Below are 109704 nucleotides of genomic sequence, written 5' to 3'. Positions count from 1 at the left end.
TTCTCGCACCGCCACACATGGTCGACATTGAACGAACCGACGACGATGACCGAACTCATAGGCATGTACTACTTCTCGACTGGAACTGAAAAAAGGAAAAACGGTATAGCGAACGCAGCGACCGGCTCAGGCGAAATGCGACAGCACCCCGGCGATGGTCGCGGTCATGAAGGTGGCGATCGAGCCGCCCAGTACCGCGCGCAGGCCGAAGCGGGCCAGGTCGTGGCGGCGCTCCGGGGCCAGGCCGCCGATACCGCCGATCTGGATCGCGATCGAGCTGAAGTTGGCGAAGCCGCACAGCGCGTAGGTGGCGACCAGCCGGCCTTCCGCGCTCAGGCTCACGCCCGGCACCTGGCCCTGGACGATGCGCGACAGCTCGGTATACGCGACGAACTCGTTGATGACCACCTTCTGGCCGATCAGCGAGCCGACCGTGGTCGCATCCGGCCACGGCGTGCCGATCACCCAGGCCACCGGCGCCAGCACGTAGCCGAAGATGGTGGACAGGTTGGTCGGGCGGCCGAGCACGGCGGCCAGCCCGGTGACGTCGCCGAGCCAGGTCAGCGGCGCGTTGACCAGCGCGATCAGGGCGATGAAGGCCAGCAGCATCGCGCCGATGTTCAGCGCCAGGCGCAGGCCGTCGCCGGCGCCGGCGGCGGCGGCGTCGATCACGTTGCTGGTGGTCTTCTCCACTTCCATCTTGACCGTGCCGCGGGTCAGCGGCGTGCCGGTCTCCGGGATCAGCAGCTTGGCCACCACCAGCGTCGCCGGCGCGGCCATGATGCTGGCCGCCAGCAGATGCTTGGCGTAGAACGCCTGCTGCGCCGGATCGCCGCCGCCGAGCATGCCCACGTAGGCTGCCAGCACGCCGCCGGCGATGTGCGCCATGCCGCCGATCATCATCGTCAGCAGCTCGGACTCGGTCATGCGCGGGATGTACGGGCGCACCGTCAGCGGCGCCTCGGTCTGGCCGATGAACACGCTGGCGCAGACGCTGGTGGTCTCGGCGCCGGACACGCGCATCACCTTGGTGATCGCCCAGGCCATCACCCGCACCACCGCCTGCATCACCCCCAGGTGGTACAGCACGCCCATCAGCGCGGAGAAGAAGATGATGGTCGGCAGCACCTGGAAGGCGAAGATGAAGCCGTAGGTCTTGGTGTCGAGCAGGTTGCCGAAGATGAAGCTGGAGCCTTCGTTGACGAAGCTCAGCACCTTCACGAACACCTGGCCGAGCCAGTCGAACACCTCGCGCCCGCCCGGTACCAGCAGCACCAGCGAGGCGAAGCCGATCTGCAGGACCAGGCCGGTCGCGACCAGCTTCCAGTCCACCGCCCGGCGGTTGTTGGAGAACAGCCAGGTGATCCCGATCAACACCGCCAACCCGAACAGGCCGAAGCCGATCCTTCCCAATCCTTCGACCATCTGCGTCCCCGGGTCCCCGACCAAAGACGGGAAGCCTAGTGCAGGGGGTGACGGCCGGCAAGGCGAGGCGTGTTCAGTCGGGGATTGGGGATTCGGGATTGGGGATTCGCAAGAGCGGGGGCCCTGCCGCTGGCGGGGCGATGCCGGGCGGCACCGCTACACTGTGTGGCCGTCCCCGGCCATGCCGCGGGTTCGCTCAGCAGGAGGAGTTGCCATGCATTACCGTCGCCTCGGGACCACCGGGTTGCAGCTGTCGGCGCTGTCGTTCGGTGCCTGGATCAACTTCGGCGGGCAGACCGGCCGCGACGAAGCGCGCAACCTGATCGCCGCCGCCTGGGACCACGGCATCAACTTCTTCGACAACGCCGAGGTCTACGCGCACGGCCGCGCCGAGCAGGTGATGGGCGACGTGATCGCCGACCTGCGCCTGCCGCGCGACGGCTTCTGCGTGTCCAGCAAAGTCTACTTCGGCGCCGTGGAGTCGCCGCGCCCGACCCAGCGCGGGCTCTCGCGCAAGCACGTCACCGACGCCTGCCATGCGGCGCTCAAGCGCCTGCGGGTGGATTACCTGGACCTGTACTACTGCCACCGCCCCGATCCGGACACGCCGGTGGAGGAAACCGTGCGCGCGATGGACGCGCTGATCCGCCAGGGCAAGGTGCTGTACTGGGGCACCTCCGAGTGGCCGGCCGAGCGCATCCGCGAGGCGGCGCAGGTGGCGCGCGCGCTGGGCCTGCACGGCCCGTCGATGGAGCAGCCGCAGTACAACCTGCTGCACCGCGAGCGCGTGGAGCAGGAGTACGCACCGCTGTACGCCGAACTGGGCCTGGGCACCACCATCTGGTCGCCGCTGGCCTCGGGCCTGCTCACCGGCAAGTACAACGACGGCATCGATCCGGCCTCGCGGCTGGGCCAGGAGCGCAATGCCTGGCTGCAGCAGGAGGTGATCGGGCCGCCCGCGCAGCGCCGGGTCGAGCGCGCGCGCGCCTTCACCGCGCTGGCCGCGGCCGAGGGGGTGGCGCCGGCGGCGCTGGCGATCGCCTGGTGCCTGCGCAACCCGCACGTGTCCACGGTGATCCTCGGCGCCAGCCGGGTCGCGCAGTTGCTGGAGAACCTGGCCGCGCTGGAACTGGCCGAGCGCGACGATGCGGCATGGTGGGGCCGGGTCGAGTCCGCGCTGGAGTGAGGGCGGCAGGGGCGCCGCCGCCGCGCCAAGCGGCGGCGGTGCGGTGGCCGAGTCGGGAGAGGTGCCTTCGATTTTTTGCATCTTTTGATCTTGCGATCTTGATCGCAACCGCGAATCGAAATGGGCGAGAATGGGTCTTGATTAAGTATTGAGAATCATTATCATCTTCATGCACCCTGTGGATGGAGTTCGACCATGACCGCTCAACCCGTGCTGTTGCGTCACCCCGAAACCCTGAGCCTGCGCGAGCGTACGGCGCCGCGCGCGGTGCCTGCCGAAGAAACCATCAGCAGCCAGGCGCTGCTCAAGGGCCGCCGCGAAGTGCTGATCCAGCACGGCGACCGCGTGTATCGCCTGCGCCACACCAGCAACGACAAGCTGATCCTGACCAAGTAACGCCGTCCGGCCGCCGCGCGCGGCCGGCGTACCGCTCGACACTGCCGCCACCTGGCCGACGCCCTTGCGCGCCGGCCGCGGCCGCCTCGCAGTCGCGATCCTTCTCTCCCCCCTCGGCCAGGCGCGCGGCCTGCGCGCCGTGCCGGTCGAGGGTCTTGCGCGACCACCGATGCTCTCCATGTTCCGTACCGCTCCGCTGACCGGCGCGCTGTGGCTGGCCCTGACTGCCAGCGCGCATGCCGCTCCCGCATCCCCTGCCGACGCCGACACCGGTGCGGCGGCCATCCGCGATTTCGATCGCCTGCAGGTCACCGCCACCCGCACCCAGCGCGCCATCGTCGACGTGCCCGGCAGCGTCGATGTGATCGACCGCGAACAGATGGACCGCACACTGGTCCACGACCTGAAGGATCTGCTGCGCTACACGCCCGGCGTCTCCGCCACCGGCAACAGCGGCCGCTTCAGCGGCATCGGCGGCATCCGTATCCGCGGCCTGGACGGCAACCGTGTGCTGATCCAGACCGACGGCATTCCGGTCTCGGACGGCTTCAGCTTCGGCAGCTACCTCAACGCCAACCGCAACTTCGTCGACATGGACACGCTCAAGCGCGTGGAGATCGTGCGCGGCCCGGCCAGCGCGCTGTACGGCTCCGATGCGCTCGGCGGCGTGGTCGCCTACGTCACCAAGGATCCGTCCGACTACCTGGCGCCGGGCAAGGACAGCTACGTCGGCCTGAAGTTCGGCTACGAGAGCGAGTGGAAGGGCCTGTTCGCCGGCGCGCTGGTCGCCTTCGGCGGCGCGCGCTGGAGCGGCATGGCCGCGCTCAGCCATCGCCAGGGCCAGGAAAGCGAGACCCAGGGCGACAACCGCAGCATCGGCGCGGCGCGCACCGCGCCCAATCCGCTCAACAGCGATGGCCGCAGCCTGCTCAGCAAGCTGGTCTACGCGCCCAGCGCGAACCAGCGCTTCAAGCTGACCGTGGAAGGCAACGAGGACTACTCCCGCATCGACGCGCTGAGCAACGTCACTGCCAGCATCCTGTCCCAGCGTGGCCGCGACCACCAGACCCGCGCCCGCGTCTCGCTGGCCCACGAGGCGGACCAGCTCGACACGCTGCTTGCCGACGACCTGCAGTGGCAGCTGTATCGCCAGGACAGCCAGAGCCTGCAGCGCACCGACGAACGCCGCAGCAACGGCACGCTGCGGCATATGGAACACGACTTCGACCAGCGCCTGTACGGGCTGCAGGCCAATCTGCACAAGCGGGTGGACCAGGGTAGCGTGGTGCACGACATCAGCTACGGCATCGACCTGTCGCACACCGACACCCACGAGAAGCGCGACGGCCACACGCTGAACCTGCGCACCGGGGCGATCAGCAAGACCGTGGGCATGGAGACCTTCCCGGTCCGCGATTTCCCGATCACCGAGACGATCAAGGCCGGCGCCTACCTGCAGGACGAGATCGCGCTGGCCGACGGCCGCTTCCGCCTGATCCCGGCGCTGCGTGCCGATTACTACCGGTTGTCGCCGCAGGTCGACGCGATCTTCGCCACCGACAATCCCGGCGTGGCGGCGAAGAAGATCAGCGACCGCAACGTCTCGCCCAAGCTCGGCGCGATCTGGCGCCTGGACGACGCCTGGTCGCTGTACGCCAACTACGCGCACGGCTTCCGCGCGCCGCCCTACAACGACGTCAATATCGGCTTCACCAACCTGCTGATCGGCTACACCGCGATCGCCAATCCCGACCTGAAGCCGGAGACCAGCCGCGGTGCGGAACTCGGCCTGCGCTATGCCGGCCCGGCCGTCTACGCCGGCCTGAGCGCCTACCGCAACGCCTACCGCGACTTCATCGAGTCCTACCGCTTCGTCGGCTTCAACGCCGACGGCCTGATGCTGTACCAGTCGCGCAACGTGGATCGGGTCGTCATCCGTGGCGTGGAGGCCAAGGCCGGCATCGACGTCGGCGCGCTCGATGCGCGCTGGGCCGGTTGGTCGCTGCAGGCCAGCGCCGCCTATGCGCGCGGCGACAACCGCACCGACGGCACGCCGCTCAATTCGGTGGATCCGCTGCGCGGCGTGCTCGGGCTGGGCTACGACCGCAGCACCTGGGGCGCGCAACTGGTCGCCACCGCGGTGGCGAAGAAGCGCCGCCCGGAACTGCCGACCTACTACACGCCGGCCGGCTACGCGACGCTGGACCTGCTCGCGCACTGGCGCTTCACCGAAGGCGCGCGGCTCGACGTGGGCGTGTTCAACCTGGCCGACCGCCGCTACATCGACTGGAACATGCTGCCCGGCGCGACCCTGGCCAGCAGCGCCGTGCTCGACCGCTATACCGGCGCCGGGCGCAATGTCTCGGTCAGCCTGGCGCTGGACTGGTAGCGGCACATGCGCACCGCCGCGCCAGCGCGTACCGGCCCGGAGCGGATCGCCGCCACCGCGCCGCTGCCGCGCCCGGCGCAGCTGGCCGCGCTGGGCACCGTGCTGTGCCTGTACCGCGCCCGCACCGGCGCCGAACTGATCGGCTGGCGCCATGCCCGCAGCGTGGCCGCGCACCTGGACGTGGACAGCGACGGGGTGCTGGAGAGCCTGCGCTTCTACGATTGCCAACAGCAGTGCTGCTGGCGCCTGTACCTGCTGCCGGACAGCGATTTCGTCGCCTGGGACACGCTGTTGTCGGCCTTGCCCGCGGCGCAGGATGCCGCCGACGGCGGCGTCGCCGAGCGGCTGTGGCGGCGCGTCGCCGGCCGCCTGCGCGGCGATGGCTGGCAGGCACGGGCGCTGCGCCTGCACGCGGCCGATGGCGTGCTGGCGGCCAGCGTGGCCGGCGTGTCGCCGCTCGGCGCCAGCATCGCCCGGCGCATCGCGCGCCTGGAGGCGGCCGAAGGCGATGTGCTGGTCGACGATTGCTGCTGCGCCCGCGCCGGGCGCCCTGCGCCGCGCCCCGATCCCGACCGGCCGTGGCCGCTGCTGCGGCTGTGAGTGGCCGATCGTGGTTCCCCGTTTCCCATCAACAACAACTACACCCTTTTCGATGATGAAAGCCCCTCCGCTGTTGTTTGCCCTGCTGCTTGCCGGCAATCTTCCCGCCCACGCCGAGAACGCCGATCCGGCGCGCGACCGCGCCAGCATCCTGGCGATGCAGGGCGAGTACACGGTGACGTTCGCCTTCGACGAGACCGTGCTGCTGCAACCCGGCTACGCGCGTGCCGCACCGCTGCGCAGCGGCGGCGACGAAGTGGTGATCGTGGTCGAGGACAGCCCGCGCAAGGTGGTGCTGCAGCATCTGCTGGTGGAGCCCAAGAGCGGCCACGTGACCAAGCACTGGCGCCAGGACTGGGTCTACGAGGCGCCGCAGCGCTTCGAGTTCAGTGCCGACCAGACCTGGCAGGTGCGCCCGCTCGATGCGGCGGCCACCCGCGGCGCCTGGACCCAGTGCGTGTACGAGGTCAGCGACGCGCCGCGCTATTGCGGCACCGGGCGCTGGGACTACGCCGACGGCCATCCGACCTGGACCAGCGACCTGACCTGGCGGCCGTTGCCGCGCCGCGAGTACACCAAGCGCAGCGACTACAACGCGCTGGCGGCGATCAACCGGCACACGCTGACCCCGGCCGGCTGGACCCACGAACAGTTCAACACCAAGGTGCTGCGCAAGCCCGACGGCAGCCAGCAGGCCATCGCCCGCGAGTTCGGCTTCAACGACTACGTCAAGACCCAACAGGTCGATTTTGCGCCGGCCTATGCCTACTGGAAGGCCACCCAGGGCTATTGGGCGAAGGTGCGCGCGCGCTGGGACCGGTTCCTCGGCACGCCGCCGGGCGTGCACCTGAAGACCAAGGTCGATGGCATGGCGATGATCGTGCCGCTGTTCGAACAGGCCGAGGCGGTGCAGGCCGGCAAGCCGGTCGGCGATGCGCAACTCGATGCGGTGTTCGCGCAGTGGGTGGAGCCGGCCGCGGCCGCGCGCTGAGCGCAGCGCCGCCGTCGCGACACCGCCAGGGTGGGAAGGCGGCCGGGATGGCGCCTTCCCTTTTGGGCGTTCGTCGATGCGCGGGGGGAGTGGCCGGCGCCGGCCGGTGGCGGAGGCGGCCCGCGCCGCTCAGCGCTGCATGCCCCAGCGACGCACGGTGAGCCGTTCCAGGACGCGGAAGCCGGCGCCTTCCACCAGCAGGCCGAGCAGGATCACCATCGCCAGCCCGGCGAAGACGCGGTCGGTGTAGAGCTCGTTGCGATTCTGGAAGATGTACCAGCCCAGGCCGCCCTGGCCGGAGGTGGCGCCGAACACCAGTTCGGCGGCGATCAGCGTGCGCCAGGCGAAGGCCCAGGCGATCTTCAGGCCGGACAGGATCGCCGGCAGCGCGGCCGGGACCAGGATCGCGACCACGTAGCGCAGGCCGTGCAGGCCGTAGTTGCGCGCGGCCATGCGCAGTGTCTCCGGCACGCCCTGGAAACCGGCGTAGGTGTTCAGCGCCAGCGGCCACAGCACCGCGTGTACCAGCACGAACACCAGGCTGCCGTTGCCCAGGCCGAACCACAACAGGGCCAGCGGCAGCAGGGCGATCGCCGGCAGCGGATTGAACATCGCCGTCAGCGTGCTCAGCAGGTCGCGGCCGATCCGGGTCGAGACCGCCAGCGCGGTCAGGCCGAAGGCCAGGGCCACGCCGAGCGCATAGCCTTGCGCGAGCATGCGCAGCGAGGCGCCGACCCGGCCCAGCAATTCGCCCGTCCACAGCCCGTCGGCGAAGGCGCGCGCGGTCTGCAGGAAGCTCGGCAGCAGCAGGTCGTCGTCGAGCCAGCGCGCCGCCGCTTCCCACAGCGCCGCCAGCACGACCAGCACCAGCGCCTGGCGCAGCCAGTCCGGGAACTGCCGGCGTCGCGCCACGGTCGCCGGCGCGGCGGCGGCGTAGGGCAACACCGGGTTCTCGTACTCGGCGCGGATCGGCGGCCGCAGCGGCGCGGCGGCGCTCATGGCGTGGCCTCGCGTGCGCCCGCGCGCCGGCGCAGCGGCGCCACGTTGCTGGCGGCCGTCGCTGTCTCGGCCTCGCTCTCGACCACGTCTTCGCTGGCGCCGGGCGGGTCGAACAGCAGCCGGTGGATGCGCTGGGCGGCGTGCTGGAACGCCGGGCTGCCGACGCTGGCGGGACCGAAGCCATGGCTGTTGAGTTCGGCGCGCACCTGGCCCGGATGCGCCGACAGCAGCACGATGCGGCTGCCGACCAGCAAGGCCTCCTCGATCGAGTGGGTCACGAACAGCAAGGTGAAGCGGGCCTCGTCCCACAACTCCAGCACTTCCTGCTGCATGCGCTGGCGGGTCAGCGCGTCGAGCGCGGCGAACGGCTCGTCCATCAGCAGCACGCGTGGCTGCATCGCCAGCGCCCGCGCGATCGCCACGCGCTGCTTCATGCCGCCGGACAAGGTGTGCGGGTAGGCATCGGCGAACGCAGACAACCCGACCTTGTGCAGGAAATGATCGGCGCGCTCGCCCGCCTCGCGCCGCCCCAGCTTGCGCGCCGCGCGCAGGCCGAAGGCGACGTTCTGGCGGACCGTCTTCCACGGCGCCAACTGGTCGAATTCCTGGAACACCACCACCCGGTCCGGTCCCGGGGCGCGCAGCACCTGCCCGTCCAGGCGGATCTGCCCCTCGCTGGGCGCGACGAAACCGGCGATGGCCTTGAGCAGGGTCGACTTGCCGCAACCCGACGGGCCGAGCAGCACCAGGCGGTCGGCGGCGTACACGTCGAAGCTGACCTGATGCGTGGCGCGGACCACGCGCGCTCCGCTGGCGTAGTCCAGGCTGACCCGCTCGAGCTGCAGCAACGGTGCCGGCGTCAAGGCGAAGGGATTCATCTCAGCTGCCTCCGGCCACTTGCGCGCTGTCGAAGAAATAATCCTTGACCGAAGTCGGCGCCTGCTTGATCGCGCCGATCCGGGACAGGAACTGGCCGAGCTTGAGCGTGTTCTGCGGCGCGGTCTTGAACTGCACCTTGGGGTCCTTGAGGATGCGCAGCACCAGCGCGCGGTCGATCTTGCCGCCATTGCGGCGCACGAACAGGTCCGCCGCCTGTTCCGGCTGGCGCTGCACGAAGACCGCCGCCTCGGCCAGCGCGGCGACGAAGGCCTGGTAGGTCTTGGGATTGTCGCGGCGGAACTTCTCGGTGGCGTACAGCACCGTGGCCGAGGTCGGGCCGCCTTCGATCGCGTAGGAGTCGAGCACGATGTGCGCCTTCGGATTGCGCGCCAGTTCCTGCTCCTGGAACGGCGGGCTGGCGAAGTGCGCGGTGATCTCGGTGCCGCCGCGGATGATCGCCGCGGCCGCGTCGGGATGCGGCAAGGCGACCTGCTGCGCGTCCAGCCGGTTGTAGGCGCGTTCGCCCCAGCGCTGCGCCGAGGCGTGCTGCAGCAGCCGCGACTGCACCGAGACGCCGACCGCCGGCACCGCGATGCGGTCGCGCGGGCCGAAGTCGTCCAGGGTCTTGATCCGCGGATCGTTGCTGATCAGGTAGTAGGGAAAGTTGCCCAGCGAGGCCACGCCGCGCACGTTCTGGCGGCCGCGCGTGCGGTCCCACAGGGTGAACAGCGGGCCGACGCCGGCGCCGGCCACGTCGATCGACCCGGACAGCAGCGCATCGTTGGCGGCCGCGCCGCCGGACAACTGCACGGTCTCCACCGCGATGTCGATGCCGGCGGCCTTGCCGTGCTTCTCGATCAGCTTCTGCTCCTGCGCCACGTCCAGCAGCAGGTAGACGATGCCGTATTGCTTGGCGATGCGCAGCCGGCCTTCGGCCTGCGCCGGCTGGGTGTGCAGCAGTGCGACGGCGAGCAGCGCGGCGGCGAACCAGCGTAGCCGCCGCGCTGCAGCGGCGGACGGTGCGGCAGGCGGGAAAGCGGGCGAATCGAAAGCGGTCATGCGTCGTTCCAGGGCGGGAGAGGGCTACGCTGGCGGACGGCGGCGGAAGCGCCGCGCGGAGGGGCCTGGCTCAGAACGGCACGTCGCCCTCGATGGTGGTGCGGTGCAGGCGCCGGCGCAGGTGGTCCGGGGTGCCGCCGGCCAGGTGGGTGACCGAGCGGTTGTCCCAGAACACCATGTCGTGCGCTTGCCAGCGATGCCGGTAGACCAGCGCATCGGCGCTGCTGTGCGCGAACAGCGCCTGCAGCAGGGCGTCGCTTTCGTCCTGCGGCAGGCCGACGATGCGGGTGGTGAAGTGCTCGCTGACGAACAGCGCGCGGCGCCCGGTCTCGGGATGGGTGCGCACGATCGGATGGCGCACCGGCGGCACCTCGTCGATCTGCGCCTGGGTCAGCGGCGGCCGCCACGGATTGCGCTTGCGCAGGTCCTCGTACTTGGCCAGGTAGCTGTGCTCGGCCAGGCGCCCGTCGACCGCGCGCTGCAGCTCGGGCGGCAGCGTGTCCCAGGCCAGGTGCTGGTTGGCGAACAAGGTGTCGCCGCCCTCGGCGGGCAACTCCTGCGCCAGCAGCATCGAACCCAGGCTCGGGGTCGGCTTGTACGACAGGTCCGAATGCCAGTAGTGGCCGGCATCGCCCAGCCCGATCGGCTGGCCGTGCTCCTTGATGTTGGACACCACCAGCACTTCCGGGTGATCGCGCAGCTGGAACTGGCGCAGCACATGGATCTGCAGCGGGCCGAAGCGGCGGCTGAAGGCCACCTGCTGCGCCGGGGTGATGCGCTGGTCGCGGAACACCAGCACGTGGTAGTGCAGGTGCGCGCGATGCAGCAGCGCGAACGTGGCCGCGTCCAGAGGACGCGTCAAGTCCAGGCCCAGCACCTGCGCGCCCAGCGGCGCGGCGAACGGTTCGATGCGGACCGCCGGCGCCGCGGCGGCGGCCGGCCGTGTTGCGATGGATGCGCGCGCCATGCTGCGGTCTCGTCTGCGAAGGATGCGACGCCACGGCTCCGGCATGCGGCGTCCATGCCCACTCTAGGCCGCGTCCGGCGCGCGCCGAAGCAACGATTCGGATGGTGCTTATACGCAACCGGCATATGCTTGGTGCCGGGATTCGGGATTCGGGATTCGGGATTCGGGATTCGGGATTCGGGATTGGGGATTGGGGATTGGGGATTGGGGATTGGGGATTGGGGATGCGTCGTGGTGCGCCGATCGCCGTTGGTGGTGCGTGCCGCCGATGGTGGCAAGCCCGCGGGGGCGACGTCCGCGTCTTGCAGCGGCCCGGCGTGCCGGGCCGCAAGGCGCTTGGTTCTCGCGCAAGCCCAGCGCTGGCGGCGTGCGCAGATGCGGCGGGTGCCGACTCGGTGAAAGATCAGGGAGCCGGAACCTGCATTTGCCCGGACGCCGCGGACGTTTGTGGCGTCGCGGTCGGCGACGTGTCGTCCGTGGCAGAGGACATTACCTGTTGGATCCACGGCAAATAGTGGGACACGCGGACCGCATGCGTGAGCTGGCCATACAGGCCTTGCACGAACGGGCGCTGTGCTGTCCAGGTGCTCCAGAACGGATGGGCCGGCGGATATTGACCCCAGGAGGTCAGGCCGACGAGCTGGCGCGCATCGCCTGCGCCGATCAACAAGGGGCCGCCGCTGTCGCCGCTGCCGGCGATGCCTTCCAGCGGCAGGGCAGACGGCGGCGGATCGAAGCGATACCAGAGGTAGCGCGGATCAGCGCCGACGATCATGTTGAACGCGTGGCGCAGCACGCCGCGATGGGCACCGTGGGGATCCTGGCCGACGCTGCCGTTGCCGGTGGCGCCCTTGCCGATCAGTTCGGCGGTCATCCCCACCTCGTCGTCGCCGCGGTACAGCGCGGCCGGCGCCACGTCCGTTACCGGCGTGGCCAGCTCGATCAGCGCAATATCGTCGGAGGCGGCCAGAAACGCGTAGAACTTGGTGAAGTCGCGCGAGGCCAGCGCCTCCTGCACCAGCGCGTCGGGCAGCTTGCGATAGCCGGGATGGACGACGACCCGCTTGATCCTGTGCGCCATGCCGCCGATGGACACGTCCTGGTCCATGCCCGGCATCTGCATCGGCGCTGCGTGCGCGGCGGTGACCACCCATCGTGGGGCTATCAGCACACCGTGCCCCTCGCCGGGCAGGTCGGCCAGTGCCGGGAATGCCGCCGCCGGGATCCGATAGCGCGCTTCCTCCACGTCCGCCCTGACCAACACGGCGCCGGCCTTGGTGGCGATGGCAAGCAGGCAACAGGCGACAATCCATTTCATGCGTTTCTCCTTTCGATGTACCACGATCCTACTCGTGGTGCTGAACGCATTGCGCCTGCTGTCGCCACAGACCGCTGCCGAGCGCCCGATGCGACCGTATCACGTCCGCGCAACGTGCAGCGCTTTTCCAAATCCCCAATCCCCATTCCCCAATCCCGGCTGCCCTCAGTTCTCGCGCAAGGCCAGTGCCGGCGGTGTACGCAGGATGCGGCGGGTGCCGGACCAGCCGGCGAGCAGGCTCAGCGCCACGCCGCCGAGGCCGCCGAGCAGCAGCGCCGGCCACGGCGGCGACAGCGCGAGGTCGAAGGCCTGCCTGGCCACCACCGCGCCGATGATCGCCGCCGCGCCGACCGCCAGGAGCGCCGCGAGCAGGCCGAGCGCGCCGAACTCCACCAGCACCGCGCCGCGCAGTTGCCCGCGCCGCGCGCCCAGCGTGCGCAGCACCGCGCTGTCGTAGCGGCGCTCGCCGGCGGTGGCCTGCAACGCCGCCAGCAACACCAGCGCGCCGGCCAGCAGGCTGAAGCCCATCACCAGTTGCACCGCCTGGGCGACGCGGTCGATGACCTCGCGCACGCGCTGCAGGATCGCGTCGATGTCCAGCAGCGACACGTTCGGATAGGCGCGGCTGAGACCGCTCAGCTGCGCGGCCGAGGCGCGCGGCAGGTGGAAGGCGGAGATCAGGTTGTACGGCGCATCCTGCACCGCGCCGGCGTTGAGCAGCAGGAAGAAGTTGACCCGGAACGAATCCCAGTCGGCCTTGCGCAGGCTGGTCACGGTGAAGCTGCGCTGCTGGTCGCCGAGCAGCAGGGTGATGCGGTCGCCGAGCTTGAGCCCGTAGCGCTGCGCCCAGCCTTCCTCCACCGAAGCTTCGGCGGCGGTGCTGTCGGCGGCCCAGAAGCGTCCGGACAGCAGCCGGTTGGCGGCGGGGAACGTGTGCCGCCAGGAGAAGTTGATCGGCCGGTCGCTGCCGTCGCCGTCGTCGTCCGGGCCCTGCTCGCGGCGCTGCGGCGGCTTGCCGTTGATCGCCACCAGCTTGCCGGTACTGAACGGTTCCACCGCCGCGTCGGCCACGCCCAGCGTGCGCAGGGTGCTTAGCACCTGCTCGGCCTGGTCGGGCTGGATGTTCATCAGGAAGTAGTTCGGCGTGTCCGCCGGCAGCCGGTCGCGCCACTGCCCGAGCAGGCCGGGGCCGATCACCGCCAGCAACAGCAGCGCGCACAGCGACAGCGACAGACCCACCAACTGCACCACGCTCAGCGCACGGCGCCGGGTCAGCGCCGCCAGGCCCAGTTTCCACGGTCCGCGCAGGCGTCCCTGTAGCCGCCGCAACACCGCCAGCAGCACGCCGCCGACCGCCGCGGCCAGCGCCGCCAGCAGGGTCAGGCCGCCCAGCACCCAGGCCGCCAGCACGCCGTCGCCGGTGGCGTAGACCGCCAACACCACGGTGGCGACCAGCGCCGCGGCGTAGACCAGCAGCGAGGTCGGCGGCAGCGCGGCGAAGCTGCGGTTGAGCACGCGCATCGGCGGCACGTCGCGCAGGCGCAGCAGTGGCGGCAGGCCGAAGCCGAGCAGCAGCAACAGGCCGATGCCGGCGCCGGCCAGCGCCGGGGTCGCCTGCGGCAGCGGCAGGCGGTTGGGAATCAGGCTGCCCAGCGCCTCGACCAGGCCGACCTGGGCCAGCATGCCCAGGCCGACGCCGAGCGCGCAGGCCGGGATCGCCAGCAGCAGCAACTGCAGGGCCAGCGCGCCGAGGATGTCGCGCTGGCGCGCGCCCAGGCAACGCAAGACCGCGACCTGGTCGATGCGACGCAGGGCGAAGCGGTTGGCGGCCAGCGCGGTGGCGACGCCGGCCAGCAGCACCGCCAGCAGCGCGGCCAGGGCCAGGAAGCGCCCGGCGCGGTCGAAGGCGCCGCGCACGCCGCGCTGGGTGTCCTCGATGCCGACCAGGCGGAACGCCTTGGCGCGCGGTGCCAGCCACTCGCGCAGGGCGGCGATCTCGCCGGGCGCGCCGGCGAACATCAGCCGGTAGGAGGCACGGCTGCCGGGGCCGAGCAGGCCGGCGGCGTCGACGTCGGCGCGGTTGACCAGCAGCGGCGGCGACAACTGCATCAGCTCGCCGGAGGCATCCGGCTCGGCGCGCAGCACCCGGGTCACGCGCAGCGTGCCGGCGCCGAATTCCAGCGCATCGCCGAGCTTCAGGCCCAAGGCTTCGAGCAGGCGCGGATCGGCATAGGCCTCGCCGCGCGGCGGCGGTCCGGCGCGTTCGCTGCCGGCGCCGACGGTGTCGCGGGCGACCAGCAGCTCGCCGCGCAGCGGGTAGCCGGCGCCCACCGCCTTGATGTTGGCCATCTGGCTGGCGTCGCCGTGGAACAGCACGCTGGGGAAACTGACCAGGCGCGTGCTGCGCAGGCCGCGGCGCTGCGCTTCCTCGGCGAAGGTGGCGGGGATGTCCTGGCGTCCGGTCACGCCGAGGTCGCCGCCGATCACCTCGGCGGCGCTGCCGGTCAGCGCCAGGGTCACCCGGTCGACAAGGGTGCCGACCGCGGTCATCACCGCCACGCCCAGCACCAGCGCGGCGAACACGGTCAGCAGGTCGCCGGCGAACAGTTCGCGGCGCAGCGCGCGCGCGGCGTGGCGCAGCACGTTCATGCGGCATCCGCCGCGTCGGCCGCGCGCAGGCGGCCGCCGTCGAGCCGGTAGCGGTGTTCGCAGCGCTGCGCCAGGCGCATGTCGTGGGTGACCAGCACCAGGGTGGTATCGCTGCCGGCGTTGAGCGCGAACAGCAGGTCGCTGATCTGTTGCCCGGTGGCCTGGTCGAGGCTGCCGGTGGGTTCGTCGGCGAACAGGATCCGCGGCCGCGCCACGAACGCGCGCGCCAGCGCCACGCGCTGCTGCTCGCCGCCGGACAGTTGCCGCGGGTAGTGCCGCGCACGCGCGCTCAGCCCGACCGCCTCCAGCACCTCGCGTACCCGCGCCGGATCCTCGCGCCCGGCCAGTTCCAGCGGCAATGCGACGTTTTCCGCCGCGGTCAGCGACGGCAGCAGGTGGAAGCTCTGGAACACGAAGCCGACCTCGCGCGCGCGCAGCGCGGCGCGGGCTTCCTCGTCCAGCGTATTGAGCGACTGCCCGGCCAGCACGATCTCGCCGCGCGTGGGCAGGTCCAGGCCGGCCAGCAAACCGAGCAGGGTGGTCTTGCCGGACCCGGACGCGCCGACGATGGCGACGCTGTCGCCTTCACCGATGGTCAATCCGACCTTGTCGAGAATGTGGACCGTACCCTCCGGTCCGTTGACGGATTTGCCGACATCGCGCACGTCGATGGCGATGCCGGCGCGAAGCGTGGGGGCCTGACTGTCGATAAGGGAATCTCCGGATGCGTGGCGACGAGACGAGAAGCAAGCGGGCCTGGACGCGCCGCGCCTGGCTGCTGCTGGCATGGTGGGTGCTGCTGCCCGCCATCGCCTGTGCCAAAGGTGCGACGGGGCCGGTGCTGGTACTCGGCGACAGCCTCAGCGCGGCGCACAACATCCCGCTGCAGTCCGGCTGGGTGGCCTTGCTGGACAAGCGCCTGCAGCAACAGATGCGGGCGCCGCCGGCGGTGGTCAATGCCAGCATCAGCGGCGAGACCTCTTCCGGCGCGCTGACCCGCCTGCCGGCGCTGCTGCAGAAGCATCGGCCGTCGGTGGTGGTCATCGAACTGGGCGGCAACGACGCGTTGCGCGGGCTGAGCCCGGCCGAGCTGCGCGGCAACCTGGAGAAGATGATCGTGCTCAGCCGTGACGCCGGCGCGAAGGTGCTGTTGCTGGGCATCGACGTGCCGCCAAACTACGGACCGGGCTACCGGCAGCGCCTGCGCGCGGTCTATGCGGACCTGGCGAAGCAGTACCGGACCGGCCTGCTGCCGTTCCTGCTGGAGGGCGTGGCGCTGAACCCGGCACTGATGCAGAGCGACGGCCTGCATCCCACCGCCGCGGCCCAGCCCAAGGTGCTGCACAACGTCTGGCCGCAGCTCAAGCCGTTGATCGCGCAGTAGTTTTTTTCAGGGTCAGGCACATGAAGCGGTCTTCACGCCGCCACCACCGCCCATCCGGCATGTTTCACAAAGCTGAAGACTGAGGAAGCGTTATGCGTCAGACCAAGGAAACATCCGGGCTCGTGCTGGTCGTGGAAGACAACCGCAATATTTCCGAGATGATCGGCGAGTATCTGGAAGGCCGTGGGTTCGAAGTGGATTACGCCTGCGATGGCCTGGACGGCTACCGCCTGGCGGCGGAAAACAGCTACGACGTGGTGGTGCTGGACCTGATGCTGCCGCGCCTGGACGGCATCGAAGTGTGCCGGCGCCTGCGCAACGACGCGCGCAAGTCCACCCCGGTGCTGATGTTGACCGCGCGCGACACGCTGGACGACAAGCTCACCGGCCTGGGCTTCGGCGCCGACGACTACCTGACCAAGCCATTCGCGATCCAGGAACTGGAAGCGCGTCTGCGCGCGCTGATCCGTCGCGAGCGCCGCCAGGTCGGCTCGGAAGTGCTGAAGGTGGCCGACCTGGTGCTGGACCCGGTGAGCATGCGCGCCACCCGTGCCGGCACCGAACTGCAGCTGTCGCCGATCGGCCTGCGCCTGCTGACCATCCTGATGCGCGAATCGCCGCGCGTGGTCACCCGCCAGGAGATCGAGCGCGAGATCTGGGGCAACGGCCTGCCCGACTCGGACACCCTGCGCAGCCATCTCTACAACCTGCGCAAGATCATCGACAAGCCGTTCGACCGTCCGCTGCTGCACACCGTGCAGAGTGCCGGCTACCGCATCGCCGACATCGCCCAGCCGATGAGCTGAGCCGCGCCCGATCGTGGACACCGGAGCGGCTCCGCTGATCGGGGCCGCTTGCACGAAAGACTCACGATCGGCCTTCCTATAATCGCGGCAACGATCACGGATGCCGTATGCCGCACGGGTTGCCGCGTAAACTCCGCCTTGCCCTGATCGCCCGCATCGTGTTTGCGGGCTGCGTGGTCACGCTTGCCAGTTATCTGGTGGTGGCGATCGTGCAGCATTCGCTGGTCGGCTCGATCCTGCAGCAGGAGGCGCGCTACTACTGGCGCCTGCGTGCGCAGCTGCCGCAGCAGCCGCCACCCAACAGCCATAGCCTGCGCGGCTATCTGGTGCCGGCCGGGCAATCCGATGCGACGTTGCCCGCCGACCTGCGCGGGCTGGCGCCGGGCCTGCACGAGGACCGTCCCGGCGGCGAGATGGTGCTGGTCGACCAGACCCAGGCCGGACGCCTGTACCTGGTGTTCCTGCGCGCGCCGGCGCAACGACTGGCGTTCTGGTTCGGCGTGGTGCCGACCCTGCTGACCCTGATCGCGGTGCTGGTGGTGGCCTGGCTGACCTGGCGGGTGTCGCGGCGCCTGCTGTCGCCGATGAACTGGCTGGCGCGGCGGGTCTCGCGCTGGGATCCGCGGCACCCGGCGGCCGCCGAACTGGCCCCGGAGAACCTGCCGGCCGACGTGCAGGGCGAGGCGCGGCAGCTGGCCGCCGCCCTGCATGCGCTGGCCCTGCGCGTCACCGACCACGTCGCCCGCGAGCGCAACTTCACTCGCGATGCCAGCCACGAACTGCGCACCCCGCTGACGGTGATCCGCGTCGCCACCGACATCGCGATGACCGAGCAGGACCTGCCGCCGCGCCTGCACCGCAGCCTGCAGCGGATCCAGCGCGCCGGTCGCGACATGGAGGCGGTGATCGACGCCTTCCTGATCCTGGCGCGGGAAGCGGACGTGGTGCCGCAGAGCGAGACCTTCGAGGTCGCCGACGTGGTCGAGTACGAGGCCGAGAACGCGCGCGAGCTGCTGGTCGGCAAGCCGGTGACCTTGAGCGTGCGCGTGCTGGCCGCGGCGACGCTGCATGCGCCGCCGCGGGTGCTGCACGTGGTGGTCAGCAACCTGCTGCGCAATGCCTGCAGCTACACCGATACCGGGCGCATCGAGGTCGAGGTCGAGGCCGACTGCATCCGCATCCGCGACACCGGCATCGGCATGTCCCAGGAGGCGCTGCGGCACGCCTTCGAGCCGTTCTTCCGTGCCGAGCCGGAGCGCCCGCAGGGCACCGGGCTGGGCCTGTCGATCGTGCGCCGGTTGTGCGAGCGCTTCGGCTGGCAGGTGGCGCTGGAAAGCGCCGAGGGCGGCGGCATCGTCGCCACGGTGCGGTTCGTTCCGGCAACGTAAGCGCCCGCCCAGCGCCGGCGCCGGGCGGGCGCTGCGTCTCCTGCGAAGGCAGGCGGCCCGGCGGCTGTCGACGCCGGCCAGGCGCCCGCGCATGGCCGGATTTTTCCGCGGCGCCTCGGCGCCGCTGTGCGGGGTCACGCCTTGGCGTGTGCGCCTTCCGCCTTCGGCGCGCTGATGCGCACCTTGTCGCCATCGGCCAGGCCGTCCGGCGGACTCTCGATCAGGCGGTCGCCGGCGGCCACGCCGGACCCCAGTTCCACGGTCTTGCCGTAGTCGCGCGCGATGGTCACCGGCTTGAAGACGACCGTGTCGTGCGCGTCGACCACCGCCACGCGCAGGCCCTTGTCGTCGAACACCAGCGCGCTGGCCGGTACCCGCAGCAGCGCGGCGTCGGCCGGAAGATCGAAACGGACGCTGGCGTAGCCGCCCGGCAGCAGCTTGCCGTCCTGGTTGTCCACGGCGACCTGGACCAGCGTGGTGCCGGAGGCGGCGTTGACCGCCCCCGATGCGCTGTCGACGACGCCGCTGAAGGTCTGCCCAGGGTATTCCGGCACCGTCAGCGTCACCCGGCTGCCTGTGTGCACCGATGGCGCATCGCTCTGCGGCACGTTCACGTACATGCGCAGCTTGCGCGTGTCCGAGACCACGAACAGTTCCTGGCCGCCGCCGGCGTTGATCAGCGCGCCGACATCGGTCTCGCGCGCGGTGACGGTGCCGTCGAACGGCGCCACCAGTCTGGCGAAGCCCTTCAGCGCTTCAAGGCGTTCGAGATTGGCCTGTGCGGATTGGGCGAGGGCGCGCTTGGCGTCGTAGTCGCCGGTCTTCTCGTCCACGGCCTGCTTGGACACGACCTCGGTCTGGCCCATGGCCTGCCAGCGCCTGGCGGTGGTCTGCGCCAGCGCGGCGTTGACGCGCGCGTTGGCGAGGTCGGCCTTGGCCTGGAGCAACTGCTGATCCAGGTCGGGCGTCTGGATCTCGGCGAGCACATCGCCGGCTTTCACCTTGGCGCCGATGTCGGTCTTCCACCATTTCAGGTAGCCGCTGGTGCGGGCGAAGATCGGTGCGCGGGCATACGCCTCCAGGCGGCCGGGGAGGTTGAGGACCCCGCTGCCCTGGTTGGTGTCCGGGGCCACCACGGCCACCGTCGGCACCGCCTGGTCGTCGGTCCACGCGCGCAACCGGCGCGCGTCGCCGGCGCGGGTGGCGACCCCGGCGACGACGATGGCCAGGACCACGATCGAGGCGATGAGCGCGGCCAGGCGGAGCCGGCGCGGCGGGATGGGGGAGGACTGGTCAGGCGACATGCGGGGACGCTCCGGGGGCGTGCGCCGTCGGGGAGGACGGCTGGGAAGCACGGCGGTGGATGAGGCTGAAGACGATCGGCACGAAGAACAGCGTGCTCACGGTGGCGAAGATCAGGCCGCCGATGACGGCGCGGCCCAGCGGCGCGTTCTGTTCGCCGCCTTCGCCCATGCCCAGGGCCATCGGCGCCATGCCGATGATCATCGCCAGCGCGGTCATCAGCACCGGGCGGAAGCGGACGAAGCCGCCTTCCAGCGCCGCCTTGGCCGCGTCGCCATGCGCGGCGAGGCGCTCGCGGCAGAAGCTCACCACCAGGATCGAGTTGGCGGTGGCCACGCCCATGCACATGATGGCCCCGGTCAGCGCGGGAACCGACAGGCTGGTGTGCGTGGCGAACAGCATCCAGACGATGCCGGCGATCGCCGCGGGCAATGCGCTCACGATCACGAACGGATCGCTCCACGACTGGAAGTTCACCACGATCAGCAGGTAGATCAGCACGATCGCGCCGAGCAGGCCGAAGATCAGCCCGGAGAACGCCTTGTTCATCGTCTGCACCTGGCCGAGCAGGACCGTGCTGGAGCCCTTGGGCAGGAACTTCTGGTTGGCGTCGAGGATCTTCTGGATGTCGGCGGCGACCGCGCCGAGGTCGCGGTCCTGCGGGGAGGCGAAGATCTCCACCATCGAATTGATGTTGTATTGGCTGACCACCGCATCGCTCGCGGTCCGCGACAGCGTCGCCAGCCCGCCCAGGCGCTGTGCGCCGCCCTGGCCCGCACTCGGGGTGATCGGCACGTTCTGCAGGTCGGGCAGGGTGTCGAGGCTGTACTGCGGCGTCTGCATCACGATGGGATAGGAGACGCCGTTCTGCGGATTCAGCCAGAACGTCGGGGCGATCTGGCTGGAACCGGCCAGGTTCACGCCCAGGCTGCTGGTCACGTCGCGCTCGGTGACGCCCACCTGTTGCGCAAGGCTGCGGTCCACGTTCACCGCGAAGCCGGGGCTGGCCTGCGACTGCTGGATGCGCGCGTCGGCCACGCCGGGGACGCGGCGGATCTCGCGCAGCAGGCGGTTGGCGTAGCCGAAGTTGGCGGCGAGGTTGGGGCCGCGGATCTGCAGGTCCACCGGCGCCGGCGCGCCGAAGTTCAGGATCTGGCTGATGATGTCGGCCGGCGGGAACGAGAACACCACGGAGGGGAATTGCCGCGGCAGGGTCTGGCGCAGCATGCGCACGTAGTCGGCGGTGGGCGCATGGCCTTCGCTCAGCGCGATCTGGATGTCGCCGTCCTGCGAGCCGATGGTGCCGGTGTTGTTGTAGGTGTTGTTGATGCCGGAGGACGACAGGCCGATGTTGTCGACCACGCTGGCCAGATCGTGCGGCGGAATGAGCCTGCGCACGGCGCCGGTCACGTCGGCGAACAGATGCGCGGTCTCCTCCACGCGGGTGCCGACCGGGGCGCGCACGTGCATCAGGATCTGGCCCGAATCCACCGACGGGAAGAAGTTGCGGCCGAGCATCGGCAGCAGCAGGAACGACAGCGCCACGCACAGCAGGAAGCCGGGCACGAACGCCGTGCGGTGCAGCAGCGCGGTTTCCAGCAGGGCGTAGTAGCCGGCGCGCAGCCGCTCGAAGCGCTTCTCGAAACCGCGCTGGAAGCGCACCAGCGGATTGCGCGACGGCGGCTGGCCATGGCCGTCGCCGTGCATGTCGGTATGCGGGGCGTGCGGACGCAGCAGGTACTTGGCCATGGTCGGCACCAGCGTGCGCGACAGCAGGAACGACGCGATCATCGCGAACATCACCGCCTCGGCCATCGGCACGAACAGGAAGCGCGCCACGCCTTCGAGGAAGAACATCGGCACGAACACGATGCAGATGCACAGCAGCGAGACGAAGGCGGGCGTCACGATCTGCGACGCGCCGTCCATGATCGCCGTCTCCACCGACTTGCCCTGCTCCAGGTGCCAGTTGATGTTCTCGATGGTCACCGTGGCATCGTCCACCAGGATGCCCACCGCGAGCGCCAGGCCGCCCAGGGTCATGATGTTCATCGTTTCGCCAACCGCCGACAGCGCGGCGATCGAGCCGAGGATCGCCAGCGGGATCGAGATGGCGATGATCAGCGTCGAGCGCCAGCTGCCCAGGAACAGCAGGATCATCAGGCTGGTGAGCGCCGCGGCGATCACCCCTTCGCGCGCCACGCCCTCGATCGCGCCGCTCACGAACAGCGACTGGTCGCCGATGGGAACGATCCGCAGGTCCGGCGGCAGGGCGTCCTTCATCGCCGCCACCCGCTCCTTGATGCCGGCGATGATCGCCAGCGTCGAGGCCGAGCCGTTCTTCATCACCGTCATCAGCACCGAGCGATTGCCGTTGACGTGCACGATGTTGGTCTGCGGCGGCGCGCCGTCGCGGACATGCGCCACGTCGCGGATGAACACCGTGGCGCCGTCGACCGTCTTCACCGGCAGGTCGCCGAGTTCCGCGATGTCCGATGGCGCGTTGTTGAGCTGCAGCGTGTATTCGTACTTGCCGATCTTCTGCGTTCCCACCGGCGTGATGAGGTTCTGCGCCGCCAGCGCGTTGGCCACGTCCTGCGCCGACAGGCCGCGCGCCTGCAGCGCCGACGGGTCGATGTCGATCTGGACCTGGCGGGTCTTGCCGCCGAACGGGTACGGAATCGCCGCGCCGGCCACCGAGGTCAGCTGCGGGCGGATGATGTTGAGCCCGAGGTCGGCCAGGTTCTGCTCGGTGAGCCCTTTGCCGGACAGCGCCAACTGGATGATCGGCACCGTGGAGGCGTTGTAGTTGAGGATCAGCGGCGGCGTGGTGCCCTGCGGCAGCTGCCGCAGCATGGTCTGCGCGACGGCGGTGACCTGCGCGTTGGCGGTACGGATGTCGACGGTGGGCTGGAAGAAGATCTTGACGATGCCGAAGCCCTGGATCGAATTGGCCTCGATGTGCTCGACGTCGTTCACGGTGGTGGTGAGCACGCGTTCGAACGGCGAGGTGACGCGGCCGGCCATCTGGTCGGGCGGCAGGCCGTTGTACTGCCACACCACGGCGATCACCGGGATCTTGATGTCCGGAAAGATGTCGGTGGGCGTGCGCAACGCGGCGAGCGGGCCTACGATCAGGATCAGCAGGGCCAGGACGACGAAGGTATACGGGCGCGTCAGTGCGATCCGGACGAGGCCAATCATGGAGAAGCGGTTTCCTGCGCGAATGTTGCGTCGCGGCAGATTTTGCCTCTGGACCGTTCCTGGGCGTCATTAAGATTTATTTAGATATCCCGGCCGTGGCCGCAAACGCTCCCTCGTTCAACGGCTTGGGCGCAGCCGCGGATGCGTGCGGGCGGGCCGCGCCGCGCCGGCACGGACGCTCGGTGTCAGGCCGGGCCGGGCGCGCCGCGGGCGAGCGGTGCCGAGGTGGCGGGCGGGCAGAGGATCGAGAACACCGCCCCGCGCGCGTCGCCGCCCACCTGCAGCACGAAGCCATGCAGGCGGACGATGGCGCTGACGATCGCCAGCCCCAGCCCGCAGCCGGGCTGGGAGCGGGTCTGGTCGGCGCGATAGAAGCGGCGAAAGATCGCCTGGCGCTCGTCGGGGGCGATGCCGGGTCCGGTATCGGCGACATCGATGCGGGCGTTGCCGTCCTGGTCGGTCGCTGCCAGCAGGCGGATCGTCCCGCCGTCGGGGGTGAACTTGATCGCATTGCCGACCAGGTTGGCCAGCGCCTCGAACAGCAGGTGCGGATCGCCGTGCACGGCGGGCAGAGGCTGCAGCGCGAGTTCGAAGGCCTGCCCGCGGTCCTCGGCCAACGGCGCGTAGAACGCGTGGACGTCTCGCAGCAGCGCGTCCAGGTTGATCGCCGAGAAGCAGGCGCTGCGTTGCCGATCTTCCAGTTCCGACACGCGCAGCAGCGCGCGGAACCGGGTCAATACGGTGTCGATTTCGCTCACGCATGCGTCCAGTTGCGCGCCTTCCGGGCGCTCCTCGAACTGCTGCTGCAGCCGGTGCAGGCGCGTGCGCATGCGCGTCAGTGGGGTGCGCAGGTCGTGGGCGATGTTGTCGGTGACGCCCTTCACCTCGCCGAGCAGGCGCTCGACCTCGTCCAGGGTCCTGTTCACCGTGGCCGCCAGCAGGTCCACCTCGTCGCCGCGCCGCGACACCGGCAGGCGCACGCTGAGGTCGCCGCGGTGGATGGGCTGCATGGCCTGCTGGATGGCACGGATGCGCCGCGCCGGGCCGCGCGCCAGGAGGATGCCGCCGAGCAGCCCCGGCAGCAGGGTCAGGGACAGTCCCCACAACAGGCCCCGGTAGATGATCGCGGTCAGCCCGTCGATCACGGTGCTGGCCTTCACCACCACCAGGCGGCGTCCGTCCGGCAGTTCCCTGGCGATGCCGCGGGCCTGGGTCAGGCTGCCGTTCCCGGCGCCGACCAGCCTGGCGTTGACCAGGCCGACGCTGCCGTCGCTGGCCACGTCCTTGGGGACCTCGGCGATATTGCCGGCGATGCGGCGCCCCTGCGGATCGAACAGGCCGACCCACATGAAGCCCTGGATGTCGATGGCGTTGGCTTCGCCCACCGTGTGGGCCAGGCGCCTGGGATCGGTGTTCTCCAGGTAATGGATGCGCGCGGTGAGCATCTGGTCGATCACGTGCGACAGGTAGCGCGTGGACTCCCATTGCACGATGCCGAGCAGCACGATGCACCAGATCGCGAACAGCGACCCGTAGATCAGGATCAGCCGCGTCGTGGCCGAGCGCCAGGCGTCACTCAGCGGGGGCAAGGACATATCCCGAGCCGCGCATCGTGCGGATGAGCGGTGGCTGGCCGTTGCCGTCGATCTTGCGGCGCAGGCGCCCGATATGGACATCGATCACGTTGGTGCCGGGGTCGAAATGGAAGCCCCAGACGTGTTCGAAGATCATCTGCCGGGTCACCACCTGGCCGGCGTTGCGCATCAGGAATTCGAGCAGGCGGAATTCGGTGGGCAGCAGGGCCAGCGGCTGGCCGGCGCGCAATGCGTTGTGGCGGACCAGGTCGAGTTCGAGGTCGGCCACGCGCAGGCGGGTTTCGGGCGTGGTGGCCGCGTTGCGATGGCGGCGCACCAGCACCTCGGCGCGCGCCACCAGTTCGTCGGGCGAGAACGGCTTGGTCAGGTAGTCGTCGCCGCCCGCGCGCAGGCCGCGCACGCGCTCGTCCACCTCCGAGAGCGCGCTGATCATCAGCACCGGCGTCTGTACCGCGCGCTTGCGCAGTTCGGAGACGACGTCGATGCCGTCCATGCCGGGCAGCAGGCGGTCGAGGGTGATGATGTCGTAGCCATCGGTCAGCGCGCGCTGCAGGCCGTCGCGCCCGTCGGCGATCCAGTCGGTGCTGAAGCCATGCGCGCCGAGTTCCGCGACGATGTCGCGGGCGGTCACTTCGTCGTCTTCGATGACCAGGGCTCTGGGCATCCTCGCTTACTCCGTGCCGCGCATAGCGGCACGCGCTTGCCGACCGCCGCCGACCTTGCCGGCCGGCAGCCGCCGTTGCGCCGCGCGCGCGAGGCCGTTCATCGCCGGTCAGGGCGCCAGGTAAGGCCGCAGCGTGTCGCGCCACAGCGCGTAGCCGGCCGCGTTCATGTGCAACTTGTCCGGGCCGAACAGTTCGGCGTGTGGCTGTCCGTCAGCGCCGAGCATCGGCGTGTAGACGTCGACGAACTGGACCTGCTTGAGGCCGGCGGCGGCCTTGCGGATCAGCGCGTTGGCCTCGGCCATCTTCGGCATCAGCGCCGCCCGCGACGGGCTGGGCTTGATCGACAGGTAGACGATGCGGGTCTTGGGCAGGTCGCGGCGCACGCGGGTCACGAAGGCCACGAAGTCGTCGCGCACCTGCTGCGGGCTGCGGCCGCTGTTGAGATCGTTGTCGCCGGCGTAGAACACGATCAGGCGCGGCTTGTACGGCACCACGATGCGGTCGGCGTACCAGGTGCTGTCGCGGATCTCGGAACCGCCGAAGCCGCGGTTGAGCGTCTGCACGCCGGGAAAATCCGTGGCCAGCGAGGTCCAGAAGCGGATCGAGGAGCTGCCGACGAACAGCACGCCGCCGGGTTTGACCGGATGCGCGGCATCGTCTTTGGCGAAGCGCGCCATGTCCTCTTCCCAGGCGGCATTGGAGACCTGGTCAGGCACGCTGGGGGGCGGCGGCGGGACAATGGCCCGTGCCGGCGACAGGCCGAGCAGGGACAGGCTGAACAGACTCAGGGCGAGCAGCGGGGCGCGCAGCGGCGAACGGGACATGACGCCTCCTCCAAGCAAGGGGATCGGCGATGGTGCCGCAGGCGCCGCATGCAGGCAAATCCGAGGCGATACCGGCGATGCCGCGGGGCTTGTGGCAAAATTGCGGTCTAGCCCGCTGCGCCCTTGCCCATGACCGATTCCTTCCGGCCGTCGTCGTCGCGTCCCCATTGCACGGGGCGGGGCTGAGCCGTGGCCGACCAGTTCGGGCACCTGCCGCGCGGCCCGCGCCGCATGCTGATGGCGGCACGCTGGTCGTGGCAGGGGTTGCGCGCGGCCTGGCTGCACGAGTCCTCGTTCCGCCTGGAAGTGTGCCTGTTCCTGGTCCTGGCGCCGCTGGCGCTGTGGCTGGGGCAGGGGCCGGTGCAGCAGGTGCTGATGATCGGCTCGCTGCTGCTGGTGCTGGCGGTGGAACTGCTCAATTCGGCGATCGAAGCGGTGATCGAGCGCTACGGCCCCGAGCATCACGAACTGGCCGGCCGCGCCAAGGACATGGGCTCGGCCGCGGTCTTTGTGATGCTGGCCAACGTGGTGCTGTGCTGGGGCCTGATCCTGCTGCCGCGCGTGCTGTGATCGCCGCCCGTTTCTTCTTCTGTTAAAGGATCCAACCCCATGGCTCTCGAGTTTCTCGCCGACCCCAACACCTGGCTGACGCTGTTGACGCTGAGTGCGTTGGAGATCGTGCTGGGCATCGACAACCTGGTGTTCATCTCCATCGCGGTGGGCAAGCTGCCGGAAGCGCAGCGCCCGGCCGCGCGCAGGTTCGGCATCGCGGTGGCGTGCCTGACCCGCATCGCGCTGCTGGTGTCGCTGGCGTTCCTGGCGCGCATGCAGGGCGAGCTGTTCAGCGTCGCCGGCATGGGCATCTCGATCCGCGACCTGGTGCTGATCATCGGCGGCCTGTTCCTGCTGGTGAAGGGCACCATGGAGATCCGCGAGCTGATCACCGGCGGCGACGATGCCGATCCCACCACCAGCAAGGCCTCGGGCGTGTTCTGGATGGTGATCGCGCAGATCGCGGTGATCGACATCGTGTTCTCGCTGGATTCTGTGATCACCGCGGTGGGCATGGCCCAGCACATCCCGGTGATGATCGCCGCGGTGCTGCTGGCGGTGGCGGTGATGCTGCTGGCGGCCAATCCGCTGGGCCGCTTCATCGACGCCAACCCGACGGTGAAGATGCTGGCGCTGGCCTTCATCCTGATGATCGGCGTGGTGCTGATCCTGGACGGCCTGGACGTGCACGTGCCCAAGCCCTACATCTACGCGGCGATGGGCTTCTCGGTGCTGGTGGAGTGGCTGAACCTGCTGATGCGCCGGCGCGCCGCCGCGCACCAGGTGCCCGGCGCCGGGAAGTGGTGAGCCGCCGCTGAGGCTGGCTGCGTTTTCACCGGTGGCGTGGCAAGCTGCGCCCAGTCACCCGCCGGAGTCATCGCATGCGCCTGTTGTCCCGCTCCCTGTTCCTGGCCGCGCTGGCCGTATTGCTGTCCGGCTGCGGCTACAACGCCATCCAGCAGAAGGACCAGGCGGTCAAGGCCGGCTGGTCGGAAGTGCTGAACCAGTACAAGCGCCGCGCCGACCTGGTGCCGAACCTGGTCAACACGGTCAAGGGCTATGCCGACCAGGAGCGGCAGGTACTGACCGACGTGACCAACGCCCGCGCCCGCGTCGGCCAGGTGCAGGTCAACGCCGACGACGCCGCCTCGCTGCAGCAGTTCCAGCAGGCCCAGGGCCGGCTCTCCAGCGCGCTGTCGCGGCTGCTGGTGGTCAGCGAGAACTACCCGAACCTGAAATCCGACCAGGCCTTCCGCGACCTGCAGGCGCAGCTGGAAGGCACCGAAAACCGCATTACCGTGGCGCGCGGCCGCTACATCCAGGCGGTGCAGGACTACAACACCTACATCCTGTCGTTCCCGCAGGTGATCACCGCCAAGCTGTTCGGCTACAAGGAAAAGCCCAACTTCTCGGTGGAGAACGAGGCGCAGATCTCCGAGGCGCCGGCGGTGAACTTCGGCGGCCAGCCGGCGCCCGCGCCGCGGCAGACGCAACCACCGGCGCCGGCGCAGTAAGCGCCGCCGCAGGCCGGCCCGACCGTGCATTCGACTTCCGTGGCGGCTGAGGGCGCTGCCGCAGCGACGGCGTCGCGCGGCAGCGCCCGCCCTGCGCGTGGCCGGCGGCGCGCCTGCGTGTGGCTGCTGCTGTTGGCGCTGCTGCCCTGGCTGGCCTGGGCACAGGCCGAGGCGCCGATCCCGCCGCTGGATGCGCCGGTGGTCGATACCACCGGCACGCTGACCCCGAACCAGCGCCTGGAACTGGATCGGCAGGCGGTGCAGCTGCAGCAGCGCAAGGGCAGCCAGTTGCAGGTGCTGGTGGTGCCCAGCACCGCCCCGGAGAGCATCGAGCAGTACACCCAGCGCGTGTTCGACCAGTGGAAGCTCGGCCGCAAGGGCGTGGACGACGGCGTGCTGCTGGTGGTGGCCAAGGACGACCGGCGCGTGCGCATCCAGCCTGGCTATGGTTTGGAAGGCGCGATTCCCGACGCCACCGCCAACCGCATCATCCAGGAGTACCTGGTGCCGCGCTTCCGCGCCGGCGACTACAGCGGCGGCATCGCCGAGGCGACCGCGATGCTGGTCAAGCTGATCGACGGCGAGGCGCTGCCGGCGCCGGTCAGTGCGCATGCCCCGGCGTCGCGCGGCGGCGGTCTGGGATTCGGGTTCTTCGCCGGTCTGTTCGCGGCGCTGGTCGCGCAGGTGCTGTTCGCGCGGCTGTCGCGCCCGGTGCGCGGCGTGCTGAGCGGGGTGGTCGGCGGTGGCGTCGGCCTGGTGCTGAGCCTGTCGCTGCTCGTCGGTGCGCTGACCGGTGCGATCGGCCTGATCCTGGGCCTGTTCGTCGGGATTTCGCCGGGCCGCTCGGCCGGCGGTGGCGGATGGGGCGGTGGAGGGTGGGGCGGCGGCGGCTTCGGCGGTGGCTGGGGCGGCGGTGGCGGCAGTTGGGGGGGCGGTGGAGGTGGCGGCTTCGGCGGAGGCGGCTGGGGTGGAGGCGGTGGCAGTTCCGGAGGCGGCGGCGCCTCGGGGAGCTGGTGATGCGCCTGCTCCGGCACCTGTTCGCGCCCTCGGCGCAGCGGCTGTTCCCGGCGGCCAGCCTGGAGCGCATCGGCGCGGCGATCGCCGCGGGCGAGCGGCTGCATCGCGGGCAGGTGATGTTTGCGGTGGAATCGGGCCTGGCGCCGGCGCAGGTGCTGCGCGGCATGGCGCCGCGGTTGCGTGCCGAACAGGCCTTCGCGCAGTTGCGCACCTGGGACACCGAAGCCAACAACGGCGTGCTGATCTACCTGCTGCTGGCCGACCACCATATCGAGATCGTGGCCGACCGCGGTCTGCACGGGCGCGTGGACGCGGCGCAGTGGCGCCAGGTCTGCGCACTGATCGAGCGCGACATGCGCGCGGGCCAGCCTGAGCAGGCGGTGATCGCCGGCGTCGGCGCGGTCTCGGCGCTGCTGGCCGCGCACTTCCCTGCGCAGCCGGGACAGCAGGGCGAGAACGAGCTGCCGAACCTGCCGCAGGTGCTGGATTGAGGTAAGCGGCGACGCTGGGTTCGCCTGGCCGGCAGATGGGATGCAGCGTCTTGCCGTGGTCGAGGCTGTGGACACCGGAGGCGCTGCTCCCGCATCGGTGCGATGCGGTGGCATTGTGGGAGGGACTTCAGTCCCGACGCGAGCGTGCCGGATTGGAGCCTGATGGCGGTGCGCGTCGCGGCTGAAGCCGCTCCCACATTGGGGCGCTGGCGGCTCCCGCATCGGTGCGATGCGGTGGCGTTGTGGGAGGGACTTCAGTCCCGACGCGAGCGTGCCGGGTTGGGGCCTGATGGCGGTGCGCGTCGCGGCTGAAGCCGCTCCCACATTGGGGCGCTGGCCGCTCCTGTATTGGCGCGATGCGGTGGCATTGTGGGAGGGACTTCAGTCCCGACACGAGCGTGCCGGGTTGGGGCCTGATGGCGGTGCGCGTCGCGGCTGAAGCCGCTCCTACATTGGGGCAGTGGCCGCTCCTGCATTGGCGCGATGCGGTGGTGTTGTGGGAGGGACTTCAGTCCCGACGCGAGCGTGCCGGGTTGGGGCCTGATGGCAGTGCGCGTCGCGGCTGAAGCCGCTCCTACATTGGGGCAGTGGCCGCTCCTGCATTGGCGCGATGCGGTGGGGTTGTGGGAGGGACTTCAGTCCCGACGCGATAGGGCCGGGTTGGGGCCTGATGGCAGTGCGCGTCGCGGCTGAAGCCGCTCCCACATTGGGGCAGTGGCCGCTCCTGCATTGGCGCGATGCGGTGGTGTTGTGGGAGGGACTTCGGTCCCGACGCGACAGTGCCCGGTTGGGCCATATGGCGCTGCGCGTCGCGGCTCATGGCCCGGAGGTCACCTGCGCCGCTTCCGCAAGTGAAGCGCCATGCCGCACAAGGGCCCGCAATCGCGGTAATCGGCGGAGTCTGCGGCAGGCGCGTGCGCCTGCCAGCAGATGAAGCGCCATGCCGTGGGAGGGGCCGCAATCGCGGTAATCGGTGGAGTCGGTGGCAGAATAGGCGACCTTCGCCCCCCGGCCGACGCTCCCGCATGACCTATCTCCACCAGATCGATCCCATCGCCTTCTCGTTCGGGCCGGTGAAGGTGCATTGGTACGGGCTGATGTACCTGGCGGGCTTCGTGTCGGCCTGGTGGCTGGGCCGCCGCCGCATCCGCGCCGGTCGCCTGCCCGGGGTGAACGAGGAGGGCTTCTCCGACCTGCTGTTCTACGCGATGCTCGGCGTGGTGCTGGGCGGACGCATCGGCTACATGCTGTTCTACGCGTTGTCCGATTTCCTGGCCAACCCGCTGCTGATCTTCAAGGTGTGGGACGGCGGCATGAGCTTCCACGGCGGCCTGCTGGGCGTGCTGGCGGCCTGCCTGTGGTGGACGCGCAAGGCGCGCCTGCATTTCTTCGACACCGTTGATTTCGTCGCGCCGCTGGTGCCACTGGGCTTGGGCTTCGGCCGCATCGGCAATTTCGTCGGCGGCGAGTTGTGGGGTAAGTTGACCCACGCCGGCTGGGGCGTGATCTTCCCGCACGCACCGGTGCAGGACGGCGTGGCCAACGCGCCGGCGCTGGAGAGCCTGATGAGCACTGCGCAACTGCAGCAGCAGTACGCCGCGGGGCTGCTGGACCGCTACGCCCGCCATCCGTCGCAGCTGTACGAAGCGGCGTTGGAAGGATTGGTGATGTTCGTGGTGCTGTGGACCTTCTCGATGAAGCCGCGGGCGCGCTATGCGGTGTCCGGTCTGTTCGCGCTGCTGTACGGCGTGTTCCGCTTCGCCGTGGAGTTCGTGCGCGTGCCGGACGCGCAGCTGGGCTACCTGGCGTTCCATTGGCTGACCCGCGGCCAGCAGTTGAGCATTCCGCTGATCCTGTTGGGCGTGTTCCTGCTGTGGCGCTCGCGCAGCGCGCCGGTGCTGCAGCCGGTGCCGCCGGCGGAGGTGGCCAAGTGAAGCAATACCTGGAGTTGCTGCAGCACGTGCTCGAGCACGGTGCGCAGAAAGCCGACCGCACCGGCACCGGCACGCGCAGCGTGTTCGGCTGGCAGATGCGCTTCGACCTCAACGACGGCTTCCCCTTGGTCACCACCAAGAAGCTGCACCTGCGCTCGATCGTGCACGAGCTGCTGTGGTTCCTGAAGGGCGAGACCAACATCGCCTATCTCAAGGACAACAAGGTCAGCATCTGGGACGAGTGGGCCGATGCGCAGGGCGAACTCGGCCCGGTGTACGGCAAGCAGTGGCGGCGCTGGACCGGCGCGGACGGGCGCGAGATCGACCAGATGCAGTGGCTGGTGGACGAGATCAAGCGCAACCCGGACTCGCGGCGGCTGGTGGTCAGCGCCTGGAACGTGGCCGAGTTGCCGCAGATGGCGCTGATGCCGTGCCACAGCCTGTTCCAGTTCTACGTGGTCGACGGCAAGCTCAGTTGCCAGCTTTACCAGCGCAGCGGCGACATCTTCCTCGGCGTGCCGTTCAACATCGCCAGCTACGCGCTGCTGACGCACATGGTGGCGCAGGCCACCGGCCTGGGCGTGGGCGATTTCGTGCACACGCTGGGCGATGCGCACCTGTATTCCAACCACTTCGCACAGGCGCGCGAGCAGCTGGCGCGCGCGCCGCGGCCGTTGCCGCGGTTGCGGCTGAACCCGGCGGTCACCGATCTGTTCGCCTTCACCTACGACGACATCGCCATCGAGGGCTACGACCCGCATCCGGCGATCAAGGCGCCGGTGGCGGTGTGAGTGGCAGCCGGGAATCGGGAATGGGGAATCGGGAATCGGCAAGCGCCGCCGTCGCGGCGCGGACGGATGCGTCGCCGTCTACGCGCCCCGCGCTGCGGCTGAGCCTGATCGCGGCGCTGGACCAGGCCAATGCCATCGGCCGCGACAACGACCTGCCGTGGCGCTTGCCGGACGATCTCAAACGGTTCAAGGCGCTGACCCTGGGCAAGCCGGTGCTGATGGGGCGCAAGACCGCGCAGTCGCTGGGGCGCGCGCTGCCCGGGCGCTTGAACCTGGTGATGACCCGCTCGGGGCAGGTGCCGTTCGCGGACATGCGGCCGGTGGCGTCGCTGCCGGCGGCGATCGAGGCGGCGCGCGAGGCCGGTGCCACGGAGCTGGCGGTGATCGGCGGCGGCGACATCTTCGCGCTGGCCCTGCCGCTGGCCGAGCGGCTGTACCTCAGCCACGTCGAGACCGTGGTCGAGGGCGCCGATGCGCATTTCCCCGTGTTCGATCCGGCGCAGTGGGACGTGGTGGCGCGGCAAGCGCATCCGGCCGATGCGCGGCATGCGCTGGCGTTCGAATTCGTGGATTACCGGCGCCGTTCTGGCGCGGCGTAGGCCGGCGGGTTAGCGCCTGGCCAATCGTAGGAGCGGCTTTAGCCGCGACAGGCATTGCCGAGGACGCCTGTCGCGGCTAAAGCCGCTCCTACGACGTCGCACCGTCTCGCCGGAGCTTCACTCCTGCTCCTGCTCCGGCGCGGATGCAGCTGGCGTCTGTCCACGGTTTGGCGTGCCGCGCCGCCGCGGCGTGCCGCTGCGCGCAGCCGGCGGCGGTCCCTGCACCGGCCGGCCCGGCACCTGCACCACCTGCAGGTCCTCGCTGTCCAGGCGCAGCGCGGTCAGCTTGCCGCCCCAAACCGCGCCGGTGTCGATCGCGTGCACGCCCTGGGTGATGGTCAGGCCCAGCGTCGACCAATGCCCGCAGACGATCTTCAGGTCGCGCTCGACCCGCCCCGGCACCTCGAACCACGGATACAGGCCCTGCGCCTGGGTGCCGGGCGTGCCTTTTTCCTCGATCGCGATGCGCCCGCGCGGAGTGCAGTAGCGGGCGCGGGTGAACAGGTTGATGATCGCGCGCGACCGGTCGTAGCCGGTCAGGCCCGGCGACCACGCCGGGCGGTCGCCGTACATGTTGCGGAACAGCTTGCGGTAGCCGTTGCCGTGCAGTTGCTGCTCGACCTCGCGCGCGTGCTTCTCGGCCAGCGCGGTGGTCCATTTCGGCGCCAGGCCGGCGTGGATCATCATCCAGCCGAGTTGGCGGTCGGCGTGCAGCAGCTTCTGCATGCGCAGCCAGGTCAGCAGTTCGTCGCGGTCCTCGGCCAGCACGATGCGCTGCAGGTCCGGATTGACCTTGCGCTGTTCGTCCGGGCTGCGCTCGCCGATCGCCAGCAGCGACAGATCGTGATTGCCCAGCACCACCACGCTGTGGTCGCGCAACGAGTGCACCAGCCGCAGCGTCTCCAGCGACTGCCCGCCGCGGTTGACCAGGTCGCCGCAGAACCACAGCCGGTCCACCGCGGGATCGAAGCGGATCTTCTCCAGCAACTGCTGGGTGATGTCGTAGCAACCCTGCAGGTCGCCGATCGCCCAGACCGCCATCAGTGCAGGGTCCGCGGCACGGACAGCACGAACGGCGCGATCGGGGCGACGAACTGGGTGCCGTCGTCGGCCTCCATGTCGTAGTGGCCGCGCATCGTGCCGTGTTCGGTCTCCAGCACCAGCCCGGAGGTGTAGCGGAAATCCTCGCCCGGCCGCAGCCGCGGCTGTTCGCCGACCACGCCGTCGCCGTCCACGCGCTCGATGCGACCGTTGCCGTCGGTGATCTCCCAGTGCCGGGCGATCAGGCGCGCGGCGACGCGGCCGCGGTTGTGGATGCGGATCGTGTAGGCGAACGTGTAGCGTCCGTCCTCCGGCGCCGATTGGTCGTCGAGGAATCGGGGCGACACTTCGACCTCGATCCGATAGGGGGCGTCATCGTTCATCCCCACAGTTTAGAGCGTGTTTTGCCGTTTGAGGCGAGATGCGTCAATGGCGGGTGCGACGAAGCGCGCGTGGCGTCGCAGCGGCCTGTTCCGTGGCCAGGGCGCGCCGCGTGGTCCGGCTGCGTGGCAGCCCGCGGGAACGCGGATCATGATGTGTAAGGTCGGCGTCGTGCGTCTTGCCATCAGACGGTACGGGCGGACGTGCTGTCGTGGCTACGTCCAAGCGTGGCGCTGAGCCGTGGCGGCGCCGGCGGCATGCACGCCACGCCGCCACGCGCGTGCAGCGCCTGCGTCGCGCGCGCGGTAGGAGCGTCAGGCCGGGGCGAGGTTGGCCAGACGCACGAAGTCGGCGACCTCGAGTTGTTCGGCGCGCGCGTCCGGGCGCACGCCCGCGGCCTCGAACTGCGCGGCATCGCAGACGCCGTTCAAGGCGTTGCGCAGGGTCTTGCGGCGCTGCCCGAACGCGGCGCGGACCACATCGGCGAAGCGCTTCGGGTCGGCGATGCCCACCGTCTGCGGCGGCCGCGGCACCAGCCGCACCACCGCCGAATCCACCTTCGGCGGCGGCCGGAACGCGCCCGGCGGCACCACGAACAGCGAGGTCACCTCGCAGTAGGCCTGCAGCATCACGCTGAGCCGGCCGTAGACCTTGCTGCCGGGGTCGGCGGCCATGCGGTCGACCACTTCCTTCTGCAGCATGAAGTGCATGTCGGCGATCGCCGCGGCGTGGTCCAGCGCATGGAACAGGATCGGCGAGGAAATGTTGTAGGGCAGGTTGCCGACCAGGCGGATGCGCGCGCCGTCGGCCAGCGCGGCGAAATCCACCGACAGCACGTCGCGGTTGAGGATGGTCAGTTCGCCGACGTCGGCCGCCGCCGCGGTCAGCGGCGCGACCAGGTCACGGTCGAACTCGATCACGGTCAGCTGGCCATGTCGGCGCAGCAACGGGAAGGTGATCGCACCCTGGCCGGGACCGATCTCGACCAGCCGATCGCCCGGCTTGGGATCGACCGCGCGGACGATGCTGTCGATGTAGTGGCGGTCGCTGAGGAAGTGCTGGCCGAGGGATTTCTTGGCCGGGGCGCCGAAGCCGGGAGAGGAGGTCATGGGGGCATTTTATCGGCATGCGCCGGGCGGCGCGCGCGGAGGTAGGGGGCGGGTGCGGGGATGCGGGAGCGGCGTCAGCCGCGACGGGCTGCCTCGGGACTGCCCGTCGCGGCTGAAGCCGCTCCTACGGCGCCTGCGCGCGGCGTGCGGCCAGTTGCGCGCACAGCGCGGTGGCGGCGAACAGGCTGGACGGGTCGGCCACGCCGCGGCCGGCCAGGTCCAGCGCGGTGCCGTGGTCGACCGCCACGCGCGGGTAGGGCAGGCCCAGGGTCAGGTTCACCGCCTGCTCGAACCCGCTGTACTTGAGCACCGGCAGGCCCTGGTCGTGGTACATCGCCAGCACCGCGTCCACGCCCGCCAGCTTCTGCGGCAGGAACGCGGTATCGGCCGGCAGCGGGCCGAGCAGTTGCATGCCTTCCGCGCGCAAGGCGTCCAGCACCGGTTGCATCACCTGGATTTCTTCGTGGCCCAGGTGGCCGTCCTCGCCGGCATGCGGGTTCAGCCCCAGCACCGCGATGGTCGGCGCGGCGATGCCGAAGTCGCGGCGCAGCGCGGCGTCGGTGATGCGCAGGCTGCGTTCCAGCAGGGCCGGCGTGAGCGCATCGGCGACCGCGCGCAGCGGCAGATGGGTGGTGACCAGGGCCACCCGCACGATGGCGTTGGCCAGCATCATCACCACGTCGCGGCCGGCATGCTGCGCCAGCAATTCGGTGGTGCCGGTGTAGGCGATGCCGCCGGCGTTGATCGCGGCCTTGTGCACCGGGCCGGTGACCATGCCGGCCAGTTCGCCGCGCAGGCAGGCGTCGGCGGCCTGGGTCAGCGCGGCGATCACCGCCGCGGCATTGGCCGGTTCGGTCGCGCCGAAGCGGCTGGGCACGGCATTGGCGACCGTGCGCAGGCGCAGGTCGCCAGGGGCGAGGGCGGGACTGGATTCGGGCAGCAGCCGCAGCGGCAGCGACAGCGCCGCGGCAGCGGCGCGCAAGGTGTCGGGATCGGCGAAGGCCAGGAGCTGGCAGTCGTGCCGCGGCTGTTGCGCCAGCCGCACGCACAGCTCCGGGCCGATCCCGCCCGGCTCGCCCGGCACCAGCGCGAGCGAGGGGCGCATGGATCAGGGCTTGGCGGCGGGCGCCGGCGCGGGCGTGGCCGCCGGCGCAGTCGCGGCGTCGGTATTGCCCACGCGCAGGTCGACGTAGGCTTCGCCGCGCATTTCCTGCAGGAAGCGGTTGTATTCCTCTTCCAGCTTGCGGCGGCCGATGGTCTCGCGGACCTGGGCACGCTGGGTGTCGCTGGTCACGTCGGTCTGGCGCTCGCCGACGCGCTGCACGATGTGCCAGCCGGCCTCGGTGCGGAACGGCTCGGAGATCTGGCCGTCCCGCAGGCTCGCGACATGCTGGCCGAAGTCCGGGCCGAACGCGTCGGCCGGGAACCAGCCCAGGTCGCCGCCCTGGCTGCGGCTGTTGGTGTCCTCGGACGCTTCCTTGGCCACGGTCTGGAAGTCGGCGCCGCCGGCGATGCGCGCACGCAGGGTCTCGATCTTGGCCTTGGCGACGGCATCGGGCTGCGCGTCGTTGACCCGGATCAGGATGTGGCGGGCGTGGTACTCGGTGACGGTCTTCTTTTCCGGGTTGGCCGAGGCATCGCGCACCTCGACCAGCTTCAGCAACTGGAAGCCGCTGGGGCCGCGCAGCGGGCCGACCACCTGGCCCGGCTTCATGTCGCGGATCAGCTGCGCGAACGCGTTGGGGATTTCGTCGAGGCTGCGCCAGCCCAGGTCGCCGCCTTCCAGCGCGTTGGGGCTGTCGGAGTAACGCACGGCGGCGGCGTTGAAGTCGATCTCGCCCTTGTCGATCAGGTTCTTGACCCCGTCGATCTTGCCCTGGGCGGTCTTGATCTGCTCGGCGGTGGCGCCTTCCGGCAGGCCGACCAGGATGTGCGCCAGGTGGTACTGGGCGCCGGTGGTGGCCTGCTGCGCCAGCGCCGCGTCGACTTCGGCCTCGCTGACGTTGATGCGGCTCTGCGCGAAGCTCTGGCGCAGGCGCTGCACGGTGATCTCGTCGCGCACCGAGTTGCGGAAGTCGGTGTAGGACATGCCGTCGGCCGCCAGCTTCTTGCGCAGGCCGTCCACGTCGGTGCCGTTCTGCTGGGCGATGCTGGCGATGGCGCGGTTCAGTTCGTCGTCGCCGACGCGGATGCCGGTGCTGTTGGCGCGCGCGACCTGCAGCTTGACCAGGATCAGGCGCTCCAGCACCTGCCGCTGCAGCACGTTATCCGGCGGCAGCTGCGCCTCGCGGCCGGCATACTGCGCCTTCACGTTGCGCACGGCACGATCCAGCTCGCTCTGCAGCACGACATCCTCGTCGACCACCGCGGCGATGCGGTCCAGCGGTTGGGTTTGTTGCGCGGCGGCCGGAGCGGACACGCCGGCGACCGCCATCAGGGCGGCGAGAAAAACAGAAAGGGTCTTGGTCATGGAATCTGGTTCGGATCGTAAGCGTCCGGATCGGTCGTGGTGTTGCTGGGCGGGACCAAGTACAGGTCGTCGCGGTTGTAGCCGAGAATAGCACGGCGCAGAACGCGGTCCGTGTCCTGGCCCAGGGACGACAGCCCCTTGAGCACGAACTCGACCTGGAAGGCGGTATCCAGCGCGCCGGTGCGGTTGCGCACGTAGCGCCGCGCCAGCGCCCGCACCGCCAGACAGCAGCTGTCCCACTGCACGCCGAGGATGCTTTCCAGCGGCTTCTTGTCCATCAGCGAGTAGTAATGCCGGCCGACCAGGCTCCAGGTCGGATTGATCGGGTACAGGAACGAGACGTCGGCCTGCTCCAGCAGGTCGCGGCGGTAGCGGTACGCGAGGTTGACGATGCCGTCGCCGGGCAGCAGATAGCGCGCGCGGAAGCTGGCCAGGTCCTTGCGCCGGTACTTGGGGTCCCACTGGTAGGTGGCGCCCAGGTTCCAGCGGTCGTTGACCATGTAGTTGGCGTCCGCCACCCAGGCCGACTTGCCTTGCTCGATGGTGGTGTCGCTGTTGGGCAGGCTGACCCGCGAATCGCTGAAATACAGGATCTGGCCGAGGCTGACCGACAGCTTCTCCTTGCCGTCGTCCTGGCGCAGCAGGCGCGAGCTCAGCGCCATGGTCAGCTGGTTGGCGTCGTTCTGGCGGTCGGCACCGGTGTAGCGCGAGTCGCGGAACAGCTGGCCCCAACTGAAGGTGAACTCGCGTGTATCGAAGATCGGCAGGTCGTTCTGGTCGCGGTACGGCGTGTACAGGTAGAACAGCCGCGGTTCCAGGGTCTGCAGATAGTTGGTGTTGCCCCACTTGGTATCGCGGTCGAAGTACACGCCCGCATCGACGGTGGCGATCGGCAGGCTGCGCGAGGGCGTGGTGTCGCCGCCGAGCGTGGCCGCCAGATCCTTGTCGAGTTGGTAGGCGGTGTAGCGCCAGGCCAGGGTCGGCTTGAGGAACCAGGCGGCGCCGGCCAGCGGCATCGAGATGTAGGGCTTCAGGTCCAGGCGGCTGCCGCCCGGACGCGGGGTGACCACGCCGGTGCGCTCGTACAGCCCGTCCTTGGCGTGGACATCGTCGTGCACGAAGCGCACCGCCTCGCTGTACAGGCCGGCCTCGAAGTAGTTGCCGAACGACTGGTCCCAGTTGAAGAAGGCGCGCGGCTGGCGGTTGTACGGCAGCGCGTCCTCGGTCAGGGTGTAGTCGGTCAGCTGCCAGCGGTCGGCCATCAGGCCCGCGGTCCAGGTGTCGCCGGTGCCGTAGACGCCGATCGTGCTCTGGATGTTGGACACCGCGTTGCCGAGCAGGCGGTTGGAGAAATCCTCGGTGTAGCGCTCGTCGCTGACCCAGGCCAGCGAGGCGCGCGCCTGCCACTGCGCATTGATGTTGTGGTAGCCCTGGTAACTGAAGCGACCACGGTCCTTGTCGCGCAGCTTGTCGTCGGGCAGGTAGGCGGCCTGCAGCTCGCCCTTGCCGCCGTCGTAGAGATAGCGGAATTCGCTGCCCAGCATCAGGCCGCGCCGGGCCATGAAACGCGGATACAGGGTGGCGTCGTAGTTGGGGGCCAGATTCAGGTAGTACGGCTGGGTGTAGTCGAAGCCGTTGCGGCTGGACATGCCGATCGCGGGGAACAGGAAGCCGCTGGTACGGCGATCGTCGATCGGGAACTTGAACCAGGGCGCGTACAGGATCGGGACGTTGTAGACCTTCAGGATCGCGTTGCGCGCGGTGCCGAAGCCTTCGTCGTTGTCGACGTCGATCTCCGGCGCATGCAGTTCCCACACCCGCTGCGAAGGATCGCAGGTGGTGTAGGTGGATCGGTGCATCTGCCCCAGCGCGCCCTGCAGGTCGACCGAGTCGGCCTTGCCGTTGCCGCGGCGCGCAAGCAACTGGTAGCGGATGTTGGTGATCTTGTGGGTGTCGGTGTCCTGGTTGCCTTCGGCGCGGTCGGCGATCATGCGGATCGACGAATCCTGGTAGCGCACGTGGCCTTCGGCGATGTAGTTGCCGGTCTCGGTGTCCACCCGCAGGCTGTCGGTGCCCATGAACTGGTCGCCGCGCTTGAGCGCGACGTTGCCGGTGTAGTTCGGCACCGTGGTGGTGCCCGACAGCTGGTCGCCTTCGATATTGGTCGGCTGCTGGTCGCGGTTCTGCGCGAGCTTGGGGTCCGGCTGCTGCGCGTCGTCGAACTTGGGCAGCACGTCCGGCGTCGGGCACAGGCCCCAGTTCGGCGGCTTTTCAGCGGCCACCGCCGGCAGGCAGAGGGCGATACTGAACGGAAGAGGTAGCAGGCGGAGGGCTCGGCGCACGCGCGTCAGGTATCGGGCTAAAACGGCCGCTAGCTTGCCCCATCCGGTGCATAGGGGCAATGAAGGCCTCCGGCGGGCAGGGGACGGGGTTCATCGGGGGCCTGGGCGTGTCATCCCGCCTCGAGGACGCCGCGTGTGCCTGGCCGGAGCTGCTGGCCAGGCACATCCCGAAGGACCGTGGTGGCGCGCATCGGTGGCGGCGTCGGTGCCGGGAACCGGAAGAGGCGGCCTCAGCGCAGCGCGTCGACGTGGGCGACGCTGCCCTCGCGCAGCGCCTGCAGGTCGTAGCCGCCTTCCAGCAGGGACACCACCCGGCCGCGGGCGTGCCGCTGCGCCACCGCGCGCAGTTCGGCGGTGATCCAGGCGAAGTCCTCGGTGTCCAGCATCAGGTCGGCCAGCGGGTCGCGCATGTGCGCGTCGAAACCGGCCGAGATCAGCAGCAGTTGCGGCTTGAACGCGTCCAGCAGCGGCAGCATCTGGTCGGCCCAGGTGTTGCGGAAGCGGAAGCCGCCGCTGCCCGGCGGCAGCAGCGCGTTGTGCAGGTTGCCGACGCCGCGGTCGTGGACCCCGCCGGTGTGCGGGAACAGCCCGGACTGGTGGGTGCTGAGGTACTGCACCCGGGGTTCGCGTTCGAAGATCGCCTGGGTGCCGTTGCCGTGATGCACGTCGAAATCGACGATGGCGATCCGCTCCAGGCCGTGCGCGTCGCGGGCGTGGGCGGCGGCCACGGCGACATTGTTGAACAGGCAGAAGCCCATCGCGGTGTCGGCGGTGGCGTGATGGCCGGGCGGGCGGACCGCGCAGAACACGGTATCGCTGGCGCCGCGCATCACCGCGTCCACCGCGGCGACGCCGGCGCCGGCGGCGCGCAGCGCGGCGGCGCGCGAGCCGGGCGAGATCACCGTGTCCACGTCGAGCATCTGCGGGCCGTCGAGATCGGCCAGGACGCGATCGATCAGCTCGCGCTCATGGACCCGGGCCAGGTCGCCGAGCTTGGCCAGCGGCGCCTCGCGCCATTCCAGCGCGGGGAAGGCCTCGCGCAGCGCCGTCGTCACCGCGTCCAGCCGCTCCGGCCGTTCCGGGTGTTCCGGTCCTGGCGCGTGGCCCAGGCAGGCGGGATGGGTGTAGATCAGCATGCGCGGCCGCGGCCCGGGCGTCGCTCAGGCCTGGCGCCGGTCGTGGCGCCACAGCACTTCGCCGTGGCCGTCGGCCCGCGCCAGCACCCGTGCCAGCACGAACAGCAGGTCCGAGAGCCGGTTGAGGTAGCGCACCGCTTCCGGGCGTACCGCGTCCTGGCGCGACAGCGCCACCGTCTCGCGTTCGGCGCGGCGCACGATGGTGCGGGCCAGGTGGCAGCGCGCCGCGGCCTCGCCGCCGGCGGGCAGGATGAAGTCCTGCAGCGGCGGCAGGGTGTCGTTGTAGCGGTCCAGGTGCCGTTCCAGCGCATCGATGTCGGCGGCATGGATCGCGGCATGGCCGGGGATGCACAGTTCGCCGCCGAGGTCGAACAACTGGTGCTGGATCGCGGTCAGCAGCTGCTGCACGTCCTCGGCCAGCGGGCAGGCCAGGACCACGCCGATCGCCGAGTTGGCCTCGTCCACCGTGCCGTAGGCGGCGACCCGCGCCGAGTCCTTGCCGACCCGGTTGCCGTCGCCCAGGCCGGTGCTGCCGTCGTCGCCGGTGCGGGTGTAGATCTTGGAGAGGCGGTTGCCCATCCCGATCAGTGGCCGACCGGCTGGCCGCGCTGGCCCAGCCGCGCCAGTTGCTCGACGCCGACCTGGATCGCCGCGGCCAGCGCCACGTACAGGCTGGCGCTGCCCAGATACGGCAGCAGCCAGTCGCTGTAGTTCTGCCACCAGCCGGCCAGGGTCGGGTTGGGCACGCTGCGGCTGACCCAGTAGAAGCTGCCCTGCGCCAGCAGGTGGCATAGCGCCACCGACACCAGCAGGCTGGCCGCGGCCAGGCCCAGCGCGCGCCAGTCGGCGCCGCGGTAGTGCCGCGCCAGCCAGGCACCGCCGGCCCACAGCACGAAGTAGGCCGGGATCAGGCACCAGTAGGCCGGCGACACGCAGTAGTGCTGCCAGAAATCCAGGCCCTGGCCGCGGATCACCAGGTAGTCGACCAGCACCGCCAGCGCCATCAGCAGCGGGAACGCCCAGCGGGTCCAGCTGCGCAGGTAGAAGCCGCCGACGAAGAACACTGCCCACGAGGCGTCCGGGATCGCCCCGAAGTGGTTGATGCGGGTCGCGGCCAGCAGCGCGGTCAACAGCAGCAGGGCGGGGAGGCGGTGGACGGAAGGCGTCATGGCGGCGGGCACCGGGGCACGTAAGACCCCGGATTCTACTGGAAGCGCGGCGCGCGCGAGCGCCACCTGCCGGGACCCGGCGGCGCGGCGCAAGGCGGGCGGCGGCGCTCACCGGCCAGACGGGTGCGGGTCGTATCATGGCCGGATGAGCAAACGACATGACGTAGTGATCGTCGGCGGCGGCCTGGTCGGCGCCAGCCTGGCCATCGCCCTGGACCGGCTGGGGGTGGACGTGGGCCTGGTCGAGGCCGCGCCGCCGGGCGCGTTGCCGCCGGTGTTCGACCAGCGCAATCTCAGTTTCGCCGCCGCCACGGTCAACGCGCTGGGCGCGCTGGGGGTGATGCAGCGACTGCGCGCACCGACCGGCCCGATCCGCCGCATCCACGTCAGCCGCGCCGGGGATTTCGGCCGCGTGCGGCTGGAGGCCGCCGACTACGGACGCGAGGCCTTCGGCCAGGTGGTGGTCGCGCGCGACTTCGGCGAGGCGCTGGAGGCCAGCCTGGCGGCGACGCTGCGGCTCACCCGCTACCGCCCGGCGCAGTTCGTGGCGCTGGACGCCGACACCGAGGACGGCGTGCGTCGGCTGCGGATCGTGTGCGAGGGCAGCGAGCAGGTCCTGCACACACGCCTGCTGGTCGGGGCCGACGGTAGCGCCAGCGCGGTGCGCGAGGCCTTGGGCATCGCCGCGGCGCGCCACGATTTTCAGCAGACCCTGTTCGTGGCGCGGGTGCGCGGCAGCCGCCAGCCCGACGGGACCGCCTACGAGCGCTTCCGCGACGACGGCCCGACCGCCTTGTTGCCGCGCGGCGACCGCCATTACGGCGCGATCCATGCGGTCGCCGCCGAAGACGCCGCGGCGGTGGCCGCGCTCGACGAGGGCGCCTGGCTGCAACGCCTGCAGGACGCGCTGGGCTGGCGCGTCGGCCGCCTGCTGGGCAGCGGCGAGCGCAGCGCCTACCCGATCGCGCAGGTGCTGGCCGAGCGCCTCACCGACGCGCGCGCGGTGCTGCTGGGCAATGCCGCGCAGACCCTGCACCCGCTGGGCGCGCAGGGCTTCAACCTGGGCCTGCGCGATGCGCTGACCCTGGCCGAGCTGATCGAGCGCGACGGCACCGACCCGGGCGCGCCGGCGCTGCTGCAGCAGTACGCGCAGCGCCGCGAACAGGATCGCCAGCGCACGGTGGCGTTCTCCGGCGGGCTGGCGCGCTTGACCGCCAATCCCACCCCGCTGCTGCGCCCGCTGCGCAGCCTGGGCCTGCTGGCGGCGGCGCAGGCCGCGCCGCTGCAGTCGTTCCTGGTCGGCGGCGCGATGGGGTTCCGCGGCGACGTGCCGCAGCTGTGCCGGGAGGCGCGCGCATGAGCCGGCGCGGTGTGCTGGACGTGGTGGTGGTGGGCGGCGGCGTGGTTGGCGCGGCCTGCGCGCTGGCCCTGGCCGGCGAAGGCCTAGCGGTGGCCCTGGTCGAGGGCCGCGAGCCGCCGCGCTGGTCGGCGGACACGCCGGACCTGCGCGTGTACGCCTTCGCCCCCGACAACGCGGCCCTGCTGCAGGGCCTGGGCGTGTGGCCGCAGGTGCTGGCGCAGCGCGCCAGCGCCTACCGGCGCATGCGCGTGTGGGATGCCGGCGGCGGTGGCGAGCTGGCCTTCGACGCCGACACCCTGGGCCGCGACCAACTCGGCTGGATCGTCGAACACACCCTGTTGGTCGAGCAGTTGTGGGCGGCGCTGCCGGCGGCCGGCGTGCAGGTGCATTGCCCGGCGCGGGTGGAGGCGTTGGAGCCCTCGGCCGAGCGCGCGCGCCTGCGCCTGGACGACGGCAGCCGCCTGGACGCGCGCCTGGCGATCGCCGCCGACGGCGCCGATTCCACCCTGCGCGGCCTGGCCGGGCTGGACGCGCCGGCGCACGACTACGGCCAGCGCGGCGTGGTCGCCTTCGTGCAGACCGAACAGCCGCACCAGGACACCGCCTGGCAGCGTTTCCTGCCGGGCGGCCCGCTGGCGTTCCTGCCGTTCGCCGACGGCCGCAGCTCGATCGTGTGGACCCTGCCCGAGGCCGAGGCGGCGCGGGTGCTGGCGCTGGACGACGCGGCGTTCGGCGCCGAACTGACCCAGGCCTTCGGCGCGCGCCTGGGCGCGGTGCGCGCGCTGTCGCCACGGCTGGGCTTCCCGCTGCGCCGGCAGCTGGTGGAGGCGTACCAGCGCGGCCGCCTGCTGGTGCTGGGCGATGCCGCGCACGTGGTGCATCCGCTGGCCGGGCAGGGCGTCAACCTCGGCCTGCGCGACGTCGCCGCGCTGGCGGCGCTGGTGCGGCAGGCGCAGGCGCAGCGGCTCGACTGGTCGGCGCCGCAGCGGCTGGCGCGTTGGGCGCGCGGCCGCCGCAGCGACAATACCGTGGCCGCCTATGGCTTCGATGCGATCAACCGGCTGTTCTCCAACGACGACCTGCACCTGACCCTGCTGCGCGGCCCGCTGCTGGGGCTGGCCGGCAAGTTGCCGCTGCTGATGCACGGCTTCTGGAAGCGCGCTTCCGGGGTGTGAGCGCACGTTCCGGCCGGACGCGGCGGCCGCAGGACCCGATGCGCGCGCCGAGCGGCGCGCCGCCCACAGGCCGCGTCCCTGCGATGGAGGACGACGATGCAGGCCGCAACACAGACGCAGACCGTGGATCTGCTGATTTCGCACAGCCAGGTGCAGCTGCGCGCCCGCGCCTTCGACGCCGCCGCCTGCCGCTGGGGGCCGCGCAGCCTGCAGCAGGGGGGCGATCCTGCACCGCGACTACGTGGTGTTCGACCCGTTGCCCGAGGACGCGTTCGGCGCGCAGGTGCATCTGCTGCTGAGCGCCGCATTCGCGTCCGATCCGAGTGCGCAGCGGCGCATGCGGGTGCCGTTCCGGGTGGACCCGGGGGCGCAGGTGCAGGTGGCGTCGGCCGCCGAGGCCTTCGATGTGACGCTGGCGCTGCAGCCCGGCGACTACGCACTGTATTACGAAGTCTGCGAAGGCGACGAGGTGTATTACCGGCTCACCCTGGTGCCGGCGGCGGCGCCGGTCATGGCGTGCTATCTGCTGGACGATCCCTGGGGCGGGGTGCGGGATGCGCCGTTGCAGCACGGGACGCTGTAAAGGTCGTCAGCGCGGCGGGCGAGGAAGGACGTTGGGTCTGCGTGACGCGGGATGCAGCGGCGCTGGTGGCTACAGTTGCACTCAAGCGGTTGCGCGACGCGTTGGCTGTCGTGTTGCCGGTGTTTGCGCTGTTGCGGTTTCAGAAAACAGCCGCGCCGCATGCGGCGGGAAGGCCGCAGGCGGCGCGTGTGGTGGAAAGGGCGCGGATGCAGAGGTGCGGGTGACGCGTCACGTCGCCATCCAGCCTTGCAGATCGGCCTTGCTCAGGCGGCCGTGGTGATGCACGTCGACGGCGTCGAACTCGGCGTACAGGGTCGGATCGGCCTTGGCCTCGGCGCGGCTGATGTAGCCGTCATGGTTGCGGTCGAGCTTGGCGAAATCGATGTGGTAGTCGCCGACGATCGAGTTCGGTTCGACCGAGGTGACGTTGATGATCTGGCCGTTCTGGTGCAGGGTCACTTCGTCCGGCGCCGCCTGCGCCATGGCCAGCGCCGGCGCGGCAAGCAGCGCGAACGCGAACGGGACGAGACGAGGAACGATGCGGTTCATGGCACGACTCCTGTTGCTGGGAAGGAGTCAAGAACATAGGCCCGATCGAATTAATCGACGCTAAAAAATCGGGCTTGCGCACGTCTGCGCCGGCGCCGTTTAGCAAGCGTTTCCACTACGCCCCCCAACGCGGCCGACGCTGCCCCGGCGTCGGCCATGGCGGTGCCGGACGCATGTCGGCGCGATACAGCGCACTTCGCATCACCTGCTCCCGCGGCACGCAAGCCGGATGCAGCTTGCCTCGTAGGAGCGGCTTCAGCCGCGACGGGTTTACCGGTGACGCCCCCGTCGCGGCTGAAGCCGCTCCTACAGAACGTGTCCCGGCGTGACGAGAGAGGCCCTACAGCCAGCCGGCCAGCTGCGCGCGGCTGAGGCGGCCGCTGTGGGAGGTGTCCAACGCATCGAACTCGTCGGCCAGCGACGGGTTGGCCTGCGCTTCGCTGCGGCTGATGTAGCCGTCGTGGTCGGTGTCCAATGCCTCGAAGTCGATGCGGTAGCTGCCGGCGACGCGGTCGGGCTGGATGCTGCGCACGGTCACCGGCGCTTCGCCGGGCGTCACCGGCAACTGCACCTGGTGGGTGACCACACCGCTGCTGAGCGGCTGCGCGCGCACGTTGACCGGCGCATCGCGCAGCGGTTCGGTGGTGGCGCTGGAGGTGGCGGTGAGGTTCTGCGCCGCGGCCGGCGCGGCGCAGGCGCACAGGCAGCAGAGCAGGGCGAGGGAACGGCAGGGCATGGACACGACGAAACTCCGGAACGGCGATGGAAGGCGGCCCCGGCGCTCAGCCGGGGATGAACGGAAACGCGAGCTTCAACAGGCCCTTCAGCCCGCCCTCGGCGGTGCTGGCGACGGCCTTGGCGCCGAGGCTGTTGAGGGCGCGGCGCACGTCCTCCCAGCGTAGCTTGCTCACGTCCTTCTTCAACAGGTCGGCGACCTCTTCGGCGGTGGGCGCCAGCTTCTGCAGTGCCTGCGCCACCTTCTCCGGTTCCGGCTGCAGGTAGCCCCAGCGCTCGGCGATCTTCAGCAGCGTGTCGAAGCGCACCGCCATCACGTCGCGGTTGCGTTCGTACACGGGCATGGCGCCGACCTCGACGATGGCCTGTTCGAAGCGCTGCTGGTCGTCGGGGTGTTCGATGCGAATCGCCAGGAAGCCGTCCTTCTTGCTGCGCTCGCTGACGTGCTTGGCCCCGGCGCGCAGGTTGTCCTCGGTGAGCACCGTGGCGACGATGCGCTGCAGCGCCGCCTCGTTGTCCTCCGGCACCAGCGCGCGCCAGCGCGCATAGCCGTCGCGGCGCAGGCCCTTGACCTTGGCCGGGGTCACCCGCAGGCGCATCGCCACCGCGTTGTTGGAATCGCTGCGCGAGATCGCGCCGTCGCGTTCCAGCAACACGAAGATCAGCAGCTCCAGGTCGCGCTTGGTCAGCGACTGGAAGCCCTGCAACAGGGTCAGGCGCAGGAATTCGTCGGCGAAGCCGGCCGGGTTGTTCAGTTCGATCGGCTGCATGTGCGCGCCCCTCCAGTCAGTGCAGCCAGGATGCCAGGCGGCCATTGCGCGGACTGAGACGCCGCTGCGATACGCATCCCATCAGCGTCCGTGCTCGCGTCCGGGGCGGTCGCTGCGGAAGATTTCGATCGCGCCGCGGTCCTGCAGGGTCACGTCGACATCGCGTCCGTCGGCGCCGCCGAAGGCCAGGTTAGTGGGCTTGCGGCCCTTGGTCGCGACCTCGTGCAGCAGCGTGCCGTCGGGCGCCAGCACGATCACCTTGCCTGCGTCGTAGCGGGCCACGTACAGGTTGCCGTCGACGTCGCAGCGCATGCCGTCCAGGCCGGCGTCGGCGAAGCTGGCGAACAGCCGCTTGTGCGACAGGCTGCCGTCGGCGGCCCGGTCGTAGACCCAGATCCGCCGCTGCACGCTCTCGTTGACGTACAGGCGCTTGCCGTCGGGACTGACCTCGATGCCGTTGGTGGTGCCCATGCCGGTCTCGATCAGATGCGCGCTGCGGTCGCGGTCGATGCGCCACAGCTGGCCGCCGTTGTGCTTCCAGTCCGGGTCGCTGGCATACAGGGTGCCGTCCGGCGCCGTCGCGATGTCGTTGGGCTGGAACGCGCCCGGCAGCGTGGCATAGACCTCGATGCGCTTGCTCGGCAACGCGATGCGCAGGATGCGGTGCCGGCCATAGTCGGCCACATACATGCGCCCGCGGCGGTCGAAGCGGATGCCGTTGCCGATGCTGCCGTCAGGAAGATCCACGAACAGGCTCGCCTGTGCGTGGCCGTCGGCATCGCGCTGGACCCGGCCGATGCTGCCGTCGTAGGCGAAATTGACCACGTACAGCGCGCCATCGGGGCCGGTCGCAGGACCTTCGATCTTGTCGGTGAACACGCCGTCGCCGACCAGGTCGCGGGCGCGGAACAGGGCGTCCTGCGCGCCGGCCGGGGAGGCCAGCAGCAGGGCGAGGGCGGCGAGCAAGGGGCGGCAGCGCATCGGGTGTCCGGACGGCGGGGGAGGCGGCAGTGTGCCAGAGGCCCCGCCGCATCGCGCGATAGCGCTCACAGTGCCGATGCCGCGCGAGCGGTTAGGGTGGGGAACCCTTCCGGTCGGAGTTGCGCATGAAGCCGTCCTCGCCGAATCGCCGCCGCCTGTTGCTGGCCGGCCTGTCCGCCGGTGCCGCCGGCCTGTTGGGATCGCCCGCCTGGGCCGCCGTGCCGGCACGGCGCCGCAAGCCGCTTGGCGTGGCCCTGGTCGGGCTGGGCCAGTACGCCAGCGATCGGCTGGCCCCGGGCCTCACCCTGACCAAGCACTGCCGCCTGGCCGGCATCGTCACCGGCTCGCCGCAGAAGATCCCGCAGTGGCAGGCGCGCTATCGCATCCCGGATCGCAACGTCTACAGCTACGACGACCTGGAGCGCATCGCCGACAACCCGGACATCGACGTGGTGTATGTGGTCACGCCGCCGCACCTGCATGCGCCGTTGAGCCTGCGCGCCGCGGCCGCCGGCAAGCACGTGTGGTGCGAGAAGCCGATGGCGCTGCACGCCGAGCAGGCGCAGGCGATGATCGCCGCCTGCGCGCGCAACAAGGTGCGGCTGAGCATCGGCTACCGCATGCAGCACGAGCCCAACACCCGGCGCCTCATCGCCCTGGCCGGCGAACGCCCGTTCGGCGCGATGCGCAGCGTGCGCGCGGAGGCGGGCTACGCCGGCTACGGCGACACCGACCCGGCGCAGCGGCCATGGCGGCTGCGCGCGCAGTACGGCGGCGGCGCGATGTACGACATGGGCGTGTATCCGCTCAACGCGGCGCGCTACACGGTCGGCGCCGAGCCGCTGGCGGTCAGCGCGCGGCGTTCCACGGATCGGCCGGCGCTGTTCGACGAGGTCGACGAGCACATGCAGTTCACCCTGGAGTTCCCGCACGAGGTGATCGCCACCTGCGCGGCCAGTTTCGGCCGCAGCATGAACCTGCTGCGTGCCGAGTGCGCGAACGGCTGGTACGAACTGGCGCCGTTCCAGGCCTACGACGGCGTGCGCGGCCGGGCCAGCGATGGCCGCCTGTTCGACGCGCGGGTGCGGCACCAGCAGGCGCTGCAGATGGACGAGGACGCGCTGGCGATCCTGCAGGGCACGCCGCTGCGCGTGCCCGGCGAGGAAGGCCTGCGCGACATCCGCATCGTCGAAGCGATCCAGCGCTCGGCGCGCGCGGATGGGGCGCGGATCGTGCTGTAGCGGGCGGTGGCAAGGTGCTGCGCGTAGGAGCGGCTTCAGCCGCCACAGGCATTCCCAGGAAAGCCGTCGCGGCTGAAGCCGTTCCTACCGAAAACCGGAAAGACCGGAGGTGTGCGTGCGGCCGTTCAGCCCGGTATCGCCAGCACGGTGATCTCTTCGCGGTCGTGGTAGAGCTGCTTGGCGCGCAGTTGCAGCGGGCGCTCGGCGCGTTCGGCGAACAGGTCCAGGCACAGCCGGGTCTCGTCCCAGCGCTTCTTCATCGGCAGCTTCAGATTGAAGATCGCGTGCCGGCACCAGCCCTCGCGGAACCAGGTGGCCATCCGCTCGGCGACGCGGCGCGGTTGCTCGACCATGTCGCAGACCATCCAATCCAGCGGCTGGGCGGGCTTCCAGTGGAAGCCGTCGGCGCGCAGGTGGGTGACCAGGCCGCTGTCGAGCACGTGCTGGCGCAGAGGGCCGTTGTCCACGCTGGTCACGTGCAGGTGCTGGCGGGTCAGCACCCAGGTCCAGCCGCCGGGGGCGGCACCGAGGTCGGCGGCGCGCATGCCCGGGCGCAGCAGCGTCTCGCGCTCGTGCGGGGTCAGCAGCGCCAGCAGCGCTTCTTCCAGCTTCAGCGCAGAACGCGAGGGCGCCTCGGGCAGCAGGCGCAGGCGCGGGATGCCCAGCGGCCAGGGCGCGGCATCGTCGGGCTGGGCCAGGCCCAGCAACGCATGATCGCCAGCGACGAACAGCACGTGCAGGCGCGGCAGTCGCGGGTCTTCCTTGGGCGTGAGCAGGCCGGCCTTGCGCAGCGCCGGACGCAGCGCGTTGCCGAAACTGCGCGCCAGCCCGGCCAGCGGCTTGGCCGTGTCCGAATCCGGATGCTCCACCCACACATCGCCGAGCCTGGGCAGACCCTGCAGCGCCTCCAGCATCGGCGCGATGCGATCGGCCGGATCCAGCCCGGGCAACTCGGCGATCAGCGCCAGCGTCTGGCGGGCGAACACCAGCGTGCGCCAAGGCAGCGCCGCGGCCAGTTGCGGGTCCTCGCAGGCGAACACCGCGTAGCCCTGGTTGCGCTGGGTGCGGGCATAGCCGGCCAGCCCGGCGTCGGCCGCGCGCTGGGTCAGTTCGGCCGCCAGCTCCGGTTCGAAGCCCTGGCGGCAATAGCACAGCAGGCCGGCGCTCTTCATGGGCGCCTCCGCTCTGCAAGGCGGCGCGACACGGCTGGTGCGTGGGTACTCATCGACCCGGCGCCTGCAATGCCAGGCGCATGAGGATCTGATCGTGGTATCGGCCGTCGCGGCGGATTGCGAGCGGCTCGATCCCGTAGACGCTGAAGCCGGCCATCTCGTACAGGCGGCGGGCCGGCAGATTGTCGGCGATCACGGTCAGCAGCAAGGCTTCGATACCGCTGCTGTGCGCCTGTTCGATCAGCTGCGAGAGCAGGCGGCCGGCGATGCCCTGCCGGCGATGCGACGCCATCACCACCACGCTGCGCACTTCGGCGACGTGGCGCCGCGCGCGTCGCAAGAAACGCACGCTGCGCATGAAGCCCACCAGCCGCTCGCCATCGAACGCGCCGGCATAGTGGATGTCGGTATCGGCCAGCTCGGCTTCGAACTGCGCCAGCGGCGTCGCCTCGACCTCGGCAGCGGTCGTCATGAAGGCCTCTGGCGCTTCCTGCAACCCGGCCAGACGGCAGGCCTTCAGTGCGGAGGCATCGGCAAGGGCCAGGCGCCGGATCGTCACGTTCGGGGTGAGGACGGCGGGCGTCGTGGTCGCGTGCATCGAAGCGGGGGCCTTCAGTACTGCGGGCCGTGCTGGCCGTAGTGGGCGAGTACCGCGCGCGCGTCGTCGCGGTGCAGGTCGCGCACGACGGCGATGCCGCGCTTGTTGAGTTCGCCGACCCAGTCGGCCGGCAGCGGGCCTTCGTCGAAATCGGTCAGCGATTCGACATCCTCGGCGCGGGCGCCGATCAGCAGCCGGTCGATGCCGGCCCACACGGTGGCGCCGAAGCACTGGCAACAGGGCTGGGCCGAGGTGGCCAGCGCGACTGGGCCGGGCAGGGCCGCGTTGAGGCGGAAGCTCTGCGTCCGCTGCTGGGCCAGCATGTAGGCCATGTTCTCGGCATGGGCCAGCGAGGTGTTGTGCGGCACCACGCGGTTGACGCCGACCGCGACGATGCGGTCGCTGTCGAACACCGCCGCACCGAACGGGCCGCCGCTGCCGTGCTCGACATTCAGTCGCGACAGCGCGATGGCCAGCGCCACCTTGTCGGCGTCGCTGGCGTAGACGGCCTGCGGATCGATCGCCTCGTGGATCCAGGCGGGCAGGGTGAGGTGGACTTGCGCGTAGAGCATCAGCGGACGGGTTCGGCAGGCAGGGGCGCGCGCAGTGTATCGGCTTGGGCGGGGCGCGCGCTGCATTGCCCGGACACGCAGGCGCAGCCGGCGATGGCGGGCGAGCCGCATACGCTCATGCGCCCGCTGGCCTGGCACTGCGCCATCACCCCTTGCGGGTCGGTGGGGCTGTCGCGGTTGACGCAGGCCGGCATCGCGCCGCAGCAGTTGCCGACGTTCTTGACCGTGCAATCGGCGTCGGTGCGGCAACTGCTGTCGACCTTGACCGGCAGGCCCGGTGCGGATGCCGTCGGGGCCGGGGCCGGCACCGCCGGCTTGGCGGTTTCGCTACGTGCGCAGGCGCTGGACAGCAGCATGCCGGCGAGCAGGCACAGGGAACACAGCAGCGACGCGAAATGGCGGGGCATGGCAACCTTCCGTGCGGTGGATTGCGGTCATGGTAGCAATCCACCGCGCCGCCGCCGGGTCAGCGGCGCACGACGGTCAGCGTGTCCGCGTTTTCCTGCGCGATCCGCAGTGCGGTGCCGTCCAGCGCCTGATGCAGCGCCTGGCGGATGCTGACCTGCCCCTTCACTGCATTGACGTGCAGCGATGCCAGGCCGGGATCGCGGTACACGACCATGCAGCCGGTGGCATGGGCCAACTGCTGGGCGGTTTCGTCGAAGCGCCCGGCCGGCAGGTCGTAGGCGTGGTCGGGGACGGCGTCGCACTTGCCGGTCGCGGCAGGCGCGCTGGCGCTGGCGGCCGAATCCGCCGCTGTGCCGGATGGAGCGGTGGAGGAGCTGCAGCCGGCCAGTGCGGCAGCCAGGACGAGGGCGGGGCAGCAACGGCGCAGGACGGTAGGCATGGCGCGATTCCCGTGGAGGACCTGCGCAAAGTCTAGGCAGCGCCGCTTAACCAGGCTTGGCTTCCTGTGCGGGCGGCTGCGGCCGTGCATGCACCAGCGTGCACCACAGCACGCCGCCGAGCAGGCAGGCGATCGCCAGCAGCTCCAGCACGCTCGGCCAACGCTGTTCCCACAGGAAGCCGTACAGCAGCGCGAACACGGTCTCGAACACGATCATCTGCCCGACCAGGGTCAGCGGCAGCAGCCGGCTGGCGTGGTTCCAGCAGGCGTTGCCGATCACCGAGGCGAACAGCGCCAGCACCAGCGCCATGCTCCAGAAGCGCACCCAGTCGGCACCGGCATGGGCCGTGCCGGCCACGGCGAAGGCCGGCAACGCCAGCGCCAGGGCCAGCGCACCGGTGACCACGCCGGTGAGCAGCGACCAGTCGCGTCCGGACAGGTCCGGGCGCCGCCGCAGCCAGCGCGCGTTCTTGATCGAGTAGGTGGTCCAGCACGCCAGCGCGCCGATCGCGCAGGCCAGTCCCGCCGCGCGCAGGCCGAGGCTGGCGGGAATGTGCGGCCGCGCGACGGCCAGGGTCTGCACCGCGACCAGCGCCACCCCGAGCACGCACAGCGCACAGGGCGCGGCGAGCCGGCGCAAGCGGACCGCGCCGGCCGCGCGCGAGCCGATCACGGTGACCGTTGCCGGCAGCAAGCCGATGATCAGCGCGGTGGCGGCGCTGCCGGCCCACTGCACCGCGCAGCCCAGCAGCACGTAGTAGACGATGTTGCCGAGCAGACTCAGGCGCAGCAGCGCCCACCACTCGGCCGCGCCCAGCGGCGCGGTCGCGGCGCGCCAGCGCGGCAGCAGCACCACCGCGGCGATGGCGCCATAGGCCAGGTAGCGGGAGACGGCCAGTTGCAACGGGGAAAATGCGCTCAGCAGCTGCGGTACCAGGAACACCAGGCCCCACAGCGCGCCCGCGGCGATGCCGCTGCCGACCCCTGCCCATAGACGTTCGCGCATTGCGTTTCGCTTCCGTGGCGGCCGTATCAGCCGTGTCTGCCCAGCATGCCGCTGTCGGCGCCGGCCGGCTTGTCCCAGACTCCTGTCCTGGCGCGCCGGCGGTAGGCGGCCGGGGTCTGCACGGTGGCGCGCTTCAGTGCGCGGGTCAGCGCGCTCTGGTCGGCATAGCCGCTGTCCTGGGCCAGGGCGGCGATCGGCCGGGTGCCGTGCGCCAGCTGCCGGCGGACCCAGTCCAACCGCCGCGCCGCCACCCAGTCCTGCGGCGTGCGTCCCAGCGTGGCGCGGAACAGCGCGTGCAGGCGGCTCGGGCTCAGGTGCGCCAGTTGCGCCATGCGTCGCACCGGCCAGTCCTGGCCGGGCGCGGCTTCGATGCGGCGGCACAGCGTCTGCAGCCGCTGCCAGCCGCGGGGCGCGGTGCCCGCCTGCAGCCAGGCCAGCACGGCGGCACCGGCCCGGGCATGGGCGATAGCGAGGTCTGGATGCGGCGTCCGGGCGGCGAGCAGCGCCTGCAACGGTGGCGGCAGATCGAGGAAGGGCTGTTGCCGCAGACGCTCCAGCGCCGCGTCGCCGAAGGCATCGCTGGCGCAATCGACGATCAGGAAGCGGTTGGCGTCCAGCGCGCACTGCGCATGCCGGGTCTGCGGCGCGACCACGGCGGCGCGGTACCGGTCCAGATAGGCGCCGCCGCCGTCCACTTCCAGTTCCAGCGTGCCGTGCAGCGGCAGCACCAATTGCACGTGGTCATGCTGATGGGCGGTACCGTCGCGGCCGTAGCTGCGCAGGCTCAGGATGGGGGCGGTCGACATGCCCGCTACGCTAGCGCGCGGGCGGTGGCGGAGGGAAGCGCCGGGATTGGGGACTGGGGCGGGTCCCGGGGCGTCAGCATGGTGTCCGGAGCCAGATCGCTGTCAAACGATCCGATGAAAACAGTGGCTGTTGTTTGTGGGAAGGGCTTCAGCCCCAACGCGACTTATCGGGAAAGCCCGTCGGGGCTGAAGCCCCTCCCACAGTGCAATTGCAATCGCCCAGCACTCGCTGAAAATCCCGAGTCCCGAGTCCCGGCTTTTGCACCCTCCCTGGCTCAGGCGCCGCCCTGGCCGCCGCTCCAGGTGTCGCGCAGGGTCACGCTGCGGTTGAACACCGGCGCGTCGGCGCGGTGGTCGTAGCGGTCGGCGACGAAATAGCCGGTGCGCTCGAACTGGAACGCCTGCTCCGGCGCGGCCTGCGCGGCGGCGGGTTCGACGTAGCCGCGCACGCTGCGCTTGGAGGCGGGATTGAGGTGGTCGCGGTAGGTCTTGCCGTCGGACTCGTCGTCGGGCTTCTCCACCGAGAACAGGCGGTCGTAGAGGCGGATCTCCGCCTCCACAGCGTGCGCGGCGCTGACCCAGTGGATGGTGCCCTTGACCTTGCGGTTGGCGCCTTCCATGCCCGGGCGCGATTCCGGGTCGAGCCAGCCGCGCAGTTCCACGATCTCGCCGGCCGCGTTCTTGATCACCTCGTCGACGCGGGCGATGCCGGCGCCGCGCAGGCGCACTTCGCCGCCCGGGACCAGGCGCTTCCAACCCTTGGGCGGGACTTCGGCGAAGTCCTCGCGTTCGATCCACAGCTCGCGCGAGAACGGCACCTCGCGCGTGCCGAAGCTCTCGTCCTTGGGATGGTTGGAGAAGGTCAGGGTCTCGCTGTGGCCTTCCGGCAGGTTGCCCAGCACCAGCTTCAGCGGCTCGATCACCGCCATGCGCCGCGCGGCGTGCGCGTCCAGGTCTTCGCGCAGGCAGCCTTCCAGCACCGAGAAGTCGATCACCGAGTTCTGCTTGCTGATGCCGACCCGGTCGACCAGCAGGCGCAGCGCGGCCGGCGTGTAGCCGCGGCGGCGCAGGCCCTGCAGGGTGTACATGCGCGGATCGTCCCAGCCGTCGACCAGGCCTTCGGCGACGAGCTGGGTCAGCTTGCGCTTGCTCATCACCGTGTAGTTGATGTTGAGCCGCGAGAACTCGATCTGCCGCGGCTTGGCCGCCTCGCGCGGCAGGCCCTTGTCCAGCAGCGGCTGCAGCAGCTCCGGGTGGCCGGCGAGGTCGACCTTGTCCACGCACCAGTCGTACAGCGGGCGGTGGTCCTCGAACTCCAGCGTGCACAGCGAGTGGGTGATGCCTTCCACGGCATCGCCCAGCGAATGCGCGAAGTCGTACATCGGGTAGATCGGCCAGGCGTTGCCGGTGTTCTGGTGCTCGACGTGCTTGATCCGGTACAGCGCCGGGTCGCGCAGGTTGATGTTGCCGCTGCTCATGTCGATCTTGGCGCGCAGGGTGCGCGCGCCGTCCGGGAACTCGCCGGCGCGCATGCGCCGGAACAGGTCCAGGTTCTCCTCGACGCTGCGGGTGCGGTACGGCGAGTCGCGGCCCGGTTCGGTGAGGGTGCCGCGGTACTCGCGCACCTGCTCGGCGGAGAGGTCGCAGACGAAGGCGTGGCCGTCGCGGATCAGCTTCTCGGCGGCCAGGTAGTACACCTCGAAATAGTCCGAGGCGTGGCGCAGCTCGGCCCAGTCGAAGCCCAGCCAGCGCACGTCGTCCTGGATCGCGGCGACGAACTCGGGGTCTTCCTTGGCCGGGTTGGTGTCGTCGAAGCGCAGGTTGCAGCGCCCGGCGAACTCGGCGGCGATGCCGAAGTCCAGGCAGATCGCCTTGGCGTGGCCGATGTGCAGGTAGCCGTTGGGCTCGGGCGGGAAGCGGGTGCGCACGGCCGTGTGCTTGCCGCTGGCCAGGTCCTCGCGGACGATCTGGCGGATGAAGTCTTTCTTCTCGGCCGGGGCGGAGGCGTCGGTGGCGGGGGTGTCGGACATGCGCGCGTCGGAGACTAAGTAAAGTGCAAGTTTATAGTAAGTAAAGCGCTGCTTTAGCTTGGCCGGACTGGTCGGCGGCCGTCCTGGCGCGTAGGCTGCGGAGCAATTCACCCAAGAGAAGCCCGGATGCAGGCGTTCCGTCTTGCCCTTTGCGTCATGCGTCCTTCTCAATTGACGTGCCCGTGTGCGGGCCTGTGTTGCCTGCCCTCGTCCCAGGTCATGCCTGGGTCCGCGGCTCACGGCTGAGGGGCGCGACCATGCAGATCGCCTACCGCGCCCAGCACCTGATCGATGCGCACCTGGCCAAGCACGCGCTGGAGGACGCCGGCATCACCGCCTTCGTGTTCGGCGAGGCCCTGCTCGGCGGCGCCGGCGAACTGCCGTTCGGCGTGGTCCAGGTCTGCGTGGCCGACGAACTGCTGGAAAAGGCCCAGGAAGTGCTGATGACGCTGGGCCTGGGCGGGCAGGTGACGCGGGCGATGTAGCTTGGGGGCCGGGATTGGGGAGTCGGGATTGGGGATTCGCAACGGCAGCGCCCCGCTTTTGCCAATCCCCAATCCCTAATCCCCAATCCCGGCCCTCAACCACCCAGGCGGCACGGCATCCGCCACGGCCAGGGCGCGCAGGCGCTTGAACAGCACCACGGTCTCGGCCACGTTCCAGACCCGCAGGGCCACCTCGAAGGTGTCCAGCGGCTTGGTCAGGAAGTCCTTGGCGCCCAGGCCGAGGGCGCGGTGGCGGGCGCTGCGGCTGGGATCGGCGGTGAGCACGATCACCGGCAGGAAGCTGGACGGGCCGGCCAGCCGCGCCAGTTGCTCCAGGATCGCGTAGCCGTCCAGCTCCGGCATCATCAGGTCGAGCAGGATCAGGTCCGGCGCGAACGCCGCCACCAGGCCCAGCACCCGCTGCGGGTCGGTGGTCGCCACCACCTGGCGGAAGCCCTCGCGCTGCAGCAGTTCCTCCAGCAGGCGGACGTTGGTCGGTTCGTCGTCGACGATCAGGATGCGCGCGGCGAGGACATCGTTGCGGGTCATGCGAGGTGCCGGTCCAGAATGGAAAAGAAGTCGGCCACGTCCAGCGGCTTGGTCAGATAGGCGCGCACGGGGGCGCCCTGCACGCGGGCCAGCGTGGTCGCGGTGGCATCGGCGCTGATCACCACCACCGGGATCGCGGCGGTATGCGGCTGCGCGCGCAGCGCCTGCAGCAGCTCCTCGCCGTTGCCGTCGCTCAGGTGCAGGTCGAGCAGGATCAGGTCGGGCGTGGCGTGCTGCAGATGCGCGTGCGCCTGGGCCATGCTGGCGGCCTCGTGCAACCGCCAGTGCGGGCGGCGTTCGACCAGGGTGCGGATCAGCGCCTGGTTGGAGGGGTTGTCCTCCACGCTCAGCAACTGGCGATGTCCCCCGCCCACCGTTGTCGTCGCCACGGCCGTGTCCGGCAGTGCCGCTGCCTGTGGGCGGTCCAGCGGCAGCGCGATGGTGAACCGCGATCCGTCCGGGCCGCTGTCCACGGCGATGCGTCCGCCCATCGCCTCGGTCAGGCGCTTGCTCAGCGCCAGGCCCAGGCCGGTGCCCTCGATCGCCGAGCGCTCGGCGCCGAGCCGCTCGAACGGCGTGAACAATCGTTCCACCTGCGCCGGCGTCAGGCCATGGCCCTGGTCGTGCACGGCCAGCGCCAGGGATTGGCCTTCGGGCACGGCACTCACCCACACCGCGCCACCCGGGCGGTTGAACTTGATCGCGTTGGACAACAGGTTGATCAGCACCTGGCGCAGCCGCTGCGGATCGGCGCGCACGGTCCACTCCGGCGGCACCTGCGGGGGCCGCAGCACGATGCCGCGCGCCTGCGCCTCCGGCGCGACCAGGCCCAGCGCCTCCTCCAGCGCGCTGCGCACCGGCACCGGGCGCGGGCTCAGGTCGAGCTGGTCGGCCTCGATGCGGGCGATGTCCAGCAGTTCGGTGATCAGCCCCAGCAGGTGCCGGCCGGCGCCGAGGATGTGCTGCAGGTGATCGCGCTGCGCCGCGCCCGGCAGGTCCATCTCCAGCACCTGCGCATAGCCGAGGATGGCGTTGAGCGGGGTGCGCAGTTCGTGGCTGCTGCGCGAGAGGAACTCGGTCTTGGCGCGGTTGGCGCTCTCGGCCTCGCGGCGCGCCGACTGCGCCTCCTCGGCGCGCGCGGCAAGCAGGGTGCTGGCCTGCTGCAGGCGTTGCGCGACCTGGCCCAGTTCGTCGCCGGCCGGCGGCTGCGGCGCCAGTGGCCGGCCGTCGCCGAGGCGATCGGCGTTGGCCGAGAGCTGGCGCAGGCGCCGCGACAGCGACGAGGCGAACCAGGCCACCGCGAGCACGGCGCCGAGTCCGCCCAGCATCGCCGCGCACAGGGTGATCAGCAGGTTGCGCTGGCGCAGTGCCTGCGCCTTGGCGGTACGCACCTGCAGTTGCGCGGTCTCGTAGTTGCGCAGTTCGCGCAGTTCCGCGCGCAGGATGTCGAGGGTGACCTTGCCCTCGCGCAACTGGCGGATTTCTTCCTCGCGGCTCAGGTCCGGCGCCAGCAGCCGTCGCCAGCCCTGCATCTTCTCCTCGAACAGCGGCTGGATGCGGGCGAAACGCTGTGCCTGCCGCAGGTCGGTGATGCGTCGCGACAGGCGTTGCACCACGGTCTTGAGCCGCGGCTCGGCGTCGCGGTACGGGGTCAGGAAGGCGTCCTGGCGCACCAGCCGGTAGCCGCGCACACCGGCGGCGGTCTCGGCCAGCAGCGCATGCGCTTCATGCAGGTCGCTGAGCAACTGCAGGGTGCGGCGCACGTCGTTCTCGGCGGCGATGTTCTGCCGTTCGACGCTGTAGATCGCCACCAGCGCCGCCACCAGCAGCAACAGCGGCAGCGCCACCAGCGCCAGACTCTTGCGGGTCAGCGGCCAGTCGTTCCAGCGCCGCGCCAGCGCCCTCACAGCGCCACCCCCGCCTGCACCGCGACCACCGCGGCCTGGGTGCGGTCGGCCACCTGCAGCTTGTGCAGGATGCGCTCGACGTGGACCTTGGCGGTGCCGGCGCTGATGCCCAGTTCGGCGCCGAGCGCGGCATTGGTGAGCCCGCGCGACAACAGCGCCAGCACCTGCCGCTCGCGCGCGCTGAGCACGGCCAGGCGGTCGACCTGCGCCGGTTTGCGCCGCCGCGGCGCACGCGGCGGTTCGGCCGCCAGCGGCGCCAGCAGCGCGGCGATCGCGGACAGGGCCTGCACGTCCTCCGGCGCCGGCACGGTGCGGACGTCGTCCCAGCCCAGGCACAGCGTGCCCAACGGCACGCCCAGCGTGGCGATCGGCAGGCACAGTTCGCCTGCCGCGGTGGCGGTCGTGCCGCGCAGGCGCCAGGCGTGGGCGGGCGCCTGGATGGCGACGCTGGCGCCCGGCGGCAAGGCGTCGCCCTGGCTGGCCAGCACCAGGCAGCGGCCGCCGCGCAAGGCCAGCACCGCGGCGTGCGGGGCCGCGACCAGGGCGCTGGCGGGTGCGAGCGCGTGGGCGGTGGCCCGCGCGGCATCGCCGGCCTCGCGCAGCGCCGCGGCGGCGGCGGCCACGGCCTGCCAGCGCGCGGCGTCGGCGGCGTCGCGGCGCAGTGACTCACGCCACTGGCCTGCATTGGAGGGGCTGTGCACGGGCGCGTCTCCGGTATGCCGAACGGCATATTCGAGGATATGCCGCCCGGCGGATTTTTCGCAAGCCGCGGCTGCCAATACTCGCTTCGCCCCGAGACGGCATCCCCTCAGCACACGGAGACTTCCCATGCGTCGCATCCTGTTCGCCCTGGCACTGGGCCTGACCACCCCCACCTCCACCGCGCTGGCCGCGCCGGCGATGCACTACGACGGCCAGCCGGCGGCGCCGGCCAGCAGCGCCGAACGCGAGATCGCCGGCCTGTTCGATCGCTGGAACGCGGCGCTGGCCACCGGCAATCCGCAGCGCGTGGCCGACCTGTACGCCCGCGACGGCGTGCTGCTGCCGACGGTGTCCAACCAGGTCCGCGCCAGCCGCGCCGAGATCGAGGACTACTTCAGCCACTTCCTCGCCGCCAAGCCGCGCGGTGCCATCAACTACCGCCAGGTGCGCCTGCTCGACGACGACAGCGCGGTCGACGCCGGCGTCTACACCTTCACCCTCGACAATCCCGATGGCAGCACCCGCCAGGTGCAGGCGCGCTACACCTTCGTCTACGAAAAGCGCGACGGGCGCTGGCTGATCATCAACCACCACAGCTCGGCGATGCCGGAGCCGGTCGCCGCCGCCACGGCCAGCACCGCGACGAAGTGAACGTCGCGCCCGCCGCCGCCGCCGCGGCGGCCGGGCGCACTTGAAAGCGGACGCCGGCAGCGCCATCCACGAAGACATCGCCGTCGCTGCCAGGAGTCCATGCCATGTTGGGAATCGGTGCCTTCAAGCAGCGCCTGCCGCGTCCGGGCGAGAGCCTGCCGGGACGCGCGCAGCCGCTGCCGCTGCACAACCGTCACTTCGTCAACGGCCATCCGTTGCGCGACGCCTTCGCCGGCCTGGAGCAGGTGCAGTTCGGCCTGGGCTGCTTCTGGGGCGCCGAACGCGCGTTCTGGTCGCTGCCGGGTGTGTTCAGTACGGCGGTCGGCTACGCCGGCGGCGAGACGCCCAACGCCACCTATCGCGAGGTGTGTTCCGGCCAGACCGGCCACACCGAGGCGGTGCTGGTGGCGTTCGACCCGCAGACCGTGCGCTTCGAGCAGTTGCTGCAGACCTTCTGGGAAAGCCACGATCCGACCCAGGGCATGCGCCAGGGCAACGACACCGGCACCCAGTACCGCTCGGCGATCTACTGCACCACTCAGGCGCAGTACGACGCCGCGCTGGCCAGCCGCGACGCCTACCAGCAGCGCCTGACCGCCGCCGGCTACGGCGCCATCACCACCGAGATCCGGTTTCCGGCCCCGCCGTTCTACTACGCCGAGGACGAGCACCAGCAGTACCTGGCCAAGAATCCGGGCGGCTACTGCGGCCTGGGCGGCACCGGGGTGAGTTGCCCGATCGGGCTGGAGGCCTGAGCCTCGACGCGCAGGCTGCGCCGCGGCCGACCGGCGCTTGGCTGCGGCGCACCCGCACGCTGCGTGCGGGCTGCCCGTTTCCGTCCCTTGCTGGCCGTGAGCGGTTGAAGCCTGGGGTATCTCCGATCGAAGTCGCTGGTGAGCCGGTAAGCGGCTTCCGCACATGCGCAGAGCCAGGCCAGGATGAGGGTCGATAGCAACATCGCCAGCGCAACCCCGGTGGCGCTCTGTTTGGCTGGTTCCAGCAGATGGAAGGCAAGCGGCGTCAGCAGCCAGGGGACGAATGCGGCCAGGTACAGCGCAATGGCGCCTTTGCGATAGCTCCTGGCCGATCTCCAGATCCCTTTGGGAACGAAGGACGCCTTGTCGTTCGACAGGCCAATCATGCCTTTGGCCATCTTGCAGTACGTCAGGACCCTGGCTGCATTGCTGCGTTCCAACGCGATTCTGATCTCGTCGGCGTCGAGGTTGCCCCCGATCGCATTGCCGACCGCGATCTGCAAGGCGGCCGCATCCGTATCTCGCCAGGCGCCGTCAACGGACAGCGCGTACAGGCGTTGCGTGCGTTTCACCGAGAGCCCGAGAAAGCCGGTCCTCCATTTGAGGAAGAACATGGGAAGGGCCCCGGCGGCTGCGATGACGCCGGCGATGTGGCTGTAGCGACCTGCGAACTCGGCGAGTGACATGTTGCGTCTCCGAACTGGACTCGGTCGCATCAGGCCATAGCTTCCTCTCAAGGCGCGAGACCGAATCCCGATGGGCGCGGCGACCGCGTGCGTCCGGCCGCCGCCCTCCGCTTACTTGGCGATGCCCGTGCTGCCCTTGCCGGCGGCGGGCCGCAGCCATGCCGCATAGCCGGAAAGCTGCAGCGCCTTGCGCGGCGACAGGTCGGCCTTGAGTCGTTCGATCGCCGCGTCGCCGTCGCGGTTCTGGCCGAGGGCGTAGCAGGTCCGCGCCAGTTCCAGCGTCGCGCGCTGGCGGACCGTCAGGTTGCCGAAGGGGTCGAAGAAGGAATCCACGCGCGCGTGGTCCTGCACGCCGGTCCAGCCGAACCCGAGTTCGGCCGGCGTCTCCGTGGCGAGCTGCGCGTAGCGCCGCCGCGCCTCGGCCGGTGCGAGATGGCCGCTCAGCAGCGCCAGGCGGGTCCGCAACAGCGCCGTTTCGGCGGCCGACGCGCCGGCCGCGTACGCATCCAGGACGCGGCTTATCCATGCCCAGTCGACGTTGCCGGTGTCGGCCTGCGTGCCGAGCAGGTTGAAGGCGAGGATCGCCGCGCGCTGCGTCGCGGTGGTGGCGCGCTCGACCGCGTCCGCCGCCGGGTGCCCCAGCGTCGACGGCTGGACCAGCGCAATCGCCGGATCGTGCGCGAGGATCGCTTCCAGGTCCGGCTTGTGGAAATAGCCGACCACCACCAGCACGGTCTTGCCCGGATGCGCCAACGCCGCGGCGCGGATGCGCTGGGCCTGCAGGAAGGTGCGGTACAGGTACAGGCGCCGAGGCAGGTCCAGGTCGGCGCGCGGTGCCGGCGTCTGCGCCCACTTCTGCACCGCGGCCACGTTCTCGGCCGCATCCGCGGCGAAGATGTCGCGTTGCAGGGCGGCCTTGTCGGGGAACGACAGGAAGCCCTGGAAACCCTGCTCGCGGCGCAGTTCCAGCGGGGTGTCCAGATCAACGCCGAAGCCGAGCTTGGCGTCCTCCACCGGCGGCATCCAGTCGATCGGACAGAGGGCGACTGGATGCGCCGCGGCGTACGGCAGGATCACCCCCTGGACCTCGTAGGTGTATTCGTAATAGTCGCCTCGCGCCGCCTGCTCGGGCGGGCGCTCGATACACACCGCGTCCGGTGCGAGTTGCTCCAGGAACGCGGCGAGCACGCCCGGCTGGTCGCGCTCGGAGACCAGCTGTGCGGCGTGCTCCACGCCCAGGATCGCGACCCGGGTCGGTGTCGGCGCGGCCGCCACGCCGGCGGCACTGGTGCCGGCAAGCGCCAGCGAAAACAGACAACGCGCCATCCATCCGCGCATGCACCCTCTCCTGTCGAAGTCGTCGGAAACACCCACCCGCCGCACCTGGGTGCGTGCCCGCCGCTGCGTCGAGCGCGCCACGGATCGGCCGTGGCGCCGCGCTCAGCCGCCGATGGCGGACCGCAGGGTGCGGCCGGCGTGTCGCAGGGTGTGGCGACAACTGTAGTCAGGCAGCGTCGCCGCTGTCTGCATGACAGGTGGCACTGGTCGCGTTACACGAACTCGGCCGCGAACATCTGCCGCATCTGCGCGATCTGCTCCTCGCGTTCGGGATGCAGCAGGCGCAGGCATTCCTCGGCGAAGCTGACCGGGCTGGTGCCGGGGGCGGTGATCAGGCCGCCGGCGCTGACCACGCGGCGCTCCTGGTAGTGCGCGCTGCCGGCATAGACGCTGGCATGCTCGCGCAGGAAGGCTTCGGAATTGCTGGTGTGCGCGCGGGTATCGAGCAGGCCGGCGTAGGCCAGCGCCAGGGTCGCGCCGCAGATCGCCGCCACGCCACGGCCGGCGTCCAGGCGCTGCTGCAGCAACGCGCTCAGCCCGGGAATCTCGCCGGCCTGCCAACGGTCGCTGCCGGGCAGCAGCCACAGGTCGGCGTCCAGCGGCGCCAGGTCCGACAGGGCATAGGTGGGGTGCAGGTCCAGTCCGCCGATCGAGGTGACCGGCTTGCCGTCGATGCTGGCGATCTGCAGCGTGTCGCCGAACCAGGCCCGTGCCGCCGGCAGGATGGTGCCGATTTCCCAGTCCGCCACGCCGTCCACCATCACCACTGCGATTGTCGCCATTGCCTTGCCTCTGCACTCGGGTGCGCAGCATAGCCCGGCGAAAGTTGCGGCCGCGCCAAGGCGGTGTTGAATGCGCCGTGGAGGATGTGCGTTGCGCCTGCGCCTGTTTGCAGTGTTCCGTGTCGTTGGCGACGCGACGTCGCGCCGCGCAGCGGCATGCATCGACACCAGCGGACCGAGCGACGAACAGGCCGCGCGGCGGACACCCGCCCCATCCCGATTCCCGATTCCCCGCACAAAAAAAGAGCGGCGTCGCCGCCGCTCTCCGGGTGCCGCAAGGCGTGCGCCGCTCAGCCGATCAGCTTGTGCCGGATCGTGTCGCGCAGCGTCTGCAGGTCCTTGGCGAAGGTGTCGATGCCGCCGGCCAGCTTCTCGGTGGCCATCGGATCGGCCGCCAGGTCGGCGGCGAAGCGCTTGGCGTCGATCGGCTCCACCTTGGCGCCGTCGGCCTGGCCGGGCGAGAGCTTGCGCGGCAGCGGGCCATGGTCGGCGTCGAGCTTCTCCAGCAGGTCCGGCGAGATGGTCAGGCGGTCGCAGCCGGCCAGCGCCTCGATCTGCGCGGTGGAACGGAACGAGGCGCCCATCACCACGGTCGGCGAACCGCGACGCTTGAACTCGTCGTAGACGCCGCGCACGAACTGCACGCCCGGGTCCTCGTCGATGCTCGCCGGGGTCTGGCCATGGGCCACGTACCAGTCGAGGATGCGGCCGACGAACGGCGAGATCAGGAACACCCCGGCCTCGGCGCAGGCCAGCGCCTGGGTGCGGTTGAAGATCAGGGTCAGGTTGCAGTCGATGCCGTCCTGCTGCAGCTGCCGCGCGGCCTCGATGCCTTCCCAGGTCGCGGCGACCTTGATCAGGATGCGGTCCTTGGCGATGCCGTGCTCGGCGTACATGGCGATGAACTTGTGCGCCTTGGCGATGGTCGCGGCGGTGTCGTGGGCCAGGTCGGCGTCCACTTCGGTGGACACGCGGCCGGGCACCAGCGCGCTGAGCTTGGCGCCGACGCCGATGGTCAGGCGGTCGGCGATCTCGTCGACCAGGGCGGCGTGGTCGCCGTCCTGGCCGCGCGCCCAGGCCAGCGCCTCGTCGATCAGGTCGGCGTAGACCGGCAGGTCCAGCGCCTTCTTCACCAGGGTCGGATTGGTGGTGCAGTCCACCGGCTTGAGCCGCTTGATCGCGTCGTAATCGCCGGTATCGGCCACGACCACGGACAACTCGCGCAACTGGGCGAGCTTGGAGGGGGCGGAAGAGGTCATCGGTATCTCTCGGGAACGAGTGGAAACAAGGATAGGGCCGCGCACGTTAACGCGCTGCGCGCGCGTTGTCGTCGTCGGCGCGCTGCACCGCGGTCACGCGCAGGCGCAGCGGGCGTCCGCCGGGCGCCTGCCAGTCGATGGACTGGCCCACGGCCAGGCCGAGCAGGGCGCTGCCGACCGGGGCCAGCACCGAGATGCGCGCATGCGCGGCATCGGCTTCGTGCGGGTAGACCAGGGTCAGCTGGTGGCGTTCGCCGTGCAGTTCGTCTTCGCACTCCACGCGGGCGTGCATGGTGACGATGCCGGGAGGAATCTGGTCGGGCGCCATCACGGTGGCGCGGTCGAGTTCTGCGCCCAGCGCGAGCGCGGCCGGGTGCTGGTGCAAGGCAGGGGTGTCGAGCAGGGCTTCCAGGCGCGCCAGGTCGCGGCTGGAGACAATCAACGAGGGCGGCAGGCCGCTGCGGTGTTGCGAGGTCATGGACAGGCTCCGGTGGGATGACACAACGAACGGGGGCGGCACCGTGCCGCCCCCTGTCGCCATTGTGCAAGCAAGCCGGCGCCGATGCGACGCCGCGGCCGCAGCGGTCCCGTTCAGGCCACCTGGCGCGGTGCCGGGCTCGGCAGCGGTGCCTGCGCCGGCAGCGTGAACAGGTCTTCGGGCAGCGCGCCGAACAGGTGCGCCAGTTGCTGCAGGAACGCGCCCATCGCCGAGCTGCGCCGCCACAGCATGGCGATGCGCCGGCTCGGGCCGCCGTCGGGCGCGAACGGCAGCAGCCGCAGGTTCGGCGGATTGGCCACCGGCGGCTGCACCGCCAGCAGCGGCAGCAGGGTCACGCCGACGTTGGCGGCGACCATCTGCCGCAGCGTCTCCAGGCTGGTGGCCTGGAACTCGGCCTTCTCCAGCGCGCCGGACAGATGGCACACGTCCAGCGCCTGGTCGCGCAGGCAGTGCCCGTCCTCGAGCAGCAGCAGGCGTTGCGCGTGCAGTTCCGCCATGGTCAGCGGGGTCGGCCGCCGCGCCAGCGGATGCTGTTCGGGCACCGCCAGCACGAACGGTTCCTCGAACAGGAATTCGGCGTGCAACTGCTCGTCGTGCAGCGGCAGCGCCAGCAGCGCCGCGTCCAGCCGGCCCTCGCGCAGGCGGGTCAGCAGCACGTCGCTCTTCTCTTCGATCAGCAGCAGTTCCAGCTGTGGGAAGCGCTCGCGGATGCGCGGGATCACGTGCGGCAGCAGATACGGGCCGAGCGTGGGGAAGATGCCCAGGCGCACGGTGCCGGCTTCCGGGTCCTGGCTGCGCCGCGCCGCCTCCTTCATCTGTTCGATCTCGGCGACGATGCCGCGCGCGCGGCTGGCCGCCTCGCGCCCGGCCGGGGTCAGCATGACCTTGCGCGGGGCACGTTCGACCAGCGGCACGCCCAGTTCGTCCTCGAGCTTCTTGATCTGCGTGGACAGCGTCGGCTGGCTGACGAAGCACGCCGCGGCGGCGCGCCCGAAATGCTTGTGATCGGCCAGCGCCACCAGATATTTCAGATCACGCAGGTTCATCGGCGGGTTCCTCGGGACGCAGCGGCGGAGAGGGGACGCAGGGTCACAGCATAGAGCGTGTGACGCAGGTGGCGGCGAGACAGATGGGGCGTGCGCGGTGGAGGCCGCACGCCCTGGTCCCGCGCCGGCGTCGCCACGCCGGACGCGGCGCGGGTCAGGCCGCTTCGGCGACGCTGCCGCTGGCGACCGGCGCGCTGTGGCGGATCAGGTGGTCGAACGCGCTCAGCGCCGCCTTGGAGCCTTCGCCCATGGCGATGATGATCTGCTTGTACGGCACCGTGGTCGCGTCGCCGGCGGCGAACACGCCCGGCAGCGAGGTCTGGCCGCGGTCGTCGACCACGATCTCGCCGCGCGGCGACAGCGCCACCGCGCCCTGCAGCCACTCGGTGTTCGGCAGCAGCCCGATCTGCACGAAGATGCCTTCCAGGCTCAGGCGATGCACGTCGCCGCCGACCCGGTCCTTGTACACCAGGCCGGTGACCTTCTGGCCGTCGCCCAGCACCTCGGTGCTCTGCGCATTGACCAGGATGTCGACGTTGCGCAGGCTGCGCAGCTTGCGCTGCAGCACGTCGTCGGCGCGCAGCTTGCTGTCGAACTCGACCAGGGTGACGTGGCTGACGATGCCGGCCAGGTCGATCGCCGCTTCCACGCCGGAGTTGCCGCCGCCGATCACCGCCACGCGCTTGCCCTTGAACAGCGGGCCGTCGCAGTGCGGGCAGTAGGCCACGCCCTTGTTGCGGTACTGCTCCTCGCCGGGCACGTTCATCTGCCGCCAGCGCGCGCCGGTGGACAGGATCACGGTCCGGCTCTTCAGCGAGGCGCCGTTGGCCAGCCTGACCTCGACCAGCCCGTCGGCCCCGGCCGGCAGCAGCTGTTCGGCGCGCTGCAGGTTCATGATGTCCACGTCGTACTGGCGCACGTGCTGCTCCAGCGCCGCGGCCATCTTCGGGCCTTCGGTTTCCTGCACGGAGATGAAGTTCTCGATCGCCATGGTGTCCAGCACCTGGCCGCCGAAGCGCTCGGCCGCCACGCCGGTGCGGATGCCCTTGCGCGCGGCGTAGATCGCCGCCGCCGCGCCGGCCGGGCCGCCGCCGACCACCAGCACGTCGAACGGCGCCTTGGCCGCGATCGCCGCCGCGTCGCGCTTGGCCGCGCCGGTGTCGAGCTTGGCCACGATCTGCTCCAGGGTCATGCGGCCCTGATCGAACACCTCGCCGTTGAGGTAGACGGTGGGCACCGACATGATCTGCCGCGCCTCGACCTCGTCCGGGAACAGCGCGCCGTCGATCGCCACGTGCTGGATGTTCGGGTTCAGCACCGCGGCCAGGTTCAGCGCCTGCACCACGTCCGGGCAGTTCTGGCAGGACAGCGAGAAATAGGTTTCGAAACGGTACTCGCCCGGCAGGTTGCGCACCTGCTCGATCAGCTCGGCGGTGGCCTTGGACGGGTGCCCGCCGACCTGCAGCAGCGCCAGCACCAGCGAGGTGAACTCGTGGCCCATCGGCAGGCCGGCGAAGCGCAGGTGGATGTCGTGGCCGGGGCTGTTCAGCGCGAACGAGGGCGCGCGCTCGCCGCTGTCGCGGTGCACGTCCAGGGTGATCTGGTCCGACAGCAGCACCAGGTCCTCGAGCAGGTCGAGCATCTCGCGCGACTTGGCGCCATCGTCCACCGACGCGGTGATGTGGATGGGCCGGACGACCCGCTCCAGGTAGGCCTTCAACTGGGTTTTCAGATCGGCATCCAACATGGCGGACTCCTGACGTTGGGCAAAGCGAGGGGGAGGCGAACTGCCAGGGCAGTGCGCCGCGAACAAGGGAGGAGGGATGAACCGCAGCCGGCGCCGGCGCGCGATGCCGGCTGCGGTTCACCCCCACCCCCGCCGCAAGGCGGAGATGGGAGCGAGGCGCGGCTTAGATCTTGCCGACCAGGTCCAGCGACGGCTTCAGGGTCTTCTCGCCCTCCTTCCACTTGGCCGGGCACACCTCGCCCGGATGCGAGGCGACGAACTGCGCGGCCTTGAGCTTGCGCAGGGTCTCGGTGACGTCGCGGGCGATGGCGTTGTCGTGGATCTCGAGGGTCTTGATCACGCCTTCCGGGTTGATCACGAAGGTGCCGCGCAGGGCCAGCCCTTCTTCCTCGATGTGCACGCCGAAGGCGCGGGTCAGCTGGTGGGTCGGGTCGCCGACCAGCGGGAACTGGGCCTTGCCCACCGCCGGCGAGGTCTCGTGCCACACCTTGTGCGAGAAATGGGTGTCGGTGGTGACGATGTAGACCTCGGCGCCGATCTTCTGGAACTCGGCGTAGTGCTCGGCGGCGTCTTCCACTTCGGTGGGGCAGTTGAAGGTGAAGGCGGCCGGCATGAAGATCAGCACCGACCACTTGCCCTTCAGGTCCGCGTCGGTGACTTCGATGAATTCGCCGTTGCGGTAGGCATTGGCCTTGAACGGCTGAACCTGGGTGTTGATCAAAGACGACATGGAGTTTCCTCGTGGTTGCAATAGGGGGCGGGGGATGGAACGAGGCTCATGATAGGGGGTGCCAATAGATGCCTCAAATCGATTGATGGAATTGAATAGATAGGTTTCATCTATCACTTCCCAAGCCTGGCTCTTTGCTGCACTGCCGCGCGATGGCGGCGGCCGCCCACGGGCGCGTGGGCGTCGGTCCCTTCTACCACGTTGGCTTTTCCGCGCTCGCTGCGTCATCGTGACAGCGATGAATGCGCCCACTCCCGAGTCCCTGCTGCGCGCCGCCTGCACCCAGGTCGAGCGCGGCGATGCCGAGGCCCTGCTGCTGCACGCCCTGCAACGCGATCGCGCCTGGCTGTTCGCGCACGCCCGCGAGTCGCTGCCCGACGACGTAGTGGGCGGGTTCCAGGCGCTGCTGGCGCGGCGTGCACAGGGCGAGCCGGTGGCCTACCTGACCGGCCGGCGTGGCTTCTGGACCCTGGATCTGGCGGTCGGGCCGGCCACGCTGATCCCGCGCGCGGACACCGAGCGGCTGGTGGAACTGGCGCTGGAGCGGCTGGATGGGGCGCCGGGCCGGCGCGTCGCCGACCTCGGTACCGGCAGCGGCGCCATCGCCCTGGCCCTGGCCGGCGAGCGCCCGCAGGCGCAGGTGCTGGCCACCGACCTCAGTGCGGCGGCGCTGGCGGTGGCCGAGGCCAACGCGCAGGCGCACGGCCTTCGCAACGTCGCTTTCGTCCAGGGGACCTGGCTGCTGCCGCTGGCCGGACAGCGCTTCGACCTGATCGCCAGCAACCCGCCGTACATCGCCGATGGCGACCCACACCTGCAGCAGGGCGACCTGTGCTACGAACCGGCCAGCGCGCTGGCGTCCGGCCCCGATGGCCTGGACGATCTGCGCCGGATCGCCGCCGATGCGCCGGCGCATCTGCTGCCCGGTGGCTGGCTGCTGCTGGAACACGGCTGGGACCAGGGCCCGGCGGTGCGCGCGCTGCTGGAGGCGAGCGGCTTCCTGGAGGTGGCGACCCACCAGGATCTGGAAGCGCGGGATCGGGTCACGCTGGGGCGTCAGCCGCTGGACTGACCCGCCGGCGCCTGGCGTATAGTCGGCGGGTAAACGATGCCGGACATGGATGACCCGCACTGTTCACCCTCAGTCGCCGTTCGAATGCGCCTGGCGTGTTCCCCGCTCCTGCCGTGCCGCAGACGCATGGAGGGGCTCCGCAGGGTTCATGGGGCGCCGCCGCCGCAACACCTCGGCGCAGATCCAGTGCCAAGATCCTGTGCTCTCTCGCTGCCGCCGCCGTCGCGGCCGGCACAGGGTGCCGCAAAGGCCTGGTAGGAAATGCGCGCCCATGATCCCGTTCATTGGCGAACAGAATGTGCCTAATGCCGGGCTTGAAGTTCCGATGGTTCGCGTGGAGAACCACGCCTGGAATGGGCATTTCTATCGCGATGCCTTTGCCGGCGGCTTGTACGCCAATTATTCAGGGACGATGCGCGGTGCCAATCCACTATGGCGCCATCAGGCGCTGCCTGCGATTCATCTGGAGAAACCAGGTCGCAGCCGTCGGTCGCGATCTCGCCGGCACTGCTTGCGCGATGAACAATGGCGGCATGGTTTCCGGAGAGTAATATCGCAAGCGATACGTGGAGTCTTGACAAAAGGAGAGGTGGCGCGATGAGCGATGAAAAGGATAGGTACAGCGACAATCCCTATCGTCCACGCGCGCGCGCGACGCGCGACCCGCTTCACGATGCGCAACTCCTGCGCGACCTGGGCAGCATCAATGCGGCGGTCTACGCCAGACTCGGCGCGCTGCCGCGTGGCGGATTGCCGATAGAACCCTGGCGCAAGCCGATATTGCCATTGCCACCAGCCCCCACCGCCGCGGTATCCGCGGCCTATCCCCCTGAGGACGATTCGATGAAACTGCACCACCTGGCCGCTGCCGCCATCATGCCTCTAGCCGCGACCGCCGCCGGTTGTTCGAACGACATCGATATCGGCAACGATGGTGCGGCCGGGCATCTGAATCCGCATCCGGTCAAGCGCTACGAGATCATCGCGACGTCCCATGCGCCGGGACTCTGGGATTCGTTCAAGGGCGCTTACATCGGGTATGACGTCATCAATAAGAAGTGTGTGCCGATGATTCCGGTTATTGGCGAGCAGCACGTGCCCAACACTGGACTTGATATTCCCATGGTGCAGGTGGATGACCACACATGGAAGGGCTATTTTTATCGCGACGCCTTGCTGGATGAGGATTATTTCAATCTCGGGGTTTGCCACTGGGACGTGACGAGCGTGGGCGTTAGCGCGATTGGTAAGGGAGTGAAGTTCGGTTGGGGAGGGTTGTTGGAGAAAATCTTGCGCGAGGGTGGCGGGAAAAGCTACTTCAAAAAGAGCTCTTACGGAGATCCTGCGTTGGTTCCCTATGGCGCGCTAGAGTTCCATGCTGATGATCCCGAAGTTCTTCAAGATCCTGATGCTTATTTCCCAGTGACGATCACTGTTAAGGAAGTCAAGTCATGAAGGCCATTGATCAGGCGCTGGCTGATGCGAGTAATGACTCGTATGCCAATCGGTCGCAACGTGATGTGAGCGACAGTAACAAGTATGTTTCTCTAAATGGCCAGGATTACAAGATCTTTGGCTATGCCGCCGATCCGGCTACCGGCTTTCACGCAACTGCGTATCAAAGCGTTGCGTCGCCTCATAACGTCATTGTCGCGTATCGCGGTACCGATCCTGGTTTGTTTTCCGGTAAAAACGGTGCAGAAAAAGCAGACCACGCGCTGACCACGCTGCAAGACATCGCCGTCGATGCAAAGATGGTGCGAGACACCGTCAACGCGCAAAAGTCCGCGGCCGATGCATTCACCGCGCAGATGATCGCCAAAGCGGCTGCGCAGGGTATCCCGAAGACGCAGGTATTCGCTGCCGGCCATTCCCTAGGTGGTGCATTGGCGCAACTCGAGGCCGCCAAATATGGCCTGCGCGGCGCCACCTACAACGGTTTCGGCGCGGCGGACATGATCGATGGCCCGCCGCAGTCCGGTTTCCAGCTCACCAACTACCGCATGGCGGGCGACGTGGTGAGCGCGGCCAGTCCGCATGTCGGCCAGGTGGTGTCGCTGGCCAGCGAAGAGGACATCCAGAGCCTGCGGGCCGGCCGCTATCTGGATGCGCCGCCTGGGTCGGCGCCGCCCAACGCGCTGATCGCGATGCGGCTGAGCGACCATGGCGGCCAGCAGCACTTCAGCAGCGACAGTCCGGACAACATCCTGCAACCCCAACGCTTCCAGGAAGCTACACAACGCTACGCAGCGAACAAGGACGCCATCGACCGATTCGGTCGCGACGTGTACCTCGCACGCGCCGAACTGTCCGAGTCGCTGCGGCAGATGCGCGGGAACGATGGGCAGGGCCAGCTGTCGCCGAATCTGCAACGGCAACTCGACGAATACCTCGTTCTCAATGCCGATCCCACCATTCGCGACAACATCGCGCGTGGCGCGCCCGTGCGTGGGGTCGCGGACGGCTTGCAGTACGGCGCCGATGCCGTGCGCGCCGGCGGTCGCTACGTGCAGGCGCTGGACGAGCGCATCGCACTAGTGGCGCGGGAGGGGGGACGCTTTACCGCACCCTTCATCCCGGTCGGGCCGCTGGCCGGGCATGTGGTGGGCGAAGCCGCCCGTCTGCACGGCCAGGGCACGGACGCGGCGGCGCGTTTGCTGGGTGGCGGGCTGGAATCGGCCAAAGGCGCGGTGGAGCGAGGCGCGCACGCGGCGGCCGAAGCGGTGGTGCAGCGGATCCATGATCCTCGCTTGCACGCGCGCGTGGCCAACGTCGCCAATCACATCGTCGATGCCTACGACGGTGCGCGGGTCGCGGCGCAAACCGCCACGCAGACATATCAGCTCGGCAAGCAGGCGGTTTCCGATGGGGTCGATCGGGCCGAACGTGCGGTGACGCAAACCTACGCCGCGACCAAGCACGTGGTGACGGAAGGCGCGGAGCAGGTGGGGCACGCCGCCGCCCAGACCTACGCCGCGGCGAAGCACACGGTGACCGAGGGCGCGGAGCACGTTGAGCGCGCCGCCACGCAAACCTACAACGCGACCAGGCACGCGGTGACCGAAGGCATGGAGCAAGCTGGGCGCGCGGCCACCAGGACCTACGACGCGGCGAAGCACGCGGTCGCCGACGGCGTGGGGCGGGCCGAACATGCCGCCAGCCAGGCCTACGACGCGTCCAGGCAAGCAGTCTCGCAGGCAGCCGACAGCGCCGCGCGGGTCGGCACGCAGGCGTACGAAACCGCAAGACAGACCGCCGCGCAGGGGATCGATGCGGCCAAGCACGCGGCGGGCCAGGCCTACGACACGCTGACCCATCCTGGGCAGTGGTTCCAGCGCAGCGCGCCGGCCCCTGCGCCCGCGCAGCCGCACCCCCAGGCGCCTGCCGCGACGCATCCGCATGGCGCGGCGACGACGCCTGCTTCCGGAGCCCATTCGTCACCATCGGCCGGACACGCCGCCGAGCGCATGCAGAACCTGGGTGCGCTGCCTGCGTCGGATCAGGCCATGTTCGCGCGCATCCGCAAGGACGTGCCTGCGCGTATCGACGATGCGCACGTCGCGCAGGCGATGCTCGGCGCCAAGCAGGCCGGCATCGCCGGCGCGGACAAGATCGACCGGGTGCAGATGGCCGGCAACACGCTGTGGGTGTCCGGTACCACGCCGGGGTTCCGCGCCGCCACGGACGTGGCGCAGGCGGCCGCACCGATGCACGAGACGGTGCAGCAGACGCAGGCGTTCAACCAGCAGCGCGAGCGGCACTTGGCCATGGAGGCGCAGCAGCGGTCGCAAGAAGCCCCTGGCGGCAGAGGCGCGCCGGTCCTCGGTTGATCCCGACTCCGTTGGGCCGATCGGCGTGGTGCCCGGTCCGTTCGCGGTCGGCGTTGCTGGCCGGCGCCGCTCTGTTGTGGCGCGCATGGGTAGAATCGCGGTTTCCCCCGCAGGAGGCGCCATGCGCACGCTGTATCCCGAGATCGAGCCCTTCGACAGCGGCATGTTGCCGGTGGACGCACGGCATACCCTGTCCTACGAACAGTGCGGCAACCCGCACGGCAAGCCGGTGGTGCTGCTGCATGGCGGCCCGGGCGGCGGCTGCAACGCGAAGATGCGCCGCTTCCACGACCCGGCCAAGTACCGCATCGTGCTGTTCGATCAGCGCGGTTCCGGCCGCTCCACGCCGCATGCCGACCTGGTCGACAACACCACCTGGGACCTGGTCGCCGACATCGAGCGGCTGCGCACGCACCTGGGCATCGAGCGCTGGCAGGTGTTCGGCGGCAGTTGGGGCTCGACCCTGGCGCTGGCCTACGCGCAGACGCACCCGGAGCGCGTCACCGAACTGGTGCTGCGCGGCATCTTCATGCTGCGCCGCTGGGAACTGGAGTGGTTTTACCAGGAAGGTGCCAGCCGCCTGTTCCCGGATGCATGGGAACACTACATCGCGGCGATCCCGCCGGTGGAGCGCGCCGACCTGATCTCCGCGTTCCACCGGCGCCTGACCAGCGACGACGAGGCCACCCGCCTGGCCGCGGCCAAGGCCTGGAGCGTGTGGGAAGGCGCGACCAGCTTCCTGCACGTGGACACCGATTTCGTCGACAGCCACGAGGATCCGCACTTCGCGCTGGCCTTCGCCCGCATCGAGAACCACTACTTCGTCAACGGCGGCTTCTTCGAGGTCGAGGACCAGTTGCTGCGCGACGCGCACCGCATCGCCGACATCCCCGGGGTGATCGTGCACGGCCGCTACGACGTGGTCTGCCCGCTGGCCAATGCCTGGGACCTGGCCAAGGCCTGGCCGAAGGCGACGCTGCAGATCACGCCGGCGTCGGGCCATTCCGCGTTCGAGGCCGAGAACGTCGACGCGCTGGTGCGCGCCACCGACGCCTTCGCCTGAGTCCGCGCGCGTCTGCGCCGCACGTTCATCGAGCGGCGGCGCGCGGCGCGTCCGGCCTCCGGCTCAGCAGGCCAGCGCGTTGCCGGGCTCGCATCCGGCCGCCGCTGGCGATGCGGGTCGCGCGTCGAGCTGCGCCTGCGTGGTCTCCTCGGTCCACACCACGAACGATTCCAGGACGTTGTCGCCGAAGGTGGTGCTGATCGCCACGTCGGCGGCGTCGCGGCCACGCGCGATCAGCACCCGGCCGATACGCGGCAGGTTGTGGCGCGCATCGAAGGTATACCAGCGCCCGTCGAGGAAGGCCTCGAACCAGCCGGAAAAATCCATCGGTGCGGGCGAGGCGGGCACGCCGATGTCGCCGAGGTAGCCGGTGCAGTAGCGCGCCGGGATGTTCATGCAGCGGCACAATGCGATGGCCGCATGCGCGAAGTCGCGGCACACCCCGCGCCCTTCCTGCAGCGCCTGCGCCGCGCTCTTGGTCGCGCGGGCGTGGGCGTAGCCGAAGGTGATCCGGGTATGCACGTAGTCGCAGATCGCCTGTACCCGCGCCCAGCCGGTCGGTGTGCCGCCGAACAGTTCCCAGGCCATGCCGCTGAGCAGGTCGGTCTCGCAGTAGCGGCTGCCGAGCAGGTACACCAGGGTGTCGTCGGGCAACTGCTCCACCGGCGTCTGCACCGCGTCGTAGCGGTACTGGTCCGGCAGTCCGCTGTCGCGCACCACCGCATCGGCACGCAGGGTCAGCGTGCCGGCCGGCGCTTGCAGGCGCGTGCAGCGGTTGCCGAAGCCGTCGCGATAGGTGCGCAACGGCACCGCCGGCTCGCTGTGCAAGTCGGTGGCAACGACGATGTCGTCGTGGCGGCTGTCGTGAAGGTCGAGCATCGCCAGCATCGGCGTGGGATGCGCGAAACGGTAGCGGATCTCGTAACCGAGGCGGATGAGCATGAGGGGTCCGATGCGGGGGGCAGGGGCGTCCGGCGCGGACCGGTCCAGCCCCGAGGGTGCGCAGTCCGCACTCAGCTTGGCGTGAAGACGCCCCGCCTTCGCTTCAGCAGCGCATGCTGAGCGGTGTGGGGCCAGGCCTGCTGCGCGGCCAGCGCGGCGCTCGGGTCTGCGTCTGCAACAGGCGCACGCGCCCACGTCGGTTGCGTGGATGCCGCTGCCGACGCCGGCCCGAGCCGGCGTGCCGTCCTCACCCCAGCGCCAGCAACTGCGGCTGCAGGGCGGTGAAGATGCGCGCCAGGCGCTGCGCCCAGGCCTGCTGGCCGGCGGGGTCGGCGATCAGGTCCTGGCGGATCTCCAGTTCCACGTGCGGCAGGCCGCGGCCTTCGCCGTGCACGGGCACCGCGTAGTCGCTGCTGTCGCTGACCGCGTACGGCGCGTTGTCGCCGACCAGCAGGTCGTCTTCCTCGCGCAGCGCCTGCAGCAGCGCGTGGGCGAAGCGGGTGTCGCGGTGATACAGCACGCCGGCATGCCAGGGCCGCGGCACGCCGTCCAGCGCCGGGGTGAAGCTGTGCATCATCACCAGCACGGTAGGCCGCGCGGCGGCGCGGCGCGCGTCCAGTTCGGCGGCGATGCGCGCGTGGTAGGGCGCATGCACGGCGTCGATGCGCTGCTGCCGCTGCGCCGCCGTCAGCCCGGCGTTGCCCGGCACCACGGTGCGGTCGCTGACCTCGGGAATCAGCGTCGGCGAGGCCAGCGGGCGGTTGCAGTCGATCAGCAGCCGCGAATAGGTCTGCTCGATCGCCCAGGCGTCGAGCAGCGCGGACAGCGCGCGGGTGGTGCCGGCGATGCCGATGTCCCAGCCGATGTGCCGATCCAGTTCCGCCTGCGCCAGCCCGAGGCCGTGCAGCGCGCGCGGCACCGCCTGCCCGGCGTGGTCGGCCAGCAACACGAACGGCGAGGTGCCGTGCGCGCGGTGGATGCCGAACACCGCCGGGTCGTCCGCGCCCAGCAGCGGCGGCAAATCGGAAAGGGGCGCCTCAGCCACGCGGGGTGCCGTCGAGCTGGTGTTCGATCATCCACAGCCCGGCCCACAGCTTGGCGTCCAGCGCGTAGCCTTCGCCCATCTTCTGCACCAGCCACGCGGCGGCGCGCGTGCGCGGCACCGAATGCACGGTGATGTCCTCGCTGGCGTCGCCGCCGCCGTTGCCGACCTTGCGCAGGCCGCTGGCGCGCACGAAGGCGATCTGCTCGTTGCTGGCGCCGGCCGAGGTCGGGCCGATCAGCAGCACCTCGGCGTGGTTGGCGGTCCAGCCCGTTTCCTCTTCCAGTTCGCGCACCGCCGACGCCTCGATCGACTCGCCGGCATCGATGTCGCCGACCAGCCCGGCCGGCATCTCGATGGTGCGCGCCTGCAGCGGCACGCGGAACTGTTCGACGAACAGCACCTCGTCGTCCGGCGTGACCGCCACGATGATCGCGGCCAGGCCACCGGCATGCACGCGTTCGGAATACTCCCAGGTGCCGCGCACGACCATGCGCTGGTACTTGCCTTCGTAGACGATGCGGGGCGGTGAATCGTGGCGGGACATGGGCGGCTCGCAGATGGCGGAGGAAGAAGGCGCGGTCGCGCGCGGCGCGGTCCGGCGATGCGGTGCAGTGTAGAACGTGCGATGGCGATTTGATGTGCGCCAAGCGGCCTGTGGGTTGGCTGGCGCCGCGCGGTTCGCTTGGCGCCGGCCAGGACGGCGCCGGGCACGGTCGCCGCCTCTCCGCTTGCCAGGCACGCCCGCTCCGGGCCGACGGCCTCGCCGGCGTGCGGCGAGGCGGCCCTCAGCCGGCCGCCACTTCCAGGCCGGCCGCCTGCAGCAGCCGGCGCCGGGTCAGCGGCCCGAAGCGCAGCGCCTCGCACAGGCCCTGCAGCATGCCGGCGTCGGCCGCGCCGCGGGCGAAATCCGCGCTGGCGGCGTGCAGCGGCGCGTCCAGGGCGATGGTGGTCAGTTGCCGCCACAGCAGCGCGTGCTCGCGCTGCTCGCGCAGGCGCACGGCCATCTGCGCGGCGCCGCGCAGGCGCAGGAACGCCACTTCGTCGACCCGCGCCAGCAGCGTGTCCAGGTCGCCGAAATGCGCCAGCAGGATCGCCGCCGACTTGGCGCCGATGCCGGTGACGCCGGGAATGTTGTCGATCGCATCGCCGGTCAGCGCCAGGTAGTCGGCGATCTGGTGCGCGTGCACGCCGTGCCGCGCCTTGACCCCGGCCGCGCCCCAGCGCTGGCCGCGGCCGTAGTCCCACTGTTCGTCGAACTCCAGCAGCAATTGCGACAGGTCCTTGTCGGCGGAGACGATCACGCCGTGGAAGCCATTGCCGCGGGCGCGGTGCAGGGCGCTGCCGATCAGGTCGTCGGCCTCGTAGTCGTGGTGCGCCAGCACGCCCAGGCCCAAGGCCGCGCACAGCGCCTTGCAGTGCGCGAACTGGCGGCGCAGCGCGTCCGGCGCCGGCGCGCGGTTGGCCTTGTAGGCGGCGTACAGGCGATGCCGGAAGCAGCTGTCCAGCGCTTCGTCGAAGGCGATCACGATGTGCTGCGGGCGTTCGCGCTCGAGCAGGTCGAGCAGGAAGCGGGCGAAGCCGTGCACCGCGTTGGTCGGCCAGCCCTGCGCGTCCTGGAACTCGTCGGGAATCGAATGCCAGGCGCGGAACACGTACAGGCTGGCGTCGACCAGGTACAGCGGCCGCGACACGGGCAGCGCTGCGTTCACGGCGTCCAGTCGCTGAGCAGCGCGCGCGGATCCGGGCGCTCGCGTTCCGGGGCGTCGATGCGGGCGGTGCCGATGTGGATGAAGCCGGCGACGTGCTCGTGCTCGGCCAGGCCCAGCCGCGCGGTTACGGTTTCGTCGTACGCCATCCAGCCGGTCAGCCATTGCGCGCCGAAGCCGTAGGCCTGCGCCGCCTGCAGCAGTGCGAAGCACACCGAACCGGCGGTCAGCCACTGTTCGATTTCCGGCACCTTGTGCTCACGCTGCAGGCAGGCGATCACCGCGATCACCACCGGCGCATGGGCGAAGCGTTCGCGGTCCTTTTCCACCGCCGCCGGCGCCGCGCCCGGATCGCGCTGCAAGGTGCGCGCGGCGAGGATGTCGCCCAGTGCCAGGCGCGCCGGACCGGCGATGCGCAGGAAGCGGAACGGCACCAGCTTTCCGTGATCGGGAACACGAACCGCCGCCTGCAACATGGCCAGCAGCGTGTCCGTGTCCGGTCCTGGCTCGCCGAGTTGCTTGGAGGGCACCGAACGGCGCGCATCCAGCGCTTGCAGCGAATGAATTGTGCGCATAGTCTCGATTCCGTGGGGCGGGCGCGGAATTATAGTCGGGCACTCGCAGGCGGCAGGGGATGCCGCGGTGACACGGACAATCACGTTGTGTTGTTGATCTGCCGCTAGCTTCCGAATTGACATCGGTCTCACTGTTCACTGCGTATCACATCGCCATGACCCTTGCTGAATACGCTGAAGAGTTGTCGCCCAGCCGCAACGCGGATCTGCTCGAGCAGGTCCGGGATGTGGTGTCGGTTCCGCTCGCCGGCGCGTTCGGCGAGGTGCTGGACGTGCTCGCCGAGGCGCTGTTCCGCATGGCCGAGCGTGCCGGGCCGACCCAGAACGACTATTTCGAGGCGATCCAATTGCTGCGCCAGCAGCGCGAGCCGATCGCCGCACGCTTCCGCGCGCACCTGGCCCAGGCCTGGCAGGCGCTGGAGGCTGGCCGCCCGCTGTCGGTGGAGCGCAGTCTGGCGCGCGAGCGCGGCGACCTCAGCCTGGTCTCGGAGCAGGAACTGGACGTGCGCCTGGCGGTGCGCAACCTGGCGGGGGCGATCCAGCACCGCTGGCGGCCGGAGCTGATGCGGCTGAATCGTTACCTCGGCTTCATCGCCGGCGGCCAGCGCATCGATGCCGACAACAATCCGTTCGGCCCCGAGCATGTGGGGGCGGCGGTGTACGCGGCGCTGTACGGGTTGGTGCTGGCGCCGCAGGTGCAACTGGCGATCGTCAAGATCTGCGAGCAGGAGCTGCAGGAGCGGGTCGGCGAGCTGTACGCGCAACTGGAGCAGCGCCTGGACGAGGTGGCGCGCGCCCGTGCGCTGCCGAGCGGGCGTCCACGCCGCCGGGCCATCCCGCGCCTGGGCGCTGGCGACGACGAAGTGGCGCCGGACTGGATCAGCCGTTTCTTCGAACATTGGGAAACCGCCGCGCCGCTGTCGGCGGCGCAGCGCCGCGCGGCGCGCGTGCTCGACGCGCACGCGCGCAACGAGCAGGAGGTGCTGCCGCCGGCGCTGCGCGCGCTGCTGCACGAGGCACAGCCGGCCATGGGTCCGGGCGACGGCCGACGCTGCCTGTCGCCACGCGAAGTGCTGTCGGTGCTGTCGCTGCTGCAGACCATGCCGCTGGCCGGATTCGCCGCCGTTTGCGAGCACGGCGCCCCGCTGGCGCAGGGCTTGCGCCGCCAGGTCGCCAGCGTCGGCGCCTCGCTCGGCCTGGATCCGGCGGGCACCTGCCTGGACCCGGCCGATGCGGACACGCTGGATCTGGTCGGGCTGCTGTTCGACGTGATGCTCGAGGAATGCGTGCTGCAGCCGGCGCAGCGCGACCTGCTGGGCCAGATGCTGGTACCGATGGCCAAGGTGGCCTTGATCGACGGTCGCCTGTTCGTGCGCGACGGGCATCCGGCGCGGCGCCTGCTCAACCTGCTGGCCGACGCCTGTGACGGCAATACCGGCGGCACCGGCCCGGAGCAGGCGCTGCTGGCGCAGGCGCAGGCGGCGGTGGAACGGGTGGTACGCGATTTCGACGAGCACCTGGCGGTGTTCCTGGCACTGGAGGCCGAGTTCGGCAGCGCCTACGAGCAGTACCGGCGCCGGGTGGAGATCGCCGAGCGCCGCGCGGCCGAACTGCAGCGCGCCGAGGAGCGCCGCACGGTCGCCCGGCAACGCGCCGCGCAGGCCGTGCACGACCTGCTGCAGCGGGCCGGCGACGACCTCACCCTGCCGCCGCCGATCGAGGCCTTCCTGCGCCAGTCCTGGTGCCAGTACGTGCAGCAGTCGGCCCTGCGCGACGACGGCCAGGGCAATGCGCTCGCCGCGGCGCTGGCCCTGGGCGAGGCGGTGCTGGCGCAATGCCGCCAGGCGCAGTCCGGCGCGGCGCCGCTGGAGGGCTGGCTGCAGCCGCAGCGCGCCGAGCTGACCCGGCTGTGGACCAGCGTCGGCCTGGACGCGGCGGCGGCCGAGGCCGCCTGGCACTCCCTGCACACGGCGCTGGACGACCTGGCGCACGCGCGGCCGTCGCAGGCCGCGCTGCCCGTGGCCAGCGTGGAGCTGCCCGAGCCGCCCGCCGCCGAGACCGTGCCGGCGCTGCCGGAGCCGGCCCAGGCCACCGATTTCGACCACATCACCGCCGATTACTTCCGCACCCTGCCGTTGGGGACCTGGTTGGATTTCGTCGATCGCGAAGGCCGCGTGCAGCCCGGCAAGCTGACCTGGGTGAGCCCGATCTCGGCGCGCCTGTTGTTCGTCAGCCGCCGCGGCGGGCGCTTGTGCGTCGCCTCGGCCGAGGCGCTGGCGGTGATGGTGCGGCTGGACCGGTTGCGCCTGCATCGCGACGACGATGCCTTCTACAGCGCCATGCAGGGCGCCGTCGATCGCCTGGAACGGGTGGCGGCGGCGGCCTGAGCCTGAACCGGTGGGCGCGTCTTCATGACGCAGGCCGCCGCAGCAGCGCCGTCCAAGCTTACGATCCCGCACGAGGTCACGTTCCGGAGAGAGAAATGCGTAGCCCATCACGGTCGGTGTTCAGACACCTTGCCTACCATGCAGGAGCGGAAACAGGGGCCGCGTCCGATCGTCTTCCACCTTCCTCCTATCTGGCGCCGTCCGTGGCGCGGAGCCATCGCGCATGAGTTTCAGCCCCAGCCCGCATGCACACCCGGCGCGTGACCCGCGCCTGTTGACGCAGGCGCGCGAGGGCATGCTGCCGGTGCTGGGCCACGCCTTCGCCTCGGCGCTGGCGCACTTCGACGACGTGCTGTTCGACCGCGCCGAGAGCGCCGGCGCGTCGCAACTGCTGTTCCTGGACGGCATGCGCGAACTGCGGCGCCGCCGCGACGAGATCGCCGCGCGCTTCCGCGCACAGCTGCACACCGCCTGGGAGGCGCTGGAGGCCGGCGCGCCGCTGTCGGCCGAAGTCGCCCTGGCCGGCTATGGGCAGGGCCTGAGCCTGATCTCCGAACACGAACTGGAATCGCGGCTGGCGGTGCGCAACCTGGCCAGCGTGCTGCTGCGCGAATGGAAGCCGGTGCTGACCCGCATCGACCGACGCCTGGGCTGGATCGCCGGCGGCCTGGAGCTGGATGCCGACACAAATCCGATCGGCCCCGAACACATCGGCGTGGCCGTGCATGCGGCGTTCTCCACCAGCGACCTGGCCCCGGAAGTGCGGCTGGTGCTGATCAAGCTGTGCGAGCGCGACTTCACCGCCGGGGTCGGCAAGCTCTATCAGGACCTGGACGACAGCCTGGCCCGGGCCGGGGTGATGCCCGAGATCTCGCGCCCGCGGCCACCGCCGCCGCCACGGCGCGCGCCGGCGCCGGAGCGGCCGCCACGCGAGGCCGCCGAGGCCGGCCTCGGCGCCGAGCTGGGCGAGGACGAGGAACACTATGCGCCGGCCTGGGCCAACCGCTTCGTCAACCGCTGGGCCGAGCGCCGCGGCAGCCTGCAGGCCGGCGAGCGCTACGACGGCGACGAGGCGCACCTGCCCGGCGGCAGCCAGGGCGTGTTGCTGGAGGCCCTGCACGAACTGCTGCAGCAGACCCGCAACGCGCGCGAGAGCGCGACGTCCGCGGCGACCACGGCCGTCGGCCAGCAACGGCCGCTGAGCCAGCGCGAGATGATGTCGGTGCTGTCGCTGCTGCAGGCCACGCCCAGCGCCACGCTGCGCGCGGCGATCGGCGACGACAGCGAGTCGCTGGCGCAGCGGCTCAAGAGCGAGGTGTTGTCCAACGCCACCCAGTTCGGCGTGGACCCGGCGCACGCGCGGCTGGACCCGGTCGACGAGGACGCGATCGACCTGGTCGGCATGCTGTTCGACGTGATGCTCGACGAGCGCGACCTGGAAGGCCGCTCGCGCGAACTGATCGGCCGGCTGGTGGTGCCGTTCGTCAAGGTCGCGCTGCTGGACCGGCGCATGTTCGTGCAGAAGACCCATCCGGCGCGGCGCCTGCTCAACTCCCTGTCCGAGGCCTGCGAGGGCAACACCGGCGAGAGCCAGGCCGAGCGCGTGCTGATGGGCAAGGTCGAGGAAGTCATCGACCGGCTGGTGGCCGAGTTCAACGAGAACCTGGCGATCTTCCTGACCCTGGAAGAGGAATTCCGCGATTTCCTGATGCAGCACCGCCGTCGCATCGAGATCGCCGAGCGCCGCGCCGCCGAGACCCAGCGCGGCCAGGAGAAGCTGGAACTGGCGCGGCAGCGTGCCGAGGCCGAACTGCAGGTGCGCCTGCAGGGCCGGCAATTGCCGCAGGCGCTGCAGGATTTCCTGCGCCAGCCGTGGCAGCACCACCTGACCATGGCGATGCTGCGCGAAGGCGAGGGCGGCCCCGGCGTGCGCGATGCGCTGGCGCTGGCCGACGGCCTGCTCGAGGAAGCCGCCGAGGCGCAGCGGCATATCGTCGGCAAGCCCTGGCTGCAGGCCTGGCAGGGGGCGCTGCAGCGGGTCTTCGCCAGCGTCGGCCTGCATGCCGAGGCGGCCGCGGCGGCGATCGATGCGCTGCACGACACGCTGCAGGCGGTGGCCGAACTGCGCCCGGAACTGGAGCGGCCGCTGCCGGAACTGCCGCAGGTGGCGCTGCCGCAGCCGCCGGTGCAGGAGGCGCAGCCGGTGGAGGTGGCGCCGCCGCAGACCATGGACGATTTCGACAACGCCGATGCCGACCGCTTCCGCGCGATGACCATCGGCACCTGGCTGGACTTCGTCGACCGCGACGGCAAGGTGCAGGCCGGCAAGCTGTCGTGGGTGAGCCCGATCTCGTCGCGGCTGCTGTTCGTCAACCGGCGCGGCGCGCGCTTCTGCGTGGCCTCGCCGGAAGAACTGGCGGTGATGGTGCGGCTGGGCCGGCTGCGCGCGCACGTCGATGACGGCGCCTTCGACAGCGCCATGCAGGGCGTCATCGACCGCCTGGATCCGCACAGCGCGACTCTGCACTGAGGTCTGCTGTGGCGGTGCGGACGATCGCTGCCGCCACCTCTTACGTGACGGAGCGCTGCCCGCAGCGGCTTCAGCCGCGACGAGGCGTTACCGGTAAAAACCGGTCGCGGCTGAAGCCGCTCCTACCGTGATGCCGCGTTGGGAGTCGCATTTCGGCGTTGGGCGTTTCCTGGCACGCCACGGCCTTCCCGGCTCGGCCGAGCGTCTGGGTCGGGAGAACCGTGCCCGCACCGACGACATGGAGCGCGGCGGGCGCGATCGCGTTCGCATCCCCGGCACGCCCGGTCGCCGACGCCCGCCTGGCGGGCGTCCAGCCTCCACCTGGCGTGCGGACGCTGTAGGATCGGCGCGGACGACGGGCAAGGCACGGGGAATCGCATGGCAGTGCAGGTGCTGGTGGTGAAGGAGTCGGCGCAGGGCGAACGCCGTGTGGCGGCCACGCCGGAGACGGTCAAGAAACTGGTCGCGCTGGGCGCGCAGGTGCGGGTCGAGCCGCAGGCCGGGGTGTCGGCCGGCTTCGTCGATGCGGCCTATGTGGCCGCTGGTGCCCGTCTGGCCGATGCCGACAGCCCGGCGCAGGCGGATCTGGTGCTGTGCGTGCAGCCGCTGCCGGCGGTGGCGCTGGAACAGCTCAAGGAGGGCACCGGCGTGGTCGGCATCCTGCAGCCGCAGGCCGATCCGGCGCGCGCGGCGGCGCTGCAGGCGCGGCAGCTGGTCGCCTTCCCGCTGGAACGGCTACCGCGCACCACCCGTGCGCAGGCGATGGACGTGCTCAGTTCGCAGGCCGGCATGGCCGGCTACAAGGCGACCCTGATCGCCGCGCAACTGGCGCCGCGCTTCTTTCCGATGCTGACGACCGCGGCCGGCACCATCCGCCCCTCCAAGGTGCTGATCGTCGGCGCCGGCGTGGCCGGGTTGCAGGCCGTCGCCACCGCCAAGCGCCTGGGCGCGCAGGTGGAGGGCTTCGACGTGCGCCCGGAAACCCGCGAGCAGATCGAATCGCTGGGCGGCAAGTTCCTCGACCTCGGGGTCAGCGCCGCCGGCGAGGGCGGCTATGCGCGGCAGCTGACCGATGAGGAACGCGCAGAGCAGCAGCGCCGGCTGGCCGAGCACCTGAAGGGCGTCGACGTGGTGGTGTGCACCGCCGCGGTGCCGGGGCGGCCGGCGCCGAAGATCCTCAGCGCGGCGATGGTCGAGGGCATGAAACCGGGCAGCGTGGTGGTGGACCTGGCCGCCGAGACCGGCGGCAACTGCGAGCTGACCCGGCCGGGCGAGACCATCGAGCATGCCGGCGTGACCGTCGCCGGGCCGCTGGACCTGGCCAGCATGGGCGCGGTGCATGCCAGCGAAATGTACGCGCGCAACGTCTACAACTTCGTCGCGCTGTTCCTGAAGGACGGCGCGATCGCCTACGACTGGAACGACGAACTGCTGGCCAAGACGCGCTGGACGGCGTGAATGGGCGTTGCGCGTCGCGGACCTTGTGAGAGCGAGGGCTGGCTGCGACGCTGACGCCTGCTGTCGCCGGTAAGTCCGCTGTAGGGAGCGCGGTCGACTTGCCCATCGGCGTGTGCCCTACATAAGCGGCGCGACGTGGTCTTCGGCCATCAGTCGCGATCGGCGTTCCCGGGAGAGCCCGTCGTGGCTGAAGCCGCTTGTGTCAAATGAGGGTCTATCGTTGTAGGTGAGAGCGGAGTGCGGCAGGCCGTTTAGCCGCAGTGCCAGCAAGCACGAGTAGGAGTCAGCGCCGCCGCACCCCGTATCTCCTGCCTCATCAGCCCGAACAGTTGCCCGAGTCGCGAGCTCGAACTCCACAAGCATGGGCATCGGCAGGAGTGCTCTCGTTCCTGAGTCTACTGCGGAGAACGTCTATGCGGCGCTATGTCGGGATCGATGTATCCAAGGCCGAACTGGTCATTCATGTCCTGCCGGACGAGCAGGCCTGGACCCAACCCAATACGCCACAGGGGCAGCGTGTGCTGGCCCAACGCCTGGTGGAGCTGGGCTGCGAGCGGATCGTGCTGGAAGCCAGTGGCGGCTACGAACATGCCGTGCTGCGGGTGCTCCGAGAGGCGGCCCTGCCTGCAGTGCGGATGGCCGCCGATCGTCCGCGCAAGCTAGCCCAAGCCTTGGGCCTGCAGGCCAAGACCGACGCCCTGGACGCGCGCCTGCTGGCCATCGCCGCCCAGCACATCCCGACCACGCCCACGACCGTGGTGCCCGAGCACCAGCAGTCTCTTCGCGAACTGTTGGACCTGCGTGCCACCCTGGTGGGCCAGCGCGATGCCCATCGGCGGCGCCTGGAACACATCACCAGCGCCAAGGTGCAACACCGCTGCCGAGAGGTGATCGCCCTGCTGAACCAGCATATCCAGACATTGACGCAGGAGATCGAGCAGCAGGGCAAGACCTGCTCGAGCTTGCCCAAGGTACCTGGGCTCGGCACGATCCTGCGCGCGGTCCTGGCCGCGCGGTTGCCAGAGCTGGGCACGCTGCCGCCACGCAAGCTCGCCGCCCTGGTCGGGCTGGCCCCGTTCAATCACGACAGCGGCTGCTGGAAAGGCCAACGTCGCATCAAAGGCGGCCGTGCCGACGTGCGAGGCGTGCTGTACATGGCCACCTGGGCCAGCATCCGCGCCAAATCCCCCTTGGCCAACACCTACGCGCGCTTGCGCGCGGCCGGCAAGCCGGCCAAGGTCGCCATCGTCGCCTGCATGCACAAGTTCCTGCGCTGGCTCAATGCCATCGCGCGCGATCAGGCACCGTACGCTCCTCCGGTTATCGCTGGGGCATGACAGTTGACTCCTACAGGTTATTTCCGCGGCCGTTGGACGTCATCGCGCGGCGCGGTGGCGAGGCGCCGCGCGGCATGCCCATCAAGCCTCGAGCGACGCCTGCGCAATGCGCCGCCCGCTTACTTCGGCGGCGGAGGCGGCAGCTCGTCCGGGCCGGCATTGGCGCGGATCCAGGCGGCGCGTTGCGCCGGCGTCATCGCTTCCCAGCGGTCGCGCAGCGCCTTGCGCTGGTCCGGCGGCAGCGCGCGCATGCGGTCGAACAGCACCCGCGCCTCCTCGCGCTGCTGCGGGGTCATGTCCTCGTAGCGGCGCGCGCCCTTGCGCGCGCGGTCGCGCTGCTCGGGGGTCATCGCCTGCCAGCGCTGCGCGTGCTCGAACATGCGTCGGCGTTGCTGCGGGACGTCGTTCCAGCGCTGGCGCAGGGGCGCGATCAGCAGGTCGCGCTGCTGCGGACTCAGGTGTTCCCAGTCGGGCAGCGGCGGGCCGCTATCGTCGTCGCGGTCGGCCGCGCTCGGCGGCGGCGGCCCGGGCGGGGGCGGGGCGGCGAAGGCCGCCGGGACGGCGCTGCCGGCTAGCAGCGCCAGCGCCAGGGAAAGAGAGATCAGGTGAGTCATCGGGTTCATTCCATTGCCAGCGAGGTATCGGAGCCCAGCCACAGGTACAGGTCGGGATTTTCGTCCAGCATCGCGGTCGCGGCCTGGTCGGTGTCGGCGGCCGCGCCCGCCGGCGTGGTCGCGACCGCGCTGGTGCCGGCGGCGACGCTGGCGGTGGTGGTGGGCGGCACCGACGCGGCCGGGCGCAGCAGCAGGTGCACGCCCAGCGCCGCACCGAGCAGCGCCGGCACTGCCGCCAGCAGCCAGCCCCAGCGGCGGCCCGGTGCCACGTGCGTCTGGCTGGCCTGCTGGCGCGCGGTGCGCAGCCGCGCCAGGGTCGGCGCGGGCAGGGCCCGCAAGCCGGCCTGGTGGACGGCGCGCAGGCGCGCGTCGAAGTCCGCCGAGCGGATGCGATCGGATGTCATCGGACGTCCTCCAGATGTTTCTGCAGCGCCTCGCGGGCGCGTGACAGGTGGGTTTTCACCGAGCCTTCCGAACAGCCCATCGCGCGGGCGGTGGTGGCCACGTCCAGCTCTTCCAGCACGCGCAGGGTGAATGCCTCGCGCTGCCGGGCCGGCAGCGCGCGCAGCGCCGTCACCAGTCGCGCATGAGTCTGCCGGCGCTCGTGCTGCTCGGACGGATTGGGGCCGTCGTCGGCCCAGTCCGGCGGGCTGTCCGCCTCGCGCTCGCTGGTCGGCGCCCAGAAGCGCAGGCGGAAGTTGCGGCGGCGCTGCAGGTCGATGATGCGCCGGCGCAGGATGCTCCAGAACAGCGGCGTCCATTCCTGCGCCGGGCGCTCGCGGTAGGCCAGCAGCTTGATCATCGCGTCCTGTACCGCATCCAGCGCGTCCTCGCGCTGGCGCAGGCCGGCTTCGGCGAAGCGGAACGCGCGCGGCCCGATCTCGGCCAGGAACGCATCCAGCGACGCCGGCAGCGGGCGCTGTTCGGTGTCGGCATCGGTCGACGGCGGTGCGAGGGCGGGCGTGCTCACCAGCACAGCTTAGCTTCCTGGCGGGGGGATGCCGTGGTAAACGCGCCGTAGCGGTCGCGGTTGACCGGCCGCGGCACGCGCGCCGGCGCGGCGGCAGCGCACAGTAGTTCAGCAGGCGGTTATGATGCGGCGGACGGGCGCGGCGCCCGGGAGAACAGTGCGATGAGCGACGGGTTCGTGGCCTTGTACATCTTCATGCTGGCGGCCATCGCCGGGCACGTGATCATCTCGCGGGTGCCGGTGATCCTGCATACCCCGCTGATGTCCGGTTCCAACTTCATCCACGGCATCGTCCTGATCGGCGCGATGGTGGTGCTTGGCCATGCCGACACCCCACTGGAAAAGGCCATCGGCTTCGTCGCGGTGCTGCTTGGTGCCGGCAACGCCGCCGGCGGCTACGTGGTGACCGAGCGCATGCTGGACATGTTCAAGTCCAGCAAGCCGGACGCTTCCAAGACCAAGGCGAAGGACTGAATGCGCGCCACCCGCGCAGCGTCGCGGCGCTCGTCGTCGTCGTCCTGCTCGCGCTGCCGCTCGGCAGCGCGCCGGGTGGTCTCTCCCACTTGCTGCCGCTCGGGCAGATGTCCTTTTTCGGAGCACGCCTGCTGATGGAACTGTTGCCGATCCTGATCAAGAGCAGCTACCTGGTCGCCGCCACCCTGTTCCTGCTCGGCCTGCAGCGCATGGCCTCGCCCAGGACCGCGCGCAGCGGCATCCGCTGGGCCGGTGTCGGCATGCTGCTGGCGACCGCCGCCACCTTCCTGCTGCCGGGCCTGCACAACCTGCCGCTGATCGTGCTGGCGATCGTGCTTGGCACCGCCGCGGCGTGGATCTCGGCCAAGAAGGTGGCGATCACCGACATGCCGCAGATGGTCGCGCTGTACAACGGCATGGGCGGCGGCTCGGCGGCGGCGATCGGCGCGGTGGAGCTGCTGCGCTTCTCGTTCCTGATGCGCCGCGACACCACCCATTGGAGCGAGGCCGCGATCGCCGCGCTGGCCGCGCGCCAGCCCGATGCGACGACACTCGCGTTGGCGGTGATCGGCTCGGCGATCGGCGCGGTGTCGCTGTCCGGCTCGATCATCGCCTGGGCCAAGCTCGACGGGTGCCTGGACAAGCGCGTCACCTTCCCCTCGCAGCAGGCGTTCAACCTGCTGGTGTGCGTGGCGATGCTGGGCGTGGGCGCCTGGGCCGCGATCAGCCTGAGTCTGCTGGCGATCGTGCTGTTCTTCGTGCTCGCGCTGGCCCTGGGCGTGCTGATGACGCTGCCGATCGGTGGCGCCGACATGCCGGTGGTGATCTCGCTGTACAACGCCTTCACCGGCCTGGCGGTGGCGTTCGAAGGTTATGTGCTCGGCAACGAGGCGCTGATCATCGCCGGCATGATGGTCGGCGCGGCCGGCATCCTGCTGACCCGGCTGATGGCCAAGGCGATGAACCGGCCGATCCGCGGCGTGCTGTTCTCCAACTTCGGCGGCGGCGGCCAGGCGCAGGCGATCGCCGGCAGCCAGAAGCCGATCGAGGCCGGCGACGTGGCGGCGATGATGGCCTACGCCGAGCGCGTGGTGATCGTGCCGGGTTACGGCATGGCGGTGGCGCAGGCCCAGCACAAGATCTGGGAGCTGGCGCAGCGGCTGATCGAACGCGGGGTCAAGGTCAAGTTCGCGATCCATCCGGTGGCCGGACGCATGCCCGGGCACATGAACGTGCTGCTGGCCGAGGCCGGCGTGCCCTACGACCTGATCGCCGACATGGACGACATCAATCCCGAGTTCGCCAGCACCGACGTGTCGCTGGTGATCGGCGCCAACGACGTGGTCAACCCGGTCGCCAAGACCGACCCGGCCAGCCCGATCTACGGCATGCCGATCCTGGACGTGGTCAATTCCCGGAACGTCATCGTCATCAAGCGCGGCAAGGGCACCGGCTTCGCCGGCATCGAGAACGCGCTGTTCTACGCCGACAACACCCGCATGCTCTATGGCGACGGCGCCGAGGCCGCCAGCGCCCTGGTCAGCGAGTTGAAGGCGCTGGACGGCGGCGGGCACTGAGCCGTCGCAGGCGCGGGAATGGCGGGGGAAGGGGCAACGGTCGCGTCCGAAGGCGCGACGGCCGGCGCATCCGCAAAAACTGTAGGTGCGGTTTCAGCCGCGACGGGCGTCACCGGTAACGCCCGTCGCGGCTGAAGCCGCTCCTACAGAAACCACGATGTGCTTGATGGGGAAAGCGGATGACGAGAGGCGCGAAGCGCGGCCGTCATCGCCACGTCAGCAGCGTCAGTAGCACCCCAGGCCGCGCTCAGCGCGCGCTGAAATACGCCGTCGCCACGCCGATGCCCAGCCACAGCAGATCGCCGGGGCTGTTGGCCAGCACGGTCAGGGTCCAGGCGTAGTAGGCGCCCATCTTCAGCGACGAGTCCCACACGTTCAGGCCCAGCCCTGCGCCGATCTGCGCGGCGGCGATGCCCCAGTTGGCGGCCACGATCACCAGCACCGTGGCGATCATCGCCACCGCGATGCGCAGCCGGCCGCGCGGCAGGTTGCCCAGGCGCAGCATCCAGGCGATCTCCAACGCCACCACCACGGCCATCCAGCCGACCTGGCGACCCAGCGACAGCGCCACCAGCAACCAGGCGATCAGCGCAGTGAAACAGCCCATGGCGAGCAGCAGGGGCCACAGCCAGTGCGAGGGCCTGGCCGGCGTGGAGGAAGGCGGCATTCGATGTTCCCGGAGAAGGTGTACAGGATACTTGCGGCGCGCGCGCCGCGCACTCGGATAAACTGCACGACTTGCACCGGCGGGGCCCGTCCCCATATCGCCCCCATGTACTCACGCAGCAGCGAACCTGTCCAATTCGAACGCGATTGCGCCGCGGTGATGGTGCCGCAGGGCGACGCGGTGACCCTGCCGGCCGGCAGCTATGGCTACATCACCCAGGCCCTGGGCGGCAGCTACACGGTGTTCGTGGAGGGCAATCTGTTCCGCATCGCCGGCAAGGATGGCGATGCCATCGGCAAGGAGCCGCCGCCGGGGCTGGAATTGTCCGAGGACGCCGGCGACGAGCAGGTCGAAGCCCTGATCTGGCAGCAGTTGCGCACCTGCTTCGATCCGGAGATTCCGTTCAACATCGTCGATCTGGGGCTGATCTACGACGTGGCGATGCACGCGCGCGAGGATGGCCAGCGCACCGTCGAGGTCAAGATGACCCTGACCGCGCCCGGCTGCGGCATGGGCGAGATACTGGTCGACGACGTGCGCAGCAAGCTGGAAATGATCCCGACGGTGGCCGAGGCCGACGTCGAGCTGGTGTTCGATCCGCCGTGGGGCCGGCATATGATGTCTGAGGCCGCGCGCCTGGAAACCGGCATGCTCTGAGCTGTGCGCGACGCGTCGCGCCGGAGCCTGCAGCAGGCGCCGCCGCTGCGGTCGCCGCACCCGGCGGCCCTGGCCATCCCTCGACTACCACAGGAATCCCCGGTGTCCGCTACCGAGCCGTCCACGCAGTTCCGCCTGATCCCGTCCACCGCCGCGCGCAGCGCCGAGGCGCGCGCGCAGATCCTCGCCGCGCCGGGCTTCGGCAACTATTTCACCGACCACATGGTCGCCATCGAATGGAGCCGCGAGCAGGGCTGGCACGACGCCGAAGTGCGCGCCTACGGCCCGCTGGCGCTGGACCCGGCGGCCTCGGTGCTGCACTACGGGCAGGAGATCTTCGAAGGCATCAAGGCCTATCGCCACGCCGACGGTTCGATCTGGACCTTCCGCCCGGAGGCCAACGGCAAGCGCCTGCAGCGCTCGGCGCAGCGCCTGGCGCTGCCGGAACTGCCGGTGGAGCTGTTCGTGGAATCGCTGCGGCAGCTGATCGCGGTCGACGCGGCATGGGTGCCGTCGGCGCCGGAGACCAGCCTGTATTTCCGTCCGTTCATGATCGCCAACGAGGCCTTCCTGGGCGTGCGCGCCGCGCAGAAGGCCGGCTACTACGTCATCGCCAGCCCGGCCGGCGCCTATTTCGCCAAGGGCGTGGCGCCGGTGGCGATCTGGCTGTCCACCGACTACGCGCGCGCCGCCAAGGGCGGCACCGGCGCGGCCAAGTGCGGCGGCAACTACGCCGCCTCGCTGCTGCCGCAGCAGCAGGCGCAGGCGCAGGGCTGCTCGCAGGTGCTGTTCCTCGACCCGGTCGAAGGCAAGTACATCGAGGAGCTGGGCGGCATGAACGTGTTCCTGGTGATGCGCGACGGCAGCCTGGTCACCCCGGCGCTGTCGGGCAGCATCCTGGAAGGCATCACCCGCGACAGCATCCTGCAACTGGCCCGCGACCGCGGCATGCAGGTGGTGGAGCGCCAGGTGAGCATCGACGAATGGCGCGACGGCGTGGCCTCGGGCGAGATCGCCGAGGTGTTCGCCTGCGGGACCGCCGCGGTGGTGACCCCGATCGGGCAGCTCAAGGGCAAGGACTTCGCGGTGGGCGACCTGACCGCCCCGGCCGGCCCGGTGACGCTGTCGCTGCGCCAGGAGCTGACCGACATCCAGTACGGCCGCGTGGCCGACCGCCACGGCTGGCTGGTGCAGATGGGCTGAGCCTGCGCGTGTCCCGCGCCAGGGCGGCCGCCGGCCGTCCTGGCGGACGGGCCTGATGCCATTGTGGCGCGGGTCCGAGGTTGTGCTCGGCCATCGCGGGCGGCATCCGCGCTGGTGCGCCGTGGCGTCTGCTGCGTCGGTGCACAGTCTCCGCGATGGCTCCTGCTGACCTTTCCGGGACTGTCCGCTCCCTGGACGTTCCGTGTGCATCCCGATCCGGCGGGTGTCCTGCAGACGGCTCCGGATGTCTGTATCCGCTGTCTCTTTTTCTTGCCGATGTGTCGCGCGAGAGCCAAAAAATTGCTCCGGATTTGCCAAGTTTGGCGTCTTGCCATGTTGCGCTGCAGCAAAAACGAGGCGTAGTTCTCTTTATTACATCGAACTCGATTGCACTTCGCCATTTTGTACAACGGATTTCCGTCACACCCTGCTCCATACGCGCTTGTACTGAGCTAGCGTCGATGAATGGTCGACAACACGTGGGTCGGCCGGGCTCGCAATGCACGCCAGGTTCAGGTTAGGGCCGGACCGGTGCGGCGCGGAACACCCGCCAGCAGGCGGCTACTCAACCGAAAGGAAGTCCGAATGTCCGAAATGTCGCATCGTGGGTCGCGTCAGCGTCCTTGGCTGGTCGTGCTGGGCGCCTCCGCTCTCACCTCGTTGCTGCTGGCCACCCCAGCGTTCGCCGGTGACGTGAACCTCTCCGGCCTGTCTTCCGAGCCGACCGTGCAGCGCTTCATCGTCAAGACCCGCGACGCCGCGCCGGTCAGCATCTCCAGCGCCTCCACCGCCGCGGCGGCGCCCTCGGCGGCGCTGCGCGCGACGCTGCAATCGGCCGCCGCCGCGCTGCCGGCCAAGAACGGCCGTGCGCTGGGCCTGACCCCCCTGCGCCGCCTGGCGGTCGGGCCGGAAGTGGTCAAGGCCAGCCGCCCGCTGGACCGCGCCGAGGCCGAGACGCTGATGCGGCAGATCGCCGCCGACCCGAACGTCGAGTACGTCGAGGTCGACCAGCGCATGACCATCGCGCTGACCCCGAACGATCCGCGCCTGTCCGACCAGTGGGCCTTCGGCACCAGCGACGCCGGCATCAACGTGCGTCCGGCCTGGGACAAGGCCACCGGCAACGGCGTGGTCGTGGCGGTGATCGACACCGGCATCACCAACCACCCGGATCTCAACGCCAACATCCTGCCCGGCTACGACTTCATCAGCGACGCCGACGGCGCGCGCGACGGCGACGGCCGCGACAGCAACCCGGCCGACGAAGGCGACTGGGCCGCCGCCGGCGAGTGCTACTCCGGCTCGTCCGCGTCGAACTCGAGCTGGCACGGCACCCACGTGGCCGGCACCATCGCCGCCGTCACCAACAACAGCACCGGCGTGGCCGGCACCGCGTTCAACGCCAAGATCGTGCCGGTGCGCGTGCTCGGCAAGTGCGGCGGCTACACCTCCGACATCGCCGATGCGATCACCTGGGCCTCCGGCGGCACCGTCAGCGGCGTGCCGGCCAACCAGAACCCGGCCGAAGTGATCAACATGTCGCTGGGCGGCAGCGGCACCTGCTCGAACACCTACCAGAACGCCATCAACGGCGCGGTCAACCGCGGCACCACCGTGGTGGTGGCGGCGGGCAACAGCTCGACCAACGTGTCCAACGCGGTGCCGGCCAACTGCAACAACGTGATCGCGGTGGCGGCCACCACGTCGTCGCGGGCCAAGGCCAGCTACTCGAACTACGGCTCGGGCATCGACATCTCCGCGCCGGGCTCGAGCATCCTGTCGACCCTCAACGACGGCACCACCACCCCGGGCAACGCCAGCTATGCCTCCTACAGCGGCACCTCGATGGCGACGCCGCATGTGGCCGGCGTAGTCGCGCTGATGCAGTCGGTGGCGCCGAGCGCGCTGACCCCCGCGCAGGTGGAAAGCACCATCAAGAACACCGCGGCCAGCTTCTCCTGCTCGCAGGGCTGCGGCGCCGGCCTGCTCGACGCCAACGCAGCGGTCACCGCGGCGAAGAACGGCGGCAGCAGCGGCGGTGGCGGTGGTGGCGGCAGCAGCAACGAGCTGCAGGATGGCGTGGCGGTCACCGGCCTCAGTGCCAACACCGGCTCCTCGCTGAACTACACGGTCAAGGTGCCGTCCGGCTCCAGCAGCCTGGTGGTCACCATCTCCGGCGGCAGCGGCGATGCCGACCTGTACGTGCGCTTCGGCAGCGCGCCGACCGACTCGGCCTACGACTGCCGTCCGTACCGGAATGGCAACAACGAGACCTGCACCTTCAACTCGCCGCAGGCCGGCACCTACTACGTGCGGGTGAAGGCGTACAGCACGTTCTCCGGGGTCAGCCTGAAGGCCGACTACTGAGGCACTCCGTCGCGGCGGCCTTGCGGGCCGCCGCGCACCTCCCGGTGCCGGAACGCAGCGGTCGGCCAGGAGGCCGCCGCTGTCACCCTCGGTCGCCCCGCGCTTCGGCGCGGGGCTTTTTTGTTTGCGCGTTGCGACCGCTTTCCCGGTGTCGCGCCTGCCTCTGGATAGGCATTCCGTCGTCAAAGGTCGCGCATCACAGATCCGCATGCTGCCGCCACGACGTCCTCCACCGGAGCGGCGCCGTGCCGCTACTCGCACTGCAGGAACCGTCCTACGGCCGTCGCAGTACCGCGGCAGCCAGCGCATGCGCCGCCACGTCCGGCTGGCGCAGCGGCCGGCCGACTGCGCCATGTGGACAACCAGGGGAAAGTTTCATGTTCAAGTACATCGTGTCCCGTCGCCGCAGCGCAGCGATCCTGTTGCTGCTGACGGCGGCAGGCACCGCCACTGCCGGCGAAATCGGAGTGCAGGCACTGGCGACGACGCCGAATCCGCAGCGCTTCATCGTGACCTATCGCGACGGCATGCGTCCTGCGCTGGCCTCTCGCGCCGCTCCGCTGGCAGAGGCGGCGCAGATGCTGCCCGCCCGCCGCGGCCGTGCCCTCTGGCTGGCGTCGTTGCGGCGTTTGGCGACCGGCGCCGACGTCATTGCCGCTGACCGCAGCCTGGATCGCGTCGAGGCGGAAACGCTGATGCGCCGCCTCGCCGCCGATCCGGCGGTCGCCCGCGTGGAAGTCGATGTGCTGTTGCGGCCCACGCTGGTCCCGAACGATCCTGGTTTGCCGCAACAATGGGCGTTGGGCACGAGCGCGGCGGCGATCAATGTCCGCCCGGCCTGGGACGTGGCGACCGGCAAGGGCGTCGTGGTGGCGGTGCTCGACACCGGCATCACCGCGCACCCGGATCTGGCCGCGAACGTGTTGCCCGGCTACGACTTCATCAGCGCCCCGGCGATCGCCGGCGATGGCGGTGGCCGCGACGGCGACGCGGCCGATCCTGGCGATGGCTATCCGGCCAACACCTGCGGCACCGGAACGTCGGGGGCAAGTTCGACCTGGCACGGCACCCATGTCGCCGGCACCATCGCCGCCGTCACCAACAACGGCGCCGGCGTCGCCGGTGTGGCCTTCAATGCGAGGCTGCTGCCGGTGCGCGTGCTGGGCAAATGCGGTGGCTATCTCTCCGATGTCGCCGATGCCATCGTCTGGGCCGCGGGCGGCAGCGTGGCGGGCGTTCCCGCCAACCCCACGCCGGCCCAGGTGATCAATCTGTCGCTGGGTGCCGCCGGGAGTTGCTCGTCGACGATGGCCGGCGCGATCGCGGCCGCCGTCGCGCGCGGCAGCAGCGTCGTCGTCGCCGCCGGCAACAGCAATAGCGATGTCGCCGGCAGCGTGCCCGCCAACTGTCCGAACGTGATCGCGGTGGCGGCGACGACCGCGGCCGGCGCCCGGGCCAGTTTTTCCAACTATGGCGCGGGCGTCGACATCGCCGCGCCCGGGCAGGGCATCCTGTCCACGCTCAATGCCGGCACGCTGGCCCCCGCGGCGCCCGGCTATGCGTCCTACAGCGGCACCTCGATGGCCGCGCCGCACGTGGCCGGCGTGGCCGCGCTGGTGCTGTCGGCATCGTTGAATCCGCTCGCGCCGGCCGAACTCGAGGCGCGGTTGAAGGCCACCGCCAGCGCGCTGCCGGTGCCGTGCACGGGCGGTTGCGGCGCTGGCCTGGTGAATGCCGGGGCGGCGGTGGCGGCGACGTTGAAGGCGCAGACGCTGGTCCGCGGCGTGCCGCTGGGGAATCTCTCGCTCAAGGCCGGAACGTCGCTGTACTACCAGATCAGCGTGCCGGCCGGCACGCCATCGTTGACGTTGGCCCTGTCCGGCGGCAGCGGCAACGCCGATCTGTATCTGCGCGCAGGCGCCTTGCCGACCGATGGCGCCTACGGGTGCCGCTCGGTCGCCACCGGCACCGCCGAGCGGTGCACGCTGAAACTGCCGGCCGGGCTCTACTACGTGCGCATCAAGGCGATCACCGCCGTGGCCGGCCTGAGTGCGACCGCCACGTACTGACGCGGCTCACTCGCACAGATCGCAGGCGCGCGCCTGCAGCGCGTCGAGCACCTGCGCGGCCTCCATCTCCAGCAGCAGGCCGCGTTGCCCGGCGTTGAACCACACGCTCCCCGCGCCCAGCGCCGATTGCTCGATCAGCACCGGCGCCGGCCGCTGCTGGCCCAGCGGACTGATGCCGCCGACCTTGTAGCCGGTGCGGCGCTCGGCCTCGGCGGCCTCCATCATCCGCGCCGCCTTGCCGCCCGCGGCGGCGGCCAGCTTCTTCAACTGCACGCGGCGGTCGGACGGGACCACCACGCAGACCGCGCGGGTGTCGACCCAGGCCATCAGGCTCTTCAGCACCCGCTCCGGCGGCAGGCCCAGCGCCTGCGCGGCCTGCAGGCCCTTGGCGGCGGCCTCTGCCGCGTAGTCGTAGGGATGCAGCCGATAGGCGATGCCGGCCGCGTCCAACGCCTTGGTTGCGCGTGTGGCCTTGGACATCGTCGTCGCTCAGACTGCTTCGAAGCGGTTCGCCGCCACGTTCTTGCGCACCTGCTGCGGGTCCCAGATCCGCCCGTTCATGGCGATGTAGACGCCCGCCGGCAGCGACTGCACCGCGCCTACCGCGCAGCCGATGTTGAACTCGGCGTCGGAGCCGCGGAAGCGCGCCGGGTTCAGCGCGCCGGTCATCACGATGGTCTTGCCCTCGATCGCCTGCAGCACCTTGCCGGTCTGCACCATCGAGTCGGTGCCGTGGGTGATCAGCACATGGCGCGCGGATTGCGCGGCGATGGTGGCGCGGATCAGTTCGCGGTCTTCGTCGGTGATGTGCAGCGAATCCTTGCGGATGATCGGGATCACGGTGAAGCGGAAGGTCACGCCCAGTTCCTTGAGGATCTGGCCGATCTGCGGGTCGCCGATCTGGTAGTCGGACTTGTCGTCGAAGTAGATCTTGTCGATCGTGCCGCCGGTGGTGACGATCAGGAGTTCTTCCATTGCCGTTCCTAGAAGCATGTCGGGGCGCGGCCGTGGCCGTGCAGGCCGTCCATGATACCGGGCGCGGCGGGGCGTCCGCTCAGTCGCGTCCGGCCGTGCCGCGGCGGCGGGCGAAGCGCGCGCGGATGCCCGGCGCGCTGGACAGCCCCACCACCAGCAGCGCCAGCAGCAGTTCGGCCCAGCCGTAGCCACGCTGCGGCGGGTGGCTCCAGGCGGTCATCACGCCGTGGCTGAACCACAGCAGCGCGCCAACGCCGCTCCAGAACCGCGCCAGTGCCGAACCGCGCAACACGCCCACGGCGAGCAGCAGCGGCGGCAGCGCGAACACCAGCAGCGCGGCGAGACGGTGGCGATCGTCGTGGAACCAGGCCGCGAACAGCGCCGCCAGCGCCAGCAGCGTCGCCCCCAGCGCCACCTGCGGGCGCGCGCCGCTCATGGCGCCGCCAATCGCTGCGCGATGTCGGCCAGGCGCCGGCCGAGCGCGCGCGCCAGCTGCGCTTCTTCCTCGCTGGGCTGCGGATCGTCATCGGCGCCGGCGACGTGGCTGGCCCCGTACGGGGTGCCGCCGCTGCGGGTGCTGCTGAGCAGGGGTTCGGTGTAGGGAATGCCGACGATCAGGCAGCCGTGGTGCAGCAGCGGCAGGTGCATCGACAGCAGGGTGGCTTCCTGGCCGCCATGCAGGGAGGCGGTCGAGGTGAACACCGCCGCCGGCTTGCCGGCGAGGGTGGCGCTGGCCCAGTCGGCGCCGAGGCCGTCGATGAAGTGTTTGACCGGCGCGGCCATGTTGCCGAAGCGGGTCGGGCTGCCCAGCGCCAGGCCCACGCACTCGCGCAGGTCGCTGGCATCCACGTACGGCGCGCCGCTGTCGGGCACCGGCGGTGCGCTGGTCTGGGTGACCGCGGCCACCGGCGGCACGGTGCGCAGGCGCGCGGCCATGCCCGGCACCTCGCCGACGCCGCGCGCGATCTGCCGCGCCAGCCGCGCCACCGAGCCGCCGCGGCTGTAGTACAGCACCAGAATCTCGGCCATGCGGCCCCCTCGTGGATCGAAACGGCCGCCAGTATCGACGATGCCGGCGTCCGTGCGCATCGGGTACCCTTGCCCGATGCAGCCGCTGGACACCGTCAATCTCTGGGCCGATCGCCTGCGCGACCGCGCGCGCATGCGCAGCTTCGCCGGTTTCCTGTGGCGGCGTTTCATCGACGACCGCCTGTTCCAGGCCGCGGCCTCGCTGGCCTACACCACCATCTTCGCGCTGGTGCCGCTGGCGGTGGTGGTGTTCGGGGTGCTGTCGGCGTTCCCGGTGTTCGACAAGTGGAGCGATCAGCTCAGCGACTACATCTTCTCCAACTTCGTGCCGGCCGCGGCGCGCTCGGTGGAGTCCTACCTGCGGCAGTTCTCGGCCAGCGCCGGGCAGCTGACCACCGCCGGCGTGATCGCGCTGGTGGTCTCGCTGCTGATCACCCTCAACAGCGTCGAGCAGACCTTCAACCAGATCTGGCGGGTAGTCTCGGCGCGGCCGCAGCTGACCCGCTTCCTGGTGTACTGGACGGTGCTGACCCTGGGCGCGCTGCTGGCCGCGGCGTCGCTGGCGGTGTCGGCGCGCTTTTTCGCGCTGCCGCTGTTCAAGACCAGCGAGGGCCGGCTGCTGGCGCAGGTGGTGCTGAGCGTGGCGCCGGTGCTGATCGAGTTCGTCTGCATCACCCTGGTGTACCGGGTGGTGCCGCACCACCCGGTCAAGCTGCGCCACGCGGTGCCGGGCGCGCTGCTGGCGGTGCTGCTGCTGGAACTGGTGAAGTGGGGGCTGAGCCTGTACCTGGGCAGCTTCCAGTCCTACCAGCGCATCTACGGTACGGTCGCGTTCGTTCCGATCTTCCTGCTGTGGATCTATTTGAGCTGGATCGCGATCCTGCTCGGCGCCTCGGTGTCCTCCTCGATCGCCGCCTTCCGCTACCAGCCGGTCTCGATGCGCCTGCCGGCCGGTTACGAGATCTACGGCCTGCTGCGCCTGCTCGGGCGCTTCGCCCAGGCGCGCCGGCGGGGCAAGGGCCTGCAGGAGGACCGGATCCTGGAGCTGGAGCCGATGCTGACCGACGCGCTGGTGCAGGAACTGCTGTGCGAACTGGAACGCATCCGCCTGCTCAGCCGTACCGAGCAGGGCGACTGGATGCTGGCCCGCGACCTGGGCGACGTGCCGGTGGCCGAACTGTACGAGAATTGCCAACTGCGCATCCCCGTCGTCGAAACCTATCTGCCATGCCGCGACGACGCCCTGGGACAGGCGGCGTGCCGCGCGCTGGACGAACTGCGCCTGCCGTTGCGCGACGTGCTCAAGCGTCGCGTCGGCGACCTCTACACCGAGATCGGAGACCTTGCATGACCGCCATGCGCCTGCTGTTCCCGCTGTTCGCCGCCGCCGCGCTGCTGGCCGGGTGCGACCGCCAGCCCACGCCCAAGCCGGGCGACGGCGCCGCGACCGCCGCACCGCCCTCCGCGCCCAAGACCCCGCCCGCCCCGGAGGCGCCCGCCGCCCCGGCGGCCGGCCCGGCGGTGGTGCAGGAGACCCGACCCGAGCCGACCCTGAAGATGAAGGCGGTGGACGGGCGCGAGTACGACCTGGCCGCGCACCGCGGGCAGTGGGTGGTGGTGAATTTCTGGGCGACCTGGTGCGCGCCGTGCCTGAAGGAGATGCCGGAGCTGTCGGCCTTGCACGTGATGCGCGACAACATCGAGGTGGTGGGCCTGGCCTACGAGGACATCGAGCCGGCGGAGATGCAGGCGTTCCTGAAGCAGCATCCGGTCGCCTATCCGATCGTCATCGTCGACACCTATGCGCCGCCGGCCGACTTCGCCACCCCGCGGGGCCTGCCGATGACCTATCTGATCGCGCCCGACGGCAAGCTCGCCAAGCAGTTCCTAGGGCCGGTCACCGCCCGCGACATCGAAGCCGCGATCGCCGCCGCGGGTGGTCCTGCGCCCGGCCAGGGCAAGGGGACGGCGGCGGGGTGAGAGCGGTGGTTGCCCGGGAGGCGTGGCCGCCGCCCGGGAGTGGGGATTCGGGATTGGGGAGTTGCAGGGCGCGCCGCCGCGTGCGCGCGCTTTCGCTGCCGGGCCGCGGTAGGAGCGGCTTCAGCCGCGACCCGGAACGCTGACCTGTGGTGGTGCCGCGAGTGAACCCGCGCCTCCATCCGAGTCGTCCGGAATCAAGCGCAGTCCTTGTGGGAGGGCCTGCAGTCCCGACGGCTTGCGCGACGAGAGGAGTGGATGGTTTCGCTCGTCGCGGCTGAAGCCGCTCCTGCACGAGGCAGGCGCCTGCGTTGCACTCCGTGGCCGAGATCCATCGTAGGAGCGGCTTCAGCCGCGACCCGTTATCTCCGAAGCAGCTGACCGCACGTGCCCTGCAGCCTGCTGTCGGACGACTACATGTCAATCCCGATCCCCTAATCCCCGCTCCCGACCTCATACGACGGGATCGGCTGCAGCAGCCCGAACTTTTCCTTGTGCAGCTTTTGCTTCAGCGGCGGCAGGTCCAGGTCCGGTTCGTGCAGGCGGGTTTCCGGCAGCTGGTCGAGCAGGTGTCGGATCAGCGTCAGGCGGCCGCGCTTCTGGTCGTTGAAGTCCACCAGGGTCCATGGCGCGTAGTCGCGGTGGGTCGCTTCCAGCATCGCTTCGCGGGCGCGGGTGTAGTCGGCGTACTGGCTGCGCGACTTCAGGTCCACCGGCGACAGCTTCCAGCCCTTCAACGGGTCGTGCAGGCGTTCGGCGAAGCGCTTTTCCTGCTGCGCCTGGTCCACGCACAGCCAGTACTTGAACAGGCGGATGCCGTCGTCCACCAGCAGCCGTTCGAACAGCGGGGTCTGGCGCAGGAAGGCGTGGTACTCGGCATCGCTGCAGTAGCCCATGACCCGCTCCACGCCGGCGCGGTTGTACCAGCTGCGGTCCATCAGCACGATCTCGCCCGCCGCCGGCAGGTGCGCGATGTGGCGCTGGAAATACCATTGCGTGGCTTCGCGGTCGGTCGGCTTGGGCAGCGCCACCACCCGGCACTGGCGCGGGTTGAGGTGTTCGGCGATGGCCTGGATCGCGCCGCCCTTGCCGGCGGTGTCGCGGCCTTCGAACAGCACCAGCACGCGCTCGCCGCTGTGCTGCACCGCCTGCGCCATCGCCGTCAGTTCCAGCTGCAGCGGTTGCATCAGGGCCTTGTACTGCTTGCGCTTCAGATGGCTCATTTGTTGCTCCGCTTGCGGGGGGCGGTGCCGGCCATGCTGCGCGCCACTTCGAGCAGCGCGCCCTGCTGGCGGGTGTCGAGGGCGCGGTAGGCCTGCAGCAGGTCGTGTTCGCCGCGGGTGCGCGCCGGGTCCAGCTGGCTGGCCAGTTCGCCGAGCAGCGCGCCGGCGGGGACGCCGAAGGTGCGCGCCAGCGCGGTGAGCTGGGCGCGGCCGGGCAGTTTCTCGCCCGCCATCCAGGCCTTGACCGTGGCCGCGCCAGCGCGCGGGATGGCCGCGGCGATGTCGGCGGCGCTCATGCCGCTGGCCTTGGCCAGCAGTCGCAACGTGGTGTCCAGGGTCATGCGGGAGTCCAGGTCATTCCTTCAGCCGCGGGCGCAGCGTGGCCAGATTGCAAGGACGGGTGCGGGCATCCAGCTGCGCGGCGATGATCCGCTCCCAGGCGGTACGGCAAGCCGAGGTGGAGCCGGGCAGGCAGAACAGGAAGGTGGCGTTGGCCAGGCCGGCGAAGGCGCGCGACTGCAGCGAGGAGGTGCCGATCTCCTCGACGCTGATCGCGCGGAACAGCTCGCCGAACCCCGGCATTTCCTTGTCCAGCAGCGGCAGCAGCGCCTCGGGCGTGGAATCGCGGCCGGTGAAGCCGGTGCCGCCGGTGACCAGGATGCCGTCCACCTGCGGGTCGGCGATCCAGGCCGAGACCGTGGCGCGCATCCGATAGCGATCGTCCGGCAGCAGTTCCCGCGCATGCAGGCGATGGCCGGCGCCACCGAGGGCGGCGACCAGGTAGTCGCCGGAGCTGTCCTGGTCGAGGGTGCGCGTGTCCGAGACGGTCAGCACGCACAGGTTCAAGGCGATGAAGTCGGCGTTGGCGCTCATGCCGGCAGCCTAGCGGCTCGCCCGGCCGGCGTACAGCCTGCGCGCGCAGGCGCTTCAGCAACGGCTGCACTGGGCAATGCGCCTCGTCGCGGGCCGGGGCGGCATTGCATGGAGCGGAGCGTCGGGCGCAAGCGCCCGGGCACGGTAGCGTGGCGCACCGGGACGTCGTCCCGGGCAGGCGGCGGTGCTCGTGTAGACAGCGGGCACACGCACTCGCCGATTCAGGCGTGGAGATGGACCGGCGGGGCTCCGTCGCATGGCAGGGCCAGGGCACGTGGCCGGAAGCGGCGGACGCTGGCAGTCGGATCGGCGGCCAGCGGCAGGCGCTCGGGCGCGCGCTGCAGTGCGCGTCGCTGCGCGTCGGCGCTGTGCCACGCGGTGCATTCGAGCAGGATGCGGCCATCGTCGGACAGGTACAGGTGCGCGGCGAGCAACCCGCGCAGCGCATGCGCGCCGTTCTGTAGTGCGGCGAAGGCGGCATCGGCGCGCCCCTGCGCCTGCGCCGCATCGCGGGTCCGGACACGTGTCACCACCACGCAGGATGCCTCACGATGCGGAGCGGACACGCCACTGCGGATGCGCCGGTAGCGGCGCAGCGTCCGCCGCAGCGCCGGCAGGCGTGCGTGCAGCAGCCCGTGCAATGCGGGTGCCGCGTCGCAGCTGCAGCGCGCGTACAGCAGGTCGGGGGTGTCGCCCAGGGATTCCATCCAGGTCAGGGCGTGCAGGCGGTGGTCGCACAGGCCGCGCACGCATTCGAGCAGCGCGGTCCGGTCGGGGATGGGCGCCTCGGCGAGCAGCACGCTGCGCGTGGGGATCGGGGGAGGGGACGTGGGCGAGGAAAACGATGGCGACATCGCGAGGTCTGCACAGGGAGCGTGCGCGCAGTATCAAACCTCAAGTCGACTTTAGGTCAAGTGCTGTGACGGGTCCGCCTGCCGGGGCTGGGCATGAGCGCGATGCGCTCCGCGCTGGTTACGGTGAGTCGCGTCGCTGCGATCTGTCGCGATGGCGTGTCTGCATCAGGTGGGGCCTTGCGATGCCGCGTGCGGCGCGATCCAACGAGGCGGTACGCAGGCGGTAGCGGCGATGCCGATGACGAAGTCGCCGTCCTTCGCGCCGCGTGATGCGCCGCCGTCGCGTGCGGCGCCGCCGAGCACGGTCAGGTCGGCGCGGCGCCTTGCCAACCGTGGCGGGCCGCGGTGTCGCGTAGCAACGTGGCGAAGTCGTCGGCGAAGCCTTGCATATCGAACAGGCCGCTGTCCGCGCGTCGCGCCTGCAGCCGTGCGCGCAGCGCTTGCAGCGCCGCGGGATCGCGACCCAGGCGGACCGCGGTGGCGATGAATGCCGCATCGTCGGCGGCGTTCATCTCGTCCAGGCCCAGATGATGGTTGAGGCTGCCGGCCACGCGGGCGGCGAAGGTGCTGCCGGGGCAGGTCAGCACCGGGCAGCCGGCCCACAGGGCGTCGGAGGCGGTGGTGTGCGCGTTGTAGGGATGCGTGTCCAGGAACAGATCGGCGTGCCGGTAGCGCGCCAGGTAGTCCGGATGCGCCAGCTTGGGCATGAAGCACAGGCGCGTCGGCGCCACGCCGGCCGCCGCTACCGCCGCACGCAGCCGGTCGTCGGCCTGGCCCGGGCCGGACAACAGCCACAGCACGCTGTCCGGCACCTGCCGCAGGACCTCCAGCATCCGCGCCACGCTGTGCGGACCGAGCTTGTAGCTGTTGTTGAAACAGCAGAACACGGTGCCGCGCTCGGGCAGGCCGCAATCGCCGCGTGCGGGTGGGGTGCCGATGTGGCGGGTGTCGTCGGAAGGCTGGAACGCGCGCGGCAGCCGCAGCACCTTCTCGCTGTAGTGCGCGGCCAGCGCCGGCGGCAACGCGTAGGCGTCGCCGACGACGTAGTCGATCCAGGGCGCGCCGGAGGTACCGGGGTAGGCCAGCCAGTTCAACTGCAGCGGCGCCGGACGCAGGGCGAGCACTTCCGGCGCGCCGCCGCCGCCCCAGCCGCGCAGGTCGAACAGCAGGTCGATGCCGGCGTCGCGGATCTGCCGCGCGGTCTGCCGATGCGGCTGCCCGGCCACGGTGTGCCAGGTGTGCGCAGCGGCCTGCAGGCGCGCGCGCAGCACGCTGCGGTCGTCGTGGTTGAGCGCGAACAGGTGCACCTGCAGGTCGGCATGCGCGCGCAAATGCTCGAACAGGGCGACGGTCAGCAGGCCGGTGGGGTACGCGCCGAACCCGTTGGACAGAAAGCCGATGCGCAGCGCGCCGTCGCCGCGCACCCGCGCAGCGGGCAGTGGCGCCAGGGTGCGCGCCAGCGCCTGGGCACGGTTGCGTGCGCAGCGCAGCTGTTCGTCCGCGCCCGCGTCCTCGTTGAGGAAGGCGAACGGTTCGATCGCCGGATGCCCCTGCCGCACGGCGCTGCGCACCTGCTGCGACAGCGCGTCCAGTCCGCGCCAATCGCACAGCTTGCGCCGCCAGTTCAGCAGGTAGGCGGCGATCGACGGTTCCTGCGGCAGCAAGCCGTGCGCGTGCGCATAGGCCTGCGCCGCGGCTTCCGCCTCGCCATTGTCTTCCAGGGCATGGCCCAGCCAGACCGCGATGCCCGGGTGCTGCGGCGCCTGCCGCAGCGCCTCGCGCAGCGCCTGCACGGCCTCGGCATGGCGGCCCTGGGTCCAGCGCACCCGGCCAAGCCGCGCCAGCGCTTCCGGATGGCCCGGGCGCAACTGCAGCGCGCGCACTGCGGCCTGTTCGCCGGCGGCCACCGCGCCGGCACCGAGTTCGGCGTCGGCGAGCATCACCCAGGCCAGGAAATCCTGCGGATCGCGCCGCACCGCGGCGTGCAGCTGCAGGCGTTCGTCTGCGCCGCCGCCGTTCATGCGGCCGCGATGGCCGCGACCGGTCGCGGGCGGCGCACGCTCATGGCACCAGCGCCTTGGCGTAGTGCTGTGCGCTCAGGTCCTGCTGCCAGCCGCAGGCGCGGTACAGCGCCTGCGCGCTGAGATTGTCCTGCGCCGTTTCCAGCACGATGCGCACTGCGCCGTCGTCCGCGGCGTGGCGTTCGGCCGCGTGCAGCAGTGCCTGCGCCACGCCGTGGCGGCGATGGGCGGGCGCCACGTACAGATCGTTGAGGATCCACAGCCGCGCCGCCCGCACCGAGGAGAAGGACGGGTACAGCTGCACGAAGCCGGCGGCCTGCGCCGCGCGCTCGGCCAGCAGCACGACCGACTCGGCGCGCGCCAGGCGCGCGGCCAGGAAGGCGTGCGCGGTCGCCGCATCCGGCGCCTGCCCGTAGAACTGGCGGTAGGCGTCGAACAGCGCTGCCAGCGCCGGCAGGTCGTGCGCATCGGCCTGGCGCACGCGCAGGTTCATGGGCTGTCGCTCAGCCGCGCCAGCTCGTCGACCTGATGCTCGTGGCTCAGGCGCCCGATCAGCGCGTCGAGGTCGCCCTCGATCACGTTCGGCAGATCGTACAGGGTCAGCCCCTCGACACGGTGGTCGGTGATGCGGCCCTGCGGGAAGTTGTAGGTGCGGATGCGCTGGCTGCGGTCGCCGCTGCCGACCTGCAGCTTGCGGTCCTGCGCCTCGGCCGCGGCCTGCTTGCTGCGTTCGGCCTCCAGCAGCTGCGCCTTGAGCCGCTTCAGCGCCTTGTCGCGGTTGGCGTGCTGGCTGCGCTCGGTCTGGCACTCCACCACCACGCCGCTCGGCACGTGGGTGATGCGGATCGCCGACTCGGTCTTGTTGACGTGCTGGCCGCCGGCGCCGGAGGAGCGGAAGGTGTCGATCTTCAGGTCGGCCGGGTTGATCGCGATCTCCTCCACGTCGTCGGCCTCGGGGATGATCGCCACCGTCGCCGCGGAGGTGTGGATGCGGCCCTGCGACTCGGTGGCCGGCACGCGCTGCACGCGATGCGTGCCGGATTCGAACTTCAGCCTGGAGTAGGCGCCGCGGCCGACGATGCGTGCCACGATCTCCTTGTAGCCGCCGTGTTCGCCGGGGCTGTCCGATTCCACCTCGACCTTCCAGCCCTGGCGTTCGGCGTAGCGGGCATACATGCGGAACAGGTCGCCGGCGAAGATCGCCGCCTCGTCGCCGCCGGTACCGGCGCGCACTTCCAGGAACAGGTTGCCGTCGTCGCGCGGATCGCGCGGTACCAGCAGCAGCGCCAGTTCCGCGTCCAGCTCGGCCAGGCGCGCCTGCGCGGCGGCGATTTCCTCCTCGGCCAGCTCGCGCAGCTCCGGATCGGCGCGCATCGCCTCGGCCGAGGCCAGGTCGGCCTTGGCCGCGGCCTCGGCGGCCAGCGCGGCGGCGACCGGCTCCAGTTGCGCGAACTCGCGCGAGTAGTCGCGGAAACGCGCGTTGTCGCTCACCACCTCGGGATCGGACAGCAGGCGTTCGAGTTCTTCGCGACGCTCGGCCAGCGCCTCCAGCTTACGGCGCAGGGTCGGTGTCATCGGTCTTCAGGATCGGGTGGAAATAGCCCGGCTTTTCCGGGAACAGGCGCTCGGCGGCGCGGGCCAGGTCGGCGTCGCCGCGCAGCGCCGCCTCGCGCAGCGCCGCGGTGGGCGGGTGCAGCAGGCGGTTGGTCAGGGTGTTGGCGAGGAACTCCAGCACCTCCTCGGCGGGCTTGCCGTGCGCCAGTTGTTGCCGCGCCTTGGCCAGCACGTCGTCGCGGGTGTTGTCGCCGTGCGCGCGCAGGCGCTTGAGCGGCGCCTGCCGGGTGCTGGCCTGCAGCGCCTCCATGTAGCGCACCACCTGCAGGTCGATGATCGCCTCGGCCGCCTCGGCGGCTTCGCGGCGGCCGCGGCGGTTGTCCTCGACCGCGCGCTCCAGGTCGTCGACGGTGTACAGGTAGGCGTCGGCCAGGTCGGCCACGCCGGCCTCGATATCGCGCGGCACCGCCAGGTCGAACAGCAGCATCGGCTTGTGCTTGCGCGCGCGCAGCGCCTGCTCGA

107 protein-coding genes (2 of these 107 cut by a window edge) are annotated in these 109704 nt (G+C 70.5%); 40 read left to right on the top strand and 67 right to left on the bottom strand.

The annotated features are described in order from the left end of the window. On the bottom strand, positions 1 to 59 hold the 5' end (the start) of the coding sequence (locus tag NKJ47_RS17700; RefSeq protein ID WP_254461458.1) for a ribokinase. Its footprint begins 898 nt before the window's first position; the window shows 59 of its 957 coding nt (coding positions 1-59); it begins with the start codon at positions 57 to 59; its stop codon lies off the left edge, out of view. A 67-nt stretch (positions 60 to 126) separates the two neighbouring features. Beyond that, positions 127 to 1425 (bottom strand): NupC/NupG family nucleoside CNT transporter, encoded by a 1299-nt coding sequence (locus NKJ47_RS17695; RefSeq protein ID WP_254459066.1) that lies wholly within the window; start codon positions 1423 to 1425, stop codon positions 127 to 129. Between the two features lie 214 nt (positions 1426 to 1639). Here NKJ47_RS17695 and NKJ47_RS17690 point away from each other — a divergent pair, with 214 nt between their 5' ends. The 5 genes from NKJ47_RS17690 (at position 1640) to NKJ47_RS17670 (ending at position 6987) form a co-directional block, all read left to right on the top strand. Beyond that, positions 1640 to 2611, top strand: a complete 972-nt coding sequence (locus tag NKJ47_RS17690; protein ID WP_254459065.1) for an aldo/keto reductase — start codon at positions 1640 to 1642, stop codon at positions 2609 to 2611. Positions 2612 to 2806: 195 nt separating this feature from the next. Beyond that, positions 2807 to 3007: a hemin uptake protein HemP gene (gene hemP, locus NKJ47_RS17685; RefSeq protein WP_254459064.1), complete on the top strand. Its 201-nt coding sequence runs from the start codon at positions 2807 to 2809 to the stop codon at positions 3005 to 3007. A 178-nt stretch (positions 3008 to 3185) separates the two neighbouring features. Then, complete coding sequence (locus tag NKJ47_RS17680; protein ID WP_254459063.1) at positions 3186 to 5396, top strand: TonB-dependent hemoglobin/transferrin/lactoferrin family receptor; 2211 nt, start codon at positions 3186 to 3188, stop codon at positions 5394 to 5396. A gap of 6 nt (positions 5397 to 5402) precedes the next feature. After that, positions 5403 to 5996, top strand: coding sequence for a Hemin transport protein (locus tag NKJ47_RS17675; protein ID WP_254459062.1), 594 nt, complete (start codon positions 5403 to 5405; stop codon positions 5994 to 5996). A 52-nt stretch (positions 5997 to 6048) separates the two neighbouring features. After that, complete coding sequence (locus tag NKJ47_RS17670) at positions 6049 to 6987, top strand: DUF6607 family protein (RefSeq protein WP_254459061.1); 939 nt, start codon at positions 6049 to 6051, stop codon at positions 6985 to 6987. Between the two features lie 129 nt (positions 6988 to 7116). Here NKJ47_RS17670 and NKJ47_RS17665 read toward each other — a convergent pair whose 3' ends face one another. The 7 genes from NKJ47_RS17665 to NKJ47_RS17635 all read right to left on the bottom strand — a co-directional run bounded on the left by NKJ47_RS17665 (position 7117) and on the right by NKJ47_RS17635 (position 15457). Then, positions 7117 to 7986 carry an ABC transporter permease gene (locus tag NKJ47_RS17665; protein ID WP_254459060.1) on the bottom strand — a complete coding sequence of 290 codons (870 nt, stop codon included), beginning with the start codon at positions 7984 to 7986 and terminating at the stop codon, positions 7117 to 7119. Further along, positions 7983 to 8864 (bottom strand): ABC transporter ATP-binding protein, encoded by an 882-nt coding sequence (locus NKJ47_RS17660; RefSeq protein ID WP_254459059.1) that lies wholly within the window; start codon positions 8862 to 8864, stop codon positions 7983 to 7985. The genes NKJ47_RS17665 and NKJ47_RS17660 overlap by 4 nt, the downstream gene beginning before the upstream one ends. 1 nt (position 8865) lies before the next feature. Beyond that, a complete protein-coding gene (locus tag NKJ47_RS17655) occupies positions 8866 to 9924 on the bottom strand; it encodes an ABC transporter substrate-binding protein (RefSeq protein WP_254459058.1) in 1059 nt (352 codons plus the stop codon). A gap of 70 nt (positions 9925 to 9994) precedes the next feature. Next, positions 9995 to 10891 (bottom strand): TauD/TfdA dioxygenase family protein, encoded by an 897-nt coding sequence (locus NKJ47_RS17650; RefSeq protein ID WP_254459057.1) that lies wholly within the window; start codon positions 10889 to 10891, stop codon positions 9995 to 9997. 403 nt (positions 10892 to 11294) lie between these two features. Further along, positions 11295 to 12209, bottom strand: coding sequence for a S1 family peptidase (locus tag NKJ47_RS17645; protein WP_254459056.1), 915 nt, complete (start codon positions 12207 to 12209; stop codon positions 11295 to 11297). 165 nt (positions 12210 to 12374) lie between these two features. Further along, the gene (locus NKJ47_RS17640; RefSeq protein ID WP_254459055.1) at positions 12375 to 14858 is read right to left on the bottom strand and encodes an ABC transporter permease; all 2484 of its coding nucleotides are present in this window, start codon (positions 14856 to 14858) and stop codon (positions 12375 to 12377) included. Continuing rightward, complete coding sequence (locus NKJ47_RS17635; RefSeq protein ID WP_254459054.1) at positions 14855 to 15457, bottom strand: ABC transporter ATP-binding protein; 603 nt, start codon at positions 15455 to 15457, stop codon at positions 14855 to 14857. Before NKJ47_RS17635 ends, NKJ47_RS17640 begins: the two co-directional genes overlap by 4 nt. 125 nt (positions 15458 to 15582) lie before the next feature. Between NKJ47_RS17635 and NKJ47_RS17630 the strand changes: the two genes are divergently transcribed. The 3 genes from NKJ47_RS17630 to NKJ47_RS17620 all read left to right on the top strand — a co-directional run bounded on the left by NKJ47_RS17630 (position 15583) and on the right by NKJ47_RS17620 (position 18436). Next, a complete protein-coding gene (locus tag NKJ47_RS17630; RefSeq protein WP_254459053.1) occupies positions 15583 to 16242 on the top strand; it encodes an arylesterase in 660 nt (219 codons plus the stop codon). 92 nt (positions 16243 to 16334) lie between these two features. Continuing rightward, positions 16335 to 17048, top strand: a complete 714-nt coding sequence (locus NKJ47_RS17625; protein WP_003481607.1) for a response regulator transcription factor — start codon at positions 16335 to 16337, stop codon at positions 17046 to 17048. Positions 17049 to 17155: 107 nt separating this feature from the next. Next, positions 17156 to 18436 (top strand): sensor histidine kinase, encoded by a 1281-nt coding sequence (locus tag NKJ47_RS17620; protein WP_254459052.1) that lies wholly within the window; start codon positions 17156 to 17158, stop codon positions 18434 to 18436. Positions 18437 to 18570: 134 nt separating this feature from the next. On the opposite strand, the gene NKJ47_RS17615 is transcribed toward NKJ47_RS17620, so the two are convergent. The 5 genes from NKJ47_RS17615 to NKJ47_RS17595 form a co-directional block, all read right to left on the bottom strand. Beyond that, positions 18571 to 19740 carry an efflux RND transporter periplasmic adaptor subunit gene (locus NKJ47_RS17615; protein ID WP_254459051.1) on the bottom strand — a complete coding sequence of 390 codons (1170 nt, stop codon included), beginning with the start codon at positions 19738 to 19740 and terminating at the stop codon, positions 18571 to 18573. Further along, complete coding sequence (locus tag NKJ47_RS17610) at positions 19730 to 22942, bottom strand: efflux RND transporter permease subunit (protein WP_254459050.1); 3213 nt, start codon at positions 22940 to 22942, stop codon at positions 19730 to 19732. Before NKJ47_RS17610 ends, NKJ47_RS17615 begins: the two co-directional genes overlap by 11 nt. Before the next feature lie 185 nt (positions 22943 to 23127). Beyond that, positions 23128 to 24537, bottom strand: a complete 1410-nt coding sequence (locus tag NKJ47_RS17605; protein WP_254459049.1) for a sensor histidine kinase — start codon at positions 24535 to 24537, stop codon at positions 23128 to 23130. Then, positions 24515 to 25201, bottom strand: coding sequence for a response regulator transcription factor (locus NKJ47_RS17600; RefSeq protein WP_254459048.1), 687 nt, complete (start codon positions 25199 to 25201; stop codon positions 24515 to 24517). Before NKJ47_RS17600 ends, NKJ47_RS17605 begins: the two co-directional genes overlap by 23 nt. 108 nt (positions 25202 to 25309) lie before the next feature. Then, complete coding sequence (locus NKJ47_RS17595; RefSeq protein ID WP_254459047.1) at positions 25310 to 26026, bottom strand: SGNH/GDSL hydrolase family protein; 717 nt, start codon at positions 26024 to 26026, stop codon at positions 25310 to 25312. A 189-nt stretch (positions 26027 to 26215) separates the two neighbouring features. On the opposite strand from NKJ47_RS17595, the gene NKJ47_RS17590 reads away from it, so the two are divergent. From NKJ47_RS17590 to NKJ47_RS17555, 8 genes are all read left to right on the top strand, one after another. Continuing rightward, complete coding sequence (locus NKJ47_RS17590; protein WP_254459046.1) at positions 26216 to 26596, top strand: diacylglycerol kinase; 381 nt, start codon at positions 26216 to 26218, stop codon at positions 26594 to 26596. A gap of 39 nt (positions 26597 to 26635) precedes the next feature. Further along, on the top strand, positions 26636 to 27385 hold the full coding sequence (locus NKJ47_RS17585; protein ID WP_254459045.1) for a TerC family protein: 750 nt from the start codon (positions 26636 to 26638) through the stop codon (positions 27383 to 27385). A 74-nt stretch (positions 27386 to 27459) separates the two neighbouring features. Next, positions 27460 to 28092 carry a LemA family protein gene (locus NKJ47_RS17580; RefSeq protein WP_254459044.1) on the top strand — a complete coding sequence of 211 codons (633 nt, stop codon included), beginning with the start codon at positions 27460 to 27462 and terminating at the stop codon, positions 28090 to 28092. 117 nt (positions 28093 to 28209) lie between these two features. Further along, the gene (locus NKJ47_RS17575) at positions 28210 to 29109 is read left to right on the top strand and encodes a TPM domain-containing protein (protein ID WP_254459043.1); all 900 of its coding nucleotides are present in this window, start codon (positions 28210 to 28212) and stop codon (positions 29107 to 29109) included. Further along, positions 29109 to 29600, top strand: a complete 492-nt coding sequence (locus NKJ47_RS17570) for a TPM domain-containing protein (protein ID WP_254459042.1) — start codon at positions 29109 to 29111, stop codon at positions 29598 to 29600. The genes NKJ47_RS17575 and NKJ47_RS17570 overlap by 1 nt, the downstream gene beginning before the upstream one ends. Positions 29601 to 30625: 1025 nt before the next feature. Then, entirely contained in the window at positions 30626 to 31534 is a 909-nt protein-coding gene (gene lgt / locus NKJ47_RS17565; RefSeq protein WP_254459041.1) for a prolipoprotein diacylglyceryl transferase, read from the top strand. Further along, positions 31531 to 32325: a thymidylate synthase gene (locus NKJ47_RS17560; protein ID WP_254459040.1), complete on the top strand. Its 795-nt coding sequence runs from the start codon at positions 31531 to 31533 to the stop codon at positions 32323 to 32325. Before lgt ends, NKJ47_RS17560 begins: the two co-directional genes overlap by 4 nt. A 92-nt stretch (positions 32326 to 32417) precedes the next feature. Then, a complete protein-coding gene (locus NKJ47_RS17555; RefSeq protein ID WP_254461457.1) occupies positions 32418 to 32924 on the top strand; it encodes a dihydrofolate reductase in 507 nt (168 codons plus the stop codon). 117 nt (positions 32925 to 33041) lie between these two features. Here NKJ47_RS17555 and NKJ47_RS17550 read toward each other — a convergent pair whose 3' ends face one another. From NKJ47_RS17550 to NKJ47_RS17510, 9 genes are all read right to left on the bottom strand, one after another. Next, positions 33042 to 33965: a symmetrical bis(5'-nucleosyl)-tetraphosphatase gene (locus NKJ47_RS17550; RefSeq protein ID WP_254459039.1), complete on the bottom strand. Its 924-nt coding sequence runs from the start codon at positions 33963 to 33965 to the stop codon at positions 33042 to 33044. Beyond that, the gene (gene apaG, locus NKJ47_RS17545; RefSeq protein ID WP_254459038.1) at positions 33965 to 34348 is read right to left on the bottom strand and encodes a Co2+/Mg2+ efflux protein ApaG; all 384 of its coding nucleotides are present in this window, start codon (positions 34346 to 34348) and stop codon (positions 33965 to 33967) included. Before apaG ends, NKJ47_RS17550 begins: the two co-directional genes overlap by 1 nt. A 312-nt stretch (positions 34349 to 34660) precedes the next feature. Next, the gene (gene rsmA / locus NKJ47_RS17540) at positions 34661 to 35455 is read right to left on the bottom strand and encodes a 16S rRNA (adenine(1518)-N(6)/adenine(1519)-N(6))-dimethyltransferase RsmA (protein WP_254459037.1); all 795 of its coding nucleotides are present in this window, start codon (positions 35453 to 35455) and stop codon (positions 34661 to 34663) included. Between the two features lie 124 nt (positions 35456 to 35579). Next, positions 35580 to 36560: a 4-hydroxythreonine-4-phosphate dehydrogenase PdxA gene (gene pdxA, locus NKJ47_RS17535; RefSeq protein ID WP_254459036.1), complete on the bottom strand. Its 981-nt coding sequence runs from the start codon at positions 36558 to 36560 to the stop codon at positions 35580 to 35582. A gap of 3 nt (positions 36561 to 36563) precedes the next feature. After that, positions 36564 to 37925: a peptidylprolyl isomerase gene (locus NKJ47_RS17530; RefSeq protein WP_254459035.1), complete on the bottom strand. Its 1362-nt coding sequence runs from the start codon at positions 37923 to 37925 to the stop codon at positions 36564 to 36566. After that, positions 37922 to 40267 carry an LPS-assembly protein LptD gene (gene lptD, locus NKJ47_RS17525; protein ID WP_254459034.1) on the bottom strand — a complete coding sequence of 782 codons (2346 nt, stop codon included), beginning with the start codon at positions 40265 to 40267 and terminating at the stop codon, positions 37922 to 37924. The genes NKJ47_RS17530 and lptD overlap by 4 nt, the downstream gene beginning before the upstream one ends. Before the next feature lie 230 nt (positions 40268 to 40497). After that, a complete protein-coding gene (locus NKJ47_RS17520) occupies positions 40498 to 41403 on the bottom strand; it encodes a histone deacetylase family protein (protein ID WP_254459033.1) in 906 nt (301 codons plus the stop codon). A gap of 24 nt (positions 41404 to 41427) precedes the next feature. Further along, positions 41428 to 41982, bottom strand: a complete 555-nt coding sequence (locus NKJ47_RS17515) for a cob(I)yrinic acid a,c-diamide adenosyltransferase (protein WP_254459032.1) — start codon at positions 41980 to 41982, stop codon at positions 41428 to 41430. A 5-nt stretch (positions 41983 to 41987) separates the two neighbouring features. Next, on the bottom strand, positions 41988 to 42572 hold the full coding sequence (locus tag NKJ47_RS17510; RefSeq protein WP_254459031.1) for a hypothetical protein: 585 nt from the start codon (positions 42570 to 42572) through the stop codon (positions 41988 to 41990). 145 nt (positions 42573 to 42717) lie between these two features. Here NKJ47_RS17510 and ubiH point away from each other — a divergent pair, with 145 nt between their 5' ends. The 3 genes from ubiH to comJ all read left to right on the top strand — a co-directional run bounded on the left by ubiH (position 42718) and on the right by comJ (position 45690). Beyond that, positions 42718 to 43932: a 2-octaprenyl-6-methoxyphenyl hydroxylase gene (ubiH, locus tag NKJ47_RS17505; RefSeq protein WP_254459030.1), complete on the top strand. Its 1215-nt coding sequence runs from the start codon at positions 42718 to 42720 to the stop codon at positions 43930 to 43932. Then, the gene (locus tag NKJ47_RS17500) at positions 43929 to 45107 is read left to right on the top strand and encodes a UbiH/UbiF family hydroxylase (RefSeq protein WP_254459029.1); all 1179 of its coding nucleotides are present in this window, start codon (positions 43929 to 43931) and stop codon (positions 45105 to 45107) included. The genes ubiH and NKJ47_RS17500 overlap by 4 nt, the downstream gene beginning before the upstream one ends. A gap of 244 nt (positions 45108 to 45351) precedes the next feature. Further along, on the top strand, positions 45352 to 45690 hold the full coding sequence (comJ, locus tag NKJ47_RS17495) for a competence protein ComJ (RefSeq protein WP_254459028.1): 339 nt from the start codon (positions 45352 to 45354) through the stop codon (positions 45688 to 45690). 228 nt (positions 45691 to 45918) lie between these two features. Here comJ and NKJ47_RS17490 read toward each other — a convergent pair whose 3' ends face one another. From NKJ47_RS17490 to NKJ47_RS17475, 4 genes are all read right to left on the bottom strand, one after another. Beyond that, positions 45919 to 46239 (bottom strand): hypothetical protein, encoded by a 321-nt coding sequence (locus NKJ47_RS17490; protein WP_254459027.1) that lies wholly within the window; start codon positions 46237 to 46239, stop codon positions 45919 to 45921. 340 nt (positions 46240 to 46579) lie between these two features. Further along, a complete protein-coding gene (locus tag NKJ47_RS17485) occupies positions 46580 to 46975 on the bottom strand; it encodes an EF-hand domain-containing protein (RefSeq protein WP_254459026.1) in 396 nt (131 codons plus the stop codon). Positions 46976 to 47021: 46 nt separating this feature from the next. Continuing rightward, positions 47022 to 47744, bottom strand: a complete 723-nt coding sequence (locus tag NKJ47_RS17480; protein ID WP_254459025.1) for a hypothetical protein — start codon at positions 47742 to 47744, stop codon at positions 47022 to 47024. Between the two features lie 81 nt (positions 47745 to 47825). Beyond that, entirely contained in the window at positions 47826 to 48725 is a 900-nt protein-coding gene (locus tag NKJ47_RS17475) for an SMP-30/gluconolactonase/LRE family protein (protein WP_254459024.1), read from the bottom strand. Between the two features lie 125 nt (positions 48726 to 48850). On the opposite strand from NKJ47_RS17475, the gene NKJ47_RS17470 reads away from it, so the two are divergent. Further along, a complete protein-coding gene (locus NKJ47_RS17470) occupies positions 48851 to 49966 on the top strand; it encodes a Gfo/Idh/MocA family protein (RefSeq protein WP_254459023.1) in 1116 nt (371 codons plus the stop codon). 125 nt (positions 49967 to 50091) lie between these two features. On the opposite strand, the gene rlmM is transcribed toward NKJ47_RS17470, so the two are convergent. The 8 genes from rlmM to NKJ47_RS17430 all read right to left on the bottom strand — a co-directional run bounded on the left by rlmM (position 50092) and on the right by NKJ47_RS17430 (position 56997). Next, positions 50092 to 51138, bottom strand: coding sequence for a 23S rRNA (cytidine(2498)-2'-O)-methyltransferase RlmM (gene rlmM / locus NKJ47_RS17465; protein ID WP_254459022.1), 1047 nt, complete (start codon positions 51136 to 51138; stop codon positions 50092 to 50094). Positions 51139 to 51187: 49 nt separating this feature from the next. After that, a complete protein-coding gene (locus NKJ47_RS17460) occupies positions 51188 to 51736 on the bottom strand; it encodes a GNAT family N-acetyltransferase (protein WP_254459021.1) in 549 nt (182 codons plus the stop codon). A gap of 14 nt (positions 51737 to 51750) precedes the next feature. Beyond that, positions 51751 to 52308 (bottom strand): nucleoside deaminase, encoded by a 558-nt coding sequence (locus NKJ47_RS17455; RefSeq protein ID WP_254459020.1) that lies wholly within the window; start codon positions 52306 to 52308, stop codon positions 51751 to 51753. Continuing rightward, entirely contained in the window at positions 52308 to 52715 is a 408-nt protein-coding gene (locus NKJ47_RS17450; protein ID WP_254459019.1) for a hypothetical protein, read from the bottom strand. Before NKJ47_RS17450 ends, NKJ47_RS17455 begins: the two co-directional genes overlap by 1 nt. A gap of 59 nt (positions 52716 to 52774) precedes the next feature. Beyond that, on the bottom strand, positions 52775 to 53155 hold the full coding sequence (locus NKJ47_RS17445) for an STN domain-containing protein (RefSeq protein WP_254459018.1): 381 nt from the start codon (positions 53153 to 53155) through the stop codon (positions 52775 to 52777). A gap of 46 nt (positions 53156 to 53201) precedes the next feature. Further along, on the bottom strand, positions 53202 to 54161 hold the full coding sequence (locus tag NKJ47_RS17440; RefSeq protein ID WP_254459017.1) for a DMT family transporter: 960 nt from the start codon (positions 54159 to 54161) through the stop codon (positions 53202 to 53204). A 26-nt stretch (positions 54162 to 54187) separates the two neighbouring features. Then, on the bottom strand, positions 54188 to 54967 hold the full coding sequence (locus NKJ47_RS17435) for a helix-turn-helix transcriptional regulator (RefSeq protein ID WP_254459016.1): 780 nt from the start codon (positions 54965 to 54967) through the stop codon (positions 54188 to 54190). Between the two features lie 275 nt (positions 54968 to 55242). After that, positions 55243 to 56997: a glutamine--tRNA ligase/YqeY domain fusion protein gene (locus tag NKJ47_RS17430; RefSeq protein ID WP_254459015.1), complete on the bottom strand. Its 1755-nt coding sequence runs from the start codon at positions 56995 to 56997 to the stop codon at positions 55243 to 55245. 257 nt (positions 56998 to 57254) lie between these two features. Between NKJ47_RS17430 and NKJ47_RS17425 the strand changes: the two genes are divergently transcribed. Continuing rightward, complete coding sequence (locus NKJ47_RS17425) at positions 57255 to 57482, top strand: DUF2007 domain-containing protein (RefSeq protein ID WP_017912582.1); 228 nt, start codon at positions 57255 to 57257, stop codon at positions 57480 to 57482. 75 nt (positions 57483 to 57557) lie between these two features. On the opposite strand, the gene NKJ47_RS17420 is transcribed toward NKJ47_RS17425, so the two are convergent. From NKJ47_RS17420 to NKJ47_RS17410, 3 genes are read right to left on the bottom strand one after another with little or no spacing between them, the layout of a single operon-like run. Further along, a complete protein-coding gene (locus tag NKJ47_RS17420) occupies positions 57558 to 58031 on the bottom strand; it encodes a response regulator (protein ID WP_254459014.1) in 474 nt (157 codons plus the stop codon). Next, a complete protein-coding gene (locus NKJ47_RS17415; RefSeq protein WP_254459013.1) occupies positions 58028 to 59938 on the bottom strand; it encodes a hybrid sensor histidine kinase/response regulator in 1911 nt (636 codons plus the stop codon). The genes NKJ47_RS17420 and NKJ47_RS17415 overlap by 4 nt, the downstream gene beginning before the upstream one ends. Continuing rightward, positions 59935 to 60639, bottom strand: a complete 705-nt coding sequence (locus tag NKJ47_RS17410; RefSeq protein WP_254459012.1) for a helix-turn-helix transcriptional regulator — start codon at positions 60637 to 60639, stop codon at positions 59935 to 59937. The genes NKJ47_RS17415 and NKJ47_RS17410 overlap by 4 nt, the downstream gene beginning before the upstream one ends. A 127-nt stretch (positions 60640 to 60766) precedes the next feature. Between NKJ47_RS17410 and NKJ47_RS17405 the strand changes: the two genes are divergently transcribed. Together NKJ47_RS17405 and msrA are read left to right on the top strand one after the other, a co-directional pair. Beyond that, complete coding sequence (locus NKJ47_RS17405) at positions 60767 to 61291, top strand: SgcJ/EcaC family oxidoreductase (RefSeq protein WP_254459011.1); 525 nt, start codon at positions 60767 to 60769, stop codon at positions 61289 to 61291. Between the two features lie 104 nt (positions 61292 to 61395). Next, positions 61396 to 62046, top strand: a complete 651-nt coding sequence (msrA, locus tag NKJ47_RS17400; protein ID WP_254459010.1) for a peptide-methionine (S)-S-oxide reductase MsrA — start codon at positions 61396 to 61398, stop codon at positions 62044 to 62046. Here msrA and NKJ47_RS17395 read toward each other — a convergent pair. The 8 genes from NKJ47_RS17395 to ahpC form a co-directional block, all read right to left on the bottom strand. Next, complete coding sequence (locus NKJ47_RS17395; protein WP_254459009.1) at positions 61992 to 62732, bottom strand: hypothetical protein; 741 nt, start codon at positions 62730 to 62732, stop codon at positions 61992 to 61994. The two genes, msrA and NKJ47_RS17395, sit on opposite strands and share 55 nt — an antisense overlap. Before the next feature lie 111 nt (positions 62733 to 62843). Continuing rightward, positions 62844 to 64070: a hypothetical protein gene (locus tag NKJ47_RS17390; RefSeq protein ID WP_254459008.1), complete on the bottom strand. Its 1227-nt coding sequence runs from the start codon at positions 64068 to 64070 to the stop codon at positions 62844 to 62846. Between the two features lie 212 nt (positions 64071 to 64282). After that, positions 64283 to 64852 (bottom strand): type 1 glutamine amidotransferase family protein, encoded by a 570-nt coding sequence (locus NKJ47_RS17385; RefSeq protein WP_254459007.1) that lies wholly within the window; start codon positions 64850 to 64852, stop codon positions 64283 to 64285. A gap of 290 nt (positions 64853 to 65142) precedes the next feature. After that, positions 65143 to 66111 (bottom strand): transaldolase, encoded by a 969-nt coding sequence (gene tal / locus NKJ47_RS17380; RefSeq protein WP_254459006.1) that lies wholly within the window; start codon positions 66109 to 66111, stop codon positions 65143 to 65145. Between the two features lie 46 nt (positions 66112 to 66157). After that, positions 66158 to 66589 (bottom strand): nucleoside diphosphate kinase regulator, encoded by a 432-nt coding sequence (gene rnk, locus NKJ47_RS17375; RefSeq protein WP_254459005.1) that lies wholly within the window; start codon positions 66587 to 66589, stop codon positions 66158 to 66160. A gap of 113 nt (positions 66590 to 66702) precedes the next feature. Further along, the gene (locus NKJ47_RS17370; protein WP_254459004.1) at positions 66703 to 67656 is read right to left on the bottom strand and encodes a LysR substrate-binding domain-containing protein; all 954 of its coding nucleotides are present in this window, start codon (positions 67654 to 67656) and stop codon (positions 66703 to 66705) included. 154 nt (positions 67657 to 67810) lie between these two features. After that, positions 67811 to 69403: an alkyl hydroperoxide reductase subunit F gene (gene ahpF / locus NKJ47_RS17365; RefSeq protein WP_254459003.1), complete on the bottom strand. Its 1593-nt coding sequence runs from the start codon at positions 69401 to 69403 to the stop codon at positions 67811 to 67813. 163 nt (positions 69404 to 69566) lie between these two features. After that, positions 69567 to 70133: an alkyl hydroperoxide reductase subunit C gene (gene ahpC / locus NKJ47_RS17360; protein WP_010341941.1), complete on the bottom strand. Its 567-nt coding sequence runs from the start codon at positions 70131 to 70133 to the stop codon at positions 69567 to 69569. A 238-nt stretch (positions 70134 to 70371) separates the two neighbouring features. Between ahpC and prmC the strand changes: the two genes are divergently transcribed. From prmC to pip, 5 genes are all read left to right on the top strand, one after another. Then, positions 70372 to 71205 (top strand): peptide chain release factor N(5)-glutamine methyltransferase, encoded by an 834-nt coding sequence (prmC, locus tag NKJ47_RS17355; protein ID WP_254459002.1) that lies wholly within the window; start codon positions 70372 to 70374, stop codon positions 71203 to 71205. A 271-nt stretch (positions 71206 to 71476) separates the two neighbouring features. Then, positions 71477 to 71806, top strand: a complete 330-nt coding sequence (locus NKJ47_RS17350; protein WP_254459001.1) for a hypothetical protein — start codon at positions 71477 to 71479, stop codon at positions 71804 to 71806. Further along, positions 71803 to 72660: a hypothetical protein gene (locus tag NKJ47_RS17345; protein WP_254459000.1), complete on the top strand. Its 858-nt coding sequence runs from the start codon at positions 71803 to 71805 to the stop codon at positions 72658 to 72660. Before NKJ47_RS17350 ends, NKJ47_RS17345 begins: the two co-directional genes overlap by 4 nt. Continuing rightward, complete coding sequence (locus tag NKJ47_RS17340; RefSeq protein ID WP_254458999.1) at positions 72657 to 75035, top strand: lipase family protein; 2379 nt, start codon at positions 72657 to 72659, stop codon at positions 75033 to 75035. Before NKJ47_RS17345 ends, NKJ47_RS17340 begins: the two co-directional genes overlap by 4 nt. A gap of 121 nt (positions 75036 to 75156) precedes the next feature. Further along, complete coding sequence (gene pip / locus NKJ47_RS17335; protein WP_254458998.1) at positions 75157 to 76098, top strand: prolyl aminopeptidase; 942 nt, start codon at positions 75157 to 75159, stop codon at positions 76096 to 76098. 63 nt (positions 76099 to 76161) lie between these two features. Here pip and NKJ47_RS17330 read toward each other — a convergent pair whose 3' ends face one another. The 5 genes from NKJ47_RS17330 to NKJ47_RS17310 form a co-directional block, all read right to left on the bottom strand. Then, on the bottom strand, positions 76162 to 77040 hold the full coding sequence (locus NKJ47_RS17330; protein WP_254458997.1) for a transglutaminase family protein: 879 nt from the start codon (positions 77038 to 77040) through the stop codon (positions 76162 to 76164). A gap of 247 nt (positions 77041 to 77287) precedes the next feature. Then, on the bottom strand, positions 77288 to 78085 hold the full coding sequence (locus tag NKJ47_RS17325) for an N-formylglutamate amidohydrolase (protein WP_254458996.1): 798 nt from the start codon (positions 78083 to 78085) through the stop codon (positions 77288 to 77290). Then, positions 78078 to 78629, bottom strand: coding sequence for an NUDIX hydrolase (locus tag NKJ47_RS17320; protein WP_254458995.1), 552 nt, complete (start codon positions 78627 to 78629; stop codon positions 78078 to 78080). The genes NKJ47_RS17325 and NKJ47_RS17320 overlap by 8 nt, the downstream gene beginning before the upstream one ends. Before the next feature lie 241 nt (positions 78630 to 78870). Then, positions 78871 to 79794: a 5'-3' exonuclease gene (locus tag NKJ47_RS17315; protein WP_254458994.1), complete on the bottom strand. Its 924-nt coding sequence runs from the start codon at positions 79792 to 79794 to the stop codon at positions 78871 to 78873. After that, on the bottom strand, positions 79791 to 80366 hold the full coding sequence (locus tag NKJ47_RS17310) for a nitroreductase family protein (RefSeq protein ID WP_254458993.1): 576 nt from the start codon (positions 80364 to 80366) through the stop codon (positions 79791 to 79793). The genes NKJ47_RS17315 and NKJ47_RS17310 overlap by 4 nt, the downstream gene beginning before the upstream one ends. Before the next feature lie 155 nt (positions 80367 to 80521). On the opposite strand from NKJ47_RS17310, the gene NKJ47_RS17305 reads away from it, so the two are divergent. From NKJ47_RS17305 to NKJ47_RS17290, 4 genes are all read left to right on the top strand, one after another. Next, a complete protein-coding gene (locus tag NKJ47_RS17305; protein ID WP_254458992.1) occupies positions 80522 to 82753 on the top strand; it encodes a DUF1631 family protein in 2232 nt (743 codons plus the stop codon). 223 nt (positions 82754 to 82976) lie between these two features. After that, positions 82977 to 85283, top strand: a complete 2307-nt coding sequence (locus tag NKJ47_RS17300; RefSeq protein ID WP_254458991.1) for a DUF1631 domain-containing protein — start codon at positions 82977 to 82979, stop codon at positions 85281 to 85283. Between the two features lie 378 nt (positions 85284 to 85661). Next, a complete protein-coding gene (locus NKJ47_RS17295) occupies positions 85662 to 86741 on the top strand; it encodes an NAD(P) transhydrogenase subunit alpha (RefSeq protein WP_254458990.1) in 1080 nt (359 codons plus the stop codon). A 413-nt stretch (positions 86742 to 87154) separates the two neighbouring features. After that, positions 87155 to 88078 carry an IS110 family transposase gene (locus tag NKJ47_RS17290; protein ID WP_254458989.1) on the top strand — a complete coding sequence of 308 codons (924 nt, stop codon included), beginning with the start codon at positions 87155 to 87157 and terminating at the stop codon, positions 88076 to 88078. 119 nt (positions 88079 to 88197) lie between these two features. On the opposite strand, the gene NKJ47_RS17285 is transcribed toward NKJ47_RS17290, so the two are convergent. Genes NKJ47_RS17285 through NKJ47_RS17275 form a run of 3 tightly spaced genes read right to left on the bottom strand, consistent with a single transcriptional unit; the run spans position 88198 to position 89668 of the window. Beyond that, on the bottom strand, positions 88198 to 88692 hold the full coding sequence (locus tag NKJ47_RS17285; protein WP_254458988.1) for a DUF3106 domain-containing protein: 495 nt from the start codon (positions 88690 to 88692) through the stop codon (positions 88198 to 88200). A gap of 5 nt (positions 88693 to 88697) precedes the next feature. After that, entirely contained in the window at positions 88698 to 89096 is a 399-nt protein-coding gene (locus NKJ47_RS17280) for a hypothetical protein (protein WP_254458987.1), read from the bottom strand. Next, positions 89093 to 89668, bottom strand: a complete 576-nt coding sequence (locus NKJ47_RS17275) for an RNA polymerase sigma factor (RefSeq protein ID WP_254458986.1) — start codon at positions 89666 to 89668, stop codon at positions 89093 to 89095. Before NKJ47_RS17275 ends, NKJ47_RS17280 begins: the two co-directional genes overlap by 4 nt. A 156-nt stretch (positions 89669 to 89824) precedes the next feature. Between NKJ47_RS17275 and NKJ47_RS17270 the strand changes: the two genes are divergently transcribed. Next, positions 89825 to 90136 carry an NAD(P) transhydrogenase subunit alpha gene (locus NKJ47_RS17270; protein WP_254458985.1) on the top strand — a complete coding sequence of 104 codons (312 nt, stop codon included), beginning with the start codon at positions 89825 to 89827 and terminating at the stop codon, positions 90134 to 90136. 134 nt (positions 90137 to 90270) lie between these two features. After that, positions 90271 to 91713: an NAD(P)(+) transhydrogenase (Re/Si-specific) subunit beta gene (locus tag NKJ47_RS17265; protein WP_429002450.1), complete on the top strand. Its 1443-nt coding sequence runs from the start codon at positions 90271 to 90273 to the stop codon at positions 91711 to 91713. A 247-nt stretch (positions 91714 to 91960) separates the two neighbouring features. On the opposite strand, the gene NKJ47_RS17260 is transcribed toward NKJ47_RS17265, so the two are convergent. Next, entirely contained in the window at positions 91961 to 92380 is a 420-nt protein-coding gene (locus NKJ47_RS17260; RefSeq protein WP_254458983.1) for a hypothetical protein, read from the bottom strand. Positions 92381 to 92485: 105 nt separating this feature from the next. On the opposite strand from NKJ47_RS17260, the gene sufT reads away from it, so the two are divergent. The 4 genes from sufT to NKJ47_RS17240 all read left to right on the top strand — a co-directional run bounded on the left by sufT (position 92486) and on the right by NKJ47_RS17240 (position 98676). Then, a complete protein-coding gene (sufT, locus tag NKJ47_RS17255; protein ID WP_254458982.1) occupies positions 92486 to 93037 on the top strand; it encodes a putative Fe-S cluster assembly protein SufT in 552 nt (183 codons plus the stop codon). Positions 93038 to 93172: 135 nt separating this feature from the next. Then, the gene (locus tag NKJ47_RS17250) at positions 93173 to 94240 is read left to right on the top strand and encodes a branched-chain amino acid aminotransferase (RefSeq protein ID WP_429002547.1); all 1068 of its coding nucleotides are present in this window, start codon (positions 93173 to 93175) and stop codon (positions 94238 to 94240) included. Between the two features lie 594 nt (positions 94241 to 94834). Then, entirely contained in the window at positions 94835 to 96607 is a 1773-nt protein-coding gene (locus tag NKJ47_RS17245; RefSeq protein WP_429002546.1) for a S8 family peptidase, read from the top strand. A gap of 377 nt (positions 96608 to 96984) precedes the next feature. Next, on the top strand, positions 96985 to 98676 hold the full coding sequence (locus NKJ47_RS17240; RefSeq protein ID WP_254458979.1) for a S8 family peptidase: 1692 nt from the start codon (positions 96985 to 96987) through the stop codon (positions 98674 to 98676). 6 nt (positions 98677 to 98682) lie between these two features. Here the strand turns inward: NKJ47_RS17240 and ybaK are convergent, their stop codons facing one another. The 4 genes from ybaK to wrbA all read right to left on the bottom strand — a co-directional run bounded on the left by ybaK (position 98683) and on the right by wrbA (position 100680). Then, positions 98683 to 99156, bottom strand: a complete 474-nt coding sequence (gene ybaK, locus NKJ47_RS17235; RefSeq protein WP_254458978.1) for a Cys-tRNA(Pro) deacylase — start codon at positions 99154 to 99156, stop codon at positions 98683 to 98685. A 9-nt stretch (positions 99157 to 99165) separates the two neighbouring features. Continuing rightward, positions 99166 to 99651 (bottom strand): asparaginase domain-containing protein, encoded by a 486-nt coding sequence (locus tag NKJ47_RS17230; protein WP_254458977.1) that lies wholly within the window; start codon positions 99649 to 99651, stop codon positions 99166 to 99168. Between the two features lie 79 nt (positions 99652 to 99730). Continuing rightward, entirely contained in the window at positions 99731 to 100087 is a 357-nt protein-coding gene (locus NKJ47_RS17225) for a DUF2069 domain-containing protein (RefSeq protein WP_254458976.1), read from the bottom strand. Beyond that, positions 100084 to 100680, bottom strand: a complete 597-nt coding sequence (gene wrbA, locus NKJ47_RS17220; RefSeq protein WP_160959182.1) for an NAD(P)H:quinone oxidoreductase — start codon at positions 100678 to 100680, stop codon at positions 100084 to 100086. Before wrbA ends, NKJ47_RS17225 begins: the two co-directional genes overlap by 4 nt. 76 nt (positions 100681 to 100756) lie before the next feature. Between wrbA and NKJ47_RS17215 the strand changes: the two genes are divergently transcribed. Continuing rightward, a complete protein-coding gene (locus NKJ47_RS17215; protein WP_254461456.1) occupies positions 100757 to 102031 on the top strand; it encodes a YihY family inner membrane protein in 1275 nt (424 codons plus the stop codon). Further along, entirely contained in the window at positions 102028 to 102660 is a 633-nt protein-coding gene (locus NKJ47_RS17210; RefSeq protein ID WP_429002449.1) for a TlpA family protein disulfide reductase, read from the top strand. The genes NKJ47_RS17215 and NKJ47_RS17210 overlap by 4 nt, the downstream gene beginning before the upstream one ends. 431 nt (positions 102661 to 103091) lie before the next feature. Here the strand turns inward: NKJ47_RS17210 and ppk2 are convergent, their stop codons facing one another. The 8 genes from ppk2 to hemA form a co-directional block, all read right to left on the bottom strand. Further along, positions 103092 to 103880 (bottom strand): polyphosphate kinase 2, encoded by a 789-nt coding sequence (ppk2, locus tag NKJ47_RS17205; RefSeq protein ID WP_254458975.1) that lies wholly within the window; start codon positions 103878 to 103880, stop codon positions 103092 to 103094. Then, positions 103877 to 104221 (bottom strand): helix-turn-helix domain-containing protein, encoded by a 345-nt coding sequence (locus NKJ47_RS17200; RefSeq protein WP_254458974.1) that lies wholly within the window; start codon positions 104219 to 104221, stop codon positions 103877 to 103879. The genes ppk2 and NKJ47_RS17200 overlap by 4 nt, the downstream gene beginning before the upstream one ends. Positions 104222 to 104234: 13 nt before the next feature. Beyond that, complete coding sequence (gene moaB, locus NKJ47_RS17195; RefSeq protein ID WP_254458973.1) at positions 104235 to 104753, bottom strand: molybdenum cofactor biosynthesis protein B; 519 nt, start codon at positions 104751 to 104753, stop codon at positions 104235 to 104237. Positions 104754 to 104974: 221 nt separating this feature from the next. After that, positions 104975 to 105607 (bottom strand): hypothetical protein, encoded by a 633-nt coding sequence (locus tag NKJ47_RS17190; RefSeq protein WP_254458972.1) that lies wholly within the window; start codon positions 105605 to 105607, stop codon positions 104975 to 104977. 305 nt (positions 105608 to 105912) lie between these two features. Continuing rightward, a complete protein-coding gene (locus NKJ47_RS17185; protein ID WP_254458971.1) occupies positions 105913 to 107628 on the bottom strand; it encodes a tetratricopeptide repeat protein in 1716 nt (571 codons plus the stop codon). Positions 107629 to 107668: 40 nt separating this feature from the next. Beyond that, positions 107669 to 108121 carry a GNAT family N-acetyltransferase gene (locus NKJ47_RS17180; RefSeq protein ID WP_254458970.1) on the bottom strand — a complete coding sequence of 151 codons (453 nt, stop codon included), beginning with the start codon at positions 108119 to 108121 and terminating at the stop codon, positions 107669 to 107671. Further along, positions 108118 to 109203, bottom strand: a complete 1086-nt coding sequence (gene prfA / locus NKJ47_RS17175) for a peptide chain release factor 1 (RefSeq protein WP_254458969.1) — start codon at positions 109201 to 109203, stop codon at positions 108118 to 108120. The genes NKJ47_RS17180 and prfA overlap by 4 nt, the downstream gene beginning before the upstream one ends. Further along, positions 109181 to 109704: the 3' end of a glutamyl-tRNA reductase gene (hemA, locus tag NKJ47_RS17170; RefSeq protein WP_254458968.1), read on the bottom strand. 760 nt of this gene lie beyond the right edge of the window; the window shows 524 of its 1284 coding nt (coding positions 761-1284); the start codon falls outside the window, past its right edge; its stop codon occupies positions 109181 to 109183. The genes prfA and hemA overlap by 23 nt, the downstream gene beginning before the upstream one ends.

The sequence above is a fragment of the Xanthomonas sacchari genome (assembly GCF_024266585.1).
Taxonomy (GTDB): Bacteria; Pseudomonadota; Gammaproteobacteria; order Xanthomonadales; family Xanthomonadaceae; genus Xanthomonas_A; species Xanthomonas_A sacchari_C.
This window is presented reverse-complemented; position numbering and strand designations above follow the sequence as displayed.

Excerpts from the sequence above, each read along its gene's own strand:
- NKJ47_RS17695 (WP_254459066.1), bottom strand. The coding sequence starts at position 1,425 with ATGGTCGAAGGATTGGGAAGGATCGGCTTCGGCCTGTTCGGGTTGGCG.
- NKJ47_RS17690 (WP_254459065.1), top strand. The coding sequence starts at position 1,640 with ATGCATTACCGTCGCCTCGGGACCACCGGGTTGCAGCTGTCGGCGCTG.
- hemP (WP_254459064.1), top strand. The coding sequence starts at position 2,807 with ATGACCGCTCAACCCGTGCTGTTGCGTCACCCCGAAACCCTGAGCCTG.
- NKJ47_RS17680 (WP_254459063.1), top strand. The coding sequence starts at position 3,186 with ATGTTCCGTACCGCTCCGCTGACCGGCGCGCTGTGGCTGGCCCTGACT.
- NKJ47_RS17675 (WP_254459062.1), top strand. The coding sequence starts at position 5,403 with ATGCGCACCGCCGCGCCAGCGCGTACCGGCCCGGAGCGGATCGCCGCC.
- NKJ47_RS17670 (WP_254459061.1), top strand. The coding sequence starts at position 6,049 with ATGATGAAAGCCCCTCCGCTGTTGTTTGCCCTGCTGCTTGCCGGCAAT.
- NKJ47_RS17665 (WP_254459060.1), bottom strand. The coding sequence starts at position 7,986 with ATGAGCGCCGCCGCGCCGCTGCGGCCGCCGATCCGCGCCGAGTACGAG.
- NKJ47_RS17660 (WP_254459059.1), bottom strand. The coding sequence starts at position 8,864 with ATGAATCCCTTCGCCTTGACGCCGGCACCGTTGCTGCAGCTCGAGCGG.
- NKJ47_RS17655 (WP_254459058.1), bottom strand. The coding sequence starts at position 9,924 with ATGACCGCTTTCGATTCGCCCGCTTTCCCGCCTGCCGCACCGTCCGCC.
- NKJ47_RS17650 (WP_254459057.1), bottom strand. The coding sequence starts at position 10,891 with ATGGCGCGCGCATCCATCGCAACACGGCCGGCCGCCGCCGCGGCGCCG.
- NKJ47_RS17645 (WP_254459056.1), bottom strand. The coding sequence starts at position 12,209 with ATGAAATGGATTGTCGCCTGTTGCCTGCTTGCCATCGCCACCAAGGCC.
- NKJ47_RS17640 (WP_254459055.1), bottom strand. The coding sequence starts at position 14,858 with ATGAACGTGCTGCGCCACGCCGCGCGCGCGCTGCGCCGCGAACTGTTC.
- NKJ47_RS17630 (WP_254459053.1), top strand. The coding sequence starts at position 15,583 with ATGCGTGGCGACGAGACGAGAAGCAAGCGGGCCTGGACGCGCCGCGCC.
- NKJ47_RS17625 (WP_003481607.1), top strand. The coding sequence starts at position 16,335 with ATGCGTCAGACCAAGGAAACATCCGGGCTCGTGCTGGTCGTGGAAGAC.
- NKJ47_RS17620 (WP_254459052.1), top strand. The coding sequence starts at position 17,156 with ATGCCGCACGGGTTGCCGCGTAAACTCCGCCTTGCCCTGATCGCCCGC.
- NKJ47_RS17615 (WP_254459051.1), bottom strand. The coding sequence starts at position 19,740 with ATGTCGCCTGACCAGTCCTCCCCCATCCCGCCGCGCCGGCTCCGCCTG.
- NKJ47_RS17610 (WP_254459050.1), bottom strand. The coding sequence starts at position 22,942 with ATGATTGGCCTCGTCCGGATCGCACTGACGCGCCCGTATACCTTCGTC.
- NKJ47_RS17605 (WP_254459049.1), bottom strand. The coding sequence starts at position 24,537 with ATGTCCTTGCCCCCGCTGAGTGACGCCTGGCGCTCGGCCACGACGCGG.
- NKJ47_RS17600 (WP_254459048.1), bottom strand. The coding sequence starts at position 25,201 with ATGCCCAGAGCCCTGGTCATCGAAGACGACGAAGTGACCGCCCGCGAC.
- NKJ47_RS17595 (WP_254459047.1), bottom strand. The coding sequence starts at position 26,026 with ATGTCCCGTTCGCCGCTGCGCGCCCCGCTGCTCGCCCTGAGTCTGTTC.
- NKJ47_RS17585 (WP_254459045.1), top strand. The coding sequence starts at position 26,636 with ATGGCTCTCGAGTTTCTCGCCGACCCCAACACCTGGCTGACGCTGTTG.
- NKJ47_RS17580 (WP_254459044.1), top strand. The coding sequence starts at position 27,460 with ATGCGCCTGTTGTCCCGCTCCCTGTTCCTGGCCGCGCTGGCCGTATTG.
- NKJ47_RS17570 (WP_254459042.1), top strand. The coding sequence starts at position 29,109 with ATGCGCCTGCTCCGGCACCTGTTCGCGCCCTCGGCGCAGCGGCTGTTC.
- lgt (WP_254459041.1), top strand. The coding sequence starts at position 30,626 with ATGACCTATCTCCACCAGATCGATCCCATCGCCTTCTCGTTCGGGCCG.
- NKJ47_RS17550 (WP_254459039.1), bottom strand. The coding sequence starts at position 33,965 with ATGGCGGTCTGGGCGATCGGCGACCTGCAGGGTTGCTACGACATCACC.
- apaG (WP_254459038.1), bottom strand. The coding sequence starts at position 34,348 with ATGAACGATGACGCCCCCTATCGGATCGAGGTCGAAGTGTCGCCCCGA.
- rsmA (WP_254459037.1), bottom strand. The coding sequence starts at position 35,455 with ATGACCTCCTCTCCCGGCTTCGGCGCCCCGGCCAAGAAATCCCTCGGC.
- pdxA (WP_254459036.1), bottom strand. The coding sequence starts at position 36,560 with ATGCGCCCCTCGCTCGCGCTGGTGCCGGGCGAGCCGGGCGGGATCGGC.
- NKJ47_RS17530 (WP_254459035.1), bottom strand. The coding sequence starts at position 37,925 with ATGACCAAGACCCTTTCTGTTTTTCTCGCCGCCCTGATGGCGGTCGCC.
- NKJ47_RS17520 (WP_254459033.1), bottom strand. The coding sequence starts at position 41,403 with ATGCTGATCTACACCCATCCCGCCTGCCTGGGCCACGCGCCAGGACCG.
- NKJ47_RS17515 (WP_254459032.1), bottom strand. The coding sequence starts at position 41,982 with ATGGGCAACCGCCTCTCCAAGATCTACACCCGCACCGGCGACGACGGC.
- NKJ47_RS17510 (WP_254459031.1), bottom strand. The coding sequence starts at position 42,572 with ATGACGCCTTCCGTCCACCGCCTCCCCGCCCTGCTGCTGTTGACCGCG.
- ubiH (WP_254459030.1), top strand. The coding sequence starts at position 42,718 with ATGAGCAAACGACATGACGTAGTGATCGTCGGCGGCGGCCTGGTCGGC.
- NKJ47_RS17500 (WP_254459029.1), top strand. The coding sequence starts at position 43,929 with ATGAGCCGGCGCGGTGTGCTGGACGTGGTGGTGGTGGGCGGCGGCGTG.
- NKJ47_RS17490 (WP_254459027.1), bottom strand. The coding sequence starts at position 46,239 with ATGAACCGCATCGTTCCTCGTCTCGTCCCGTTCGCGTTCGCGCTGCTT.
- NKJ47_RS17485 (WP_254459026.1), bottom strand. The coding sequence starts at position 46,975 with ATGCCCTGCCGTTCCCTCGCCCTGCTCTGCTGCCTGTGCGCCTGCGCC.
- NKJ47_RS17480 (WP_254459025.1), bottom strand. The coding sequence starts at position 47,744 with ATGCAGCCGATCGAACTGAACAACCCGGCCGGCTTCGCCGACGAATTC.
- NKJ47_RS17475 (WP_254459024.1), bottom strand. The coding sequence starts at position 48,725 with ATGCGCTGCCGCCCCTTGCTCGCCGCCCTCGCCCTGCTGCTGGCCTCC.
- NKJ47_RS17470 (WP_254459023.1), top strand. The coding sequence starts at position 48,851 with ATGAAGCCGTCCTCGCCGAATCGCCGCCGCCTGTTGCTGGCCGGCCTG.
- rlmM (WP_254459022.1), bottom strand. The coding sequence starts at position 51,138 with ATGAAGAGCGCCGGCCTGCTGTGCTATTGCCGCCAGGGCTTCGAACCG.
- NKJ47_RS17460 (WP_254459021.1), bottom strand. The coding sequence starts at position 51,736 with ATGCACGCGACCACGACGCCCGCCGTCCTCACCCCGAACGTGACGATC.
- NKJ47_RS17455 (WP_254459020.1), bottom strand. The coding sequence starts at position 52,308 with ATGCTCTACGCGCAAGTCCACCTCACCCTGCCCGCCTGGATCCACGAG.
- NKJ47_RS17450 (WP_254459019.1), bottom strand. The coding sequence starts at position 52,715 with ATGCCCCGCCATTTCGCGTCGCTGCTGTGTTCCCTGTGCCTGCTCGCC.
- NKJ47_RS17445 (WP_254459018.1), bottom strand. The coding sequence starts at position 53,155 with ATGCCTACCGTCCTGCGCCGTTGCTGCCCCGCCCTCGTCCTGGCTGCC.
- NKJ47_RS17440 (WP_254459017.1), bottom strand. The coding sequence starts at position 54,161 with ATGCGCGAACGTCTATGGGCAGGGGTCGGCAGCGGCATCGCCGCGGGC.
- NKJ47_RS17435 (WP_254459016.1), bottom strand. The coding sequence starts at position 54,967 with ATGTCGACCGCCCCCATCCTGAGCCTGCGCAGCTACGGCCGCGACGGT.
- NKJ47_RS17430 (WP_254459015.1), bottom strand. The coding sequence starts at position 56,997 with ATGTCCGACACCCCCGCCACCGACGCCTCCGCCCCGGCCGAGAAGAAA.
- NKJ47_RS17425 (WP_017912582.1), top strand. The coding sequence starts at position 57,255 with ATGCAGATCGCCTACCGCGCCCAGCACCTGATCGATGCGCACCTGGCC.
- NKJ47_RS17420 (WP_254459014.1), bottom strand. The coding sequence starts at position 58,031 with ATGACCCGCAACGATGTCCTCGCCGCGCGCATCCTGATCGTCGACGAC.
- NKJ47_RS17405 (WP_254459011.1), top strand. The coding sequence starts at position 60,767 with ATGCGTCGCATCCTGTTCGCCCTGGCACTGGGCCTGACCACCCCCACC.
- msrA (WP_254459010.1), top strand. The coding sequence starts at position 61,396 with ATGTTGGGAATCGGTGCCTTCAAGCAGCGCCTGCCGCGTCCGGGCGAG.
- NKJ47_RS17395 (WP_254459009.1), bottom strand. The coding sequence starts at position 62,732 with ATGTCACTCGCCGAGTTCGCAGGTCGCTACAGCCACATCGCCGGCGTC.
- NKJ47_RS17390 (WP_254459008.1), bottom strand. The coding sequence starts at position 64,070 with ATGCGCGGATGGATGGCGCGTTGTCTGTTTTCGCTGGCGCTTGCCGGC.
- NKJ47_RS17385 (WP_254459007.1), bottom strand. The coding sequence starts at position 64,852 with ATGGCGACAATCGCAGTGGTGATGGTGGACGGCGTGGCGGACTGGGAA.
- tal (WP_254459006.1), bottom strand. The coding sequence starts at position 66,111 with ATGACCTCTTCCGCCCCCTCCAAGCTCGCCCAGTTGCGCGAGTTGTCC.
- rnk (WP_254459005.1), bottom strand. The coding sequence starts at position 66,589 with ATGACCTCGCAACACCGCAGCGGCCTGCCGCCCTCGTTGATTGTCTCC.
- NKJ47_RS17370 (WP_254459004.1), bottom strand. The coding sequence starts at position 67,656 with ATGAACCTGCGTGATCTGAAATATCTGGTGGCGCTGGCCGATCACAAG.
- ahpF (WP_254459003.1), bottom strand. The coding sequence starts at position 69,403 with ATGTTGGATGCCGATCTGAAAACCCAGTTGAAGGCCTACCTGGAGCGG.
- ahpC (WP_010341941.1), bottom strand. The coding sequence starts at position 70,133 with ATGTCGTCTTTGATCAACACCCAGGTTCAGCCGTTCAAGGCCAATGCC.
- prmC (WP_254459002.1), top strand. The coding sequence starts at position 70,372 with ATGAATGCGCCCACTCCCGAGTCCCTGCTGCGCGCCGCCTGCACCCAG.
- NKJ47_RS17350 (WP_254459001.1), top strand. The coding sequence starts at position 71,477 with ATGATCCCGTTCATTGGCGAACAGAATGTGCCTAATGCCGGGCTTGAA.
- NKJ47_RS17345 (WP_254459000.1), top strand. The coding sequence starts at position 71,803 with ATGAGCGATGAAAAGGATAGGTACAGCGACAATCCCTATCGTCCACGC.
- NKJ47_RS17340 (WP_254458999.1), top strand. The coding sequence starts at position 72,657 with ATGAAGGCCATTGATCAGGCGCTGGCTGATGCGAGTAATGACTCGTAT.
- pip (WP_254458998.1), top strand. The coding sequence starts at position 75,157 with ATGCGCACGCTGTATCCCGAGATCGAGCCCTTCGACAGCGGCATGTTG.
- NKJ47_RS17330 (WP_254458997.1), bottom strand. The coding sequence starts at position 77,040 with ATGCTCATCCGCCTCGGTTACGAGATCCGCTACCGTTTCGCGCATCCC.
- NKJ47_RS17320 (WP_254458995.1), bottom strand. The coding sequence starts at position 78,629 with ATGTCCCGCCACGATTCACCGCCCCGCATCGTCTACGAAGGCAAGTAC.
- NKJ47_RS17310 (WP_254458993.1), bottom strand. The coding sequence starts at position 80,366 with ATGCGCACAATTCATTCGCTGCAAGCGCTGGATGCGCGCCGTTCGGTG.
- NKJ47_RS17305 (WP_254458992.1), top strand. The coding sequence starts at position 80,522 with ATGACCCTTGCTGAATACGCTGAAGAGTTGTCGCCCAGCCGCAACGCG.
- NKJ47_RS17300 (WP_254458991.1), top strand. The coding sequence starts at position 82,977 with ATGAGTTTCAGCCCCAGCCCGCATGCACACCCGGCGCGTGACCCGCGC.
- NKJ47_RS17295 (WP_254458990.1), top strand. The coding sequence starts at position 85,662 with ATGGCAGTGCAGGTGCTGGTGGTGAAGGAGTCGGCGCAGGGCGAACGC.
- NKJ47_RS17290 (WP_254458989.1), top strand. The coding sequence starts at position 87,155 with ATGCGGCGCTATGTCGGGATCGATGTATCCAAGGCCGAACTGGTCATT.
- NKJ47_RS17285 (WP_254458988.1), bottom strand. The coding sequence starts at position 88,692 with ATGACTCACCTGATCTCTCTTTCCCTGGCGCTGGCGCTGCTAGCCGGC.
- NKJ47_RS17280 (WP_254458987.1), bottom strand. The coding sequence starts at position 89,096 with ATGACATCCGATCGCATCCGCTCGGCGGACTTCGACGCGCGCCTGCGC.
- NKJ47_RS17270 (WP_254458985.1), top strand. The coding sequence starts at position 89,825 with ATGAGCGACGGGTTCGTGGCCTTGTACATCTTCATGCTGGCGGCCATC.
- NKJ47_RS17265 (WP_429002450.1), top strand. The coding sequence starts at position 90,271 with ATGGAACTGTTGCCGATCCTGATCAAGAGCAGCTACCTGGTCGCCGCC.
- NKJ47_RS17260 (WP_254458983.1), bottom strand. The coding sequence starts at position 92,380 with ATGCCGCCTTCCTCCACGCCGGCCAGGCCCTCGCACTGGCTGTGGCCC.
- sufT (WP_254458982.1), top strand. The coding sequence starts at position 92,486 with ATGTACTCACGCAGCAGCGAACCTGTCCAATTCGAACGCGATTGCGCC.
- NKJ47_RS17245 (WP_429002546.1), top strand. The coding sequence starts at position 94,835 with ATGTCGCATCGTGGGTCGCGTCAGCGTCCTTGGCTGGTCGTGCTGGGC.
- NKJ47_RS17240 (WP_254458979.1), top strand. The coding sequence starts at position 96,985 with ATGTTCAAGTACATCGTGTCCCGTCGCCGCAGCGCAGCGATCCTGTTG.
- ybaK (WP_254458978.1), bottom strand. The coding sequence starts at position 99,156 with ATGTCCAAGGCCACACGCGCAACCAAGGCGTTGGACGCGGCCGGCATC.
- NKJ47_RS17230 (WP_254458977.1), bottom strand. The coding sequence starts at position 99,651 with ATGGAAGAACTCCTGATCGTCACCACCGGCGGCACGATCGACAAGATC.
- NKJ47_RS17225 (WP_254458976.1), bottom strand. The coding sequence starts at position 100,087 with ATGAGCGGCGCGCGCCCGCAGGTGGCGCTGGGGGCGACGCTGCTGGCG.
- wrbA (WP_160959182.1), bottom strand. The coding sequence starts at position 100,680 with ATGGCCGAGATTCTGGTGCTGTACTACAGCCGCGGCGGCTCGGTGGCG.
- NKJ47_RS17215 (WP_254461456.1), top strand. The coding sequence starts at position 100,757 with ATGCAGCCGCTGGACACCGTCAATCTCTGGGCCGATCGCCTGCGCGAC.
- NKJ47_RS17210 (WP_429002449.1), top strand. The coding sequence starts at position 102,028 with ATGACCGCCATGCGCCTGCTGTTCCCGCTGTTCGCCGCCGCCGCGCTG.
- ppk2 (WP_254458975.1), bottom strand. The coding sequence starts at position 103,880 with ATGAGCCATCTGAAGCGCAAGCAGTACAAGGCCCTGATGCAACCGCTG.
- NKJ47_RS17200 (WP_254458974.1), bottom strand. The coding sequence starts at position 104,221 with ATGACCCTGGACACCACGTTGCGACTGCTGGCCAAGGCCAGCGGCATG.
- moaB (WP_254458973.1), bottom strand. The coding sequence starts at position 104,753 with ATGAGCGCCAACGCCGACTTCATCGCCTTGAACCTGTGCGTGCTGACC.
- NKJ47_RS17190 (WP_254458972.1), bottom strand. The coding sequence starts at position 105,607 with ATGTCGCCATCGTTTTCCTCGCCCACGTCCCCTCCCCCGATCCCCACG.
- NKJ47_RS17185 (WP_254458971.1), bottom strand. The coding sequence starts at position 107,628 with ATGAACGGCGGCGGCGCAGACGAACGCCTGCAGCTGCACGCCGCGGTG.
- NKJ47_RS17180 (WP_254458970.1), bottom strand. The coding sequence starts at position 108,121 with ATGAACCTGCGCGTGCGCCAGGCCGATGCGCACGACCTGCCGGCGCTG.
- prfA (WP_254458969.1), bottom strand. The coding sequence starts at position 109,203 with ATGACACCGACCCTGCGCCGTAAGCTGGAGGCGCTGGCCGAGCGTCGC.